The organism is Streptomyces vinaceus (assembly GCF_008704935.1).
In the GTDB taxonomy this organism is placed as follows: Bacteria; Actinomycetota; Actinomycetes; order Streptomycetales; family Streptomycetaceae; genus Streptomyces; species Streptomyces vinaceus.
Genome location: NZ_CP023692.1, coordinates 2,170,344 through 2,284,488 on the forward strand (window position 1 = coordinate 2,170,344; position 114,145 = coordinate 2,284,488).

103 protein-coding genes and 5 tRNA genes (2 of these 108 only partly in view) are annotated in these 114,145 nt (G+C 71.6%); 28 read left to right on the plus strand and 80 right to left on the minus strand.

The window, feature by feature from the left end; translation table 11 throughout:
• From CP980_RS09365 to proS, 18 genes are all read right to left on the minus strand, one after another.
• A protein-coding gene (locus CP980_RS09365; RefSeq protein ID WP_150527968.1) for a hypothetical protein crosses the window boundary here: on the minus strand, positions 1–874 show its beginning. Its footprint begins 917 nt before the window's first position; the window shows 874 of its 1,791 coding nt (coding positions 1–874); its start codon is at positions 872–874; its stop codon lies off the left edge, out of view.
• Positions 871–2,166 carry a site-specific integrase gene (locus tag CP980_RS09370; protein ID WP_150527969.1) on the minus strand — a complete coding sequence of 432 codons (1,296 nt, stop codon included), beginning with the start codon at positions 2,164–2,166 and terminating at the stop codon, positions 871–873. The genes CP980_RS09365 and CP980_RS09370 overlap by 4 nt, the downstream gene beginning before the upstream one ends.
• Positions 2,167–2,323: 157 nt before the next feature.
• Positions 2,324–2,722 carry a hypothetical protein gene (locus CP980_RS35535; RefSeq protein ID WP_189999149.1) on the minus strand — a complete coding sequence of 133 codons (399 nt, stop codon included), beginning with the start codon at positions 2,720–2,722 and terminating at the stop codon, positions 2,324–2,326.
• Complete coding sequence (locus tag CP980_RS09380) at positions 2,719–4,359, minus strand: YifB family Mg chelatase-like AAA ATPase (protein WP_150527970.1); 1,641 nt, start codon at positions 4,357–4,359, stop codon at positions 2,719–2,721. Before CP980_RS09380 ends, CP980_RS35535 begins: the two co-directional genes overlap by 4 nt.
• Positions 4,359–4,730: a YraN family protein gene (locus CP980_RS09385; protein ID WP_123512336.1), complete on the minus strand. Its 372-nt coding sequence runs from the start codon at positions 4,728–4,730 to the stop codon at positions 4,359–4,361. Before CP980_RS09385 ends, CP980_RS09380 begins: the two co-directional genes overlap by 1 nt.
• Before the next feature lie 163 nt (positions 4,731–4,893).
• A complete protein-coding gene (locus CP980_RS09390) occupies positions 4,894–5,202 on the minus strand; it encodes a DUF2469 domain-containing protein (RefSeq protein WP_006139554.1) in 309 nt (102 codons plus the stop codon).
• Positions 5,203–5,257: 55 nt separating this feature from the next.
• Positions 5,258–5,764, minus strand: a complete 507-nt coding sequence (locus tag CP980_RS09395; RefSeq protein WP_099889260.1) for an NUDIX hydrolase — start codon at positions 5,762–5,764, stop codon at positions 5,258–5,260.
• On the minus strand, positions 5,754–6,575 hold the full coding sequence (gene lepB / locus CP980_RS09400) for a signal peptidase I (protein ID WP_150527971.1): 822 nt from the start codon (positions 6,573–6,575) through the stop codon (positions 5,754–5,756). The genes CP980_RS09395 and lepB (CP980_RS09400) overlap by 11 nt, the downstream gene beginning before the upstream one ends.
• A 43-nt stretch (positions 6,576–6,618) precedes the next feature.
• On the minus strand, positions 6,619–7,512 hold the full coding sequence (gene lepB, locus CP980_RS09405; protein WP_165937292.1) for a signal peptidase I: 894 nt from the start codon (positions 7,510–7,512) through the stop codon (positions 6,619–6,621).
• 115 nt (positions 7,513–7,627) lie between these two features.
• Complete coding sequence (lepB, locus tag CP980_RS09410; RefSeq protein ID WP_373313007.1) at positions 7,628–8,425, minus strand: signal peptidase I; 798 nt, start codon at positions 8,423–8,425, stop codon at positions 7,628–7,630.
• Positions 8,426–8,657: 232 nt separating this feature from the next.
• Positions 8,658–9,428 carry a signal peptidase I gene (gene lepB / locus CP980_RS09415; protein WP_132757066.1) on the minus strand — a complete coding sequence of 257 codons (771 nt, stop codon included), beginning with the start codon at positions 9,426–9,428 and terminating at the stop codon, positions 8,658–8,660.
• A gap of 44 nt (positions 9,429–9,472) precedes the next feature.
• On the minus strand, positions 9,473–9,823 hold the full coding sequence (rplS, locus tag CP980_RS09420; RefSeq protein WP_008737520.1) for a 50S ribosomal protein L19: 351 nt from the start codon (positions 9,821–9,823) through the stop codon (positions 9,473–9,475).
• Positions 9,824–9,956: 133 nt separating this feature from the next.
• Positions 9,957–10,778 carry a tRNA (guanosine(37)-N1)-methyltransferase TrmD gene (trmD, locus tag CP980_RS09425; RefSeq protein ID WP_150527973.1) on the minus strand — a complete coding sequence of 274 codons (822 nt, stop codon included), beginning with the start codon at positions 10,776–10,778 and terminating at the stop codon, positions 9,957–9,959.
• A complete protein-coding gene (gene rimM / locus CP980_RS09430; protein WP_099889266.1) occupies positions 10,778–11,335 on the minus strand; it encodes a ribosome maturation factor RimM in 558 nt (185 codons plus the stop codon). The genes trmD and rimM overlap by 1 nt, the downstream gene beginning before the upstream one ends.
• A 93-nt stretch (positions 11,336–11,428) precedes the next feature.
• The gene (locus CP980_RS09435) at positions 11,429–11,668 is read right to left on the minus strand and encodes an RNA-binding protein (protein ID WP_030011889.1); all 240 of its coding nucleotides are present in this window, start codon (positions 11,666–11,668) and stop codon (positions 11,429–11,431) included.
• A gap of 2 nt (positions 11,669–11,670) precedes the next feature.
• Positions 11,671–12,111 carry a 30S ribosomal protein S16 gene (gene rpsP, locus CP980_RS09440; protein ID WP_030162461.1) on the minus strand — a complete coding sequence of 147 codons (441 nt, stop codon included), beginning with the start codon at positions 12,109–12,111 and terminating at the stop codon, positions 11,671–11,673.
• Positions 12,112–12,290: 179 nt separating this feature from the next.
• Complete coding sequence (locus CP980_RS09445; RefSeq protein ID WP_099889267.1) at positions 12,291–12,890, minus strand: hypothetical protein; 600 nt, start codon at positions 12,888–12,890, stop codon at positions 12,291–12,293.
• Positions 12,891–13,101: 211 nt separating this feature from the next.
• Positions 13,102–14,514: a proline--tRNA ligase gene (proS, locus tag CP980_RS09450; RefSeq protein ID WP_132757060.1), complete on the minus strand. Its 1,413-nt coding sequence runs from the start codon at positions 14,512–14,514 to the stop codon at positions 13,102–13,104.
• A 132-nt stretch (positions 14,515–14,646) separates the two neighbouring features.
• Here proS and CP980_RS09455 point away from each other — a divergent pair, with 132 nt between their 5' ends.
• Positions 14,647–15,324 carry a methyltransferase type 11 gene (locus CP980_RS09455; RefSeq protein ID WP_150527974.1) on the plus strand — a complete coding sequence of 226 codons (678 nt, stop codon included), beginning with the start codon at positions 14,647–14,649 and terminating at the stop codon, positions 15,322–15,324.
• Between the two features lie 55 nt (positions 15,325–15,379).
• On the opposite strand, the gene ftsH is transcribed toward CP980_RS09455, so the two are convergent.
• The 6 genes from ftsH to nsdA all read right to left on the minus strand — a co-directional run bounded on the left by ftsH (position 15,380) and on the right by nsdA (position 25,069).
• Complete coding sequence (gene ftsH, locus CP980_RS09460) at positions 15,380–17,305, minus strand: ATP-dependent zinc metalloprotease FtsH (protein WP_132757058.1); 1,926 nt, start codon at positions 17,303–17,305, stop codon at positions 15,380–15,382.
• Between the two features lie 127 nt (positions 17,306–17,432).
• Positions 17,433–19,004, minus strand: a complete 1,572-nt coding sequence (ffh, locus tag CP980_RS09465) for a signal recognition particle protein (protein WP_132757056.1) — start codon at positions 19,002–19,004, stop codon at positions 17,433–17,435.
• 107 nt (positions 19,005–19,111) lie between these two features.
• Positions 19,112–21,529 carry a [protein-PII] uridylyltransferase gene (locus CP980_RS09470; RefSeq protein ID WP_150530184.1) on the minus strand — a complete coding sequence of 806 codons (2,418 nt, stop codon included), beginning with the start codon at positions 21,527–21,529 and terminating at the stop codon, positions 19,112–19,114.
• Between the two features lie 38 nt (positions 21,530–21,567).
• Entirely contained in the window at positions 21,568–21,906 is a 339-nt protein-coding gene (locus CP980_RS09475) for a P-II family nitrogen regulator (protein ID WP_099889273.1), read from the minus strand.
• On the minus strand, positions 21,903–23,249 hold the full coding sequence (locus CP980_RS09480; RefSeq protein WP_030859871.1) for an ammonium transporter: 1,347 nt from the start codon (positions 23,247–23,249) through the stop codon (positions 21,903–21,905). Before CP980_RS09480 ends, CP980_RS09475 begins: the two co-directional genes overlap by 4 nt.
• Before the next feature lie 314 nt (positions 23,250–23,563).
• Positions 23,564–25,069: a transcriptional repressor NsdA gene (nsdA, locus tag CP980_RS09485; RefSeq protein WP_373312823.1), complete on the minus strand. Its 1,506-nt coding sequence runs from the start codon at positions 25,067–25,069 to the stop codon at positions 23,564–23,566.
• A 408-nt stretch (positions 25,070–25,477) separates the two neighbouring features.
• Here nsdA and CP980_RS09490 point away from each other — a divergent pair, with 408 nt between their 5' ends.
• Positions 25,478–26,146: a bifunctional DNA primase/polymerase gene (locus CP980_RS09490; RefSeq protein ID WP_150527975.1), complete on the plus strand. Its 669-nt coding sequence runs from the start codon at positions 25,478–25,480 to the stop codon at positions 26,144–26,146.
• Positions 26,147–26,235: 89 nt separating this feature from the next.
• On the opposite strand, the gene ftsY is transcribed toward CP980_RS09490, so the two are convergent.
• Entirely contained in the window at positions 26,236–27,456 is a 1,221-nt protein-coding gene (gene ftsY / locus CP980_RS09495; protein ID WP_150527976.1) for a signal recognition particle-docking protein FtsY, read from the minus strand.
• Positions 27,457–27,599: 143 nt separating this feature from the next.
• On the opposite strand from ftsY, the gene CP980_RS09500 reads away from it, so the two are divergent.
• A complete protein-coding gene (locus tag CP980_RS09500) occupies positions 27,600–29,114 on the plus strand; it encodes a cytosine permease (RefSeq protein WP_150527977.1) in 1,515 nt (504 codons plus the stop codon).
• 63 nt (positions 29,115–29,177) lie between these two features.
• Entirely contained in the window at positions 29,178–30,164 is a 987-nt protein-coding gene (locus CP980_RS09505) for an LLM class flavin-dependent oxidoreductase (RefSeq protein WP_123512352.1), read from the plus strand.
• A 49-nt stretch (positions 30,165–30,213) separates the two neighbouring features.
• Here the strand turns inward: CP980_RS09505 and CP980_RS09510 are convergent, their stop codons facing one another.
• The 4 genes from CP980_RS09510 to CP980_RS09525 all read right to left on the minus strand — a co-directional run bounded on the left by CP980_RS09510 (position 30,214) and on the right by CP980_RS09525 (position 36,934).
• Positions 30,214–31,644: a sugar porter family MFS transporter gene (locus CP980_RS09510; RefSeq protein WP_132757048.1), complete on the minus strand. Its 1,431-nt coding sequence runs from the start codon at positions 31,642–31,644 to the stop codon at positions 30,214–30,216.
• A 231-nt stretch (positions 31,645–31,875) separates the two neighbouring features.
• Positions 31,876–35,922 (minus strand): AAA family ATPase, encoded by a 4,047-nt coding sequence (locus CP980_RS09515; protein ID WP_150527978.1) that lies wholly within the window; start codon positions 35,920–35,922, stop codon positions 31,876–31,878.
• A gap of 164 nt (positions 35,923–36,086) precedes the next feature.
• Positions 36,087–36,302: a hypothetical protein gene (locus tag CP980_RS09520; RefSeq protein WP_030162422.1), complete on the minus strand. Its 216-nt coding sequence runs from the start codon at positions 36,300–36,302 to the stop codon at positions 36,087–36,089.
• Between the two features lie 350 nt (positions 36,303–36,652).
• Positions 36,653–36,934 carry an acylphosphatase gene (locus CP980_RS09525; protein WP_053691075.1) on the minus strand — a complete coding sequence of 94 codons (282 nt, stop codon included), beginning with the start codon at positions 36,932–36,934 and terminating at the stop codon, positions 36,653–36,655.
• Positions 36,935–37,069: 135 nt separating this feature from the next.
• Here CP980_RS09525 and CP980_RS09530 point away from each other — a divergent pair, with 135 nt between their 5' ends.
• Positions 37,070–37,987, plus strand: a complete 918-nt coding sequence (locus tag CP980_RS09530) for a CAP domain-containing protein (protein WP_189998452.1) — start codon at positions 37,070–37,072, stop codon at positions 37,985–37,987.
• A gap of 93 nt (positions 37,988–38,080) precedes the next feature.
• Positions 38,081–38,458, plus strand: coding sequence for a winged helix-turn-helix transcriptional regulator (locus CP980_RS09535; protein WP_132757044.1), 378 nt, complete (start codon positions 38,081–38,083; stop codon positions 38,456–38,458).
• On the opposite strand, the gene mutM is transcribed toward CP980_RS09535, so the two are convergent.
• From mutM to CP980_RS09580, 9 genes are all read right to left on the minus strand, one after another.
• On the minus strand, positions 38,431–39,291 hold the full coding sequence (gene mutM, locus CP980_RS09540; protein WP_150527979.1) for a bifunctional DNA-formamidopyrimidine glycosylase/DNA-(apurinic or apyrimidinic site) lyase: 861 nt from the start codon (positions 39,289–39,291) through the stop codon (positions 38,431–38,433). The two genes, CP980_RS09535 and mutM, sit on opposite strands and share 28 nt — an antisense overlap.
• A gap of 143 nt (positions 39,292–39,434) precedes the next feature.
• The gene (rnc, locus tag CP980_RS09545; RefSeq protein WP_132757040.1) at positions 39,435–40,313 is read right to left on the minus strand and encodes a ribonuclease III; all 879 of its coding nucleotides are present in this window, start codon (positions 40,311–40,313) and stop codon (positions 39,435–39,437) included.
• A 19-nt stretch (positions 40,314–40,332) separates the two neighbouring features.
• A complete protein-coding gene (rpmF, locus tag CP980_RS09550) occupies positions 40,333–40,506 on the minus strand; it encodes a 50S ribosomal protein L32 (RefSeq protein WP_003965982.1) in 174 nt (57 codons plus the stop codon).
• A gap of 2 nt (positions 40,507–40,508) precedes the next feature.
• Positions 40,509–41,219 (minus strand): YceD family protein, encoded by a 711-nt coding sequence (locus CP980_RS09555; RefSeq protein WP_099889285.1) that lies wholly within the window; start codon positions 41,217–41,219, stop codon positions 40,509–40,511.
• An 80-nt stretch (positions 41,220–41,299) separates the two neighbouring features.
• Positions 41,300–42,355: a DivIVA domain-containing protein gene (locus tag CP980_RS09560; protein WP_132757039.1), complete on the minus strand. Its 1,056-nt coding sequence runs from the start codon at positions 42,353–42,355 to the stop codon at positions 41,300–41,302.
• A 104-nt stretch (positions 42,356–42,459) separates the two neighbouring features.
• Positions 42,460–42,939, minus strand: a complete 480-nt coding sequence (coaD, locus tag CP980_RS09565) for a pantetheine-phosphate adenylyltransferase (RefSeq protein WP_189998454.1) — start codon at positions 42,937–42,939, stop codon at positions 42,460–42,462.
• 29 nt (positions 42,940–42,968) lie between these two features.
• The gene (rsmD, locus tag CP980_RS09570; RefSeq protein WP_132757036.1) at positions 42,969–43,547 is read right to left on the minus strand and encodes a 16S rRNA (guanine(966)-N(2))-methyltransferase RsmD; all 579 of its coding nucleotides are present in this window, start codon (positions 43,545–43,547) and stop codon (positions 42,969–42,971) included.
• Between the two features lie 97 nt (positions 43,548–43,644).
• Positions 43,645–45,849: an ATP-dependent DNA helicase RecG gene (gene recG / locus CP980_RS09575; protein WP_189998456.1), complete on the minus strand. Its 2,205-nt coding sequence runs from the start codon at positions 45,847–45,849 to the stop codon at positions 43,645–43,647.
• 16 nt (positions 45,850–45,865) lie between these two features.
• A complete protein-coding gene (locus CP980_RS09580) occupies positions 45,866–47,533 on the minus strand; it encodes a DAK2 domain-containing protein (protein ID WP_150527980.1) in 1,668 nt (555 codons plus the stop codon).
• Between the two features lie 250 nt (positions 47,534–47,783).
• Here CP980_RS09580 and rpmB point away from each other — a divergent pair, with 250 nt between their 5' ends.
• Positions 47,784–47,969 (plus strand): 50S ribosomal protein L28, encoded by a 186-nt coding sequence (gene rpmB / locus CP980_RS09585; protein ID WP_030298506.1) that lies wholly within the window; start codon positions 47,784–47,786, stop codon positions 47,967–47,969.
• Between the two features lie 149 nt (positions 47,970–48,118).
• Here rpmB and thiD read toward each other — a convergent pair whose 3' ends face one another.
• Together thiD and CP980_RS09595 are read right to left on the minus strand one after the other, a co-directional pair.
• Complete coding sequence (gene thiD, locus CP980_RS09590) at positions 48,119–48,922, minus strand: bifunctional hydroxymethylpyrimidine kinase/phosphomethylpyrimidine kinase (protein WP_132757032.1); 804 nt, start codon at positions 48,920–48,922, stop codon at positions 48,119–48,121.
• Complete coding sequence (locus CP980_RS09595) at positions 48,919–49,902, minus strand: thiamine-phosphate kinase (protein WP_099889292.1); 984 nt, start codon at positions 49,900–49,902, stop codon at positions 48,919–48,921. The genes thiD and CP980_RS09595 overlap by 4 nt, the downstream gene beginning before the upstream one ends.
• Positions 49,903–50,146: 244 nt before the next feature.
• Between CP980_RS09595 and CP980_RS09600 the strand changes: the two genes are divergently transcribed.
• Together CP980_RS09600 and CP980_RS09605 are read left to right on the plus strand one after the other, a co-directional pair.
• Positions 50,147–50,380 carry an Lrp/AsnC family transcriptional regulator gene (locus CP980_RS09600; protein ID WP_030162831.1) on the plus strand — a complete coding sequence of 78 codons (234 nt, stop codon included), beginning with the start codon at positions 50,147–50,149 and terminating at the stop codon, positions 50,378–50,380.
• A gap of 23 nt (positions 50,381–50,403) precedes the next feature.
• Positions 50,404–50,895, plus strand: a complete 492-nt coding sequence (locus tag CP980_RS09605; RefSeq protein WP_132757030.1) for a DUF3515 domain-containing protein — start codon at positions 50,404–50,406, stop codon at positions 50,893–50,895.
• 92 nt (positions 50,896–50,987) lie between these two features.
• Here CP980_RS09605 and CP980_RS09610 read toward each other — a convergent pair whose 3' ends face one another.
• The 3 genes from CP980_RS09610 to CP980_RS09620 are packed head-to-tail and all read right to left on the minus strand — an operon-like array spanning position 50,988 to position 53,944.
• Positions 50,988–52,145, minus strand: coding sequence for a D-alanine--D-alanine ligase family protein (locus tag CP980_RS09610; RefSeq protein ID WP_132757029.1), 1,158 nt, complete (start codon positions 52,143–52,145; stop codon positions 50,988–50,990).
• Between the two features lie 39 nt (positions 52,146–52,184).
• Positions 52,185–53,195 (minus strand): NAD(P)H-dependent glycerol-3-phosphate dehydrogenase, encoded by a 1,011-nt coding sequence (locus tag CP980_RS09615; protein WP_132757028.1) that lies wholly within the window; start codon positions 53,193–53,195, stop codon positions 52,185–52,187.
• Positions 53,192–53,944, minus strand: coding sequence for a lysophospholipid acyltransferase family protein (locus CP980_RS09620; RefSeq protein ID WP_132757026.1), 753 nt, complete (start codon positions 53,942–53,944; stop codon positions 53,192–53,194). Before CP980_RS09620 ends, CP980_RS09615 begins: the two co-directional genes overlap by 4 nt.
• A 270-nt stretch (positions 53,945–54,214) precedes the next feature.
• On the opposite strand from CP980_RS09620, the gene cofC reads away from it, so the two are divergent.
• The gene (cofC, locus tag CP980_RS09625; protein WP_425281768.1) at positions 54,215–54,994 is read left to right on the plus strand and encodes a 2-phospho-L-lactate guanylyltransferase; all 780 of its coding nucleotides are present in this window, start codon (positions 54,215–54,217) and stop codon (positions 54,992–54,994) included.
• 104 nt (positions 54,995–55,098) lie between these two features.
• On the opposite strand, the gene CP980_RS09630 is transcribed toward cofC, so the two are convergent.
• The 4 genes from CP980_RS09630 to leuC form a co-directional block, all read right to left on the minus strand.
• Complete coding sequence (locus tag CP980_RS09630; protein WP_132757023.1) at positions 55,099–55,767, minus strand: HU family DNA-binding protein; 669 nt, start codon at positions 55,765–55,767, stop codon at positions 55,099–55,101.
• Between the two features lie 144 nt (positions 55,768–55,911).
• Positions 55,912–56,139 carry an SCO5555 family protein gene (locus CP980_RS09635; RefSeq protein ID WP_045945905.1) on the minus strand — a complete coding sequence of 76 codons (228 nt, stop codon included), beginning with the start codon at positions 56,137–56,139 and terminating at the stop codon, positions 55,912–55,914.
• Between the two features lie 137 nt (positions 56,140–56,276).
• Entirely contained in the window at positions 56,277–56,870 is a 594-nt protein-coding gene (gene leuD, locus CP980_RS09640) for a 3-isopropylmalate dehydratase small subunit (protein WP_099889298.1), read from the minus strand.
• Between the two features lie 3 nt (positions 56,871–56,873).
• On the minus strand, positions 56,874–58,298 hold the full coding sequence (gene leuC, locus CP980_RS09645; RefSeq protein WP_099889299.1) for a 3-isopropylmalate dehydratase large subunit: 1,425 nt from the start codon (positions 58,296–58,298) through the stop codon (positions 56,874–56,876).
• Positions 58,299–58,417: 119 nt separating this feature from the next.
• Between leuC and ndgR the strand changes: the two genes are divergently transcribed.
• Complete coding sequence (gene ndgR, locus CP980_RS09650; RefSeq protein WP_037837458.1) at positions 58,418–59,134, plus strand: IclR family transcriptional regulator NdgR; 717 nt, start codon at positions 58,418–58,420, stop codon at positions 59,132–59,134.
• Between the two features lie 177 nt (positions 59,135–59,311).
• On the opposite strand, the gene CP980_RS09655 is transcribed toward ndgR, so the two are convergent.
• From CP980_RS09655 to CP980_RS09695, 9 genes are all read right to left on the minus strand, one after another.
• A tRNA-Glu gene (locus tag CP980_RS09655) sits at positions 59,312–59,384 on the minus strand.
• A 15-nt stretch (positions 59,385–59,399) separates the two neighbouring features.
• Positions 59,400–59,471: transfer RNA gene (locus CP980_RS09660), tRNA-Gln, on the minus strand.
• A gap of 21 nt (positions 59,472–59,492) precedes the next feature.
• Positions 59,493–59,565: transfer RNA gene (locus tag CP980_RS09665), tRNA-Glu, on the minus strand.
• A 63-nt stretch (positions 59,566–59,628) separates the two neighbouring features.
• Positions 59,629–59,701 (minus strand) — tRNA-Glu (locus CP980_RS09670).
• 27 nt (positions 59,702–59,728) lie between these two features.
• Positions 59,729–59,800: transfer RNA gene (locus tag CP980_RS09675), tRNA-Gln, on the minus strand.
• Between the two features lie 86 nt (positions 59,801–59,886).
• Positions 59,887–60,615: an HAD family hydrolase gene (locus CP980_RS09680; protein WP_150527981.1), complete on the minus strand. Its 729-nt coding sequence runs from the start codon at positions 60,613–60,615 to the stop codon at positions 59,887–59,889.
• Positions 60,616–60,780: 165 nt separating this feature from the next.
• Positions 60,781–62,256, minus strand: a complete 1,476-nt coding sequence (gene gltX, locus CP980_RS09685) for a glutamate--tRNA ligase (protein ID WP_150527982.1) — start codon at positions 62,254–62,256, stop codon at positions 60,781–60,783.
• Positions 62,249–63,037, minus strand: a complete 789-nt coding sequence (locus CP980_RS09690; RefSeq protein WP_099889302.1) for a fumarylacetoacetate hydrolase family protein — start codon at positions 63,035–63,037, stop codon at positions 62,249–62,251. Before CP980_RS09690 ends, gltX begins: the two co-directional genes overlap by 8 nt.
• A gap of 98 nt (positions 63,038–63,135) precedes the next feature.
• Positions 63,136–63,318, minus strand: coding sequence for a hypothetical protein (locus CP980_RS09695; RefSeq protein WP_150527983.1), 183 nt, complete (start codon positions 63,316–63,318; stop codon positions 63,136–63,138).
• A 566-nt stretch (positions 63,319–63,884) separates the two neighbouring features.
• On the opposite strand from CP980_RS09695, the gene CP980_RS09700 reads away from it, so the two are divergent.
• The 8 genes from CP980_RS09700 (at position 63,885) to CP980_RS09735 (ending at position 74,345) form a co-directional block, all read left to right on the plus strand.
• On the plus strand, positions 63,885–67,637 hold the full coding sequence (locus tag CP980_RS09700; protein ID WP_150527984.1) for a sensor histidine kinase: 3,753 nt from the start codon (positions 63,885–63,887) through the stop codon (positions 67,635–67,637).
• 9 nt (positions 67,638–67,646) lie between these two features.
• A complete protein-coding gene (locus CP980_RS09705) occupies positions 67,647–68,060 on the plus strand; it encodes a roadblock/LC7 domain-containing protein (protein ID WP_008739864.1) in 414 nt (137 codons plus the stop codon).
• Between the two features lie 150 nt (positions 68,061–68,210).
• On the plus strand, positions 68,211–68,606 hold the full coding sequence (locus tag CP980_RS09710) for a DUF742 domain-containing protein (protein WP_030162861.1): 396 nt from the start codon (positions 68,211–68,213) through the stop codon (positions 68,604–68,606).
• Positions 68,587–69,168, plus strand: coding sequence for a GTP-binding protein (locus CP980_RS09715; protein WP_048475966.1), 582 nt, complete (start codon positions 68,587–68,589; stop codon positions 69,166–69,168). The genes CP980_RS09710 and CP980_RS09715 overlap by 20 nt, the downstream gene beginning before the upstream one ends.
• Before the next feature lie 333 nt (positions 69,169–69,501).
• The gene (locus CP980_RS09720; protein WP_150527985.1) at positions 69,502–72,705 is read left to right on the plus strand and encodes a sensor histidine kinase; all 3,204 of its coding nucleotides are present in this window, start codon (positions 69,502–69,504) and stop codon (positions 72,703–72,705) included.
• Positions 72,706–72,715: 10 nt separating this feature from the next.
• Positions 72,716–73,129: a roadblock/LC7 domain-containing protein gene (locus CP980_RS09725; protein ID WP_008739857.1), complete on the plus strand. Its 414-nt coding sequence runs from the start codon at positions 72,716–72,718 to the stop codon at positions 73,127–73,129.
• Between the two features lie 93 nt (positions 73,130–73,222).
• Positions 73,223–73,783, plus strand: coding sequence for a DUF742 domain-containing protein (locus tag CP980_RS09730; protein ID WP_132757014.1), 561 nt, complete (start codon positions 73,223–73,225; stop codon positions 73,781–73,783).
• Positions 73,764–74,345, plus strand: coding sequence for a GTP-binding protein (locus CP980_RS09735; protein WP_037792108.1), 582 nt, complete (start codon positions 73,764–73,766; stop codon positions 74,343–74,345). Before CP980_RS09730 ends, CP980_RS09735 begins: the two co-directional genes overlap by 20 nt.
• 93 nt (positions 74,346–74,438) lie before the next feature.
• On the opposite strand, the gene CP980_RS09740 is transcribed toward CP980_RS09735, so the two are convergent.
• Together CP980_RS09740 and CP980_RS09745 are read right to left on the minus strand one after the other, a co-directional pair.
• Positions 74,439–74,642 (minus strand): acyl-CoA carboxylase subunit epsilon, encoded by a 204-nt coding sequence (locus CP980_RS09740; RefSeq protein ID WP_132757013.1) that lies wholly within the window; start codon positions 74,640–74,642, stop codon positions 74,439–74,441.
• Between the two features lie 24 nt (positions 74,643–74,666).
• Entirely contained in the window at positions 74,667–76,250 is a 1,584-nt protein-coding gene (locus tag CP980_RS09745; protein ID WP_132757012.1) for an acyl-CoA carboxylase subunit beta, read from the minus strand.
• Between the two features lie 274 nt (positions 76,251–76,524).
• Here CP980_RS09745 and CP980_RS09750 point away from each other — a divergent pair, with 274 nt between their 5' ends.
• Positions 76,525–77,133, plus strand: a complete 609-nt coding sequence (locus tag CP980_RS09750; RefSeq protein ID WP_132757010.1) for a YceI family protein — start codon at positions 76,525–76,527, stop codon at positions 77,131–77,133.
• 52 nt (positions 77,134–77,185) lie between these two features.
• Here CP980_RS09750 and CP980_RS09755 read toward each other — a convergent pair whose 3' ends face one another.
• The 6 genes from CP980_RS09755 to ureA form a co-directional block, all read right to left on the minus strand.
• Positions 77,186–78,535: a hypothetical protein gene (locus tag CP980_RS09755; protein WP_150527986.1), complete on the minus strand. Its 1,350-nt coding sequence runs from the start codon at positions 78,533–78,535 to the stop codon at positions 77,186–77,188.
• 98 nt (positions 78,536–78,633) lie between these two features.
• On the minus strand, positions 78,634–80,256 hold the full coding sequence (cimA, locus tag CP980_RS09760) for a citramalate synthase (RefSeq protein ID WP_099889310.1): 1,623 nt from the start codon (positions 80,254–80,256) through the stop codon (positions 78,634–78,636).
• Positions 80,257–80,552: 296 nt separating this feature from the next.
• Entirely contained in the window at positions 80,553–81,161 is a 609-nt protein-coding gene (locus tag CP980_RS09770) for a TetR/AcrR family transcriptional regulator (protein WP_099889312.1), read from the minus strand.
• A gap of 29 nt (positions 81,162–81,190) precedes the next feature.
• A complete protein-coding gene (locus CP980_RS09775; RefSeq protein WP_132757006.1) occupies positions 81,191–82,228 on the minus strand; it encodes an agmatine deiminase family protein in 1,038 nt (345 codons plus the stop codon).
• Between the two features lie 20 nt (positions 82,229–82,248).
• Positions 82,249–83,982, minus strand: a complete 1,734-nt coding sequence (locus tag CP980_RS09780) for an urease subunit alpha (protein WP_373312827.1) — start codon at positions 83,980–83,982, stop codon at positions 82,249–82,251.
• Positions 83,979–84,704 (minus strand): urease subunit gamma, encoded by a 726-nt coding sequence (gene ureA, locus CP980_RS09785; RefSeq protein WP_150527987.1) that lies wholly within the window; start codon positions 84,702–84,704, stop codon positions 83,979–83,981. The genes CP980_RS09780 and ureA overlap by 4 nt, the downstream gene beginning before the upstream one ends.
• A 156-nt stretch (positions 84,705–84,860) precedes the next feature.
• Here ureA and CP980_RS09790 point away from each other — a divergent pair, with 156 nt between their 5' ends.
• Entirely contained in the window at positions 84,861–86,309 is a 1,449-nt protein-coding gene (locus tag CP980_RS09790; RefSeq protein WP_229906908.1) for a cytosine permease, read from the plus strand.
• Between the two features lie 81 nt (positions 86,310–86,390).
• On the opposite strand, the gene CP980_RS09795 is transcribed toward CP980_RS09790, so the two are convergent.
• The 5 genes from CP980_RS09795 to CP980_RS09815 all read right to left on the minus strand — a co-directional run bounded on the left by CP980_RS09795 (position 86,391) and on the right by CP980_RS09815 (position 90,963).
• Positions 86,391–86,825, minus strand: a complete 435-nt coding sequence (locus CP980_RS09795) for a hypothetical protein (protein ID WP_132757005.1) — start codon at positions 86,823–86,825, stop codon at positions 86,391–86,393.
• Between the two features lie 369 nt (positions 86,826–87,194).
• Entirely contained in the window at positions 87,195–88,280 is a 1,086-nt protein-coding gene (locus CP980_RS09800; protein ID WP_048475979.1) for a branched-chain amino acid aminotransferase, read from the minus strand.
• A 243-nt stretch (positions 88,281–88,523) separates the two neighbouring features.
• The gene (locus tag CP980_RS09805; protein WP_150527988.1) at positions 88,524–89,564 is read right to left on the minus strand and encodes a 3-isopropylmalate dehydrogenase; all 1,041 of its coding nucleotides are present in this window, start codon (positions 89,562–89,564) and stop codon (positions 88,524–88,526) included.
• A 115-nt stretch (positions 89,565–89,679) separates the two neighbouring features.
• Positions 89,680–89,808 carry a hypothetical protein gene (locus CP980_RS36350; protein ID WP_099895351.1) on the minus strand — a complete coding sequence of 43 codons (129 nt, stop codon included), beginning with the start codon at positions 89,806–89,808 and terminating at the stop codon, positions 89,680–89,682.
• 261 nt (positions 89,809–90,069) lie between these two features.
• Positions 90,070–90,963: a LysR family transcriptional regulator gene (locus tag CP980_RS09815; RefSeq protein ID WP_132757002.1), complete on the minus strand. Its 894-nt coding sequence runs from the start codon at positions 90,961–90,963 to the stop codon at positions 90,070–90,072.
• A 101-nt stretch (positions 90,964–91,064) separates the two neighbouring features.
• On the opposite strand from CP980_RS09815, the gene CP980_RS09820 reads away from it, so the two are divergent.
• Entirely contained in the window at positions 91,065–92,081 is a 1,017-nt protein-coding gene (locus CP980_RS09820) for an NADP-dependent oxidoreductase (RefSeq protein WP_150527989.1), read from the plus strand.
• A 119-nt stretch (positions 92,082–92,200) separates the two neighbouring features.
• Positions 92,201–94,228 (plus strand): phosphocholine-specific phospholipase C, encoded by a 2,028-nt coding sequence (locus CP980_RS09825; RefSeq protein WP_150527990.1) that lies wholly within the window; start codon positions 92,201–92,203, stop codon positions 94,226–94,228.
• Between the two features lie 4 nt (positions 94,229–94,232).
• On the opposite strand, the gene CP980_RS09830 is transcribed toward CP980_RS09825, so the two are convergent.
• On the minus strand, positions 94,233–94,769 hold the full coding sequence (locus CP980_RS09830) for a GNAT family N-acetyltransferase (protein WP_150527991.1): 537 nt from the start codon (positions 94,767–94,769) through the stop codon (positions 94,233–94,235).
• 99 nt (positions 94,770–94,868) lie between these two features.
• Between CP980_RS09830 and CP980_RS09835 the strand changes: the two genes are divergently transcribed.
• Positions 94,869–95,570, plus strand: coding sequence for a nitroreductase family protein (locus CP980_RS09835; RefSeq protein WP_150527992.1), 702 nt, complete (start codon positions 94,869–94,871; stop codon positions 95,568–95,570).
• Here the strand turns inward: CP980_RS09835 and CP980_RS09840 are convergent.
• Positions 95,567–96,028 (minus strand): MarR family winged helix-turn-helix transcriptional regulator, encoded by a 462-nt coding sequence (locus CP980_RS09840; RefSeq protein WP_150527993.1) that lies wholly within the window; start codon positions 96,026–96,028, stop codon positions 95,567–95,569. The two genes, CP980_RS09835 and CP980_RS09840, sit on opposite strands and share 4 nt — an antisense overlap.
• Before the next feature lie 88 nt (positions 96,029–96,116).
• Between CP980_RS09840 and CP980_RS09845 the strand changes: the two genes are divergently transcribed.
• Complete coding sequence (locus CP980_RS09845; RefSeq protein ID WP_150527994.1) at positions 96,117–97,043, plus strand: quinone oxidoreductase family protein; 927 nt, start codon at positions 96,117–96,119, stop codon at positions 97,041–97,043.
• Between the two features lie 96 nt (positions 97,044–97,139).
• On the opposite strand, the gene pruA is transcribed toward CP980_RS09845, so the two are convergent.
• Both pruA and CP980_RS09855 read right to left on the minus strand, forming a co-directional pair.
• On the minus strand, positions 97,140–98,771 hold the full coding sequence (pruA, locus tag CP980_RS09850) for an L-glutamate gamma-semialdehyde dehydrogenase (RefSeq protein ID WP_099889324.1): 1,632 nt from the start codon (positions 98,769–98,771) through the stop codon (positions 97,140–97,142).
• Between the two features lie 30 nt (positions 98,772–98,801).
• Entirely contained in the window at positions 98,802–99,728 is a 927-nt protein-coding gene (locus CP980_RS09855) for a proline dehydrogenase family protein (protein WP_099889325.1), read from the minus strand.
• 198 nt (positions 99,729–99,926) lie between these two features.
• Between CP980_RS09855 and CP980_RS09860 the strand changes: the two genes are divergently transcribed.
• Entirely contained in the window at positions 99,927–101,168 is a 1,242-nt protein-coding gene (locus CP980_RS09860) for a helix-turn-helix domain-containing protein (RefSeq protein ID WP_132756988.1), read from the plus strand.
• A 29-nt stretch (positions 101,169–101,197) separates the two neighbouring features.
• Here CP980_RS09860 and CP980_RS09865 read toward each other — a convergent pair whose 3' ends face one another.
• The 7 genes from CP980_RS09865 to CP980_RS09895 form a co-directional block, all read right to left on the minus strand.
• Entirely contained in the window at positions 101,198–101,815 is a 618-nt protein-coding gene (locus tag CP980_RS09865; protein WP_150527995.1) for a TetR/AcrR family transcriptional regulator, read from the minus strand.
• A 215-nt stretch (positions 101,816–102,030) separates the two neighbouring features.
• Positions 102,031–103,620, minus strand: a complete 1,590-nt coding sequence (gene serA / locus CP980_RS09870; protein ID WP_132756984.1) for a phosphoglycerate dehydrogenase — start codon at positions 103,618–103,620, stop codon at positions 102,031–102,033.
• A gap of 272 nt (positions 103,621–103,892) precedes the next feature.
• The gene (ilvC, locus tag CP980_RS09875) at positions 103,893–104,894 is read right to left on the minus strand and encodes a ketol-acid reductoisomerase (protein ID WP_030708395.1); all 1,002 of its coding nucleotides are present in this window, start codon (positions 104,892–104,894) and stop codon (positions 103,893–103,895) included.
• Positions 104,895–105,002: 108 nt separating this feature from the next.
• Positions 105,003–105,527 (minus strand): acetolactate synthase small subunit, encoded by a 525-nt coding sequence (gene ilvN, locus CP980_RS09880; protein WP_030857425.1) that lies wholly within the window; start codon positions 105,525–105,527, stop codon positions 105,003–105,005.
• A gap of 32 nt (positions 105,528–105,559) precedes the next feature.
• A complete protein-coding gene (locus tag CP980_RS09885; protein WP_132756982.1) occupies positions 105,560–107,446 on the minus strand; it encodes an acetolactate synthase large subunit in 1,887 nt (628 codons plus the stop codon).
• A gap of 204 nt (positions 107,447–107,650) precedes the next feature.
• Positions 107,651–110,581, minus strand: a complete 2,931-nt coding sequence (locus tag CP980_RS09890) for a putative bifunctional diguanylate cyclase/phosphodiesterase (RefSeq protein ID WP_150527996.1) — start codon at positions 110,579–110,581, stop codon at positions 107,651–107,653.
• Between the two features lie 282 nt (positions 110,582–110,863).
• Positions 110,864–111,811, minus strand: coding sequence for a 2-hydroxyacid dehydrogenase (locus tag CP980_RS09895; RefSeq protein WP_150527997.1), 948 nt, complete (start codon positions 111,809–111,811; stop codon positions 110,864–110,866).
• Between the two features lie 79 nt (positions 111,812–111,890).
• On the opposite strand from CP980_RS09895, the gene CP980_RS09900 reads away from it, so the two are divergent.
• Together CP980_RS09900 and CP980_RS09905 are read left to right on the plus strand one after the other, a co-directional pair.
• Entirely contained in the window at positions 111,891–112,898 is a 1,008-nt protein-coding gene (locus CP980_RS09900) for an aldo/keto reductase (RefSeq protein ID WP_132756976.1), read from the plus strand.
• 130 nt (positions 112,899–113,028) lie between these two features.
• On the plus strand, positions 113,029–114,145 hold the 5' portion of the coding sequence (locus CP980_RS09905; RefSeq protein ID WP_150527998.1) for a PQQ-dependent sugar dehydrogenase. The gene runs 113 nt beyond the window's last position; the window shows 1,117 of its 1,230 coding nt (coding positions 1–1,117); its start codon is at positions 113,029–113,031; its stop codon lies off the right edge, out of view.

A 114,145-nucleotide genomic window follows, 5' to 3' on the forward strand; every position in this document is an offset into this window, starting at 1 on the left:
TGGCAACGTGGTGGACTGCAGGCTCATCGGCGTTTTGGTCCGCGTTCGGCCAGTACGTGGGGATCTCCATCTTCTCCAGCACCGACATGTTCCACGCTTCGTGGCAGGCCAGCAGGATCGCGGCAGCCCCCATTTCCGTGGGCGTTGGGAACAGCCGGGATATCGCCCGGCCGAAGCCCTCCTTCACGATCACCTTCTTGACGCGGTCCGGCATCTGCCCGCAGGGCAGGCGCGGGGCGTCGGCCGTGCGGGCCATGTGGTCCAGCAGCTCGCCCCACCGAGCGTCCTCGTCCTCCAAGTCCGCGGCACCGGCCCGCCACCGTTCCAGCAGGGTGACGTTGTCCGCGATCCGCAAACGGGCCGTTCTGACGGTCTTGGCCGCCGCGGACCGGATCACCTTCAGTTCCGCGCGGGAGTACCCGGTCTTGATCGCTGGCTTCTTGCGCCGGATGCGGGCGGTGACGGCGTTCTTCGTCGCCTCCGGCAGCGACTCGATCTCTGCGAGCAGGACGCCGACGGCGGCCCGGTCGACGCTGCCCGTCAGCCGCCACTGCTTCCAGTGGGAAACGGTGAACTGGGCCATCGAGGCGATCGGGGGGGCGAGTTCCGCCGCCCAGGCTATGAACGTCTTCAGCCCTTTGGCCCGGGTGCGGTAGGTGTCCTCACTGCCCCAGTGCCGCAGGCCTCGGGCGGCGAAGGCGGCCACGAGCTCACGCTTCATCTGCTCGGGCCCGGGGCTGTCGGTGAAGTCGTAGACGCCCAGCGACAGCCCGCCCTGGTTGACGGGCCGGACGATCAGCCCGGAGGCGTCGAGGGCCTGAGGCCGCCGGTAATCCGCTGGGGGCAGGACCGCCCCGCGCTTGCGGGCCGTCACGCCGCATCCACGATCAGGCCGGTGCGGGCAGCAAGGTCAGCCAGCAGTTCCTCGTTGCTCGGGTTGTCCTCATCGTTCAGAAGCGACTCAAGTTGCAGTCCACGCAGCGGCTCAAGGTAGACCTCCCGCGTTGTCTCCTCCGAGGCATGTCCCAGCAGGTCCTTCACCATCACCCATACATTTCCGTAGATGTCTTCGTAGTTCCGACGCTGAGCCGGGTCCAGGCCCAGACGGCGATCCAATGCGCGGTTGAGTGCGAGCAGAACGCGAAGAGCCATCGAGTGCCGCAGCATGTGCGGTGTGGCCCATACGCCCAGGTCATGGGCCTGGCAGCGATCGCTGGCACGCTCGAAGACCTTGCTCCAGCCGCGGTAGCGCATCGGCAGACCGGACTCCGCCAGCCACACCATCGCCGGTTCCAGCCCGTCTTCTCCCCGGACGAACAGCAGCAGCCGCTGCCGGTCGGTCAGCGTGTCCAGATGGGCCCGCCCGCCCTGGCCGCTCGTCTCCGTCCAGCGAACCAGCCCCCGCCTGGAGACTTCCTCGACGATCCGCCGGCCCTCGACCTGCTCGTAGAGCCCACGGTGCTGAGCCCGGCGGACTGCTTGGGCCCGCGTGGTGATCCGGTAGGTCTCCACGCCCTGCAAGGCCCCATGGCTGGCGTAGAAGAAGCGACCGGCCCGCTTGGCGACCGCCTTCGCCACGTTCCCGGCGTAGTAGCGCCGGTCCCCGAGTGGGGGCAGTTCGGCCGTGAGCAACGTGCCCGACTCCCGGCGCCGAAGCCCGGTGGAATAGACAAGATCCGCGAAGGCGGTGTCCCGGCCATCGTTGCGACCCCGCCAGCTCTCGTCCTCAAGCCCGCTTGGCAGCAGGCCCCCGAGCCCCACATCACGCCACAGCCGGTAGGCGCGGGGCGTCAGCCACTTCACGTTGGAAGCGCGTACGTCCTTCGGCGCCAGCTCGGCGACCTCGGCTATCGCGCCGTCGCGGGTCACGACCGAGCGGGTCCGGACGGGGCTGACCTGCATGTACTGACGTTCGACAGCCAGGTCATAGAACAACCGCATTGCGGCCAGCTCACGACCCCATTTCGAACCACCGATCAGGCTCGGGTTACCGGCTCCACGCAGCCGCCAGTCCTCCCAGTCCTCAAGATCTTCGGCTGTTGCCTGGTCCCAGTTCAGACCTCGTTGCCACAGGAACGTGAAGAACAGCCGGAGATCCGTCACGTACGACTCCTGCGTGCCCAAAGCCTTCACCGCGAAGCGCCCGCGCCGGAAGATCTCGGTCATTCGCGCGTCGACCCGGCCCAGAGGCGAAAGCAAGATCGGCTGCCGGTCCCGGAACCCCAGCGCCCGCTCACGCTCACTGAGGTCCTCCCACGCGGCGAGAGCATCCGCTCCCGAACCGCTGGGTGTACCGCCGTCGCCCACCCAATACAGACGCCACTCATCCACAACACAGACCCCCACACGCGCAACACGACCTTGGGCAACACGCGAACTGTAAACAGAACTCGGCGGAGCCGGGGCAGACGAACCGGCCGCCGCTGCGGGCGGCGGTCGCCAGGTCCCGTCGGGGGTCGGCGAGCGCGGCCCGTCTGCGATAGCCGGCGAGCCGCTGCTCGCTCACCCCGGTCAGGGCCGCCGTCTCGCTGTCCTGGCCGGTCAGCAGCCGTATCAGCCGGACGGGGCCGTGCTCGCGCAGCCATCGCCCGCCGGTTTCGTCGCCGGGCTCCAGTACCCGTGTCAGCGCGGCCCGGGCCAGCACCTGGGGATCGGGCTCGGCGCCGGTCCCGGGCCCGCTCTCCGGTCCGGTCGCGGCGTCGGCCGGTCCGGCGGGGGTCATGTCCCTGCTCCCATGGCCAGGGCCGCGCCGCGGGCGATGCCGGTGCGCAGTTCCAGGGCGACGGCCACGTCCAGGGCGTCGGGGCGGTCGCGGCCGCGCAGGTCGGCCACGGTCCAGGCGACCCGGAGCACCCGGTCCAGTCCGCGGGCGGTGAGCAGTCCGCGCTCCAGGTCCCGTTCGGCCTGGGCGAGTGCCCCGGGGGCGGCTTGCCAGCGGGTGCGCAGCTCGTGCCCGGGCACTTCGGCGTTGAGCCGCCACGGGGTGTCGGCGAGCCGGGCCGCGGCGCGGTCCCGGGCTTCGCGCACCCGGTCGGCGACGGCGGCGGTGCTCTCCCCGCGGCCGCCGCGCCCCAGCAGGTCGGAGCGGGTGACGGGCTCGGCCTCGACCCGCAGGTCGACCCGGTCCAGGAGGGGTCCGGACAGCCGGGCCTGGTAGCGCCGGATCACCGAGGCCGGGCATTCGCATCCGGCCCCGAGGAGGGTGTGGCGCCCGCACGGGCAGGGGTTGGCCGCGAGGACCATGAGGAATCTGGCCGGCAGTCGTACCACCCCGGCGGCCCGGGCGATGACCACGTGCCCCGATTCGAGGGGCTGGCGCAGCGCGTCGAGCGCCTTGGTGCTGAATTCGGCGGCTTCGTCGAGGAAGAGCACGCCTCGGTGGGCCAGGGAGACGGCGCCCGGCCGCGGTACGCCCGCTCCGCCGCCGACCAGGGACTGCATGGTCGCCGAGTGGTGGGGTGCGCAGTACGGGGGCCGGGCGACGAGCGGTTCGCCGGGCGGCAGGACCCCGGCGACGGAGTGGACGGCCGTGACCTCCAGGGAGTCCTGCCGGCACAGCGGCGGGAGGATCCAGGGGATCCGCTCGGCCAGCATGGTCTTGCCGGCTCCCGGGGGTCCGCTGAGGAAGAGGTGGTGTCCGCCGGCGGCGGCCACTTCCAGGGCGCGGCGGGCGCCGTGCTGACCGGCGACGTCGGAGAGGTCGGGGAAGTCCGGGGTGTCGCCCTCTTCTGCCCGGTTCCGGTCGCGGGAGATTCCGGTGCCGATGCCCGCGCCGGGGACCACCAGTCCGGCCAGCATCGGGTCGGGGCGGCCCGGGGGATCCGGTGGTTCTTCCGCGGGGACCTCCCCGCCGGTGAGGACCGCGATCAGCTGGCGCAGGCTGCGGACGCCGAGGACGCTGACGTCGGGTACGAGCATGGCTTCGGTGGCGCACTGCTGGGGCACCACCACGTTCCGGTATCCGGCGTCGGCAGCGGCGAGGACCGCCGGCAGGATGCCCCGTACCGGCCGCACCCGGCCGTCCAGCCCCAGTTCCCCGATGAGCACGAGGTCGGCGATGGCGGCCGGGTCGACCACTTCGGCCGCGCCCAGCACGGCCGCCGCGACGGCCAAGTCGAATCCGGCGCCCGATTTCGGTACGGAGGCCGGGCTGAGCCCGACGGTGAGTTTCTTCTGCGGCCAGGTGGCGCCGGAGTTCACGACGGCGGCCCGTACCCGGTCGCGGCTCTCGGTCAGGGTCTTGTCGGGCAGTCCGACCAGGGTGAAGGCGGCGAGTCCGGGCTCCAGGTCGGCCTGGACCTCCACCACCACCCCGTCGACGCCGACCAGGGCCACCGAGCAGGCTCGTGCGAAGCCCATCACGCCACCCCCCGGACGTGCTCGACCACGGGCGCGCCGCGCCGGGGCAGCAGGACTCCGACGAGGTCGATCCGTACTCCGCCGGGGGGTGGTCCGCCGTGGTCGGCGAGCCATCGCCCGGCGAGTCGGCGCAGCCGTTCGGCCTTGCCGGGCCGGACGGCGGCCATGGGGTGTTCGAAATCGCCCGCGCGGCGTGTCTTGACCTCGCACACGACGAGGGCGTCCCCGTCGCGCGCGACGATGTCGATCTCCCCGCTGCGGCACCGCCAGTTCCTGGCGATCACCGTCATCCCGGATTCGGCGAGCCGTCGCGCCGCGAGCTCCTCGCCGTACCGCCCCAATGCCTGCTGTGCCACGCCCTTCGCGTTCATCGGGCACCACCTCCGCCCCGACGATCCCGCGGCCCCGCCCACCTTGTGGATCTTGGTGGACAGTCGGGGCGTTGTGGACAACCCGCTCACCCGTGCGGGTGAATCCGGGGAGGCCGGGGGCGGTGGGCGCGCGGGCGGCGCGCAGGCGGCGAAGGGCCGGGCGTCAGCTGCCCGGCAGTTCGAGGTCGCTCTTGTTGAGCTCCTCGATGTTCACGTCCTTGAAGGTCAGCACCCGTACCTGCTTCACGAAGCGGGCCGGCCGGTACATGTCCCACACCCAGGCGTCGGCCATGGTGACCTCGAAGAACACCTCCCCCTGGACCGAGTGCACCTGCATTTCGTAGTCGTTCGTGAGGTAGAAACGACGTTCGGTCTCGATCACGTACTTGAACAGCCCGACGACGTCGCGGTACTCGCGATAGAGCTTCAGCTCCATCTCGGTCTCGTACTTCTCGAGGTCCTCGGCGCTCATGGCATGTTCCCCTTCAGCCGTGCGTCCCCCTATTGTGCGCCAGGCCCCTGCGCCCCTAAACGATTTCCGGGGCCAGGACCACCGGCGTACCCGGGGGACCGTCGTCGAGCAGCGTACGGAGCAGCTCGGCGAGTCTGGTCGGATACACCGTCTCATGGGCCGAGAGAAGTTCCTCGGAGGTCCACCACCTGGCACCGCTGACGCTGCGCCGCTCCAGCTCGGTGAGGCCGCCCATGTCGGTCCGTGTCCGCGTGGTGCGGGCCAGGTAGTACCACTCGTCCTGCTCCCAGCGCCGCCCGTCGAACGGGAAGGAGCAGTACCGGTGCCACAGCACGGGCCCCAGCTCCACCTCGGTGATCCCCGTTTCCTCGGCGAGCTCCCGCAGAGCCGCCTGTTCCCGGGTCTCGTCGCCTTCGAGTCCGCCGCCCGGGGTGAACCACCAGTGGTCCGCGGGATTGTCCGGTTCGAAACCGTGGAGCAGCAGGATCCGGTCCGCGGGGTCCAGCAGGATCACCCGGGACACCTGGCGGGGGCCGCCGGCGGCGGCCGCTTCAGCGGGCACCCGCCGGCTCCCGTCGCCGCCGGCGCCCGAGGATCCGCACGAGGGGCCCGTACGCGGCCCCCAGCAGCACCAGGGCGGCTCCGGCCGCCACCGCGGCCAGCTGGAGGCGCAGGGGCCCCGGCTTCGAGGTCCCGCCGGGCAGGGAGGCGTACGTGGCGGGCCGCTCCAGCATCTTCACCGTGGGCCAGGCGAGGGCGTCGACCCGGGCCTGGACCGCGGACCGGGGCACGGTGCCCTGGCCGGCCTCCTGGAGGTGGGAGCGGGAGTCGAGGGAGGCGGCGCGCTGGTCGCCCAGCAGGAAGAGGTTGCCCTCGGGCACCTTGACCTCGAAGGGCGTGTCGGAGGCCGGGACGGGCCCGGCGGCCGCGGCCTCCGGGGCGAGCTCGGTGTGTGCGAGGTACGTCTCGTCGAGCTCCTGGCCGTTCACGGTGAGGCGGCCGCCCGCCCCGCAGCACTTCACGGTGTCGCCGCCGACGGCGACGACGCGCTTGACCATGGGCGAGTCGCTCCACAGGTGGTCGGTGAACACGACCACGTCGCCGCGCCGCACCTGACCGCCGTCGATGCGCTGGGCGATCACGCGGTCCCCGGGGTTCACCGTGGGCATCATCGAGTCGGTCGGCACCGTGTACGGCCGGTAGGTGAAGGCCCCCCAGGCGAAGGCGCCCAGGAAGAGGACGAAGCCGACGGCCACGGCGACTCCCGACAGCACGTTGCCGAGACCGCCGCGGCCGTCCTTGCCGCCGCGTGTTGCTCCGGTACCGCGTATGCCCCCGGTACCGCTTGTCCGCGTATTCAGCGTTTCGCCCATTGCAGCGCCCCACACTTCCGGGATCGACGACCTGGGCGGCACCCTACCTGCCGGTAGTCCCGCCGGTCAGCCTCCGCCGGCGCCACATGACGACCGGAACCGCTCCGGCGAGACCCAGCGCGGCCGGACCGAGCCCGACGGGCGCCAGCCCGGCGGCCCCGAGACCCATGGCGGTCGCCTTGGTCTGGTTCCCGATGCCCGGCTGGTCGAAGGTGTCCGGGATGGGCAGGGTCGCCCAGCGGGTGATCGGCCAGGCCACGACCACGGCCCGCCCGACGACCTTGTCGACCGGCACGAAGCCCTGGGTGGAGTCCTGCATGTGGTAGCGGGAGTCCTGCGAGTTCTGCCGGTGGTCGCCCATCACCCAGATCTTGCCCTTGGGGACCGTGATCGGACCGAACGGGGCGTCGTCGCACGGGGTGTTGCCCGGGTAGATGTACGGCTCGTCGAGCTCCTTGCCGTTGACGACGACCGGTCCGCCCTTCTTGCACTCGACCGTGTCACCGCCGATGGCGATGGTCCGCTTGATCAGGTCCTTCTCGTCCGCGGACGGCATCAGGCCGATCTTGCTGAGGACCTGCTGCGCGAAGTTGGGCTCCGGGGTGGGCTCCCCCGCCAGCCAGCTCGCGGGGTCGTGGAAGACGACGACCTCGCCGCGCTCGGGCTCCGAGCCGAACCACGGGGTCAGCTTGTCCACGAGCACCCGGTCGCCGCGCTGCAGGGTGTTCTGCATCGAGTCGGAGGGGATCGAGAACGCCTGCACCAGGAAGGTCTTGATCAGCAGGGCGAGCAGCAGGGCGATGCCGATGAGGAGCGGGAGCTCCTTCCAGAACGAGCGGTGCGGCTTCGCCTCGGCACCACTGTCCTCGGCTTCGCGCTCGGCATCGTCCGGCCGCTCCTCGCCTTCGTCGCGTCCGGATCGCGCGCCTACCGCCACATCCCCCACATCCACTCCTCAACCTCGCAGATCGCCGCCCGCGCCGAATCGGGCACGGGCCCTCCCCTCCCTTAACGAGCGGGAGTTCCCTAAGGCGCGGGAGACCGAGGACACACTATGCGAACGGCGGGCCCCGGCGGCGCCCCCGGCGGCCGCGTCGCCCGCTCGGGGCCGGATCGGGGACCGAACGGAAGGTCGCCGGCTGTTCGAGCTTGCGCCAGTGGTCGAACGGCCATGCGATGACGACGGCCTGTCCGACGACGCCGTTCTCGTCGATGGTGCCGTCGAAGGCCTCGTCGAGGTGGTAGCGGGAATCGGCCGAATTGGCGCGGTGGTCGCCCATCACGAAGAGCCGGCCCTCGGGGACCTTCACCTCGAACCGGATTTCGGAGGGTGCGTTGCCGGGGCTCACGTACGGCTCGTCGAGCGCCGTCCCGTTGACGGTGACGCGGCCCTTGGCGTCGCAGCACACGACGGTGTCCCCGCCGACGCCGATGACCCGTTTGATCAGGTCCTGTTCGTCGGCGGAGGGCAGCAGGCCGATGAAGGTCAGCGTTTCCTTGATCTGCTTGACGCCGACCGGGTCCTCGGGCGGGCGCGCGGCCTCGCCCTTGAGCCAGCCGCCGGGGTCCTTGAACACCACGACGTCGCCGCGCTCGATCTCGGAGCCGAACCACGGGGTCAGCTTGTCGACGAGCACGCGGTCGCCGATCCGGATCGTCTGCTCCATGGATCCGGACGGGATGAAGAAGGCCTGGACGAGGAAGGTCTTGAGGACGAGCGCTATGCACAGCGCCACGATGATCAGCAGCGGTACCTCGCCCACCCGGCGGGTACGCCGGCGCCGCTTGACCCGGCGCGCCAGCCGGCGCCGCTCGGCCCGGCCGCCGGTCTCGGCCGCGACGGCTCGCACCTTGGCCCCCCGCTGCGGCCCGGGCTCCCGTACCGGCGGTTCGGGGACCGCGGCGGGCTCTGGCTCTGGCTCGCGCAGGGGCCGGGGCTCGCGCCGGGGCTCGGGGCCGCCGCCCGGAGTCTCGGGTGCGCGCCAGAACGGGGGGGCGGGCGGGGGCTGGGGCGCCCGCCGCGGCTCGGACTCCGGCTCCGGCTCCGGCTCGGGGACCCGGCCGCCTCTCGGCCGCCCCCGGCTACCCATGACCGCCGCCGGAAGGCGCCGCGGAGGCGGGAGCCCCGGAAATGGACCCCCAGCGCGAAACCGGCCAGCCGATCCGGTCGGCCCGCCCGATCACCTTCTCCACCGGCACCATCCCCCCGCCCGGTTCCCCCAGGTGGTCCCGGGAATCCCGGGACTGGGAACGATGATCACCCATGACCCACAGGGTCCCAAGGGGCACGACGATCCGGAAGGGCACCTTCGAGGGCGCGTCTCCGGGATACAGGTACGGCTCCTCCACGGCGACCCCGTTCACCTTGATGCGCCCGCCGGCGTCGCAGCACACCACGTCGTCCCCGCCGACACCCACGACCCGCTTCACGAAGTCGGTCTCGGAGGGCTCGCCGATCCCGAGCGCGGCGGCCGCACCGTGCAGGGCCTCGCCGACCGGGTTTCCCTCGGCGCTCTCCCGTACGAAGGACCCCGCGCCGTCGAAGACCACCACGTCCCCGCGCCGGGGCTGTTCACCGAAACGGTACGCCAGCTTGTTCACCAGCACCCGGTCCCCGACCCGCAGCGTCGGTTCCATCGACCGGCTCGGGATCAGGAAGGGCTGTACGACGAAATTGCTGAGCAGCAGCAGGAAGCACGTGCAGAGCACGCCGAGCACGGCGGCGCCCCGCAAGGTCAGGAAGGCCCGCCACCCGGGCAGGGCCCCGCGCCCCCACAACGCAGAACGCGGCCGCCCCTCCCCCGTTTCGGGGGAGGAGTGGCCGCGCTGTGTGAGCTCTGCTTCGGTGTCCATCGAGAGGGAGCCTATCCGGCCGCCTCCGGGACCCGGAGAGGAGATCAGCGGTCGCGCTTCTCCTTGATCTTCGCGGCCTTGCCGCGGAGCTCACGGAGGAAGTACAGCTTGGCGCGACGCACGTCACCGCGGGTGACGAGCTCGATCTTCTCGAAGATCGGGGAGTTCACCGGGAAGGTGCGCTCGACGCCGACGCTGAAGGAGACCTTGCGAACGGTGAAGGTCTCGGAGACGCCAGAGCCCTGGCGACGGATGACAACACCCTTGAACTGCTGGATACGGGAGCGGTTGCCCTCGATGACGCGGACGTGCACGTTGATCGTGTCACCCGGGCGGAAGGCCGGGACGTCGGAGCGGATCGAGGCGGCGTTGACGCCATCGAGCAGGTGAGACATGTTCTTCGTCTGCTTTCTTCGCACGACGCCACAGGCCGCCGGTGCGGGTTTCCGGAGAGAATTCGGGAGCCGCGTCACGCGTCGGACGACTGTCCCCCTGTGGCAGGGGCGTCCGCGAGCACACAGCAGGCGCCTATTCTTCCACGGCCTCCGGCCTACGCCAAAATCGGCCGTCGGGGGCGGGCCGCCAGCCCAGGATGCTCAGGATCTCGCGGTCCTTCTTGTCGAAGGCGGAGGCCTCGCAGCGCTCGATCAGGTCGGGGCGGTTGCGGGCGGTACGGCGGAAGGCCTCGTCCCGGCGCCAGCGGGCGATCTTGCCGTGGTGGCCGCTGAGCAGGACGTCCGGGATGTCCCGGCCGCGCCACTGCGGGGGCTTCGTGTAGACCGGCCCCTCCAGCAGGTTCGCCATCTCGCCGGGCGCGAAGGAGTCGTCCCGGTGCGATTCGGCGTTGCCGAGCACGCCGGGCAGCAGCCGGGCCACCGCCTCCGTGACCACCAGGACGGCGGCCTCGCCGCCCGCCAGCACGTAGTCGCCGATGGAGACCTCGTAGACCGGCATGCGCGTGGCGTACTCGTCCATGACGCGGCGGTCGATGCCCTCGTACCGGGCGGGCGTGAAGATCAGCCAGGGCCGCTCGGAGAGCTCGACGGCCAGTTCCTGGGTGAAGGGGCGGCCGCTGGGCGTGGGGACGACCATGACCGGCCCGCGCGCGCCGGACTCGTACCCGTCGGCCAGGGCGGAGTCGAGGGCCTCGCCCCACGGCTCGGTCTTCATGACCATGCCGGGACCGCCGCCGTACGGGGTGTCGTCGACCGTGTTGTGCCGGTCGTAGGTCCAGTCCCGCAGGTCGTGGACGTGTACGTCGAGCTGCCCGCGGGTCCGCGCCTTGCCGACGAGGGAGACGTTCAGCGGCTCCAGGTACTCGGGGAAGATCGTGACGACGTCGAGACGCATCAGGCGTCGCCCTCGGGCTCGGCGTCGCGCGTGGAGACGATCTCGGCGCGGTCGTCGATCAGCCCGGGCGGCGGCGTGATGACGCAGCGCTGCTCCTCCAGGTCGATCTCGGCGACGATCTCCTCGACGAAGGGGATCATCACCTCGGTGCCGTCGGGGCGCTCCACGATGAACAGGTCCTGCGAGGGCAGGTGGGAGATCTCGGTGATCCGGCCGATCTCGGTGCCGTCTTCGAGTACGACGTCCAGGTCCATCAGCTGGTGGTCGTAGTACTCGTCCTCCTCCTCGGGGAGTTCGGTCGGGTCGACGTCGGCGATCAGCAGGATGTTGCGCAGCGCCTCGGCGGCGGTGCGGTCCTTGACGCCGGCGAAGCGGAGCATCAGCCTGCCGCTGTGCACGCGGCCCGTCTCGATGGTCAGCGGACCCGCCGACGCCGGTTCGGTCCGCAGTACGGCGCCGGGCGACAGCCGCAGCTCCGGCTCGTCGGTCCGCACCTCGACGGTGACCTCACCCTTGATCCCGTGGGCGCGGCCGATCCGCGCGACTACCAGCTCCACCAGTTTCTCCTGTTCAGACGACGACGGGCCGGGGCGGGCACGAATGCCCTCCCCGGCCCGTGCCGGTGATTCACGTTCTCGATGAACCAAGTCTCAGCGGACCTGGTCCACGTCGACGAGGTCGACGCGGATCCCCCGGCCGCCGATGGCGCCCACGACGGTACGCAGGGCACGTGCGGTGCGGCCGTTGCGGCCGATCACCTTCCCGAGGTCGTCCGGGTGGACCCGGACCTCAAGCACCTGCCCACGACGCAGGTTGCGCGAGGCGACCTGCACTTCGTCGGGGTTGTCCACAATGCCCTTTACGAGGTGCTCAAGAGCCTCCTCGAGCATGATCAGGCCTCGGTCGACTCGGCGGCGGCCTCAGCCTCGTCCGCCTTCTTGTCGGCCTTCTTCGCCTTCTGCGTGATGGCCTCGCCCTTGGTCTCGCCGATGCCCTCAAGGGCCTTGGCGAACTCGTCGAAGGAGCGGCGCTTGCTCTCCTTCGTCTCCGGCTGCAGCAGCGGCGCGGGGGCCGGGAGGCCCTTGTGCGCCTGCCAGTCACCGGTCAGCTTCAGGATGGCGAGCACAGCCTCGGTGGGCTGGGCGCCGACCGACAGCCAGTACTGCGCACGCTCGGCGTTGACCTCGATGCGCGACGGGTTGTACGTCGGGTGGTAGATACCGATCTCTTCGATCGCGCGACCGTCCCGACGGGTACGGGCGTCGGCGACGACGATGCGGTAGTGCGGCTGGCGAATCTTGCCGAGGCGCTTGAGCTTGATCTTGACTGCCACTGGAGTGGTGTCTCCTGAACTTGACGTGGTTGGGCACATGAGATGCCACGTGGGGTTGCGGTACTCGGGTGCCCGATGGACGCGTCAGCCGGAGGAGAGAGGGGTCCTATGCGACTGTCGAGTACAGCTAGCCATTGTGCCACATGCCTGCGGCGCTTCTCGCGGGGAGTCCGCCGGGCTCAGGAAGCGGCGGCGGAGAGGGCCACCTCGGGGATGCGGAACGGCTTCATGCAGCCGCCGCACACGATCGGCGCCTGGGCCAGCACGGAGGGGACCACCCGCACGTTGCGCCCGCAGTCGCAGACCGCCTTGACGCGGACACCGCCACCCGAGGAGCCGTGCCGGGCGGCCGGCCCGCGGAAGCTGCGCTTGGTGTCGGCGGCCGTCGCGGCCGTATGCGCCTTCAGTGCGCGCTGCAGCCGCTCCATGGTGGGACGGTAGCGCTTCTTCGCCTCGGGATTGAGCGAGACCAGCGAGAAGCCGCTGCTGGCATGCGGCTCGTCGGAGTGGTCCAGCCCCATCTCCTCGGCGATCGCGAGGAATCTGCGGTTGTGGTAGCGGCCTGCCCGCGAGGTGTCGCGTACTCCGCGGGCGGCGGCGATGCCGTGGACTGCCTCGTGCAGCAGTCGCTCGAAGGAGAGCTCGGCGCCGCAGGCGGACGAGGACTCTCCGATCAGGGACTCGGGCGCGGCAAGGTCAGGCAGCTCGGGGTGGTACCGCTGAATGTCGGCCCACGCCTGCGCCAGCTCTGCGGCGAGAACAGGTGGTGTCGTGCTCACGTCGTGACAACGAGCCGGGGTGCCCCGGTGTTCCGATTCCGGGCCATTCCAAATTTTTTGCACGTACCAGTCAGTTCAGTCTCATGCGTCCTGACGAGGACGGGTGGGCCGATCCCAGGAGGACTCGGTACGTAACGTCGACCAAAAGGCCCGGCCCCGGCGCACGGCTCGTGCCGTGCGCCGGGGCCGGGCCCTGGTCGGCCGGTGGCGATCAGTACGAGCGCGCCACGACGGCGAGGGTACCGGGGGCGTCGTCCGCTTCCGGAACCGACCCGTCCTCGGCGATCAGGCAGCGTACGGAGACGGCCTGCTCGGCCAGCTTGGCCTCGCCCTCGGGGCCGAGGTCCGCCCACGGGATCCGCGCCCAGCCGCCCGCGACGGCGGCCTCGGCGGCCTCCTCGATGGTGGAGACGTCGGAGGTGCGGGCGATGCGGCGCTCGCGGGACTCGCGCAGCAGCTGCGCCTGGTCCTCCTCCAGCACCTTGGGCAGCAGGGCGGCGAGGTCGGAGATCTGCACGGCCTCCTTGCCGCCCGGGATCCGGCGGGCCAGCATCGCGGTGCCGGCCTCCAGGTCGCGGGGGCCGATCTCGACGCGCACCGGTACGCCCTTGAGCTCCCAGTCCACGGCGCGACGGCCGAAGGGGGTGTCGACGCGGTCGTCCACGTGCACGCGCAGGCCGGCGGCCTTGAGCTGCGCGCCGAGCTCGCGGACCTTGGTGACGGCCTCGTCGCCCTTGATCGCCATGACGACGACCTGGACGTGCGCCAGGCGCGGCGGGACGCGCAGGCCGTTGTCGTCACCGTGGGACATGATCAGACCGCCGACCATGCGGGTCGAGACGCCCCACGAGGTCTGCCAGACGAGCTCCTGCTTGCCTTCCTTCGACAGGTACTGCGTGTTGAAGGCCTTGGCGAAGTTGGTGCCGAGCTCGTGGCTCGTGCCCAGCTGCAGGGCCTTGCCGTCGCCCATCATGCCCTCGAGGGTGAGGGTGTTGATGGCGCCGGCGAAACGCTCCTTGGCGGTCTTGCGGCCGAGCACGACGTCGATGCCGAGCACGTTCGTCATGAAGTCGCCGTAGACGTCCGTGTGGATGCGGGCGGCGTAGTCGCGGGCGTCCTCGTACGTGGCGTGGGCGGTGTGGCCCTCCTGCCAGAGGAACTCACTCGTACGGAGGAACACGCGCGGGCGCATCTCCCAGCGGACCACGTTGGCCCACTGGTTGATGAGAAGGGGCAGGTCGCGGTAGCTCTGGACCCACTTGGAGAAGTAGTCGTTGATGATCGTCTCGGAGGTGGGCCGGACGACGACCGGCTCTTCCAGCTCCTTGCCGCCGCCGTGCGTGACGACCGCGAGCTCGGGGGCGAAGCCCTCGACGTGCTCGGCCTCGCGGGTCAGGTACGACTGGGGGATGAACAGCGGGAAGTACGCGTTCTGGGCGCCCGCGTCCTTGATGCGCGCGTCCATCTCCTGCTGCATCCGCTCCCACAGCCCGTAGCCGTACGGTCGGATGACCATGGTGCCGCGTACCGGACCGTTGTCGGCCAGCTCGGCCTTGTTGATCAGATCCTGGTACCAGCGGGGGAAATCCTCCGCCTGGGGGGTGAGAACGGGTGCCTTTGCCATGGCGCGAATGGTACGGCGCCGGGCACTCGATGCGTGAATCGGGTGGCGCACTCCTCTGGACGCGGGGGCGAATGGGGAGTTCTCTGAACAACGGGGGCCAGGGGGCGACAAGGAATCAGGAGCGCTCTTTCGATGACACCGACGCCGACGGCGACGCTCGTCGCCCGTGACTGGGCGGAGATCCAGGAACGGATGCTGGTACCGCTGTACGAAGCGGTCTACGACCGGCTGGAGGTCGGGCCGGGCGACCGGCTGCTCGGCCTGGACTGCGGGTCCGGGCTGGCCCTGCTGCTGGCCGCGGGCCGGGGAGCCGCCGCCACGGGGGTGGAGGCGGATCCGGCGCGGCGGGCGCTGGCGCGCGAGCGGCTGCTGGAGGTGGTCCCGGCCGCTCCGGACGGCCCGCGCCCCTACGACGTGCTGCTGGCCTTCTCGCCGTCCGCGGCGGCCCTGGACGCGGCGCTGCCCGCGGTACGGCGGGGCGGGGCGGTGGTGCTGGCCGACTGGGGGCCGACGGAGCGGTGCACGGTGCCGGCGGTGCTGGGCGGGGGTCCCGCGCCGCGGGACCTGGACGCGGCGGTGGCGCGGGCGGGGCTCGCGCCCGACGGTTCGGGGCGGGTGTTCTGCCCCTTCGGGTACGCGGACGTGGACAGCGCGGTACGGGGGCTGCTGTCGACGGGGCTGTACGAGTCCTCGTCCGATCCTGCGCAGGTCGAGAAGGAGCTGGCCGAGGCGCTTCACCCGTACGAGCGCCCGGACGGCACCGTGTGGCTGCCGAACATCTTCCGGTACGTGATCGCCCGCGTGCCGTAGGGGGCGGCGGGCGCGGGCGGCGGCTCCGCCCGCCGCCCGGTCTCCTCGGAGCCCGCTACTTCGCCTCCTTCGAGAGGCGGGGGATGCCCGCGGCCTCGTAGGCGGCCGGCTCGTCCAGGGTCTCGTTCGCCAGCAGGGCCTCGGTCAGCGCGTCGAGTTTCGGCCGGTGTTCGCGCAGCAGCCGGCAGGCCTCCGCGTAGCACTCGTCGACGATGCGGCGCATCTCGTGGTCCACCGTGTCGAGGGTGGCGGGGGCCGCGAGCAGCCCGTACGGGCTCTGCGCGTCGGCCGGGATCGCGGTGAGGCGGCCGACGCGCTCGCTCATGCCCCAGCGGCCGACCATGCCGCGGGCGAGGTTGGTGACCTGTTCCAGGTCGTTCTCGGCGCCCGTGGTGATGACGTCGAAGACGACGTGTTCGGCTGCCATGCCGCCGAGGGCTCCGATGATGCGGCCGCGGAGGTAGTCCTGCGTGTAGGAGTAGCGGTCGGCGTCGGGGGTGGAGAGGGTGACGCCGAGCGCCCGGCCGCGCGGCACGATCGTGATCTTGCGGACGGGGTCGGCGCCGGGCTGGAGCATGCCGAGCAGGGCGTGGCCGCTCTCGTGGTAGGCCGTGCGGCGGCGTTCCTCCTCCGGCATGACCAGCGACCGGGCCGCGCCGAGCTGGACCTTCTCCAGGGCGTCCATGAAGTCGGCCTGGGTGACCTGGGTCTGCTTGCGCCTGACGGCGAGGAGGGCGGCTTCGTTGGCCAGGTTGGCGAGGTCGGCGCCCGTCATGCCGGGGGTGGTGCGGGCCACCTGGTCGAGGTCGGCGTCGGCGGCGAGGGGGATGTCCCGGGTGTGGATGCGCAGGATGGCCTCGCGGCCGGCCCGGTCGGGGGGTGAGACGGAGACGGTGCGGTCGAAGCGGCCGGGGCGGGTGAGTGCGGGGTCGAGGACGTCGGGGCGGTTGGTGGCGGCGAGGACGACGACGCCCTCGGAGCCGGAGAACCCGTCCATCTCGGTCAGGATCTGGTTCAGGGTCTGTTCGCGCTCGTCGTGGCCGCCCATGGCGGCGCCGCCCCCGCGGGCCCGGCCGATGGTGTCGATCTCGTCGATGAAGACGATGGAGGGGGCCACCTTGCGCGCCTCGGAGAAGAGTTCGCGGACCCGGGAGGCGCCGACGCCGACGATCATCTCGATGAACTCGGAGGCGGAGGCGGAGAAGAAGGGCACCCCGGCCTCTCCCGCGACCGCCCGCGCCAGCAGGGTCTTGCCCGTGCCGGGCGGTCCGGCGAGCAGGACCCCGCCGGGCATCCGGGCTCCGAGGGCCCGGTACTGCCCGGGGTTCTTGAGGAAGTCGACGACGTCGTTGAGTTCGCCCTTGACCTCGTCGATGCCGGCCACGTCGGCGAAGGTGGTGCGCTTGCCGCCTTCCAGTTCCACGGGTTTGGGCGGCTGTTTGCGGCCGAGGCCGCCGACGCCGCCCATGGCCGAGCCCATCCGGCGGGCGATGAACACCCACAGGAGGACCAGCAGCAGCATGGGGGCGAGCGAGATCAGCAGATTGGCCAGGAAGCTGCGCTGGACGACGACCGGGGAGGCCGTGACGACGACGTTGTGCTTGCTGAGGTTGGCCCACAGGTCGTCGTCGGCGAAGGCCGGCCGCTGGGTGACGAACTTGGTGTAGTCGCCCTTGTCGCCGTCGGGGAGCGGCTGTTTGTTCTTCAGCTCGCCCTGGATGGCGTCGCCCTTGGAGTAGATCTTCGAGACGTTGCCGTCGGCGACCTGTTTGCTGAACTCGGTGTACGAGACGGTCGGCTCGTCGCCCTGGTTGAAGTAGGACAGGGCCACGTTGGCGAGCAGGAAGACGATCAGTGCGGCGAGGACGAGTCCGCGCCAGCCCCCGGGCATCTTCCTCTTGGGCGGCGGCGTCGGCGCGCCCTCGGAGCGCCAGGGCGTGTCGGCGCGGTCGCGAGGCGGTACGGGGGTGGGGCTGGGCACGTGGCCTCCTTACTGCCGTCCTCGTGGCCGACCATAAGGGACAAATCGCACCTCGGCGCCTCCAGGAGGTACGCGAAGGGGCCCTGACCGCATGATCCGGTCAGGGCCCCTCGCGGACGGACCGCGCTTACTTCATGAACTTCTTGAACTCGTCCGGAAGGTCGAAGTCCTGGCCGCCCTGGCCACCGCCGGCGGGAAGGCCGAAGGGGCTGCCGGTCGCGGGCGGGGCGCTCTGCGGGCCCTGCTCGCGGCGGGCGGCGGCCGCCGCCTCCTCTTCCTTGCGCTTCATCGGGTTGCCGCTCTTGCGCTTGCCCTTGGCCTGCTTGATCTGCTTCTTCTGCCGGCCGGGGCCGCCGCCCATCCCGGGGATGCCCGGCATGCCGGGCATGCCGCCGCCCTGGGCCATGCGGGACATCATCTTGCGGGCCTCGAAGAAGCGCTCGACGAGGTTCTTGACGGCGCTGACCTCGACGCCGGAGCCCTTGGCGATACGGGCGCGGCGCGAGCCGTTGATGATGTGCGGGTCCTGGCGCTCGGCCGGGGTCATCGACTTGATGATCGCGGCGGTGCGGTCGACGTCGCGCTCGTCGATGTTGTTGATCTGGTCCTTGATCTGCCCCATGCCGGGGAGCATGCCGAGCAGCTTGGAGATGGAGCCCATCTTGCGGACCTGCTCCATCTGGGCCAGGAAGTCGTCGAGCGTGAACTCCTTCGGGCCCTTCTGGAGCTTGGCCGCCATCTTCTCGGCCTCGGCCTGGCTGAAGGTCTTCTCGGCCTGCTCGATGAGGGTGAGCATGTCACCCATGTCGAGGATCCGGCCCGCCATGCGGTCGGGGTGGAAGGCGTCGAACTCGTCCAGCTTCTCGCCGTTCGAGGCGAACATGATCTGCTTGCCGGTGACGTGCGCGATGGAGAGCGCGGCACCGCCCCGCGCGTCGCCGTCGAGCTTGGAGAGCACGACGCCGTCGAAGCCGACGCCGTCGCGGAAGGCCTCGGCGGTGTTGACCGCGTCCTGGCCGATCATGGCGTCGACGACGAAGAGGATCTCGTCGGGGCTGACGGCGTCGCGGATGTCGGCGGCCTGCTGCATCAGCTCGGCGTCGATGCCGAGGCGGCCGGCGGTGTCGACGATGACGATGTCGTACTGCTTGGTGCGGGCGTACTCGATGGAGTCCTTGGCCACCTGCACCGGGTCGCCGACGCCGTTGCCGGGGGCGGGCGCGTAGACCGCGACGCCGGCGCGCTCGGCGACGACGCTGAGCTGGTTGACGGCGTTGGGGCGCTGGAGGTCGCAGGCGACGAGCAGCGGGGAGTGGCCCTGGCCCTTGAGCCAGAGGCCGAGCTTTCCGGCGAGGGTGGTCTTACCGGCACCCTGGAGGCCGGCGAGCATGATCACGGTGGGCGCGGTCTTGGCGAAGCGCAGCCGCCGGGTCTCGCCGCCGAGGATCGAGACGAGCTCGTCGTTGACGATCTTGAGGACCTGCTGGCCCGGGTTCAGGGCCTTGGAGACCTCTTCGCCGCGGGCGCGCTCCTTGACGTTGGCGATGAAGGAGCGGACGACGGGGAGGGCGACGTCGGCCTCAAGGAGGGCGATACGGATTTCCCGCGCCGCAGCGTCGATGTCCTGCTCGGAGAGGCGGCCCTTGCCCCGGAGGGACTTGAAGGTCGCGCTGAGGCGGTCGGAAAGCGTATCGAACACGGTGGTCGCGATTCCTCGGGTCGGGGGCGTGTGGTCGCCCCCCAGGGTATCGGGCCCTCCCCCTGTCCGGGGACCCGCCCGTTCCCGGACAGGGCGGGGCCTTCGGGTCAGCGCAGGGCGGCCTCCAGCGCGGCGGCCAGGGCCGTGGCCGCGGCGGGCGGCAGCGGTTTGCCGTCGGGGTCGACCACGTACAGGGAGTCGACCGCGTTGGCGCCCAGCGTCGAGACGTGCGCGCTGCGCACCCGTACTCCGCGGGCCTCCAGCGCGCGCCCGATCCGGTGCAGGAGGCCCACCGCGTCCGGGGCCCGCACCTCCAGGACCGTCGCCAGCGAGGAGACCTCCGGGACCACGGTGATCCGGGGCGGCGGCGGGACCACCCCGCGCCGCCGCGGGTACGCCGCCTCGCGGTCGGCCAGCTTCGCCGGGACGTCCAGCGAGCCGTCCAGCGCCCGGATCAGGTCCGTGCGCAGCCGCGCCGCCTCCGGCAGTGACCCGTACTCCGCGGCCACCCTCCACCGCAGGACCAGTACCTCGCCGGCCAGGTCCGCCAGCTCCAGCGAGCGCAGGTCCGCGGCCCGGACCGTCAGCCGGTGCAGGGCCAGTACGCCGGCCACCGCCGGGAGGACCCCCGGCTGGTCCGGGACCGCCACGACCAGCTCGACGCCGACGGCGTCGTCCTCCTCCGGGCGCGCGTGCAGCGCCAGGACCGGCTCCCCGGTGCGCAGCGCCTCCACGGCGAGGCGCTCCTGTTCGGTCGTGGGGATGGCCTGCTCCGCCGGGACCGGCGGCGCCCCCCGCAGCACGGAGGCGACCCGGGCCACCAGGTCCGCCACCAGCGAGCCCCGCCAGGTGCTCCACGCGGCCGGACCGGTGGCCAGCGCGTCCGCCTCGGTCAGCGCGTGCAGGATCTCCAGGGTGCCGGTCGATCCCACGGCCTCGGCGACGGCGCGGACCGTCGCCGGGTCGTCGAGGTCGCGCCGCGTCGCGGTCTCGATCAGCAGCAGGTGGTGCCGTACGAGCACGCCGAGCACGGCGGCGTCCCGCTCGTCGAAGCCCACGCGTACGGCCACGTCGTGGGCGATGGTCTCCCCCGCCACCGAGTGGTCCCCCGGCCAGCCCTTGCCGATGTCGTGAAGCAGCGCGGCCATCAGCAGCAGGTCGGGCCGGCCGACCCGGCGGGTCAGGGCGGAGGCCCGTACCGCCGTCTCCACCAGGTGCCGGTCCACGGTCCAGGTGTGCACGGGATTGCGCTGCGGCCGGCACCGGACGCGCTCCCAGTCGGGCAGCAGCCGCGTGATCAGCCCCTCGGCCTCCAGGGCCTCCCAGACCGCGACCGTCGGCTCCCCCGCCCCCAGCAGGGTCAGCAGCTGCTCCCGGGCCTCGGCCGGCCACGGCACGGGCAGCGGCTTCGCCTGCGCCGCGATCCGTCGTACGGCGTGCAGCGAGACGGGCAGACCGGCCTGCGCGGCCGCCGCCCCGAAGCGCAGCGCGAGCACCGGATCCCGGTCGGGCCGGGCGGCCAGCGCCAGGACGGCCTCGCCGTCGGACTCCACGACCCCCTCGGCGAGCGGAGCCCGCTCGGCCGTGGCCCCGCGCGTGCCCAGCAGCCCGCGCAGCCTGGGCCGGGCCGCCCGGGCCCGCAGGACCCGTCCGACCTCGCGCCAGGTCACGTCGCCGGCGTAGGCGATGACCCGGGCGGCCTCGTAGACCTCGCGCAGCAGGGCGTCCGCGTCGAGCAGGCCCAGCCGGGCGGCGACCTGGTCCTGTTCCTGGAGCGCGAGCCGGTCGGTGGCCCGGCCGGTGACCAGGTGCAGGGCGTCCCGCGCGTCCAGCAGCCGCCGCCGGGCCTCGGCCAGCCCCTCGCGCGGGGCGTCGGCCAGCCAGGACGCGGCGACCGCCCGCAGCGCGGTGGCGTCGCGGAGCCCGCCGCGGGCCTCCTTGAGGTCGGGTTCCAGCAGGAAGCGCAGCTCCCCGGCCCGCTCGGCGCGCTCCCGGCACAGCTCGTGCAGCTGCGGGAGCCGCTTGGCGGCCTGGTTGCGCCAGTCGGCCAGCACCGAGGTGCGCAGGCCCGCGAGCAGGCCCGCGTCTCCGGCGACGGGCCGCGCGTCCAGCAGCCCCAGGTGCACCTTGAGGTCCTCGGCGGCGGTCTTGCGGGCCTCGGCCGGGGTGCGCACCGAGTGGTCGAGGGCCACGCCCAGGTCCCACACGGGGTACCAGACGCGGTCGGCCAGCGCGCTCAGTGCCCGCGGCTCGGCCTTGCCGTCGTGGAGCAGCAGCAGGTCGAGGTCGCTGCGGGGGGAGAGTTCGGCGCGCCCGTAGCCGCCGACGGCGACGAGGGCGGCCCCCCGTACGCCGCTCTCCCGCAGGGCCGTGGTGAACAGGGCGTTCAGCCAGCCGTCGGTCAGCCCCGCCAGCGCGGAACGCCGCGAAGGCCCGGACCGCGACTCCTCCTGGAGGAGTCGCAGCCGGGCCGCGGCGTACCCGCCGGGTACCGGGGCGGACGGTTCGTCGGAATCACCCGTCATGGTCTCTTCGACGCTCGTCACCCAGGAGCTCCCGTCGCCTACAGCGCTTCCGCGCCGCGCTCGCCGGTGCGGACGCGGATGATCGCGTCCACGGGGACGCTCCAGACCTTGCCGTCGCCGATCTTTCCGGTACGGGCGCCCTGGACCAGGACGTCCATGACCGATTCGGCGTCGTCGTCCTCGACGACCACCTCGATGCGGATCTTCGGTACGAGGTCCACGGTGTACTCGGCGCCGCGGTAGACCTCGGTGTGGCCGCGCTGGCGGCCGTACCCGCTGGCCTCGGAGACGGTCAGCCCCTGGACCCCGAACCGCTGGAGGGCGTCCTTGATCTCGTCGAGCCGGTGCGGCTTGACGATCGCGGTGATCAGCTTCATGCGTCAACCTTCTTGCTCGCGGCGGCAGCGGGGGCGTGGGCGGCGGTGCTCCGGGAGGAGGCTCCGCCGCCGGCTCCGCTGAAGTCGTATGCGGTCTCGGCGTGCTCGACCTGGTCGATGCCGGAGACCTCGTCGTCCTCGGTGACCCGCATCCCGATCGTCTTGTCCAGGAGGAAGGCGAGGACCGCGGACACGACGAGAGAGTAGGCGAGGACGGAGAAGACCCCGATGGCCTGCTTGCCGAGCTGTTCCAGGCCGCCGCCGTAGAAGAGGCCGGCCGCGTCGGACTGGACCCCGCCGGTGGCGAAGAAGCCCACGAGGAGCGAGCCGATGACCCCGCCGACGAGGTGGACGCCGACGACGTCGAGGGAGTCGTCGTAGCCGAACTTGTACTTGAGGCCGACGGCCATGGCGCAGACGAGACCGGCGATGGCGCCGATGGCGATCGCGCCGAGCGGGGAGCAGGAGCCGCCGGAGGGGGTGATGGCGACGAGGCCCGCGACCGCGCCGGAGGCGGCGCCGAGGGTGGTGAAGGAGCCGTGGCGCAGCTTCTCGTACGCGAGCCAGGCGAGCATGGCGGCGGCGGTGGCGACCTGGGTGTTGACGAACATGACCGCGCCCACGCCGTCGTCGTTGCCGAGCCAGGAGCCGGCGTTGAAGCCGAACCAGCCGAACCAGAGCAGACCGGCGCCGAGCATCACGAGCGGGAGGCTGTGCGGGCGCATGGGGTCGCGCTTGAAGCCGACGCGCTTGCCGATGACCAGGATGACGCCGAGGGCCGCGGCGCCGGCGTTGATGTGGACGGCGGTGCCGCCGGCGAAGTCGATGACGCCGAGCTCGAAGAGCCAGCCGCCGGCGCCCCAGACCCAGTGGGCGACGGGGAAGTAGACGACGGTGACCCACAGGGCGCTGAACAGGGCCCAGGCGCTGAACTTCACGCGGTCGGCCAGGGCGCCGCTGATCAGGGCGGGGGTGATGACGGCGAACATCAGCTGGAAGACGGCGAAGACGTAGACCGGGATCGTGTACCCGTCCCACAGCTCGGTGATGCCGATGCCGCTGAGGCCGACGTAGTCGGAGGACCAGCCGATGAGGCTGCCGGAGTCGGTGCCGAAGGCGAGGCTGAAGCCGTAGAGGACCCACAGGATCGTGACGATCCCGAGGCTGATGAAGCTCATCATGAGCATGTTGAGGCTGCTCTTGACGCGGACCATGCCTCCGTAGAAGAAGGCCAGTCCCGGGGTCATCAGCATGACCAGGGCGGAGCAGATGAGCATGAACCCGGTGTTCGCGGCAGAGAGCGTCGGGGCGTCTGCCGCGAGGGTCGTGATGGCTGATGCCATCGGCGTCTCCTCGTCGTCGGTACGTTCGCGTGCGGGCGATCGTGAAAACCTGAGCGGCGCAAGGCGTAAGGCCGGGGGGTGGGGGCCTGGGGGCTGGCCGGTTATTGGCCCTGAGATTCGCGCAGGCCGGTTTCCGGCGGCGCCGCTGGGTGTTTCGCAGCCGTGACGAAGAGGTCGGCTGTGTTACGCGTCCATGAACGGGACCGGGACGCGAGCCGGCCGCGGCAGTACCCGGGAGACCTGGCTGGGGGAGCCTGATCGGGCTTCACGGGGTGACTGCCGCGGCCGGGGCCTTCGGGGCGGCCGCGGGGCCGTCAGACGGCCTCCGCGGCCTCGGGGAGCCGGGAGGCGAGCTCGTCGGTCAGCCGGACCACGTCGGCGACGTCGCCGTACTCACGGGCGGCAGTGTCGACGGTCTTGCGGATCCGCGTGTTGACCCGTTCCGAGCGCACCTTTTGCGCCACCTTCAGCGCGCGGTCGACGAGGACGACGGCCTGCTCGGGCTCGCGCCGGAGCAGGTGCACGGTGGCCATGCCGATCAGGTTGAGGCCGTAGGAGCGCTGGTGCTCCTCGTCCTTCTCGAAGAGGTCCACGGCCCGCTGCATCACGGGTTCGGCGAGCGAGGCGTACATGGGGCTGCGCCCCGCCACGTACGCCAGGTCGCGGTACGAGTGGGAGTTCTCGCCGTTGAGCTCGGCCTCGGAGAAGAACCGGATCCAGTCGGGCTCGGGCTCGCCGCCGAAGTCGACGTCGGAGAAGGTGTCCTCGGCCATCCGGACGGCGCGCTTGCAGCGGCTGGGCTGGCCCATGTTGGCGTAGGCGCGGGCCTCCATCGCATACAGCATGGCCTGGGTGCGCGGGCCGGCGCAGTCGCGGCTGCCGTACTGCGCGAGGTGGATGAGTTCCAGGGCGTCCTCGGGGCGGCCGAGGTGGATCATCTGGCGGCTCATGCTGGAGAGGATGTACGAGCCGAGCGGCTTGTCCCCGCCCTCCTTGGCGGCGTGCAGCGCGAGGACGAAGTACTTCTGCGCGGTGGGGTGCAGGCCGATGTCGTAGCTCATCCAGCCGGCCAGTTCGGCGAGCTCCGCCGCGACCTTGAACAGGCGGCGCATGACGGGGGCCGGATGGTTCTCCTGGAGCAGGTCGGTGACCTCGTGCAGCTGGCCCACGACGGCCTTGCGGCGCAGTCCGCCGCCGCACTGGGCGTCCCACTGGCGGAACATGACGGTGGTGGCTTCGAGGAGGCCGAGTTCCGGTTCGGAGAGCCGGGGCGGGCGGTGGCCGCTGAGGGCGCCGGGCGCGCCCGCCTCGCGGGGGCCCGGGTCGGCGGCGGTGACCGGGACGAGCCAGCGCTGCATGGGCTCGATGAGGGCGGGGCCGGCGGAGAGGGCGAGGGAGGTCCCCAGGAAGCCCCGGCGGGCCAGCATCAGGTCACTGCGGGAGAACTCACCGAGCAGTTCGACGGTCTGCGGCCCGGCCCAGGGCAGGTCGACGCCGGAGACGGAGGGCGTCTGGTGGGCGGTGCGCAGCCCGAGCTGCTCGATGGCGACGACGGAGCCGAAGCGCTCGGAGAACAGCTCGGACAGGATCCGCGGGACGGGCTCGCGGGGCTGCTCGCCGTCGAGCCAGCGGCGCACCCGGGAGGTGTCGGTGCTGATGTGGTGGGCGCCCATCTGCCGGGCGCGCCGGTTCACCTGGCGGGCGAGCTCGCCCTTCGACCAGCCGCTGCGGACGAACCAGGAGGTCAGTTGCTCGTTGCGGGCCGCGGAGCCCTGGACCTCCGGCTCCGCGCTCGTTCCGCTTGCGCCGTTGCCGCTCACTGGAACGCCCCCATCCACTCAGCCTCTTCACACGAAACCCTGGCTGGAACGGCGAGCGCCGCCACGGACCTTCACAGGTCCTCCACACGTTGCCTCCGGCATAACCACGGACGGCCCGCCTTCGGGGTTTGGTGCACTGAAAGTAATCCTACGATCACCCCCTCGGCGAGGTTGATTCCAGAATCGCCACCATTCGCCACCCCTTTGAATGAACTAGCCACCCGCCAGGCGCGATTCACTTGACACCGAGGCGAAAACGATCGGATGGACGGGAGTGCGGCGGGGGCGCGCGCGGCGAGGAGTGCGCCGGGCAGCCACTCCGGGCACCGGGTTCGCCCCGGGCCCCGCATCCCGTCCCGCCGTCGTCGTAACCACCTGCGCGTCCGACCCGTTGGAGGGAGCATGGGCATGGGCTTCACGATCGGCGGCAGCCGCAGCACCAAGGAGTTCCGTTCCGGCACGCGTCGCCGCGGCCGGACGTCGGAGTGCACGGCCGTCGCGGAGTACACCGGACTATGGGGCTGGGACGTGGTCCCCGGCGCCCGCGCCGCGGCCCCCGCCCGCGGCTGCTCCTGCGGTCATACGAATTGCACCGCACCGGGGGCGCATCCGCTGCCCCTCGCTCCGACCGTCCCGGCCGGCGCCACCCTCGACGAGGTCACCGAAGCCTGGAGCGGGTACCCCGGCGCGGCGGTCCTGCTCCCCGTCGGCCGCACCTTCGACGTCATCGAGGTCTCGCAGGAGGCCGGGCGCCGGGCGCTGGTCCGGCTGGAGCGGATGGGCCTGCCGCTCGGGCCGGTCACCGCGACCCCGGACGGCCGGGCCCAGTTCTTCGTCGCCCCGGGCGCGGCCGCCGAGCTGCCGCAGCTGCTGTACCGGATGGGCTGGGACGACGCCGACCTCGACCTGCGCGCCCTGGGATCCGGGGCCTTCCTGACGGCCCCGCCCTCCGACCACGCGGGGCTGGGCCCGGTCGGCTGGCTGCGCCCGCCCGCCCTGGACTCCGCGGGCGGCCCGCCGCAGGCCCGGCTGCTGCTCGGCACCCTCGCGTACATCTGCCACCGGCTGCGGCGCTAGTACGCGCCCTTACGACGGCGCCCGTGCGTACGACGGCGCCCCCGGGTTCCGGCCGGAACGCGGGGGCGCCGTCGTGCGTACGGACTCGCTCAGTCGCCGATCAGGGCGTCCACGAACGCCTCCGGCTCGAACGGGGCCAGGTCGTCGGCGCCCTCGCCGAGGCCGATGAGCTTGACCGGGACGCCGAGCTCGCGCTGGACGGCGACGACGATGCCGCCCTTGGCGGTGCCGTCGAGCTTGGTGAGCACGATGCCGGTGATGTCCACGACCTCGGCGAAGACGCGGGCCTGGGTCAGGCCGTTCTGACCGGTGGTGGCGTCGAGGACGAGCAGGACCTCGTCCAGCGGGCCGTGCTTCTCCACGACGCGCTTGACCTTGCCGAGCTCGTCCATGAGGCCGGTCTTGGTGTGGAGGCGGCCGGCAGTGTCGATGAGCACCACGTCGGCACCCTCGGCGATGCCCTCCTTGACCGCGTCGTAGGCGATCGAGGCCGGGTCCCCGCCCTCGGGGCCGCGGACCGTACGGGCGCCCACGCGGTCGCCCCAGGTCTGGAGCTGGTCGGCGGCGGCGGCGCGGAAGGTGTCGGCCGCGCCGAGCACCACGGAGCGGCCGTCGGCGACGAGCACGCGGGCCAGCTTGCCGGTGGTGGTGGTCTTGCCAGTGCCGTTGACGCCGACGACCATCACGACGCCCGGGGTGTCGGTGCCGCTCTCCGTCTTCACGGCGCGGTCGAAGTCGGTGCCGACCAGGGTCAGCAGCTCCTCCTTGAGCAGGGTGCGCAGGTCCGCGGGGGTGCGGGTGCCGAGCACCTTGACCCGCTCGCGGAGCCGGTCCACGAGTTCCTGCGTCGGTACGACACCGACGTCGGCGATCAGGAGGGTCTCCTCGATCTCCTCCCAGGTGTCCTCGTCGAGGTGCTCCCGCGAGAGCAGCGTGAGCAGCCCCTTGCCGAGCGAGTTCTGCGACCGGGCGAGGCGGGCGCGCAGTCGGACGAGGCGGCCGGCGGTGGGCTCGGGCACCTCGATCTCGGGGGCGGCCGGTGCCTCGGGCTCGGCGACGACGGCGGGTGCCTCGGGAGCCGCAGCCTCCGCTTCGGGGAGGACGACCTCCTCGATCGTGCGGCGGGGCTCTTCCGCCGTCTCTACGGCGTCCTCCCCCACCTGCGGTTCGGCGGGCGGGGCAGTGATGGTCGGCGTGCTCGGCGGTGCCGGGGGCGGCAGCTGCTTCTTCTTGCGGCTGCTGACCACGAGCCCGCTGATCGCGCCGACCGCGACCAGGGCGATGACTACAGCAAGGATGAGGATGTCCATAACCCGTCCAGTATCGGCCACGGCGGCCCCGGACCCCGGACTCCTGCGGTTCCGGCCGGGCCGTAAGGCTCCATTTGTGGACTTCGCAGCACATCTACGATGATGGGCGACTTACCCGTACACCCTGCCCACCGGAGTACCGCATGCCTGCCGAGCCCGCCGACGGCGCGATACGGACGCCGAACGCGACGTCCGCCCCGACGCCCGCCGAGCCGTCCGCCGAGACGTCCGTCGAGACCCGCGGCCTGGAGCCCGTCCCCGAGGGCGAGCGCACCGGGCGGGTCCGCGAGCTCGTACCCACCTGGGTCGCCGCCAACATCAGCGTGCTGCTGCTGACCATGGGCGCCGGTCTGGTGATCTTCAACAAGCTCAACATCTGGCAGGTGCTCGTCGTCGCGATCGCCGCGCCCGTCGTCTCGTACGGGCTCGTCGGGCTGATCTCGATCGCCGGGAAGCGCGGCGGCGCCCCGGGCATGGCGCTCTCCCGCGCCGTGTTCGGCCAGCGCGGCAACCTCTTCCCGGGCGCGCTGATCTGGGTCGCCCGCTGGGGCTGGGAGACCATCAACGCGGTCAGCGGCGCCTTCGCCATGCTCACCGTGCTGGACCTGCTGTTCGGGGTGCGCAAGAACACCGCCCTGATCGTGGTGACGCTGGTGCTCTTCGTCGGCTGCACCTTCCTGGTGTCCGGCCTCGGCATCAGCGCGCTGCGCGTGTGCTCGACCTGGTCGACGTACCTCTTCGGCGCCTTCAGCGTGCTCGTGCTCGGCTATCTGGTCGTGGAGAGCGACTGGTCCGCCGTCTTCGACAAGCCCGCCGGCTCGACGGCGATGATGATCGCGGGCATCGGCACCATCGCCGCGGGCGGCATCAGCTGGGTCCCGTCGGGCCCCGACTTCACCCGCTACCTGCCGCGCACGGCCTCCGCCAAGGGCATGGTCGGCGCGACGATCGGCGGCGCGGCCGTCGTGGTGATCCCGATGGTGCTGATGGGCGCCGTCATGGCGGTGGGCACCCCGGACCTGGCCACGGCCCAGGACCCGGTCTCCTTCATCGGCAACCTGCTGCCCGCCTGGATCGCGGTGCCGTACCTGCTGATCGCGCTCGTCGGCATGCTGCTGATCAACTCGATGTCCATGTACTCGGCCGGATTCACGGCGCAGACCCTCGGCATCAAGGTCCCGCGCGCGGCGGCGGTCAGCGTCAACGCCGTCATCAGCCTCGTCTTCGGCTTCCTGCTGATGGTGGTCGCGACCAGCTTCTTCGGCTCCTTCATCTCCTTCCTGACGCTGCTGGCCGTGGCCTTCTCCGCGTGGATCGGCGTCTTCGGCGTCGACATGCTGCGCCGGACCTCGTACGACGGCGCGGCGCTGCTGGACACCACCCGCACCAGCGCCTACTGGTACCGGGGCGGGTACGCCTGGCAGGCCATGACCGCCTGGGGCCTCGCCCTGGTCGTGGGGCTGCTCTTCACGAAGGTCGACTGGTTCGGCGGGCCGCTCGCCGGCACCTGGATCGGGCGCAACGGCCTGGGCTGGGCCGCCGGCATCGTCACCTCGGGCCTGCTCTACGCCGTACTGCCGCGCACCGCGGCTCCCGCGGCCCCCGCCGCCGGGGCCGAGGAGCCCGGGCTCGTCGCCGCCGGATCCCTGTCCAACTGACGCCACGTCAGCTAACGTCCCCCTTCGCCCGCGCACCCACATCCGGCGAAGGGGGACTCCTCCATGCCCATCACCGTGGCCCGGTTCAATCTCGTCGATCCGAACGGCACCCCCGAGAGCCTCTCCGCCCGCTACAAGGCCGCGCTGGAGATGGCGAAGTACGCGGACGACCGCGGCATCGACACCGTCCAGACCGAGGAGCACCACGGCACCGCCAACAACTGGCTGCCCTCGCCGTTCGCCTTCGCGGGCGCGGTCTTCGGCGCCACCCGCCGGATCGCGGTCACCGTCTCGGCGATCATCGGCCCGCTGTACGACCCGCTGAAGGTGGCGGAGGACATCGCCGTCCTCGACCTGCTGAGCGGTGGCCGCCTCGTCACGGTCGCGGGCATCGGCTACCGGCCCGAGGAGTACGAGCAGCACGGCGTCGAGTGGGGCCGGCGCGGCCGGCTCCAGGACGAGCTGCTGGAGACCCTGCTGCGGGCGTGGACCGGTGAGCCGTTCGAGTACCGCGGCCGGACGGTACGGGTCACCCCGCGGCCGTTCACGCAGCCGCACCCGCTGCTCCTGGTCGGCGGCAGCTCCAAGGCGGCGGCCCGGCGCGCGGCCCGGCTGGGCCTGCCGTTCTTCCCCAGTGCCCACCTGCCGGAGCTGGAGGCCTACTACCAGGCGCAGCTCGCGGAGCACGGGACGGAGGGCTTCTGCATGATGCCCGCGGCCGAGACCCCGCTGCTGCACATCGCGGAGGATCCGGACCGGGTGTGGGCCGAGTACGGCGACCGCTTCCTGCACGAGGCGGGCATGTACGCCTCCTGGCAGTCGAAGGACATCCTCAGCGCCGTACGGTCGGGGGCGCGCTCGGTGGCGGAGCTGCGCGCGGAGGGCGTGTACCGGGTGCTGACCCCGGACGAGGCGGTCGCGTACGCCCGGGGCGCGGGCGAGGCGGGGAACCTGGTGCTGCACCCGCTGTGCGGGGGGATGCCGCTGGACGAGGGCTGGCGCAGCCTGCACCTGCTGTGCGAACAGGTGCTGCCCCGGCTCAAGGACTGAGCGGGGGCAGCACCTGTCGTGAGAGGAGAGGGGGTGTTGGCGGGGGTGGTTACCCCATCTCCTCCAACGCCTTGCCCTTGGTCTCCGGCACCCATTTGAGGATGAACGGGATCGAGAGCACGGCGAAGAACGTGTAGATCATGTAGGCGCCCGAGAGGTTCCAGTCGGACAGCGACGGGAACGTGACGGTGATGACCCAGTTGGCGATCCACTGGGCCGCGGCAGCCACACCGAGGGCGGCGGCGCGGATGCGGCCCGGGAACATCTCACCCAGCAGCACCCAGACCACCACGCCCCAGGAGAGGGCGAAGAAGAGGACGAAGAAGTTGGCCGCGACGAGGGCGGTGATGCCCTGCGCGTGCGGCAGGGAGATGTTGTCGCCGGTTCCGGTCTTGAACGAGAACGCCCAGGCCGCCGTGCCCAGCGACAGCGCCATGCCCACGGAGCCGATGAGGGCGAGCGGCTTGCGGCCGAGCCGGTCCACGAAGATCATCGCGATCACCGTGCCGACGATGTTCACGACCGAGGTCTCGAAGGAGTACAGGAACGAGGAGCTCGCGTCGATGCCGACCGACTGCCACAGCGAGGAGCTGTAGTAGAAGATCACGTTGATGCCGACGAGCTGCTGGAAGACCGAGAGGCCGATGCCGATCCAGACGATCGGCAGGAAGCCGAAGCGGCCGCCGAGCAGGTCCTTGAAGGTGGACTTCACCTCGGAACGCATCGAGTGGTCGATCTCGCGGATGCGGGCGTCGGCGTCGATGCCGGAGCCCTCGACCTCCCGCAGGACCTCCTTGGCCTTGTCCGTGCGGCCGACCGAGACGAGGAAGCGCGGGGACTCCGGGATGGCGAAGGACAGCAGGCCGTAGAGCACGGCCGGGACGACCATCACGCCGAGCATCCACTGCCAGGCTTCCAGGCCGCCGATCTCGCCGCGCTGCTCGCCGTCGGCGAGGTTGAGGATGCCCCAGTTGACCAGCTGCGAGACGGCGATGCCGATGACGATGGCCGCCTGCTGGAAGGAGGCGAGGCGGCCGCGGTAGGCGGGCGGGGAGACCTCGGCGATGTAGGCGGGGCCGATGACCGAGGCCATGCCGATGCCGAAGCCGCCGATGACGCGCCAGGTGGCGAGGTCCCAGAGGGCGAACGGGAGGGCCGAGCCGATGGCGCTCGCGGTGAACAGGAGGGAGGCGATCTGCATGCAGCGGATACGGCCGATCCGGTCGGCGATGCGGCCGGCGGTGGCGGCGCCGAGGGCGCAGCCGATCAGGGCGGCGGCGATCACCTGGGCGAGTGCGGCCGATCCGACGTCGAAGCGGTCGCGGATGGCCTCCACGGCGCCGTTGATGACGGAGCTGTCGTAGCCGAAGAGGAAGCCGCCCATGGCAGCGGCCGCGGTGATGAAGATGACGTGGCCGAGGTGGTCGGGGTGGGACGCGCTTCCACCGCCTGACGCGGGTGCGTTCGCTGTGCTGGTCAAGGTGCGCTCCTGGGCCCGGCGGCGACGGCGGGCTGTGTGGGGTCTCGTTGTTGCTTGCTCGTGTTCCTCTAGTGGCGCACAGCAAACTGCTTGCCACCACCTGAACGTCAACACGGCACAGCAGAGCCTATGGCTTCACTTTCTGAAGTCAATAGGCGAGATGAACCCGATTCTTCACAGAGCTGACCCCGAAGCGATCGACAGTTGTGTTCATTAAGTGAAGTGAAGGGCTCAGCGAAGCCGTTGGCTGATGACCTTGGAGACGCCGTCGCCCTGCATGGAGACGCCGTAGAGCGCGTCGGCGACCTCCATCGTCCGCTTCTGATGTGTGATCACGATCAGCTGCGAGCTCTCCTGGAGCTCCTCCATGATCCGGATCAGCCGCTGCAGGTTGGTGTCGTCGAGCGCCGCCTCGACCTCGTCCATCACGTAGAAGGGGCTGGGACGGGCCTTGAAGATGGAGACCAGCAGGGCGACGGCCGTCAGCGAGCGCTCCCCTCCGGAGAGGAGGGAGAGCCGCTTGACCTTCTTGCCGGGCGGCCGGGCCTCCACGTCCACCCCGGTCGTCAGCATGTTGTCGGGGTCGGTGAGGATCAGCCGGCCCTCGCCACCGGGGAACAGCCGCGAGAAGACCCCCTCGAACTCCCGGGCCGTGTCCCGGTACGCCTCGGTGAACACCTGCTCGACGCGCTCGTCGACCTCCTTCACGACCTGAAGGAGATCGGCCCGGGTCTTGCGCAGGTCCTCCAACTGCTCGCTCAGGAAGCGGTGGCGCTCCTCCAGCGCCGCGAACTCCTCCAGGGCGAGCGGGTTGACCTTGCCGAGCTGCTGGTACGCCCGCTCGGCCGACTTGAGCCGCTTCTCCTGCTGCGCGCGTACGAAGGGACCCGGCTCGGCGGCCTCGTCCGGAGCCTCCCCCTCGGCGGGCGGGCTCGGGGGCACCGGCTGGTCCGGCCCGTACTCGGCGACGAGGGCGGTCGCCTCCATCCCGAACTCCTCCAGGGCGCGCGACTCCACCTGCTCGATGCGCAGCCGCTTCTCGGCGCCGAGCACCTCGCCGCGGTGGACGGAGTCGGTCAGCTTGTCGAGCTCGCCCTTGAGGTCGCGGCCGCGGGTCCGGGCCTCGCCGAGTTCCCGTTCGCGCAGGCCCTTGGCGTACTCGGCGGCGGCGCGCTCCTGCTCGGCCCGGCCGAGCGAGACCTCCAGGTGCGCGAGGAGCTGGCGGGCCCCGTCGGCGACGGCGCGGGCGACCTCGGCCTCGTGGCGCAGCCGGGCGCGGCGGCGCTCGGCGCGGGCCCGGGCCTCGCGCTCGGCGCGGGCGCCGCGGTCGAGGGAGTCGGCCCGGCCGGCCAGTCCCTTGACCCGCTCCTCGTGGGTCCTGAGCTGCAGCCGGGCCTCCATCTCGGTCTGGCGGGCGTTGGCCCCGTCGGCGGCGAGCCGGTCCCGTACGGCGGTGTCGGGCTCCTCCTCCACCGGCATCTCCTCGGCGATGGCCAGCCGTTCGGCGCACTCCTCGACCTCGGCCAGCGCCTGCTCCAGCGCCTCCTGGGACTTGGCCGCGGCGGCGGCGCTGCGCTCGGCCTCGCCCGCCGCGCCCTTCGCCTGCCCGGCGAGGCGCCCGAGCTGCTGCGCGACCCCGGCCCGGGCCTGCTCCCCGGCCCGTCGCCGCTCGCCGATCTCCTCGACCCGTGCGACGAGCTCGCCCCGCAACGCCTGGGCGCGATCCCGCGCCGCGGCGCCGTCCGCGCACTCGCCGTCGAGGCGCACCAGTTCGGCGTCGGCCTCGTCGACGGCGGCCTGCACCTCGATCAGACTGGGCGCCCCGGCGGACCCCCCGTGCGCGAGGTGCGCGCCGAGCACGTCCCCGTCCCGGGTCACGGCGACGAGCTCGGGCCGCGCCGTGACGATCCGTTCGGCCTCGTCGAGGCTGCCGACGACGACGTACTCCCGCAGCACCCACTCCGCCGCCCGTACGACCCCGGCGTCCCCCTGCACGAGCCGGCCGGCGGGCACGGCGCCCGGGGCGGAGTCACACGAGGCGGTGGAGGGGGAAGGCGAAGGCGCGGGGTGGGCGAGGACGCCCCGTGGCGCGGCACCCTCGGCCGCACGCTCCCCCGCGGCGGAGGCCGCGGCCGCGGGGCTCGCCGGCGTCGCGGCCTCGACTGTGCGGCCCGCCGGTGTCGCGGCCTCGGCCGAGCGCCCCGCCGGGGACAGGGCGTCCGCGCCGGTGGCGGCCTGCCCGGGGAAGGGCGTCCCGGGCGCCGAACCCGCCGGGGGCCCGGCATCCGTGGCGCCCGCGGCCGCGTCCCGTCCCGGGAGGGGGGCCGTGGCCGTACCGTGCGCCGGATCGGCGGCGTCATCCGCGCCGCCGCCCGCGGCGACGGCCTGCCCGGGGAGGGCGAGGGCGGACGGCGGGCCCGCCGGGGGCCGGGCCTCGCCCCGGTCCGGGTCCGGGATCCCGCCCCGCTCCGCCGCGGTCACGGCATCCGGAGCGGCGGCCGCCTGCCCCGGGAGCGGCAGGCCGGCGGCCGGCTCCGCGGCGGCGGGCCGGGGCCGGAGGGCGGCCGGGGGTGCGATCAGGAAGGCGGCCCGGCCGGCGTCCGTCTCCCTCAGGTGCCGGATCGCGCCGGCCGCGGCCCCCGGCGAGGACACCGCCAGCGCATCCGCGGCCGCGCCCAGCGCCGCCGCGACGGCGACCTCGTACCCCGGGGTCACCGTCAGCCGCTCCGCCGCCGGCCCCAGCAGCCCCGCCAGCCGCTCCCGCGCGGCGAGCAGCGCCCCCGTGCCGTCCTTCCTGCGCAGCCCGAGCGCCAGTGCGTCGCGCCGCGCCGACACCGCGGCCCGGTTCTTCTCCGCGGCCGCCACCGCGTCCCGCGCCTGCGCCAGCGCGGCCTCCGCCTCCGCGAGCTGCGCCCGCGCCGTCGCGTACTCCTCGTCCACCGCGGGGTCTTCGAGCCCGCCGACCTCCTCGGCCAGCGCCTCGTACTCCGCCTGCGCAGCGACGGCCCGGGACTCGGCCGCGTCCCGCGCCGCCACCAGCCGGTCGATCTCCGCCTGCGCCGCCCCGGCCCGGGACCGGGCCGCGCCGAGGCGCCCCGTCAGCCGCGCCAGCCCCTCCCGCCGGTCGGCGATGGCCCGCGCCGCGTCCCGCAGCCGGCGCTCCTCCGCCGCCAGCGAGCGCTCCAGCTCCGCCCGGTGCTCGACGGTGTCCTCCAGCGCCCGCGAAGCCGCCTCCAGCGCGGCCGTCAGCTCCGCCTCCTGCTCGCGGATCCGCGCCGCCTCCCGCTCCATGTCCTCCGGATCGCGGCCCCGCCGCTCCTCCTCCGGCGCCGCCGAGGCCGACTTGACCCGCGCTTCGGCCAGGGAGGCCGTTCCCCGTACCCGCTCGGCCAGCTGGGAGAGCTCGTACCAGGTCTGCTGCGCCCGCTGGAGCCGCGGCGTCAGCTGCCGCACCGTTTCCTCAAGCTCCGCCTCGCGCCGCAGGGCCTGGCCGAGCTGCGCCTCGGCGGCCTCCTTGCGCTCCTTCAGCGCCGCCTCGTCCGCGATCTCCGCGTCGAGCGCGCCCCGCAGCGTCACCAGGTCGTCGGCGAGCAGCCGCAGCCGCGCGTCGCGCAGGTCCGCCTGGATGACGGCGGCCCGCCGGGCCACCGCCGCCTGGCGCCCCAGCGGCTTCAGCTGGCGCCGCAGTTCCTCGTTGAGGTCCTGCACGCGCGCGAGATTGGCCTGCATCGCGTCCAGCTTCCGCAGCGCCTTCTCTTTGCGCTTGCGGTGCTTGAGTACACCGGCCGCCTCCTCGATGAAGGCGCGCCGGCCCATCGGATCGGCGTGCAGGACGGAGTCGAGCTGGCCCTGGCCGACGATGACGTGCATCTCGCGGCCGATGCCGGAGTCGGAGAGCAGCTCCTGGATGTCGAGCAGCCGGCAGGTGTCCCCGTTGATCTGGTACTCGCTGCTGCCGCCGCGGAACATGATCCGCGTGATGGTGACCTCGGCGTACTCGATCGGCAGGGCGCCGTCGGAGTTGTCGATGGTCAGTGACACCTCGGCCCGACCGAGCGGCGGCCGCCCGGTGGTGCCGGCGAAGATGACGTCCTCCATCTTGCCGCCGCGCAGGGACTTGGCCCCCTGCTCCCCCATGACCCAGGACAGCGCGTCCACCACGTTGGACTTGCCCGAGCCGTTGGGCCCCACGACGCACGTGATACCGGGCTCGAAGCGCAGGGTCGTTGCGGAGGCGAAGGACTTGAAGCCACGCAGGGTCAGGGACTTGAGGTGCACGCCGCCGGACTCTACCTTTCGCGTTCGGTTTCACCCATGAAGGTGCAGGGCACAACCGACGTTAAAGGAGGCGTCCCCCCACCTGGCCCAACAAGAAAGAAGGGACGCCGAAGCGTCCCTTGCAGATCATGCGGGGCTGGAGTCGAGCGACGAGTAGAGCGGGATCAGGTGAGCGCAGGCTCCGCCTGGGGTACGTCGATGTCGATGCGGTCCAGCAGCGAGTCTCCGTGCTGAGCGGCGGCCGCGTTCAGCGCGTCGTTTTCGGACTGAATCCGTACGAGCTCGGACTCAAGGTCCTGGACGCGCTGCTGAAGCCGTCGCATCTCGGCGAGGAGTCGCGGGTCGGAACCGCCGACGTAACCGAGAAGCGCCTTTGCCATGATGGATGGTCCTCCACACTGAGTGACCGACCGAAGCGGTGTGGGTCGTGAGGGAATCGCACCCGCGGATGTCCGGCAGCGACTGTCAGTCACTGCGCTTACTAGTACCAGCACTGCCAAACAGCTCAGGTGCGCGGGGCTTCCAGCGTCTCACCAAAAAGTTTGACGGTCAACACGATCACGCCCCGTATCGGCGGGCGGCCCGGTTCTCCCAAGGGACCTGGAGATCATCCGCTCTTTCGAGCCTTCCACGGAACGCCGCGTCCGGCAACGGGTCGACGGCGGAACGTGCAGATCCGGCCGGGTGCGGACCGTCCGGAGGTGTGATCAGTACATGATCATCCGATCGGTCAACGGATCGCGAACCCGTCGTAGCCACCGCGCGGTGTGCCCCAGATCTCTGTCACTCCGTCCACCCTCCCGGGCGTGTCGGCGGAGCGCAGCCAGTCGAGCAGCCGGTGGCAATTCTCACGTTGACCTTCGGCCACCACCTGCACTCGCCCGTCGTCGAGGTTGAGGGCGAACCCGACGACCCCGCCGATCTCCAGCGCATTGGCCCTGGTGAACCAGCGGAAGCCCACTCCCTGTACACGACCGCGCACCCACGCGGTCATGCGGACATCTTCGTTCATGCGTGAACGCTAACGGGGCGCGGAGTTCCGCCCCACATCGCCCCGGCGCCCCATCGCGTACAGTCGCGCACCAGTGAACTCACCCATTTGGGTGAGTAAGGGATGATCTTGAGCCGCAAGGAAGGCACGTCTCCGATGGGACGCCACCGACTTCACGCCGCGCCGGTCCGCGACGGCAACCGCCGCACCCTCGTGCGCACCGCCCTGCTCGGCGGCGCCGTGGCCGTGGTCCTCGGTACGGCCGCGGTGACCACCGGCATGGTGCCGGTCGGCACTTCCTTCCCCTATGTCGGTGTCAACGCCGCCGACACGGCAGAGAAGACGCGGGCCGGGGCCGCCGCCTCGCCGGGCCCGGCCCCGGCGACCGAGCAGCAGGGCGGCCTCGCCAACCTCTCCGGCCGCGCCTCCGCCGGCCCCGACGCGGGCACCCCGACGCCCTCGGCCTCCCCCTCCGCGTCGGCCTCCCCTTCCCCGTCGGCCCCGCCGAGCCCCTCCGCCCCGGCCGCGCCCCCCGCTTCCCCCACGCCCTCCGCCTCCGCGCCCGCCTCCCCCAAGGTGCAGGCCAAGCCCCAGGCGAAGCCGGAGAAGAGCCCGCTGCCGGCGCCGGTCCCGGTCCCGCCCAAGACGGCCGCCCCCAAGCCGCCCGCCCCGCCGGCCGCGACCCCCGGCGCCGGCCCGGCCGCCGACGAGGCCGCCGTCCTCACCCTGGTCAACCAGGAGCGCGCCCAGGCCGGCTGCGGTCCGGTCCGCGCGAACCCGCCGCTCGCGGCGCTGGCCGCCGCCTTCAGCAAGGACATGGCCACCCGCGGGTTCTTCGACCACACCGACCCCGACGGGAACTCCCCGTGGGACCGCGCCACCAAGGCGGGCCTGGCCGGTCTCGGCGGCGAGAACATCGCCCGCGGCCAGGGGGACGCCCAGGCGGTCATGAACGCCTGGATGAACAGCCCCGGCCACAAGGCGAACATCCTCAACTGCGAGTTCCGCACCCTCGGCGTCGGCGTGTACGTCGCCGACGGCGGCCCCTGGTGGACCCAGGACTTCGGCTTCTGACCGCAGCCCAGCCCGCACCCGCGGCCACGACCCCGCTTACCGACCGAAAGCGCCCTCTTATGGACAGCGCTGTACGGAGTTAAGCTGGTCGGCATGGAAACAGAGCTGCCCTTCGACGCCTTCGCGCGCGCCTGCCCCTCCCGGCAGACCCTGGAGCACGTCACGGGCCGCTGGGGCAGTCTCACCGTGGGCGCCCTGCGCGACGGCTCGTGCCGCTTCAACGAGCTGCGCCGCAAGGTCGACGGCGTGAGCGAGAAGATGCTCTCCCAGACCCTCCAGGCGCTGGAGCGCGACGGCATCGTCCACCGCGAGGCGCAGCCGACGAACCCCCCGCGCGTCGACTACGAGCTGACCCCGCTCGGCGTCGAGGTCGCCGACCGGCTGCTCGCGCTCATCCACTTCCTCGAAGGCAGCATGCCCGAGGTCATCGGCGCCCGGGAGTCCTACGACGCCACGCGCGGCGGCCGCTGACAGCGCGGGCAGAAGTAGCTGGACCGGTTCATCCACGGCCGCCGCCGCATGGGGGTGCCGCACCGCCGGCAGGGCTCGTCCTCGCGCCCGTAGGCGTCGAGCGAACGGTCGAAGTAACCGGACTCGCCGTTCACGTTGACGTACAGGCTGTCGAAACTGGTGCCGCCGACGTCGAGGGCCGCGTTCATCACGTCCCGCACGTGGCCGAGGAGCTCCGCGCTCCGGGGGCGCGTCAGCGTGCCGGTCGGGCGCTCGTAGTGCAGCCGCGCCCGCCACAGCGCCTCGTCGGCGTAGATGTTGCCGACCCCGCTGATCAGGGACTGGTCCAGCAGGGCCCGCTTGACGGTGGTCCGCTTGGCGCGCAGCGCCGCGTGGTAGGCGGCCTCGTCGAAGAGCGGGTCCAGCGGGTCCCGGGCGATGTGCGCGATGACGTCGGGCAGCCCGTCCGGCGTGTTCTCGTGGAGCGAGAGGCCGCCGAAGGTGCGCTGGTCGACGAAGCGGAGCTCGGTCCCGGCGGCGTCGTCGAAACGCATGCGGATGCGCAGGTGCTTCTCGTCGGCGGCGTCCTCGGGCTGGACGAGGAGCTGTCCGCTCATCCCGAGGTGCCCGAGCACCGAGAGGTCCCGCCCCTCCAGGGGCAGCCAGAGGTACTTGCCGCGCCGCTGCGGAACGCCGATCGTCCGGCCCGTCAGCCGGGCGGCGAAATCGGCCCCGCCGGCCGGGTGACGGCGTACCGCGCGCGGGTGGAGCACCTCCACGGCCTCGACGGTCCGTCCGGCCACCCAGCGCTCCAAGCCCCGCCGTACGACTTCGACTTCGGGCAGCTCGGGCACGGGGGTCCTCCGGGGGCGATGCGGTCGTGGTGCGCTGTTGTCGCTCCCGGCGAGCGTACCGGCCCCGCCCGCCGCCCCCGGAAACGGGTCCGCCCGCCCCTGCACGGCGGCAGGGGCGGGCGGGATGTCCCGAAGGAAGGGGCTCAGCCGTTCGGCGTCGGGCCGGCGGGCGTCGGCGACCCGCCGTCCTCGGCCGCTGCCGGCACCTCGGCATCGGCCTCGGCGGCGGCCGGAGCCGCCACCGTCACCTGGGCGGCGGCGGACGCCGCGGCTTCCGCCGCGATCCGCTCGTCCGCCTTGGCCCGGATCCCGCGCCATGCGGACTCCGCGGCCTGCTGTTCCGCTTCCTTCTTGCTGCGGCCGGTGCCGGTGCCGTACGAGACACCACCGACGCGGGCGGCAGCGGTGAAGGTCTTCTCGTGGTCCGGACCGGTCTCGGTGACCAGGTACTCGGGCACGCCGAGCCCTTCGGCCGCCGTGAGCTCCTGGAGACTGGTCTTCCAGTCCAGGCCGGCCCCGAGGTTCGAGGACTTCTCGATGAGCGGGTCGAAGAGCCGGTGGACCAGCTCCGAGGCCGCGTCGAGGCCCTGGTCGAGGTAGACCGCGCCGATCACCGCTTCAAGGGTGTCGGCGAGGATGGAGGCCTTGTCCCGGCCACCCGTGCCCTCTTCACCCCGGCCGAGCCGGATGAAGGAGCCGAGGTCGAGGCCGCGCCCGACCTCCGCCAGTGCGCGCGAGTTGACCACCGCGGCCCGCAGTTTGGCCAGCTGGCCTTCGGGGAGGTCGGGGTGGGTCGTGTACAGCGTGTCCGTGACCACCAGGCCGAGCACGGAGTCCCCGAGGAACTCCAGGCGCTCGTTGGTGGGCAGACCGCCGTTCTCGTACGCGTACGAGCGGTGGGTCAGCGCACGCACCAGAAGGGCGGACTCGAGTCGATACCCGAGCCGCCCTTCCAGAAGCGTGTGGGACGAGGCCGCGTTGTTACTGTCTGCCTGCTTCTCAGCGTTGGACAGCTCAGACATTGCGCCTCTCACCAGCCGCTCAGACCTCGAGGACCTGGCGCTTGTTGTAGGTGCCGCAGCTCGGGCACGCGATGTGCTGGAGCTTCGGCTCCTGGCAACGCTCACACGAAACCAGGGTGGGGACCGCAGCCTTCCACTGCGACCGGCGGTGGCGCGTGTTGCTGCGCGACATCTTCCGCTTCGGAACAGCCACGGCTACTTCTCCTGCTTCTCGGCGGCGCCCTGAACTCCGTCAGAGGCAGTGCCGCTCATGTTGTCCTTCTCGCCGTCCTGATCGGTCACGACGAGTCCTTGCAATGCCGCCCAACGGATGTCGACGGCGTCATGGTGGTGGTCCGGGTCGTCGTTCAGGCTGAGCCCGCAATCGGGGCACAGTCCGAGACAGTCCTCCCGGCACACCGGCTGCATGGGCAGTGCGAGCACCACCACATCACGCAGCACGGGTTCGAGGTCGAACAAGCCGTCCTCGAGGAAGAGCGTGTCCTCGTCGTCCTCGGCGTCGTCGGCCGGCTCCGCCTTTGCGCGGCTCCGGTCGTCGGCGTCAGGGTACGAGAACATCTCCTGGAAGTCCGCCTTGAGCTCGCGCTCGACGGACTCCAGACACCTTACGCACTCCCCCACGGCCGATGCACGGGCGGTGCCTGTGACAAGCACCCCTTCCATGACCGACTCCAGGCGGAGGCTGAGCTTCACCGGGGCGCCTTCCGGCACTCCGATGACCCCGGCGAGACCGAAGTCCGCCGGCGCCGCGATCTCACGGGACAGCCGCTGCATGGCACCAGGACGCCGACCCAGCTCGTGCGTGTCGAACACGAGGGGGTTGCGGTGGTCGAGGCGGGTATTCAGGGCCGTTCCTGCTTTCACAGATCGCTGAAGATCAAAAATTCCGCCACATGTGGGCAGCATGGATCGCGGTGCATACGCGCGACCGAAGAGCCAGGATACCCGGCGCTTCGCTCTGAGCCCAATCCTGGTGGACGGGCGCCTCAGCGACCCTGTTCGTACTGGCGCAGCTGGTCCAGATTGATCATGCTCGTGTCGAAGAAGCTGGTCTCGTCGAGCGCGGGCTGCTGCGGGTGCGCCTCGTGCTGGCCCGCCTGCGGCTGCTGCTGGTACGCCGCATAAGGGTCCGGCTGCTGCTCGTAGCCCAGCGCCGCGTACGGGTCCGGCTGCTGGAGCTGCTGCTGGTAGGCGTACGGGTCCTGGTAGCCGTACGTGTCCTGCTGCTGGGGCTGCTGGTAGCCGTACGCGTCGTACGCGGGCTCCTGGGCCTGCGCCGGGATCACGGGGGCCGCGGGGGTCATCGGCGCAGCCGGCTCCGCCAGGCCCGCCAGGAAGTCCGCGTCGCTCGCCGAGCGGGACTGCTGCGCCCCCGCCGCGTCCTGGGCGGCCATGTGCGCGCCGAGGTCGTCGGTGGGCACCCGGCCCAGCAGCTTCTGCCGGCCCCGGCCGACCGCCTCCAGGGTCTTGGAGAGCACCGCCTCGAAGGTCGCCAGCTTGGTGTCCACGTACGCGTCCGCCTGCTCGCGCTGCGTCTGCGGATCGTGGCTGCGCTCGGGCGCCTCGGCATCCGGGTAGCCCTGCTCGTCGAGGCCGGGACCGCGCCCCAGGAGCTTCTCGCGGCCGCGGTCGACGGAGCCGATGGTCTTGGTGAGGACGACCTCGAAGTTCGCGAGCTTGCTGTCGACGTAGTCGTCGGCCTCGGCCCGGATCTCCTCGGCCTCCCTGCGGGCGTCCGCCAGGATCCGGTCCGCCTCGGCCTGCGAACGGCGCGCGACCTCGGTGTCGGAGATCAGCGAACCGCGCTGGGCGTGCGCCGACTCGATGATCCGCTCCGCCTCGCGGCGGGCGTCCTCGACCATCTGCTCGCGGCCCCCGATGAGCTCCTGCGCCTGCGCGAGCGAGCCGGGCAGCGCCTGGCGCACCTCTTCGAGCTGCGCCAGCAGCTCGGCGCGGTTGATCACGCAGGAGGCCGACATGGGCATGGACCGGGCGCCGCCGACGGCCGCGACGATCTCGTCGAGCTTCTTCTGCACGTCCATGGGGGCTCGCACTCTCTCGGCCTCGGGCGGTTCCTGAGACGGACGGGACGACTGTAAGGCCACCGGGCGGGCACCCGACAGCGGACTGAAGGCCCGTCAGCCCGTCAGCGGTCGGCGAGCCGCGCGGTCAGTGCCGCGTGCACGTGCGGCGGCAGCAGGTGGGCGACGTCGCCGCCCCAGGTCGCGACTTCCTTGACCAGGGAGGACGACAGGAAGCTGTAGGTGGGGTTGGTCGGCACGAACAGCGTCTCGACGCCCGAGAGCCCCATGTTCATCTGGGCCATCTGGAGCTCGTAGTCGAAGTCGCTGACGGCGCGCAGGCCCTTGACGATGGCCGGGATGTCGCGCTGCTTGCAGAAGTCGACGAGCAGTCCGTGGAAGGACTCGACCTCGACGTTGCCGTAGTCGGCGGTCGCCTCGCGGATCAGCTCGATCCGCTCCTCGACGGTGAACAGTCCCTGCTTGGACTGGTTGATCATCACGGCGACGTGTACGACGTCGTAGAGCCGGGAGGCCCGGCCGATGATGTCGAGGTGTCCGTTGGTGATGGGGTCGAACGACCCGGGACAGACGGCTCGGCGCAACTTGGGTCCCTCGCTCTCCGATGCGGGCATCATGAGTCTTCGCAGGTGTCGGCGGCGCGACCGTACCAAAGGGTGCCTTCGCCGTACTTGCGGGAGCGCAGCGGCTCGAAGCCCTCGGGCCAGGGGAAGGCCCCGCTCCTCGTACTGCGCTCCACGGTGACGAGCGCGTCGCCGGTGAGCCAGCCATTGGCGCGGAGTGTGAGGAGGATCTCGCCAAGATCGTCGTGGCCGACGGCGTACGGCGGGTCCAGGAAGACGACGTCGTACGGCTCCGTACCGGCCGGGACCGCCACGATCTGCTCCGCCTTGCCCGCCCGGAACTCGGCGCCCGGCAGGCCCAGCGCCTTGATGTTGTCCCGGATCGCCTTGGCGGCCTTGGCCTCGGGCTCGACCAGCAGCGCGTGGGCCGCCCCGCGGGAGAGGGCTTCCAGGCCGACGGCGCCCGAGCCGGCGTACAGGTCGAGCACCCGGGCGCCCTCGACGCCGTGCAGCGACTCCCAGGTCGAGAACAGGCCTTCGCGCATCCGGTCCGAGGTCGGCCGGGTGCCGGTGCCCGGGGGCACGGTCAGCCGTCGCCCGCCGGCGCTGCCGGCGATCACGCGGGTCATCTGGGGTCCTTCGGTACGACGGTGATGGCTACTGCGGAGTTCAACGATAGGTCGTACCGCTCGGGGCGGCCCCGGGCGGTACCGGGCGGCGGCCTCCTCAGCCCTTCTCCAGGTACTGCTCCCGCTCGGTGTCCAGCAGGGCCTCCAGGGCGCTGCGCAGCCCCGGCAGCCCCTCCAGCTCGGGGTCCTCGGCGACCACGCGGGTGGCCTCCTCCCGGGCCTGGGCGATGACCTCCTCGTCCTCGATGACCGCGAGCATGCGCAGCGAGGAGCGCACGCCCGACTGGGCCTGGCCCAGCACGTCGCCCTCCCTGCGCTGCTCCAGGTCGATGCGGGAGAGCTCGAAACCGTCCAGGGTGGCGGCGACGGCGGCGAGCCGGGCCCGGGCGGGGCTCGCCTCGTGCATCTCGCTGACCAGCAGGCACAGGCCGGGTGCGGAGCCCCGGCCGACGCGGCCGCGCAGCTGGTGGAGCTGGGAGACGCCGAACCGGTCCGCGTCCATGATGACCATGACGGTGGAGTTCGGGACGTTCACCCCGACCTCGATGACGGTGGTGGCGACCAGCACCTTGACCTCGCCGGCGGCGAAGCGGCGCATGACGTCGTCCTTGTCGGCCGGGTCCATCCGGCCGTGCAGCACCTCGACCGGGAGCCCGGCGAGCGGCCCGCGCCGCAGCTGCTCGGCGATCTCCAGTACGGCCAGCGGCGGCCGCTTCTCGGCGTCGTCCTCGGCGGAGGCCTTCTTCTTGGGGTCGTCCTCCCCGTCGCCGATGCGCGGGCACACCACGTACGCCTGGTGCCCGTTCTCCACCTCCTCGCGCACCCGCTCCCAGGCCCGGGTCAGGAAGTGCGGCTTGTCCTTGGCCGGTACGACGTGGGTGGCGATCGGGGAGCGGCCGGCGGGGAGCTGGTCGAGGACGGAGGTCTCCAGGTCACCGAAGACGGTCATCGCGACGGTACGCGGGATCGGGGTCGCGGTCATCACCAGCAGGTGCGGGGGCTGCTTGCCCTTGGAGCGCAGCGCGTCGCGCTGCTCGACGCCGAAGCGGTGCTGCTCGTCGACGACGACCAGGCCGAGGTCGTGGAACTGCACCTTGTCCTCGATGAGGGCGTGCGTGCCGATGACGATGCCGGCTTCGCCGGTGACCAGGTCGAGCAGGGCCTGGCGGCGCGCGGGCATCCCCATGGAGCCGGTGAGCAGCACGACCTTGGTGCCCCGGTCGGAGCCGCCGAGCATCCCGCCTTCGGCGAGCTCGCCCATCATCTCGGTGACGGACCGGTGGTGCTGCTGGGCGAGCACCTCGGTGGGCGCGAGCATGGCGGCCTGCCCCCCGCAGTCCACGACGCCGAGCATGGCCCGCAGGGCCACCATCGTCTTCCCGCTGCCGACCTCGCCCTGGAGGAGCCGGTGCATGGGGTGGTTCGTGGCGAGGTCTTCGAAGATCTCGCGGGAGACGGTCTGCTGGCCGTCGGTGAGGGTGAAGGGGAGTTTGGCGTCGAAGGCGTCGAGCAGGCCGTCCGGCGCGGGGCGGCGGGGGACGGCGGGGAGCTGGGAGTCGGCGTGCCGGCGGCGGGCCAGGGCGACCTGGAGGACGAACGCCTCGTCCCACTTCAGACGTTGGCGGGCGTCCTCGATGTCGGCCTTGGTGCCCGGCCGGTGGATCTTCAGCAGGGCCTCGGTGAGCGGGACCAGTCCGCGGCCCTCGCGCAGGGCCTCCGGCAGCGGGTCCACGGCCTCGTGGGCGCTGGGCAGTACGGCGTCCACGCACTTGGCGATCTTCCAGGACTCCAGCTTGGCGCAGGCCGGGTAGATCGGGATCAGCTGGTTCGCGAAGGCGGTCGCGGCGTCGCGGTCGGAGGCGTCCGCGCCGAGCGGCTCGTACGCGGGGTGGGAGAGCTGGAGCTTGCGGTTGAACATGCCGACCTTGCCCGCGAACATGGCGCGGGTGCCCGGCAGCAGGTCCTTGTGCGGCTTGTGGACGCCCGCCCCGAAGAACACCAGCTGGAGGCGGCCGCTGCCGTCGGTGATGGTCACTTCCAGCCGTTTGCCGCGGCCCCCGTTGAAGGTCAGGATCCGGGCGTCGGCGACCTGGGCGACGACCGTCACGTGCTCGTCGATCTGGTCGGCGAGCTCGGCCAGCGAGGTCAGCTCGCCGCGCTCGGCGTAGCGCCGCGGGTAGTGGTGCAGCAGGTCCAGGGCCGTGTGCAGGCCGAGCTGCTCGGCCAGCACCTTGGCGGTGGCGGGGCCGAGCGTCTTCTTGAGGTCTTCGTCGAGCGCGGGCACGCCTTCATTGCACACCATGGCGCCGACAACCCGGCTATTCGACCCCGATGAGGAGCGGCGCCGAGTACCGCCCGCCGCGGTAGGTGACCGTGTCCACCGCCAGGTGCCCGTGCTGTACGTACGCCTCCAGGCGTTCGGCGAGGGCGTCGGGCACCTCGGGCCCCAGGACCAGGGTGACGAGTTCGCCGCCGGAGCCCAGCATCCGCTCCAGGACCGCCCGGGCGGTCTCGTCGAGGGCCGAGCCGATGACGGCGACGTCCCCGTCGATGAGCCCGAGCACGTCCCCGGCCTGGCAGATGCCGGCGGAGGTGAAGGACTGCCGTTCGGCGACGGCGAGTTCCCCGTAGCGGGTGGCGCCTGCGGCCGCGGTCATGGCGACCACGTCCTCGTCGAAGCTGCCCTCCGGGTCGTGCACGGCGAGGGCGGCCAGGCCTTGGACCGCGGACCGGGTCGGGATCACCGCCACCCGTACGCCGTCGGCGCGGGCCTGTTCGGCGGCGGCGGCCGCGACCGCGCGCTGGTCGGCCCCGCCGGGCAGCAGCACGACCTCGCGGGCGTGCGCGCGCCGGATCGCGTCGACGAGCGCGGCGGTGTCCGGGGCCTCGCCGGGGCGGGCGAGCACGGTGGTCGCGCCCGCCTCCCCGCACAGTCCGGCCAGCCCCTCGCCCGGGACCACGGCGACGACGGCCCGCTGGACGCGCTCCCCGCGCGCCCGGCGCCGCTCGTCGCCGAAGTGGGTGATGCGGATCCGGTACGGCCGGCCGGCGACCACGCCGGCCTCCACGGCGGCGCCGGGGTCGTCGACGTGGACGTGGACGTTCCACAGTCCGTCCCCGCCGACCACCACCAGCGAGTCCCCGAGCCCGTCGAGGCGCTCGCGCAGCCCGGCCACGTCCGGCTCGGCGGCCTCCAGCAGGTAGATGACCTCGTACGCGGGCCCGCCCCGCTCCTCGGCCTCGCAGGGCCGCGGCGGGTGCGGTACGGGCACGGCCCGGCCCCGTACGGCCTCGGCGGCGGGCTCCCGGCCGGACAGCGCCTGCCACAGGGCCCCGAGTACGGCGACGAGCCCGCAGCCCCCGGCGTCGACCACGCCCGCCCGGCCCAGCTCGGCCAGCTGCCCGGGGGTGTCGGCGAGGGCCGCCCGGGCCCCGTCGTAGGCGGCCAGGGCCACGTCGGCGGCGCTCCCGGCGGCCGCCCCGGCCGCTTCGCCGGCCCGGGCCGCGGCCGCGGCGACGGTGAGCATCGTGCCCTCGACCGGGTGCGCGACGGCCCGGTAGGCCTCCTGGGCGGCCCGGGTCAGCGCCTCGGCCAGGAGCCGGCCGGGCCCGCGCCCGCCGGGCTCGTCGCCGAGCACCTCGGCCACGCCGCGCAGCAGCTGCGCCAGGATCGTCCCGGAGTTCCCGCGGGCGCCTATGAGGGCGCCGTGCGCGTAGGCCCGTACGGCGTGCGACAACGAGGCGTCCCGTGTGGTCTCGCTCACGCCCGCGGGTGGTGCCGCGAGCGCCTCGGCCAGGGCGCGGTCCGCCGACTCCGCGGTCAGGTAGAGGTTGGTTCCGGTGTCCGCGTCCGCGACCGGGTAGACGTTGATGGCGTCGATGTCCTCGCGGGCCCGGCCCAGCGCGGCCACGGCCAGCGAGCTCCAGGTGCGCACCGCTTCGGCGTCGAGCTCGTCGGGGCGCTGCGGCTGCGGCTCGTGCTGCACCGGGCGTTCCTCCTTGTGCGGGCCAGGGTTCACCGCAGGGTAACCAAGGACTGCCGGGTGTCAGGGGCCCCGGGCGGGATCGGTGGCGGCCATGGTAGTTTTCTTGGACGGACGCAGTCGTTGTATGCTGCTCCGGTTGCCCGATGAGAGTCGGGCCAATTCCCCCGGCAAACCACTCAGACTTCCTCAGACTTCTGATCCGGTGCGCCGGATTTCACTGTAAGTGCATCTGAAGTCTTTGGAGTGACCTGTGGCTGCCAACTGCGACGTTTGCGCCAAGGGGCCGAGCTTCGGCAACAACATCTCCCACTCGCACCGCCGCACCTCGCGTCGCTGGAACCCGAACATCCAGCGCGTTCGTGCCATGGTCAGTGGGACGCCGAAGCGCCTCAACGTCTGCACCTCGTGCATCAAGGCCGGCAAGGTCTCGCGCTGACGCCAACCGTCGTAGCGCAGCCCTTTCCGGTTGCCAAGAAGGCCGGTCCACCTAGTGGACCGGCCTTTTGCCTTGCCTGGACCGACCGGGCGTGAGGAGGACCACCGCATCACGTGATGCGGTGGTCCTCTGCCGTTGCGCCGTCCCCGTCAGCGGTTCCACTGCCAGGCGTGGTCCACGGGGCCGATGCCCGCGCCGAGCGCGAAGCCGGCCGCGAGGGCGCCGCTCACGTACTCCTTGGCCTCCATGGCGGCCTGCGGCACGTCCTGCCCCTTGGCGAGCCCCGCGGCCAGGGCACTGGCGAGCGTGCAGCCGGTGCCGTGGGTGTGCCGGTTGCCGTGGCGCGGGGCCCGCAGCCACAGCAGCGTGTCCCCGTCGGTGAGCAGGTCGGCGGCCTGGTTCCCGTGGGCGGCCAGGTGCCCGCCCTTGATGAGCGCCCACTGGGGCCCGTACGCGAGGACGGCGTCGGCGGCCCGCCGCATGTCGTCCTCGCTCTCCACCACCACACCCGTGAGCTGGGCCACCTCGTCCAGGTTCGGGGTGGCCACGGTGGCCCGCGGCAGCAGTTCCTTGCGTACGGCGTCCAGGGCCGAGGCGGCGAGCAGCGCGTCCCCGTGCTTGGAGACCCCGACCGGGTCCACGACGGCGGGGGCGGAGGTGGCGGCGAGCAGTTCGGCGACCGTTTCCACCAGTGCGGTGGAGGCCAGCATCCCGGTCTTGACGGCGTGGACGCCGATGTCGTCCACGACGGCCCGGTACTGGGCCTTCACGGCCTCGGCGGGCAGTTCCCAGACGCCCTGCACCCCGAGGGAGTTCTGCGCGGTCACGGCCGTCACCACGCTCATCCCGTGCACGCCGAGTGCCAGCATCGTCTTGAGGTCGGCCTGGATCCCGGCGCCACCGCCGGAGTCGGATCCGGCGACGGTCAGGCACAGCGGTGGCGCGTCGGTCATCTGGGGGTCTCCTCGATGGACGGGTCGGAGCCGAAGTGGTCCCAGCCGCCGGTGCTGGTCCAGGGAGCGCCGTCCACGGTCACCTGGGGCAGCGCGGACCGGTTCAGCACCTCCCCGATGACCTTCCACCGGGCGGGCAGTTTCACGTCGGGCGGGAAGGTCGCCACGATGGCGTGATCTTCCCCTCCGGTGAGCACCCACTGCAAGGGGTCGACCCCGACGGCCTGCCCGATGTCGTGCATCTGCGTCGGGATGTCGACGGCCGCCGAGCGCAGGTCGATCCGTACCTTGCTGGCCTCCGCGATGTGCCCGAGGTCGGCGATCAGGCCGTCGCTGACGTCGGTCATCGCGGTGGCGCCGAGCCCGGCCGCCGCGGGGCCCGCGTGGTACGGGGGCTCGGGGCGCCGGTGCGCCTCGACGAAGGCCCGCGGGGAGCGGAACCCGCGCGAGAGCACGGCGAATCCGGCCGCGGACCAGCCCAGCCAGCCCGTGACGGCCACGACGTCGCCGGGCTGGGCGCCGGAGCGCAGCACGGGCTCGTGGTTGCGCAGGTCGCCGAGGGCGGTGATGGCCACGGTGATGGTGTCCCCGCGCACGACGTCGCCGCCGACCACGGCCGCGCCGGCGACCTGGCACTCGTCGCGGATGCCGTCCATCAGCTCGGTGGGCCAGGTGACCGGCAGCTCGGCCGGGACGACGAGGCCGAGCAGCAGCGCCGTCGGCACGGCGCCCATGGCCGCGATGTCGGCGAGGTTCTGCGCGGCGGCCTTGCGGCCGACGTCGTACGCGGTGGACCAGTCGCGCCGGAAGTGCCTGCCCTCCAGCAGGATGTCGGTGCTCGCCACGACCCGCCGGTCGGGGGCCGACACGACCGCGGCGTCGTCGCCCGGTCCGAGCCGGACCGCCGGGGTGGTGGTGAGCCGTGAGGTGAGCTCTCGAATGAGCCCGAACTCCCCCAGCTCGCCCACAGTGCCCTTCATCGCTGTGCCCCTTCTTGCCCAGTCCGCTTGCGGTCGCGAGCCGTCACAGCTCTGGGTACCGTCAACAGATACGTCAACTTCTGCTCTCCGTACGCCCCGCCGTGCGTGGCGCCGTGCCCCCGGGTCTCCCCGTGGTGCTCGGCGACGCGGTACCGTGGCGTCCCTTCTTCCCCGGGCCCACCCGAATCCCTGGGCCCACCCGAAGGTTAGGGGAATCGATCCTCGTGGCCGCCCTGGAGGTTCCGTGGTACAGGCGTACATCCTTATCCAGACCGAGGTGGGCAAGGCGTCGTTCGTCGCCGAGTCCATCAGCCAGATCCCGGGGGTGATCCAGGCGGAGGACGTGACGGGCCCGTACGACGTGATCGTGCGCGCCCAGGCCGACACCGTCGACGAGCTCGGCCGCATGGTCGTCGCCAAGGTGCAGCAGGTGGAGGGCATCACCCGCACCCTGACCTGCCCGGTGGTCCATCTGTAGCCCCCGTCTACTCTTGGCCGGTGATGACCCTCCACCGCCGGCCCCTGCGTCTGCCCGTCCTGGTCGCCGTACTGGCCCTCGCGGGCTGTGCCCCGGGTGGTTCCGGAACCCGGGTGGACCCGCCGCCCACGCCGCCCGCCGACGTCGCGGGGTTCTGTGCAGCGCTGCACGAGGAACTCCCCGAGACGGTGGCCGGCCTGGCGCGGGTCGAGGCGGTGCCGGAGTCGGATCTGACCGCCGCGTGGGGCGGCTCGGCGATCGTACTGCGGTGCGGTCTCCCCAAGCCCCCCGAGATGGCTGATCCCCGGCAGGAGGGCGTCGAGGTCAACGGCGTCCGATGGCTGCTGGAGAAGGTCCCCGACAGCGCCGGCGGGGGGTTCCGTTTCATCACCGGCCTGCGGCTCGCGTACACCGAGGTCCGGGTCGACAAGGAGCATGCCACGGACGCGGGGATGCTCGTCGGGCTGTCCACGGCCGTGGCCAGGACGGTCCCGGAGGGCATCTCCTCGTACTGACGGGAGCCCTCCCGCCCCTTCGCACACCGACCGCCCGCCGGGAATCCCGGCGGGCGGTCGGCATGTACGGCGTTCGGGGCCGCGCGCTGCGGCTAGCGCAGGCCCGTGGAGCGGTTCAGGGCCGCCTGGATCAGGCGGTCCACCAGCTCCGGGTACTCGATGCCCGACTCCTGCCACATCCGCGGGTACATGGAGATCGGGGTGAAGCCCGGCATCGTGTTGATCTCGTTGATGACGAACGTGCCGTCCTCGGTGAGGAAGAAGTCGGCGCGCACCAGGCCCTCGCAGGACGCGGCGTCGAAGGCCTCGACCGCGAGCCGCTGCACCTCGGCGGTCTGCTCCGGGGTGAGCGGGGCGGGCACGATCCCGGAGGCGGAGTCGATGTACTTCGCCTCGAAGTCGTAGAAGTCGTGGCTGGAGACCGGGGGGATCTCGGCGGGCACGCTCGCGCGCGGACCGTCCTCGAACTCCAGCACCCCGCACTCGATCTCGCGGCCGCGCAGCAGCGCCTCGACGATGATCTTCGGGTCGTGGCGCTGGGCCTCGCGGATCGCCGCGTCCAGGCCGGAGACGTCGTCGACCTTGGTGATGCCGATGGAGGAGCCGGCCCGGGCGGGCTTGATGAAGAGCGGCCAGCCGTGCTCGCCGGCGAAGTCCAGGATCCGCGCCTTGGCGGCGTCCCGGTCGGCTTCCCACTCGCGGGGCCGGACGGTCACGTACGGGCCGACGGGGAGGCCGAAGGAGGTGAAGACCCGCTTCATGTACTCCTTGTCCTGGCCGACGGCCGAGGCGAGGACGCCCGAGCCGACGTACGGGATGCCGGAGAGCTCCAGCAGGCCCTGCAGGGTGCCGTCCTCGCCGTACGGGCCGTGCAGCATCGGGAAGACGACGTCGACCTCGCCCAGGGCCTTGGGAACGGCTCCCGGCTCGGTGTAGACGACCTCGCGGTTGGCCGGGTCGACGGAGAGCACGACGGCGCCCTCCTCGGAGTCCGCCAGCTCCTCGACGCTCGGGAGCTTGCGGTCGGCGATGGCCATCCGCGCGGGCTCGTCGGCGGTCAGCGCCCACCGGCCGTCCGTGGTGATGCCGATGGGCAGCACCTCGTACTTGGACCGGTCGATGGAGCGCAGCACGGCGCCCGCGGTGACGACCGAGATGGCGTGTTCCGAGCTGCGGCCGCCGAACACGACGGCCACGCGGGGCTTGCGGCCCTGCTGCTCAGGGGTCTGGGGGAGGTTCTCGCTGCTCATATCGCCACGACGATACCCGGTCGGGCGTCCGGAAAGGAGTCAGCGGCGTTCCGGTTTGGCGCTGCGTCCCATCAGTTCCTTCAGTGCGACCAGCGGCGGCTTGCCGTGGTGGACGATGTCGACGACGGTGTCGGTGATCGGCATGTCCACCCCGTGGCGGCGGGCCAGATCGGCCACCGACTGGCAGGACTTGACGCCCTCGGCGGTCTGCTTGGTGACCGCGATGGTCTCCTCCAGCGTCATGCCGCGGCCGAGGTTGGTGCCGAAGGTGTGGTTGCGGGAGAGCGGCGAGGAGCAGGTGGCGACGAGGTCGCCGAGGCCCGCGAGACCGGAGAAGGTCAGCGGGTCGGCGCCCATGGCCAGGCCCAGCCGGGTGGCCTCGGCGAGGCCGCGGGTGATGAGGGAGCCCTTGGTGTTGTCGCCCAGGCCCATGCCGTCCGCGATGCCGACGGCGAGGCCGATGACGTTCTTGACCGCGCCGCCGAGCTCGCAGCCGATGACGTCGGTGCTCGTGTACGGGCGGAAGTACGGGGTGTGGCAGGCGGCCTGGAGGCGCTGCGCGACGGCCTCGTCGGAGCAGGCGACGACGGCGGCGGCGGGCTGGCGGGCCGCGATCTCACGGGCCAGGTTGGGGCCGGTGACGACGGCGACGCGCTCGGCGGGGACCTTGGCCACCTCCTCGATGACCTCGCTCATGCGCTTGGCGCTGCCGAGTTCGATGCCCTTCATCAGGGAGACGAGGACGGCGTCGGCGGGCAGCAGGGGGGCCCATTCGGCGAGGTTGCCGCGCAGGGTCTGCGAGGGGATGGCGAGGACCGCGAAGTCGGCGCCGGCCGCGGCCTCGGCCGGGTCGGTGGTGGCGCGCATGTTCGCGGGGAGCTCGACGTCCGGGAAGTAGTCCGGGTTGGTCCGGCCGGTGTTGATGGCGTCGACGACCTCGCTGCGGCGGCCCCACAGGGTCACCTCGCAGCCCGCGTCGGCGAGCACCATGCCGAAGGCCGTGCCCCAGGAGCCGGTTCCGAAGACGGCCGCCTTCACGGGACGTGTCACTTGTGGTCCTCCCCCGCGGCCTTGCGCCGCTGTTCCAGCCTGGCCTTGCGATGGTCGTACGGCTGCTCCGGCGCCTTCTCGCCGCGCAGCTCCTCCAGCAGCTCCGTGATGGCCGCCATGATGGTCTCGGTGACCTCCTTGAGCACGTCCGGGGTGGGTTCCCGGTCGTAGAACCCGGAGAGGTCCACGGGGGGTCCGGCCAGCACCTGGAGGGTCTTGCGCGGGAACAGGCGGACCTTGTTCTCCTTGGCGTACGGAGGCATGGCGAGGTTCGCGCCCCACTGGGCCACGGGAATGACGGGCGCCTTCGTCATCAGCGCCACGCGCGCTGCGCCGGTCTTGCCGGCCATCGGCCACATGTCCGGATCGCGGGTGAGAGTGCCTTCGGGATAAAAGGCCACGCATTCGCCGCGCTCGATGGCGTCCACGGCGGCCCGGAATGCGTCCAGGGCGTTGGTGGTCTCGCGGTAGACGGGGATCTGGCCGGAGCCGCGCAGGATCGATCCGACGACGGGGACCTTGAAGAGGGCCGCCTTCGCGAGCAATCGGGGCACCCGGCCGGTGTTGTACTGGAAGTGCGCGTAGGAGAGCGGGTCCAGATACGAGTTGTGATTGACGGCCGTGATAAACCCGCCGTCGGCCGGAATGTGGTCCATTCCCCGCCAGTCCCGCTTGAAGAGCACCACCAGCGGCGGTTTTGCGATGACCGCCGCCAGGCGGTACCAGAAGCCGATTCTGCGGCGGGACACTCGGACACCTTCCTCTAGGACCGGTGCGCGGCTGGGGCACCTCGTCGGCCGGACAAGTGTGGCCTCGGGTCCGGTCTCTGTCGAGAACACCGTACGCCCCGCCCGGAGCACCGGAGCTCCGGGTCGACCGGGCAGAGGCGACAATGGGCCGATGCATGACCAGGCCGTGACCCGGCCATGGTCCACCCATGGACGGGCGCGCGCCGCAGGGAAGGGGGGTCCGCCACGAACGCGGTCTGGAGTCTGGTGGTCCCGCTGAAGCCCTTGGCGGTGGCCAAGAGCCGTCTCGCTGCGGCCGTGGGGGCCTCCCGCCCGGGGCTCGCCCTGGCGTTCGCGCAGGACACGGTGGCGGGTGCGCTGGCCTGCGCGGCGGTCGCGGATGTGGTGGTCGTCACGGACGACGCGGAGGCCGGAAAGGAACTGGCGCGGCTGGGGGCGCGGATCGTCGCGGACGCTCCGGCCACCGGGCTCAACGCGGCGCTCGTCCACGGGGCGCGGGAGATTCGCAGGATCCGGCCGGGGGCGGCGGTGGCCGCGATGAACGCGGATCTGCCGGCGCTGCGGCCGCCGGAATTGCTACGCGTGCTCGAAGCCGCGTCCGTATTTCCGCGGGCATTTCTCGCGGACGCCGCGGGAATCGGAACGACCTTGCTTTCCGCTGCTCCGGACGTGGAATTGGCACCCTCGTTCGGGGGCCCGTCACGGGCTCGGCATTCGGCCTCGGGAGCTGCGGAAATAGGGATCGCGAACGTCGAGAGCGTACGGCGGGACGTGGACACGGGAGCCGATCTGCGGGCCGCCCTCGCCCTCGGTGTGGGCCGTCACACGGCCCGATACAGTGCCCGTATGCAGGCGACCGCGTACACGTACGACTCCCAGACCCGCAGCGGCAGTGTGCTGCTGGACGACGGCACACCGGTGCCCTTCGGGGCCCCGGCCTTCGACGCGGGCGGCCTGCGGCTGCTGCGGCCCGGGCAGCGGGTCCGGATCGAGACGGACGGCGAGGGGCCGGCGCTGCGGATCACGCTGGTCACCCTGCAGACCTTCTGACCCTCCCCACCGCACCCTTGTGACCTGCGACAACAGGGCGCACAGCACCGCGGGCCGGCTTCCCCGGAAGGGGGAAGCCGGCCCGGCGTGTGTGACTCGTGGCCTTACTTCTTGCGGGCCGTGGTCTTCTTCGCGGTGGTCTTGCGCGCCGTCGTCTTCTTGGCGGGCGCCGTGGTCTTCGCGGTGGCCTTCTTGGCCGCCGGAGCCGTCTTCTTGGCGGTGGGGGTGGTCTTCTTCGCCGTCGTCGCGGCCTTCTTGGCCGTGGCGGTGGTCTTCTTGGCCCCCGGGGTGGTCTTCTTCGCCGCGGTCTTGGCGACCACCTTCTTGGCGACGACCTTCTTCGCGGTGGTCTTCTTGGCGACCGCGGTCTTGGCCGCCGCCTTCTTGGCGGTGGTGGCCTTCTTGGCAGCGGCCTTCTTGACCGTCGCGGAAGCTCCGCCGGAGAGGCTGCCCTTGGGCGCCTTCTTCACCGACACCTCGCCGCCCTTGGGGAGCTTCTTGGTGCCCGCGACCAGGTCCTTGAAGCCCTGGCCCGCGCGGAAGCGGGGAACAGAGGTCTTCTTGACCCGGACGCGCTCACCCGTCTGCGGGTTGCGGGCGTAGCGGGCCGGGCGGTCGACCTTCTCGAACGAGCCGAAGCCCGTGACCGAGACCCGGTCGCCCGCGACCACAGCGCGGACCATCGCGTCCAGTACCGCGTCGACAGCGTCCGCGGCCTGCTGGCGGCCGCCCAGCTTGTCGGCAATCGCTTCTACGAGCTGCGCCTTGTTCACGTCTTCCCCTTCGGAGACTTCGCCAGAACGAATGTGTTCAAGCTTATTTCGCACGTTAGGCGGATATATACCGCAAATCAAACACGAAACGGGCTAATCACCCTAGTGCCGCAACGGTGTAGGTCGTTACGGAGTTCCTTCGCATCAGTCGCCTTCAGGGAATCGACCCTCGTCGAGGTCCTTCATCAACCTGTCCAGGCGCCTTGCCGCATCGGCGAGATCATGCTTCGCCGCGGCCGTGACGACCAACAGCTTCCGGGACAGCGCCATCCTTACGCCCTCCGGGACTTGCAGCGTGCGCACCCTTGCGTGTGCTTCTTTCAGCCGGTCCGCGACGAGTTCGTAGAGCTCAAGTTGACTGTCGCGTTCCATGCACAGATTGTGCCATCTGGGGCGAGTTGTCGCCTCACGGGGCCTCAACACACGGCTGTGCCCCCCGCCGGAGGGCGGGGGGCACAGTGTTGTCGATGTGATCACCCGGAGGTGAATAAGCGCTGATCAGGCTGGAATCAGACCCTGGTCGTGCGCGGCTTGAAGCTCGGCCGGGCGCTTTCGTAGGTGGCGATGTCCGCTTCGTTCTGAAGGGTGAGGGAGATGTCGTCCAGCCCCTCCAGCAGACGCCAGCGGGCGTTGTCGTCGAGTTCGAACTCCGCCTCGATTCCCGCCGCGCGGACCTGGCGGGCGACCAGGTCGACGGTCACCTCGGCGGTCGGGTCGGCCTCGGTCAGCTCCCACAGCCGGTCGACGGTCTCCTGCGGCAGGACCACCGTCAGCAGACCGTTCTTCAGCGAGTTGCCGCGGAAGATGTCGGCGAAGCGGGAGGAGATGACCGCCTTGAAGCCGAAGTTCTGCAGGGCCCAGACGGCGTGCTCGCGGGAGGATCCGGTGCCGAAGTCGGGGCCGGCGACCAGCACGGTCGCACCCTGGCGCTCGGGGCGGTTCGTGACGAACTCGGGGTCCTTGCGCCAGGCCTCGAAGAGCCCGTCCTCGAACCCGTCGCGGGTGATCTTCTTCAGCCAGTGGGCCGGGATGATCTGGTCGGTGTCGACGTTGGAGCGGCGCAGCGGCACGGCCCGGCCGGTGTGGGTGGTGAAGGCTTCCATGGTTCAGACTCCGGCGGTCGCGTCGGCGGCGGACAGGTCGGCGGGCGAGGCCAGATGGCCCAGCACCGCGGTGGCGGCGGCCACCTGCGGGGAGACCAGGTGGGTGCGCCCGCCCTTGCCCTGCCGGCCCTCGAAGTTGCGGTTGGAGGTGGACGCGGAGCGCTCACCGGGGGCCAGTTGGTCGGGGTTCATGCCCAGGCACATCGAGCAGCCCGCGTGCCGCCATTCGGCGCCGGCCTCCTTGAAGACCTTGTCCAGGCCCTCCTCCACGGCCTGCAGGGCGACCCGGACGGAGCCCGGGACGACCAGCATCCGTACGCCGTCGGCGACTTTGCGGCCCTCGATGATGCCGGCGACGGCGCGCAGGTCCTCGATGCGGCCGTTGGTGCACGAACCTACGAAGACGGTGTCGACCTTGATGTCGCGCAGCGGCTGCCCGGCCGTCAACCCCATGTACTCCAGGGCCTTTTCGGCGGCGTTGCGCTCCGAAGCGTCCTCGTACGAAGCAGGGTCGGGGACGTGGGACGACAGCGGCGCGCCCTGGCCCGGGTTGGTGCCCCAGGTGACGAACGGGGACAGCGCGGCGCCGTCGATGACGACCTCGGCGTCGAAGACCGCGTCCTCGTCGGTGCGCAGGGTCTTCCAGTACGCGACCGCCGCGTCCCAGTCCTCGCCCTCGGGGGCGTGGTCGCGGCCCTTCAGGTACGCGAAGGTGGTCGCGTCGGGGGCGATCATGCCCGCGCGGGCGCCGGCCTCGATCGACATGTTGCAGATGGTCATGCGCGCTTCCATCGAGAGCTTCTCGACGGCCTCGCCGCGGTATTCCAGGATGTAGCCCTGGCCGCCGCCGGTGCCGATCTTCGCGATGATCGCCAGGATCAGGTCCTTGGCCGTGACGCCCTCGGCCAGCTCGCCGGTGACGGTGATGGCCATCGTCTTGGGGCGGGCCAGCGGCAGCGTCTGGGTGGCCAGCACGTGCTCGACCTGGCTGGTGCCGATGCCGAAGGCCAGCGCGCCGAAGGCGCCGTGCGTGGAGGTGTGCGAGTCGCCGCAGACCACGGTGGTGCCCGGCTGGGTCAGGCCCAGCTGCGGTCCCACCACGTGGACGACGCCCTGCTCGACGTCGCCCAGGGAGTGCAGGCGGACGCCGAACTCGGCGCAGTTCGCCCGCAGCGTCTCCAGCTGGGCCCGGGAGACCGGGTCGGCGATCGGCTTGTCGATGTCCAGGGTGGGGGTGTTGTGGTCCTCGGTGGCGATGGTGAGGTCCAGCCGCCGGACCTTGCGGCCGGCCTGGCGCAGGCCCTCGAAGGCCTGGGGGCTGGTCACCTCGTGCAGCAGGTGCAGATCAATGAAGAGGAGGTCGGGCTCGCCCTCGGCGCGCCGGACGACATGGTCGTCCCAGACCTTCTCCGCGAGTGTCCTACCCATCGCTTTCCCTCCGGCTCACCGTCCCGGACCCAGTGGTTCGTGGACCCGTACATACAGACTCGCTGGTTCTTGGAAAAATTGAACTTGCGTTTCACAGTGTGAGACGCGAATATCGTTTCATGGACAACTCTAGCGGCGTCGGCGTTCTCGACAAGGCAGCTCTGGTATTGAGCGCACTGGAGTCCGGTCCGGCCACCCTCGCCGGGCTGGTCGCGGCGACAGGGCTCGCACGACCCACGGCACATCGCCTGGCCGTGGCACTGGAACACCACCGGATGGTGGCGAGGGACATGCAGGGCCGGTTCATCCTCGGACCGCGGCTGGCGGAGCTCGCCGCCGCGGCCGGCGAGGACCGCCTGCTGGCCACGGCGGGACCGGTACTCACCCACCTCCGTGACGTGACGGGCGAGAGCGCGCAGCTCTACCGCCGTCAGGGAGACATGCGCATCTGCGTGGCGGCCGCCGAGCGGCTGTCGGGCCTGCGGGACACCGTCCCGGTGGGCTCGACGCTCCCGATGAAGGCGGGCTCGGCCGCGCAGATCCTGATGGCCTGGGAGGAGCCCGAGCGGCTCCACCGCGGGCTCCAGGGCGCGCGCTTCACGGCGACGGCCCTGTCGGGCGTACGGCGCCGCGGCTGGGCGCAGTCGATCGGCGAGCGGGAGCCCGGCGTGGCCTCCGTCTCCGCGCCCGTGCGCGGGCCGTCGAACCGCGTCGTGGCCGCCGTATCGGTCTCCGGGCCGATCGAGCGCCTGACCCGCCACCCGGGCCGGATGCACGCCCAGGCCGTCATCGACGCGGCCGCCCGCCTGTCGGAGGCCCTGCGCCGCTCCGGCTGACCCCTCCCGGCCGCAGGCCTTCCCCACTCCCCCGGGCCCGGGGGCGCGTACGACGCCGCACACGTCCGAACACGCGCCTCCGGGCCCGCACTTGTACGGGGGCGCAGCGCGGGGCGGATGCGTACGGGAACAGCGAAGAGGCCCTCCGCGATGAACGCGGAGGGCCTCTCCTGTGCGTACCCCCGACCGGATTCGAACCGGCGCTACCGCCTTGAGAGGGCGGCGTGCTAGGCCGCTACACAACGGGGGCTTGCTCTGTACTGCGCTGGGCTACCAGGACTCGAACCTAGAACAAAGGAACCAGAAACCTTCGTGTTGCCAATTACACCATAGCCCAAAGTGGTCTATACCAGACCAGTACCCCCGACCGGATTCGAACCGGCGCTACCGCCTTGAGAGGGCGGCGTGCTAGGCCGCTACACAACGGGGGCCCTAGCGATCCTGCATCAAGACGTCCGGGAGCTACCCAATGGAGACCTTGCGGGAAGGATCTGTACCCCCGACCGGATTCGAACCGGCGCTACCGCCTTGAGAGGGCGGCGTGCTAGGCCGCTACACAACGGGGGCAAAGCACTGCGTTACTACTGCACTGCGCTGGGGTACCAGGACTCGAACCTAGAATAAGGGAACCAGAAACCCTCGTGTTGCCAATTACACTATACCCCACCGAAAGTCAACCCCCTGGGGGGCTTTTCTTTCGAGTGGCGCCTCCGTCCGGCCTTTCGGCCCGCTCCGGCGGCGCAGAAAGAACATTACCGGATGCCTGACCGTGCTCCAAAACGGGTATCGGAGGCCAGCAGCTCAGGGAGCAGGGCGAGACCGGCGATCCGGTGCACTCCTTCGGGGCCCGGACCGCGCTCGCCGTCCCGGTCGAGCCAGACCGCGGTGAGCCCGGCGTCGCGCGCCCCGCGCGCGTCGATCTCCGGCTGGTCGCCCACGTACGCGACCTCGCCGGGCGGCAGTCCGAGGGCCTCGCAGGCAGCGAGGAAGGCCTCGGCCTCCGGCTTGCTGACACCCAGTTCCGCCGCGCAGAGCAGCACCTCGAAGCGCTCGCGCAGCCCGAGGTGGCGCAGTTTGGGGTCCTGGTTGACCGTGGAGGAGTTGGAGAGCACCCCGTGCCGGTAGCCGGCCGCGAGGGCGTCCAGTACGGGCACGACGTCGGGGAACAGCGTCCAGGCGGCCTTGTAGTGCACGACGTACCGGTCGAACCAGCCGTCGGCCTCGGCGGCGCTCATCGCGGGCTCCCCGAGGAAGTCCCGCACGCGGTCGCGGCGCTGCTCCTGGAAGTCCACCTCGCCCGCGGCGAAGCGGTCCCAGTGGCGGGTGGTGATCTCCCGCCACAGCGCGAGCGCCTGCGCGGGCGACCCGTACCGCTGCGCGATCCCCTCCTCGGCGAGCCGGCGCGCGAGGCCTGCGGTGTCCGCCCCCGTGTAGTCGAACAGGGTGTCGTCGATGTCCCACAGCACGGCGCGGATCGGCATACCTCCGACGCTACGACATCGCGGGGCGCCGGCGAGGGGGTTCGCGGATGTCCACGGCCCGAACAGGGGACGGCGCGCGGATGTCCGCACGCGCCGGGAGAACGCGTCAGGGGGCGGCGGCCGGGGGTTTCCCGGCCGCCGCCCCCTGAGGGACGTGGGCGATGCCTACGCGGCGAGCTTCGCCAGCGCCGCGTCGATGCGGGCGAGCGAGCGCTCCTTGCCCAGGATCTGGAGGGACTCGAAGAGCGGCAGGCCGACCGTGCGGCCCGTGACGGCCACGCGGACCGGGGCCTGGGCCTTGCCCAGCTTGAGGCCGTGGGCCTCGCCGGCGGTCAGGACGGCCTGCTTGAGGGACTCGGGGTCGCTCCAGTCGGCCGTGTCCAGGTGCGCGCGGGCGGAGGTCAGAAGGGCCGCGGGCTCGCCCTTCATCGCCTTGTCCCACGAGGCCTGCTCCCAGACCGGCTCCTTCAGGAACAGGAAGTCGACGTTGGCGGTGATGTCCGAGAGGACGGTCACGCGGGTCTGGGCGTACGGCGCGATGGCCGCCCAGGCCTCGGCGTCGAAGTCCTCCGGCGCCCAGTTGGCGTGCGGGACCCGCAGCCACGGGGTGCAGGCGTCAGCGAAGGCCTTGGGGTCCAGCAGGCGGATGTGGTCGGCGTTGATCGCCTCGGCCTTCTTGAGGTCGAAGCGCGCCGGGTTCGCGTTCACGCCGTCGATGTCGAACTTCGCCACCATCTCCTCGATCGAGAAGACGTCCTGGTCCTTGGAGAAGGACCAGCCGAGGAGCGAGAGGTAGTTCAGCAGGCCCTCGGGGAGGAAGCCGCGCTCGCGGTACAGGTTGAGCGAGCTCTCCGGGTCGCGCTTGGAGAGCTTCTTGTTGCCCTCGCCCATCACGTACGGCAGGTGGCCGAACTGCGGGATCCCGGTGGCGACGCCGATCTCCATCAGCGCCTTGTACAGCGCGATCTGGCGCGGGGTGGAGGAGAGCAGGTCCTCGCCGCGGAGCACGTGCGTGATCTGCATCAGCGCGTCGTCGACCGGGTTGACGAGGGTGTAGAGCGGCGCGCCGTTGGCCCGCAGGATGCCGAAGTCCGGCACGTTCTCCGGGGTGAAGGTCAGCTCGCCGCGGACCAGGTCGGTGAAGGTGATCGGCTCGTCGGGCATCCGGAAGCGCACGATCGAGGGACGGTGCTCGCCCTGGTACGCCTCCAGCTGCACCTGGGTGAGCTCGCGGCAGTGGCCGTCGTAGCCGGAGGGCTTGCCGGCCGCGCGGGCGGCGGCGCGGCGCGCGTCCAGCTCCTCGGTGGTGCAGTAGCAGTCGTACGCGTACCCGCCCTCACGCAGGCGCTGGGCCACGTCCGCGTAGATGTCCATGCGCTCGGACTGGCGGTACGGGGCGTGCGGGCCGCCGACCTCGGGGCCCTCGTCCCAGGTGAAGCCGAGCCAGCGCAGCGAGTCGAGCAGCTGCTCGTAGGACTCCTCGGAGTCGCGCGCCGCGTCGGTGTCCTCGATGCGGAAGACGAACGTACCGCCGTGGTGCCGGGCGAACGCCCAGTTGAAGAGGGCGGTCCGGACCAGGCCCACGTGGGGGTTGCCGGTCGGGGAGGGACAGAAACGGACGCGGTAGTTCGCGTTAGCCACGCTTGATCACCTTGTTGGTGAGAGTGCCGATGCCTTCGATGGTGACGGCGACCTCGTCGCCGACGTTGAGGGGGCCGACTCCGGCCGGGGTCCCCGTGAGGATGACGTCGCCGGGGAGCAGCGTCATGGCCTCGGTGATGTGGACGATCAGGTCCTCGATGGAGCGGACCATGTCGCTGGTGCGGCCGAGCTGGCGCTGTTCGCCGTTGACGGTGCACTGGATGGTCAGGTCGGCCGGGTCGAGGTCGGTCTCGATCCAGGGGCCGAGGGGGCAGGAGCTGTCGAAGCCCTTGGCCCGGGCCCACTGCTTCTCGCGCTGCTGGACGTCGCGCGCGGTGACGTCGTTGGCGCAGGTGTAGCCGAGGATCACGTCCTTGACGCGCTCCTTCGGGACCTCTCGGCACATGCGGCCGATGACCACGGCGAGCTCCGCCTCGTGGTGGAGGTCCTGGGAGAAGGAGGGGTACGTGATGGGGTCGCCCGGGCCGACCACCGAGGTGGAGGGCTTGAAGAAGGTGATCGGCGTCTCGGGGACCTCGTGGCCGAGCTCCGCCGCGTGCTCCGCGTAGTTGCGGCCGATGGCCACGACCTTGTTCGGGAGCACGGGCGGCAGCAGCCGGACCTTGCTCAGCGGCACCTTCGTACCCGAGAGCTCGAAGTCCGCGAACGGGATGCCCTTGATGATGTCGAGGACGAGCTCACCCTCGGCGCCGGGGGCAGTGCTGCCCTCGACCGCGCCGAACGCGACATTGCCGTCGATGGAGAACCTGGCGATGCGCACGTGTTGCGTCTGCCCCTCTGTATTTCCGCTGGCTGGAGTCTGCGTGTCCAGGCTAACGCGGCGGGCAGCGGCGCTTCGCGCTCCTTTTGCCGAGCGGGTTACTGCGCCGCGGCGACCGGCGCGTCCATCAGGATCGTGCGGCGCGGGTTCGCGGTCTGGGCGGGCAGCTCGACGGAGTGCTCCGGAGCCTCGACCGCCTGCAGCTCTTCGGCGTCCTTGAGGTGCGCGAGGGTGGTGCGGCGGGGGTTGGCTATGTTGCGGAACATCATCGTCGTCTTCACGGTGTTTCGGGCCCTCGGCTCGGTCGTCGGGTGGGGGGTTGTCGGATCCTTCAACCCTGTAAAGGGCAAGGCTAAACATCCGATTCCCCGGCCCAACCGGGAAGTAATGGCCACAGCTATGTGAGTTTGCTCACCCGTGACCCGACAATACGGGCATAACGGGCAGTCAATTCCGGGTGGCGAAACGGACATTGTGCCACTGAATCAGCCATTCCGCTCCTGATCATCTCGACTGGGACACCTTGCCAGCCACCGCGTTTGGTCGACGTAAGTCCGATTCGCCCCGAAAGGCGCCGCACATCGCGTAACGCTCCCATCGCATTCCGTCACCGCCACCCCAGGCCGACACGCGCACCTTGTTGGAGATCCGCCACTGTGCTGGAATTCGCGGGACCGCCGCGGGAAACAGCCGGCGCGCAGGTGGCGCGACACAGCGCCGCGCGCGGCGGCAAGGAGAGGGAGACGCGCCGGTCACCGACGACCACCATGGGGCGGGAACGCCCCACGACTCGACACCGTCCCACCGGTCGCCCGGCGGGACGCCTGGTCCAGAGGTTGCGACGCTAGTGCAGGGACGATTCAAGAGGGATGGCAGCGCTGCGGCGGAGCAGGAGCCGCGCGGCGGGACCGACCGTGGCTCCTCGCCCCAGCACGCCCAGAACCGCGGGCCGGCTGTCGAAGGCGCAGGCCCCGACTCCTCCACCACGGTGAACGCGGTGAAGGGGAAGGCGCGCCTCAAGCCCCGGGGCAAGGCCAAGGGCGAAGAGCCGGCCGACAAGGACGTGGCGATACCGAAGGCCCCCAGCGGGCCCGGTTCGCGACTGGCCATGCAGAACTGGCGCATCAGCACGCGACTCGTGTCGCTGCTGACGCTGCCGGTCGTCGCCGCCACCACGCTCGGTGGCTTCCGCATCAACGACTCGCTCAACGACATCAACCAGCTGGAGCACATGCAGCTGCTGACGACGATGACCCGGCAGGCCACCAACCTGGCCGCCATGCTCCAGGAGGAGCGGGACAAGTCGGCGGGTCCGCTGTCGGTCGACAAGTCGGGCAAGCCCAACAGCCTCGTCGTGGGTGTACGCGACCAGACCGACGCCGCAGCCAAGGCCTTCCAGGCCGCGACGGACAAGGTCGACAGCGCACAGGACAAGGACGACACCCTCAAGTCGATCCGCAACAACATCCTGCAGATCGGCCGCCAGCTCACCGGCATCGAGGAAATCCGCAAGAAGGCGTACCAGAACGGCGCCCAGCAGACCGTCACCGAGTACAACGCGCTGATCGTCTCGCTGCTCTCGCTCTCCCAGGACATGGCGCAGGCCACCTCCAGCCCGGAGATGATCAAGCGCACGCGCGCCCTGGCGGCCTTCTCCTCCGCCAAGGAGTACGCCTCGATCCAGCGCGCCGTCATCGCCGCCTCGCTCCCCGAGAGCAGCGATCACCCGGGCTCGCTCACCGAGAACGACCGCCTCTACGCCCTCTCCGCGCTCCGCGGCGAGAGCCAGGCGAAGAAGACCTTCGAACTCGTCTACCAGGGCAAGCCCGAGGAACTCCTCGCGGCGCTCGGCGACGGCAACACGGAGATCGGCACCGCCGACCACTACGCACGCCGCGTCCTGAGCACCCAGGGGCAGTTCGGCAAGGAGAAGAACCGGTCCTGGATGGACTGGTACGACGCCGACGACACCAAGCTCCAGGCGATGAAGGTCATCGAGCTGACCCTGCTCGAAGACATGGAGCAGAAGGCCCGCGAGCTCAAGAACAGCTCGCAGCAGGACGCCATCATCAACGGTGCCCTGATCCTCCTCGTCCTCGGCGTCTCGCTCGTCGGCGCCTTCGTCATGGCCCGGTCCATGATCCGCTCGCTGCGCCGCCTGCAGGACACGGCCACGCGCGTCGCCCAGGACCGTCTGCCCGAGCTCGTCAAGCAGCTCTCCGAGTCGGACCCGCAGGACGTGGACACCTCCGTGGAGTCCGTCGGCCTGCACACCCGCGACGAGATCGGCCAGGTGGCCGCGGCCTTCGACGACGTGCACCGCGAGGCCGTCCGCCTCGCCGCCGAGCAGGCCCTCCTGCGGGGCAACGTCAACGCGATGTTCACCAACCTCTCGCGCCGTTCGCAGGGCCTCATCCAGCGCCAGCTCTCGCTCATCTCCGAGCTGGAGTCGCGCGAGGCCGACCCGGACCAGCTGTCCTCGCTCTTCAAGCTCGACCACCTCGCGACCCGTATGCGCCGTAACGGCGAAAACCTCCTCGTCCTCGCGGGCGAGGAGCCGGGCCGCCGGTGGACCCGCCCCGTCCCGCTCGTCGACGTGCTCCGCGCCGCGGCGTCCGAGGTGGAGCAGTACGAGCGCATCGAACTCGCGTCGGTGCCCGGCACCGACGTCGCCGGCCGCGTCGTCAACGACCTCGTGCACCTCCTCGCCGAGCTGCTGGAGAACGCCACCTCGTTCTCCTCCCCGCAGACCAAGGTCAAGGTCACCGGTCACGCGCTGCCCGACGGGCGCGTGCTCGTCGAGATCCACGACACCGGCATCGGCCTCTCCCCCGAAGACCTCGCCGCGATCAACGAGCGGCTCGCTTCGCCGCCGACCGTGGACGTCTCCGTCTCCCGCCGCATGGGTCTGTTCGTGGTCGGCCGCCTGTCCCTGCGACACGGCATCCGCATCCAGCTGCGCCCCTCCGACTCGGGTGGTACGACGGCCCTCGTCATGCTGCCGGTGGACGTCGCCCAGGGCGGCAAGAAGCCGGGTCCGATGCCGGGCCAGGGCGGCTCCGGCGCCTCGGGCTCCGGTGCGCCGCAGGGCATGCCGGGCGGTTCCGCGCAGGGTTCGGTCCCGGGCGGCGGCGCACGCCAGCCCGTCGGCGCCGGCCAGCAGCGCGGCCAGGTCTCCGGCGGCGGCCAGCGCGCCGCGCTGCCGGGCCGCGACGGCTCCGCCGGCCCGCAGGGCGGCCCCGGTGCGCGTCCGCAGCAGGGCGGCCCGAACGCCCGTCCGCAGGGCGGTCCGGGTATGACCGGCATGCCGGGCGCCCCGGCCTCCCAGGGCCAGGGCGGCTTCGCCGACGGTGCCTTCGGCGGCGGCGCGCCGCTGCCGGGCCGCGGTCCGGCCGGCGGTCCCGGCTCCCGTCCGATGCCCGCGCCCACCGCCTCCGGCCAGGGCGGATTCCCGCAGGGCAACGGCTTCGAGCGTCCTCAGAACCTCCAGGGCCCGCAGAACCCCCAGAGCCCCCAGAGCCCCCAGCAGCAGCCCGCTCCGACGGGCCCGGTCCCCTCGGTGCAGGCACCCGCCGCCCCGGCTCCGCGCGGCTCCCGGCCGCAGCTGCCGCCGCGCGGTGGCGCCGCGCGGCCGGAGCTTGCGGGCGCGGGCGGCGGTCCGGCCGGGATCCCGCAGACCACCAGCTGGGGCGCCGACCAGGCGCGCCACGGCGGCCACGAGGTCCCGCGCGGCCACGACGAGCTCTCGGGCCCCGGTTCGACGGCCGAGTTCGCCCGTCCGGACTTCAACGCCCCGCGCCCGCCGGCCGGCAACAGCACCACCGGCCAGTTCGAGCGCCCCGACGTACGGGCCCCGCTGCCCCCGGCCGGCCAGAACATGTCCGCCACCGGGCAGTTCGAGCGCCCGGAGCCGCGCGGCGGCGTGGACCCGTCCACCACGGGCCAGTTCGCCCGTCCGGACTTCCAGGCCCCGCGGCCCGGCGGCCCCGGTGTGGGCGGATTCGCCGCCCCCCAGCAGCCGCAGGCTCCGCAGTTGCCGCAGGCCCACCAGCCGGAGGCGCTGCCGCCGGCCCAGAGCTCCGGCAACGAGCGCAGCCCGATCTTCGACACGCTGGAGTCGAACTGGTTCCACCAGGAGGGCCCGCAGGCCCCCGGTCAGGCACCGGTTCCCCAGCAGCCGCAGCAGTCCGCCCCGGCTCCGGCTTCCCAGCAGCGCCCGCAGCAGCCGCTGCCGCAGCGCGGCCAGGAGCCCGCGGCCGAGCCCGCCCCCGCGACGACCGGCAGCTCGCCGACCGTCAGCTGGCGGTCCTCGCCGAACGACGAGCTGATGCGGCAGGCCGAGCGCGTGCGCCAGCCCGCCGCCGGCGGCATCACCACCTCGGGGCTGCCCCGTCGAGTGCCGCGGGCGAACCTCGTGGCCGGCACGGCGCAGCAGCAGTCCGACGCACAGTCGGGCCCGCAGGTCTCGCGAGCGCCGGACGACGTCCGTGGCCGTCTGACCAACCTCCGACGGGGTATCCAGCAGGGCCGTCAGGCCGGCAACAACGGCCCGGCGACCGGCAGTTACCACATCGACCCCACTTACCAGCAGGAGCGTTAGTTGAGTTCGATGAGCCAGGCGGCACAGAACCTGAACTGGTTGATCACCAACTTCGTGGACAACACCCCCGGGGTGTCCCACACGGTGGTGGTCTCCGCCGACGGCCTCCTTCTGGCGATGTCCGAGGGCTTCCCCCGGGACCGCGCCGATCAGCTGGCGGCCGTGGCCTCCGGTCTGACGTCGCTGACCGCAGGAGCCTCCCGCATCTTCGAGGGCGGCGCCGTCAACCAGACCGTCGTCGAGATGGACCGGGGATTCCTCTTCCTCATGTCCGTCTCGGACGGCTCCTCCCTGGCCGTGCTCGCGCACCCCGAGTGCGACATCGGCCTCGTCGGCTACGAGATGGCCCTCCTCGTGGACCGCGCCGGCAGCGTCCTCACTCCGGACCTGCGCGCGGAACTCCAGGGAAGCCTGCTCATCTGACGCCACATCTCCCGGCCGGACGGTACTTCCGGCCGGGGGACCGGGGGCCCGCCCCGGAACCCAGTACCCCCGACAGGCCGTCATACCGTCCCCCCACCGGCCGCCCCGTCAGACGGCACGCTGACCACTGCTGTCCAGCCCGGAGGATCAATGACCCCGCCCCCCGCCTACTCCGATGCGTACGGCGATTCGTCGTACTCGGAAGGCGATCAGCCGCTCGTTCGCCCGTACGCGATGACCGGCGGACGGACCCGGCCCCGCTACCAGCTCGCCATAGAGGCGCTGGTCAGCACCACGGCCGATCCGATGCACCTGTCCGGCCTGCTTCCCGAGCACCAGCGCATCTGCACGCTGTGCCGCGAGGTCAAGTCGGTCGCGGAGGTCTCCGCACTGCTGTCGATGCCGCTCGGTGTCGCCCGGATCCTCGTCGCCGACCTGGCCGAGGCCGGAATGGTGGCCATCCACCAGCCGGGCAATGGAGAGGCCGGCGGCACGCCGGATGTAACGCTGCTCGAAAGGGTGCTCAGTGGACTTCGCAAGCTCTAATGGCGGAACCGCCCGCTCCACCACCTCCGCGAAGATCGTGGTGGCGGGCGGGTTCGGCGTGGGCAAGACCACGTTCGTCGGAGCCGTCTCGGAGATCAACCCGCTGCGCACCGAGGCCGTGATGACGTCCGCGTCGGCCGGTATCGACGACTTGACCCACACCGGGGACAAGACGACCACCACGGTCGCCATGGACTTCGGCCGCATCACCTTGGACCAGGACCTCATCCTGTACCTGTTCGGCACCCCCGGACAGGACCGCTTCTGGTTCATGTGGGACGACCTCGTCCGCGGCGCCATCGGTGCGATCGTGCTCGTCGACACCCGCCGTCTCGCCGACTGCTTCCCCGCGGTCGACTACTTCGAGAACAGCGGGCTGCCGTTCGTCGTGGCCCTCAACGGCTTCGAGGGACACCAGCCCTACACCCCCGAAGAAGTGCGCGAGGCCCTGCAGATCGGACCGGACGCCCCGATCATCACCACCGACGCCCGCCACCGGGCGGACGCCAAGAGCGCGCTCATCACGCTCGTCGAGCACGCCCTCATGGCCCGACTCAAGTAACACGACCCGGGCGACGGCCCTCAAGGGGCACCACTCAAGTACCACGGGTTCTTCACAACGTGAGAGGGCGGGCTGTGTCATAGGACACGGCCCGCCCTCTCGGTTCATAACGTTTCGACAGTGAATTAGCGCCAGTTGGATACAGGGCGCGGTCGAACGGTGCCGCTGCGCTCACAACTGGCTCCATTTTTGCCGCAGCTCGCTCTTTATGTCCGTTTTATGCGTGACATAAGGCTCTGTGAATGGCCGATTTCAACTGTTTGGAACACGGCCGTTAAGCGTGCTGGAATTCAACTAACTAGCTAGTAGCACCGCCGGAAGGTTGTTGGTCGAGTGAGGCGAAGCAACTCAAGCCCCGCGGATGAACCCGCGCGCGGCAACTTCACCCCGCCGCAGCGTGCGGGTACGTCGCCCGTCGACGTACCCGTCGACCCGCCGGCGAAGAGCGGCAGCACCAGCAGGTTCTCCCCCCGCAACTGGCGTGTGCCCACCAAGCTGAACGCGATCCTGCTCGTCCCCGTCCTCGTCGGACTGGTGATGGGCGGCTTCCAGGTCAAGGGATCCGTCGACCGCTGGAACGAGGCCAAGGACGCCGAGAAGACGGCCCGCATCGTCCAGGCGGCGGCCGAATACGGCCAGGCCCTCCTCAACGAGCGCGACCTCACCGCCGAGCCGCTCCTCAAGGGCGACCGGAACAACGAGGCCGTCGCAAAGGCATACGCGGCCACCGACGCCGCCAAGGAGAAGTTCGCCCAGGCCTCGAAGGACCTCCCCTCGAACTCGGGGCTGGAGCGCCGCCTGGAACTCTTCCACCAGGAGGAGCCCAAGCTGGCCGCCGTCCGCCAGTCGGCGTACGCCGCGCAGGAGACGGCGAAGAAGAACCCGCCCAGCGCCAACGGTCCCATCCCGACCGAAGAGGGGTACGTGCTGGTCCAGCACTACCTCATGACGTTCTCCAACGAACTCGGTCTGGGCACCGGCAACGTCACCAGCTACGGCCGCATGGTCTACGCCGTCGAGCTGGCCAAGGCCGCGAACTCGCTCCAGCGCTCGGTCGGTACCCACCTCCTGGTGCGCCCCAACGAGAACGAGGAGATCCGCAAGGCCCAGCTCGTCGCCTTCTCCTCGTACGCCTACCTCGAAGACATCGCGATCGGCGAATACGTCGCGGCCGGTACCGAGGACGACGTCAAGCGCCTCCAGGACGTCATGGGCAAGAAGTCCCAGGAGGGCGCCGAGAAGCTCGCGCTGGCCAAGCGCGCGGCCGAGCAGGCCGGCACCCCCTTCAAGGCGCCGCCGATCGTCAACAACTCCGCCCTCACCGGCATGACCGAGGCGATAGCCAGCGGCGAGAGCAAGAACAAGGTCATCGCGGGCGGCACCACGCCCCAGGCCTGGCAGGCCGGAGCCACCGCCAAGTTCGAGGGCTACGCCGAGATCGAGAAGGAGCTCCTCGGCAAGGCCGTGACCGACTCGGTCGCCGTCTCCGACGAGGCCCGCAACGACGCCATCTGGACCGGCGCCATCGTGGTCGTCGCCCTGCTCGCCGCGTTCATCCTGGCCGCGATGATGGCCCGTCAGATGAGCAACTCGATGCGCCGTCTGCGCACCGCCGCCTTCGACGTCGCCGAGCAGCGCCTGCCGATGCTCGTCGACCAGCTCTCGCGCACCGACCCGGGCAAGGTCGACACCCGTGTCGCGCCGATCCCGATCAACTCCCAGGACGAGATCGGCGAGGTCGCCCGCGCCTTCGACCAGGTCCACCGGGAAGCGGTCCGGCTCGCCGCCGAGCAGGCGCTCCTGCGAGGGAACGTCAACGCGATCTTCACGAACCTCTCCATACGCAACCAGTCGCTGATCGAGGGCCAGCTGACCCTCATCACCGACCTGGAGAACAACGAGGCCGACCCGGACCAGCTGGAGAACCTCTTCCGCCTGGACCACCTCGCCACCCGTATGCGTCGCAACGGCGAGAACCTCCTCATCCTCGCGGGTGAGGAACCGGGCCGCCGCTGGGACCAGCCGGTCCCCCTCGTCGACGTCCTGCGCGCCGCCTCCTCCGAGGTGGAGCAGTACGAGCGCATCGAGCTCTCGGGCGTCTCGGAGGCCGAGATCCACGGCCAGGCCGTGACCGACCTCGTGCACCTGCTCGCGGAGCTGCTGGAGAACGCCACGACGTTCTCCTCCCCCCAGACCAAGGTCCGCGTCAACGCCACGCGCCTGCCCGACGGCCGCGTCATGGTGGAGATCCACGACAAGGGCATCGGCCTCACCGCCGAGGACTTCGCGGACATCAACCACAAGCTGGCCAACCCGCCGACCGTGGACGCCGCGATCTCCCAGCGCATGGGTCTGTTCGTGGTCGGCCGCTTGGCGGACCGGCACAACATCCGGGTCCAGCTGCGCCCCTCGGGCGAGGCCGCGGGCACCACGTCGCTGGTCATGCTCCCCGACGCGATCACCCACGGTGGTGGTGGCGAGGGCATCCCGGACGACGACTTCACGGTCTCCTCGATGATCCCGCAGCAGCAGACGCAGCACGCCGTCCCGATGCGCACGGCCGCCGAGCTGGGCTTCGACGACTCCCGCTACGAGGCGGGCGGCGCCGGCCAGCAGGGCGAGGACGCCGGGCTGAACCCGGTCGGCCGCTCCCTGGCCCAGCAGGAGCGCCGGGCCGCGCTCGAAGCCCAGGTGGGCTACGGGCAGGAGCAGCAGGGCGATTTCGCCGAGCAGGAGTATGCGGAACCCCAGCCCGAGCACGGCTACCAGCCGTACCAGGAGTACGAGCAGCAGCCCGAGCAGGGTTACGACGGCTCGTACGACTCCCGGCAGCCCCACGGGGCCCAGCAGGGCTACGAGGCGTACCCGCAGCAGGACTACGGTTATCCGGAAGCCGGATACCAGGATGGCCGGCAGGACGCCCCGGCGTACGACGGCGGTTACGCATCCCAGTCCCCGCAGGCGGAGTGGCCCGAACAGAACAGCTATTCCGGCGGCTACCAGCAGGGCTACGGGACCGAATCGGAACCACAGTCCGCTCCCGAACCCGCCGCGGACCGCGTAGGCTTCGACCGTCCGGGCGCCGCTGCCGACACCGGCCACGAAGTGACCGGAGCGGGCCTGCCGCGCCGCGGCAGCCAGCAGCAGTGGCAGCCGGCGCAGAAGGAAGCGGAGTCCACCGGATCCCTCTTCGAGCAGCGGCCGCAGCGACAGCAGCAGCCCGCGGCGGCGGAGCAGGCCCCGGAGGGTGGCGGCGCAGGCGACGACTGGCGCTCGAACAACGACGAGCGCTGGCAGCAGGCCGCCAAACTCCGTGAGCCGAAGGCGGGCGGGATCACCCCGTCCGGTCTCCCTCGGCGTGTGCCCAAGGCCAACCTGGTCGAGGGCGCGGCGGAGACGACCCCGCAGGGCGGCCCCCAGGTCTCCCGCGCACCGGAGGACGTCCGCGGCAGGTTGAGCAACCTGCGGCGCGGTGTCCAGCAGGGACGCAACGCGGGTTCTGAGCAGTCAAGTAACAGCTATGACCAGGAGCGTTAGTGTGAGCCCGATGAGCCAGGCGGCACAGAACCTGAACTGGTTGATCACCAACTTCGTGGACAACACCCCCGGGGTGTCCCACACGGTGGTGGTCTCCGCCGACGGCCTTCTTCTGGCGATGTCCGACGGTTTCCCGCGCGACCGCGCCGATCAGCTGGCGGCCGTGGCCTCCGGCCTGACGTCGCTGACCGCCGGAGCCTCCCGCATCTTCGAGGGTGGCGCCGTCAACCAGACCGTTGTGGAGATGGACCGCGGGTTCCTTTTCCTCATGTCCGTGTCCGATGGTTCGTCCCTCGCGGTGCTCGCGCACCCCGAGTGCGACATCGGTCTCGTGGGCTACGAGATGGCCCTCCTCGTGGACCGAGCAGGCAGTGTCCTCACCCCGGAACTGCGTTCGGAGCTGCAGGGAAGTCTTCTCAACTAGCAAACAGGCAGTGCGTTTCGCGTCATCGCACCATAGGGTGCGGTGGCGCGGTTCCACAGGGAGTACTGCGTTCTTGGAGTCGGAGGAGGAGACGTGACAACACCCGGAGGACATCCTTATGGCGGCGCGCAGCAGCCGCAGGGTGGGCAGCACGACCAGAACCGCTTCAACTTCCCCTCCGCTCCCAGCCGGCAGGTTCCGGAGCACAATCCCTACCAGCAGCAGCCGTACGGCCAGCCCCAGCAGGCACAGCCGCCCCACCGGCCCTCGCAGCAGCCCCTCCGGGGCCCGCAGCAGCAGGCCCCCAAGGCGCACAACCCGCTGGTGCGTCCGTACGCGATGACCGGCGGCCGTACCCGGCCGCGCTACCAGCTCGCCATCGAGGCGCTGGTCAGTACCACGGCGGATCCCGCGCGTCTGCAAGGGCAGTTGCCCGAGCACCAGCGCATCTGCCGCCTGTGCCAGGAGATCAAATCCGTCGCGGAGATCTCGGCACTTCTCTCCATTCCTCTTGGTGTCGCCCGCATCCTCGTCGCCGACCTGGCGGAGGCGGGCCTTGTCGCCATTCACCAGCCCGGCGGCGACGAGTCTGCCGGCGGCCAGCCAGATGTGACACTGCTCGAAAGGGTGCTCAGTGGACTTCGCAAGCTCTAACGGCGGAGCGGCTCGCTCCACCACCTCCGCGAAGATCGTGGTGGCGGGCGGCTTCGGCGTGGGCAAGACCACGTTCGTCGGCGCGGTCTCCGAGATCAACCCGCTGCGCACCGAAGCCGTGATGACGTCCGCGTCGGCCGGTATCGACGATCTGACCCACACCGGGGACAAGACGACCACCACGGTCGCCATGGACTTCGGCCGCATCACCTTGGACCAGGACCTCATCCTGTACCTGTTCGGCACCCCCGGACAGGACCGCTTCTGGTTCATGTGGGACGACCTCGTCCGCGGCGCCATCGGTGCCGTCGTGCTCGTCGACACGCGGCGCCTGGCGGACTGCTTCCCGGCCGTGGACTACTTCGAGAACAGCGGCCTGCCGTTCGTGATCGCCCTCAACGGCTTCGACGGCCACCAGCCGTACACGCCGGAGGAGGTCCGCGAGGCCCTGCAGATCGGCCCGGACGCCCCGATCATCACCACCGACGCACGCCACCGCGCGGACGCCAAGAGCGCGCTCATCACCCTGGTCGAGCACGCCCTCATGGCCCGCCTGCGGTAGGCACCGCGGCAGCACGCATGCGAGAGGCCCCCGCACTCCGAGGAGTGCGGGGGCCTTTCGGTCTGTTCCGGGAAGGTCCTGTGGGGATCCCCCCTAGCCCTGCCAGCTGTGCGGGGCGCGGAAGCCGGGGGTGCGCTCCAGGCGGCGCCAGCGGGCCTGGGAGCCGATGCGGTGCACGGGACGTCCCTCGGGGGCGGACGCGGCGCGGGCCAGCAGGATCGCGGTGATCGCGGCCAGCTCCTCGGGGGCTGCGTTGCCCTTTTCGACGCGCAGCAGGGTGTCGGCGGTCTTGGACATGGGTGGCAGGTCTCCTTCGCTCTACTACTGCGGCGGGTTGCCGTGCTTGCGGGACGGCAGGTCGGCGTGCTTGCTGCGGAGCATCGCCAGTGCGCTGATCAGGGTTTCGCGGGTCTCGGCCGGGTCGATGACGTCGTCGACGAGGCCGCGCTCGGCCGCGTAGTACGGGTGCATCAGCTCGGCCTTGTACTCCTTGACCATGCGCGCGCGCATCGCCTCGGGGTCCTCGGCCTCCGCGATCTGCTTGCGGAAGATGACGTTGGCGGCGCCTTCGGCGCCCATGACCGCGATCTCGTTCGTCGGCCAGGCGTACGTGATGTCCGCGCCGATGGACTGCGAGTCCATGACGATGTACGCGCCGCCGTAGGCCTTGCGCAGGATCAGCGAGATCCGCGGGACGGTGGCGTTGCAGTACGCGTACAGCAGCTTGGCGCCGTGGCGGATGATGCCGCCGTGCTCCTGGTCGACGCCCGGCAGGAAGCCGGGGACGTCCAGGAGCGTGATGATCGGGATGTTGAAGGCGTCGCACATCTGGACGAAGCGCGCGGCCTTCTCGGAGGCCTCGATGTCGAGGACGCCGGCGAGGTGGGCGGGCTGGTTGGCGACGATGCCGACGACCTGGCCGTCGAGCCGGGCCAGGGCGCAGACGATGTTGCGGGCCCAGCGCTCGTGGATCTCCAGGAAGTCGCCCTCGTCGACGAGCTCCTCGATCACCTTGTGCATGTCGTACGGGCGGTTGCCGTCCGCGGGGACCAGGTCGAGCAGGACGTCCGAGCGCCGGTCGGCGGCGTCGGAGGTCTCGTGGACCGGCGGGTTCTCGCGGTTGTTGGAGGGCAGCATCGAGATGAGGTAGCGCACCTCGGAGATGCAGGTCTCCTCGTCGTCGTACGCGAAGTGCGCGACGCCGGAGGTCTCGGCGTGCACGTCGGCGCCGCCCAGGCCGTTCTGGGTGATCTCCTCACCGGTGACGGCGCGCACGACGTCGGGGCCGGTGATGAACATCTGCGAGGTCTCGCGGACCATGAAGACGAAGTCCGTCAGGGCCGGGGAGTACGCGGCGCCGCCGGCGCACGGGCCCAGCATCACCGAGATCTGCGGGATGACGCCCGAGGCCCTGGTGTTGCGCTGGAAGATGCCGCCGTAGCCGGCGAGCGCGGAGACGCCCTCCTGGATACGGGCACCGGCGCCGTCGTTGAGGGAGACCAGCGGGGCACCGGCCGCGATGGCCATGTCCATGATCTTGTGGATCTTCGTGGCGTGGGCCTCGCCCAGGGCGCCGCCGAAGATGCGGAAGTCGTGCGCGTAGACGAAGACCGTGCGGCCCTCGACCGTGCCCCAGCCGGTGATGACACCGTCGGTGTACGGCTTCTTGCTTTCGAGGCCGAAGCCGCTCGCACGGTGGCGGCGCAGCTGTTCGACCTCCTTGAAGGAACCCTCGTCGAGCAGCAGCGCGATGCGCTCGCGCGCGGTCAGCTTGCCCTTGGCGTGCTGCGCCTCGGTCGCCCGGTCACTGGGTCCACGCCGCGCCTGCTCGCGCAGGGAGTGCAGCTCGGCCACGCGCCCGCGGGCGTCCGTCGGCTCGCTCGGAGTCTGGTCCACAACGGTCATGTATCGACCTTACGAAGCGGTCGAAGAAAAACCTCCGTTGATTTCACACAGTCTCGGAAGTGTTCCGCTGTCCGGCCCGGACAGAACCGCCAGGCGATGCACGGACACCACCAGGCAGGACCCCTCTCCTTTGTGGAGGTTCCACAAAACGGGGACACGCCCCGCTGGGATGTTGAAATTTGAACGGAATAGGTCTAGCGTCGTTCTCGTTGAAAGTTCAACCAACACGGGGCTCAGCAGTCGCAACAGCCCCTCCAGCACCAGGGAGCACATCATGGGTCTCTTCAACCGCCGCAGCCAGGAGTCCGCGACCACCGTCGCCACCCTCGACGTGGACCCGGCCCTCGCGGCCCTCACCGGTGAGTACGTCATCGACGCCGCCCACAGCAGCATCGGCTTCACCGTCCGCCACGCGATGGTGACCAACGTCCGCGGCAGCTTCACCGACTACTCCGGCGCCCTCCAGCTCGACGGCAGCGACCCGGCCCGCTCCGCCGCCACCATCGAGGTGAAGATCGCCTCCGTGGACACCGGCATCGCCGACCGCGACGGCCACCTGCGCAGCGGTGACTTCTTCGACGCCGAGGCCTTCCCGCTGATGACCTTCCGCTCCACCGAGGCGGCCCGGCTCGGCGGCGACGCCTACCGCATCACGGGCGAGCTGACCATCAAGGACGTCACCCGCCCGCTCTCCATCGACCTGGAGTTCAACGGATCGGCCACCGACGTCTACGGCAACGAGCGCGTCGGCTTCGAGGGCTCCGCCGAGATCCTGCGCTCCGACTGGGGCCTGACCTGGAACGCCGCGCTGGAGGCCGGCGGCGTCATGGTCAGCGACAAGGTCAAGCTGACCTTCGACATCTCGGCCATCAAGCAGGCCTGAACCGCCTGACGCCGCCGGGTCCCGGGGGCGGTACCGGTGGGGACCACTCCCCCTAGAAGCCGCCCCCACCGTCGAACCCGCCGCCGCCGTCGAATCCGCCACCGCCGCCGAAGTCCCCTCCCCCGAAGTCGGAGGGGTTGAAGTCGGCGCCGGAGAAGTCCCCGCCGTCGTAGCCGCCGCCCATGTCGGAGGCGTAGGCGGGACTCGACATCATCGAACCGAGCATCGTGCCCACGAGCAGACCGGGCAGGATGCCCCCGCCGAAGTACCCGCCCGCCCAGGGGCCGTACGCCGGGCCCGCGTCGTAGTACGGACGCGGGCCGTACTCCGTGTCGACCGTACGGACCATCGGGTCCTTGCCGTCACGCAGCCGGACGGCGTCCGCCGCGCACACCGGGACGGTACGCGCCGCCCCGCCGGCCGGCGACCACTCGGCGTCCTGCGTGCTCGGCCCGTGCCGCGGGTCGAAGAAGCAGGGCGACCGGCGCTCGGGCAGCGGCCTGCCCTGACGGCGGGCATCGAGGCAGGCCAGCGCGAACCGGCCGTCCTCCAGGGCCTGGGTGACCCCCTTGACCTCTTCGGGGTGCTGGACCGAGGCCATGATGTCCTTGGCCTTCTCGTACGAGTCGAGGCCCTTTTCGTAGTCCCCGCGCATGGCGTCGTCCGCGCCGGGCTCGCCGGGGTGGAAGTCCAGCCGGTCGAGCTCCTCGCCGAAGGCCGTGATGTCCTCGTCCACGACCACGCGCAGCTTCTCGACCGCCTCGCGCTGCGCCTCCTCCTTCTTCCTGCGGTTGCGGCGCACCAGTGCGTACGCACCGCCGCCGCCGATCACGGCCACCGCGCCGAGCGCGACCAGCCCACCCACCGGTGCCCCGCCGTCGGCGCCCGTGTCACCCCAGGAGGCCGGGGCCCTGCCCTTGGCCTGGGCCAGGGCCTGGTCCACGAAGTTGTTGAGTTCGGTGCCCGCGTCCACGGGCCCGCCGGCCTTCACCGCGTCCGTCAGGTTGCGGACGGCGCCCGGGGACATCACCGCCCGGTCGGCGCCCGCGTTGAAGCCGTCGCCGAGCCGGATCGCGTAGAGCCCGGTGATGCCGGTCTCGGTCCGGACCGTGCGCAGTACGCTGTCGGCGGGGAACTCCGAGCCGGCCGGCAGCACGGCGACGAACACCGGCTTCCCGGCGTCCTTGATCTTCTTCGCGAGCGCGTCCGCCTGGTCCTTCGGCAGCTGCGCCGCGGCGCGCGGGTCCACGTAGACCGGGCCCTGCTTGAGGGCCTCCGCCACTGCGGCGGGTCCGGTGGCCGCCGCAGCCTGCGGGGCGGCCACGAGGGCGGTCGCGGACAGGGCCAGCAGCAGAGCGGCCAGCAGCCGACCGGGATACGCGGATATCAGCCTGGTCCTCATACCCCAGACGCTACCGGAACCCCCACTTTCCTGTGTGAGCTGGACATAAACCCCACCGCCCCGGCCGCGACGGCCGGGGCGGTGGGGACTTCCGCGCGCTACTCGGCGGGTTCGACGCCCGCGTGCAGGAGGCCGTACGTGATGGCGTCCTCCAGGGCCTGCCAGGACGCGGCGATCACGTTCGGGGCCACGCCCACCGTGGACCACTCACGGGTGCCGTCCGTCGTGGCGATCAGGACGCGCGTCGTGGACTCCGTGCCGTGCTTGCCCTCCAGGATGCGGACCTTGTAGTCCACCAGCTCGAACTTGGCCAGCTGGGGGTAGAAGCGCTCCAGGGCCACCCGCAGCGCCCGGTCCAGGGCGTTGACCGGGCCGTTTCCCTCCGCCGTGGCGACGATCCGCTCGCCCTTGGCCCACAGCTTGACCGTGGCCTCGTTGGCGTGGGTTCCGTCGGGGCGGTCCTCGACGATGGCCCGCCAGGACTCCGTACGGAAGTACTTGCGGGCGCGGCCCTCGACCTCGGCGCGCAGCAGCAGCTCGAAGGAGGCGTCGGCGGCCTCGTACGTGTACCCCGAGAGCTCCCGCTCCTTGACCCGCTCGACGACCCGCGAGACCAGCGCCCGGTCCCCGCCGAGGTCGACACCGAGCTCCTTGCCCTTGAGCTCGATGGAGGCGCGGCCTGCCATGTCGGAGACCAGCATCCGCATGGTGTTGCCGACCCGCTCGGGGTCGATGTGCTGGTAGAGGTCCGGATCGACCTTGATGGCCGAGGCGTGCAGCCCCGCCTTGTGCGCGAAGGCCGAGACGCCGACGTACGGCTGGTGCGTGGACGGGGTCAGGTTGACGACCTCGGCGATGGCGTGCGAGATGCGGGTCATCTCGGCGAGCGCGCCCTCGGGCAGCACCCGTCGGCCGTACTTGATCTCCAGCGCGGCGACGACCGGGAAGAGGTTCGCGTTGCCGACGCGCTCGCCGTAGCCGTTCGCGGTGCACTGGACGTGCGTGGCGCCCGCGTCGACGGCGGCCAGGGTGTTGGCGACGGCGCAGCCCGTGTCGTCCTGGGCGTGGATGCCGAGGCGGGCGCCCGTGTCGGCGAGCACGGTCGTGACGACCGCGCTCACCTGGGCGGGCAGCATGCCGCCGTTGGTGTCGCAGAGGATGACGACGTCGGCGCCGGCCTCGTGGGCCGTGCGCACGACCGACTTCGCGTACTCGGCGTTGGCCCGGTACCCGTCGAAGAAGTGCTCGCAGTCGACGAAGACGCGGCGGCCCTGGGCGACGAGGTGGGAGACGGTGTCGCGGACCATCTCCAGGTTCTCTTCGAGCGTGGTGCGCAGGGCGAGCTCGACGTGCCGGTCGTGGGACTTGGCGACCAGGGTGATCACCGGGGCGCCCGATTCCAGCAGGGCCCGGACCTGCGGGTCCGCGGCGGCCGAGCCGCCGGCCCGCCGGGTGGCCCCGAAGGCGACCAGCTGGGCGTGCTTGAAGTCGATCTCGGCGCGGGCGCGGGCGAAGAACTCGGTGTCGCGGGGGTTGGCGCCGGGCCAGCCGCCCTCGATGAAGCCCACTCCGAAGTCGTCCAGGTGCCGGGCGATCGCCAGCTTGTCGGCGACGGTGAGGTTGATGCCCTCACGCTGGGCGCCGTCGCGCAGGGTGGTGTCGAAGACGTGGAAGCTGTCGTCGGGGCCCTGAGCGGCCGCCGTCGCCTCTGTCGTCGTCATGCTGATCTGACTCCTGTCGGATGAGTGGTTCCGGATTCCCGCCCCGAGGGGAGGGCGCCGCCACTGCCCCCATCATCGCGCGCGGCCCGCTCCCGGCAGGAGTGGAGCCGGGAAACGAAAAGACCCCTCGCGGGTGCGAGAGGTCTGCGCGCGGGTCTGGGGCACGATGGCCGCCTGCCCGTAGGTTTTCCACGGTTCAGCGGCCACTGCGGACCGGCGCGCTGCTGTCCATAATCATGAGCTGAGCAGGCACGTCCGCAGTGTGTCACACCGTCTCAGCGCAAGAGCAGCTCGTCTCACGATACGAGAGCCTCGTCGAGGAATTCCGAGACGTGGGCCAGGATGTCCGCCCGCCCTATCCCGGGCAGGCCCACGGCGACCTGGATGCTGAACCCGTCGAGCAGGGCCCGCAGCCGGGCGCCGAAGCGGTCGGGGTCCACGGGCCGGAACTCCCCGCGCGAGATGCCCTCGGCGAGCAGGGCCACCAGGTCGCGGTGCCAGGCGCCCTCGATGGAGGCCTGGCGCTCGCGTTCCTGCGGACCGGCGTTCTGCGAGCGGTTCCAGACCTCCAGCCACAGGGTCCAGTGCGGATCCCGGGCCTCCTCGGGGACGTAGAGGTCCACGTACGCCTGGAGCCGCTCGCGCGCCGAGCCGCTGCGGGCCAGCAGCGCCCGGCGCCGGGCGCCCAGGGCCGCCTCGCTCCACTCCAGCGTCTGCAGCAGGAGCTCGTCCTTGCTGCCGAAGTAGTAGAGGAGGTGGCCGCTGCTCATGCCGACCTGGCGGCCCAGCCCGGCCATGGTCAGGCCCTCCAGGCCGCGCTCGGCGATCGTGGCCATGGCGGCGACGAGTACGTCCTCGCGCGGCGGCGCGTTCTTCCGCACCGCACGTACTCCACCCGCCGCCATGGGCCACTCCTTCGTCGATCCGCCGCAGGTCAGACCTTCGGCTGCTGCTGGGTGATGCAGTGGATACCGCCACCCCCGGCGAAAATCGTACGTGCGTCAACCAGGGTCACGGTCCGCTCGGGGAACAGCCCGCGGAAGATCTCGGCGGCCTCCTCGTCGCGCGGGTCGTCGAAGGAGCACAGCACCACGCCACCGTTGCACAGGTAGTGGTTGATGTAGGAGTAGTCCACCCACTCCCCGTCCTCCTCCAGCACCGTCGGCGCCGGGATCTCCACGACCTCCAGCTGCCGGCCCCGCGCGTCGGTGGAGGCGCGCAGGATGGCGGCGATGGTCTTGCAGCGCTCGTGGTCGGGGTGGGCCGGGTCGGGCTGGGTGTGGACCATGACCACGCCGGGGCGGGCGAAGGCGGCCACGATGTCCACGTGGCCCTGGGTGCCGTAGGTGCCGTAGTCGCCGGCGAGGCCGTACGGCAGCCAGATCGCCTTGGTGGTGCCGAGGTGGGCGTGGATCTCCTCCTCCACCTGCTGGCGGGTCCACCCGGGGTTGCGCCCGGCGCCCAGCTGCACGGTGTCGGTCAGCAGCACGGTGCCTTCGCCGTCGACGTGGATCGCGCCGCCCTCGTTGACCAGCGGGGTGCTGTACGTACGGGTGCCGGCGAGGTCCGAGACGTGCCGGGCGATCTTGGAGTCGTGCTCCCAGCGGGCCCACTCCTGGGCGCCCCAGCCGTTGAAGGTCCAGTCCACCGCGGCCAGCTCACCGGCCTCGTTGGTGACGAAGGTCGGGCCGATGTCGCGCATCCAGGCGTCGTCGAGCTCGCGCTCGACCAGCTGCACGTCCTCGCCGACGACCGCGCGGGCGCTCTCGGCGTCGCCGGGCGAGACGACGAGGGTCACCGGCTCGTACGAGCGCACGGCGCGGGCGACGGCGCCCCAGGCCTGGCGGGCCTCGGCGAGCTCCTGCTCGGTGGTGAAGGTCGGGTTGGGGCTGGGCCAGGCCATCCAGGTGCGCTCGTGGGGCGTCCACTCGGCGGGCATCCGGAAGCCGTGGTCCGTGGGCTTTGCAGTCATGGCAGGGGGTCCTTACGGGCTTACAGGAAGTACAGGCGGTTGAGGGAGACCGAGTCGGCCGCTTCGGAGCGCAGCGGGTCCCCGTCGAGGGTGACGAGACCGCTGCGCGCGTCCACATCGACCGCGCCCACCCGGGAGTTGAGCAGGAGGTCGCCGGGGCCGATGCCGCGGGTGCCGCGGACGGCGACGCGGCGGCGGCGGGTGGGCATCTCGTCGCCGCCCAGCGCCGCCGCGGCGGCCGAGACGAAGGCGACGGAGATGTCGGCGGCGGTGGCCCCGTACGAGCCGAACTGCGGTCCGAGGACCAGTGGTTCGCAGGTGTCGGTGGCCGCGTTGGGGTCGCCGGTGACCCCGTACGCGGGGAACCCGGACTTGAGGACCAGCTGTGGTTTGGCGCCGAAGAACTGGGGGCGCCACAGGACGATGTCGGCCAGCTTGCCGACCTCGATGGAGCCGATCTCGTGGGCCAGGCCGTGGGCGATGGCCGGGTTGATGGTCAGCTTGGCCATGTAGCGCAGGACGCGGGCGTTGTCGTCGCCCTCGCCGTCGCCTTCGAGGGGGCCGAGCTCGCCCTTCATCTTGGCGGCCATGGCGAAGGTGCGGCGGATGGTCTCGCCGGCGCGGCCCATGCCCTGGGCGTCGGAGGAGGTGATGCCGATCGCGCCCAGGTCGTGCAGGACGTCCTCGGCGCCCATGGTGCCCGCGCGGATCCGGTCGCGGGCCATCGCGGCATCGCCGGGGAGGTCCGGCTTGAGGTCGTGGACGGAGACGATCATGCCGTAGTGCTCGGCGACCGCGTCCCGTCCGAAGGGGAGGGTGGGGTTGGTGGAGGAGCCGATGACGTTCGGCACGCCCGCCATCTTGAGCACGTTCGGGACGTGTCCGCCGCCGCAGCCCTCGATGTGGAAGGCGTGGATGGTGCGGCCGTCCAGGACGCGCAGGGTGTCCTCGACGGAGAGGCACTCGTTGAGGCCGTCGCTGTGCAGGGCGACCTGCACGTCGTGCTCCTCGGCCACGCGCAGCGCGGTGTCCAGGGCGCGGGTATGGGCGCCCATGTCCTCGTGGACCTTGAAGCCGGAGGCGCCGCCCTCGGCCAGGGCCTCGACCAGGGGTGCGGCGTCCGAGGAGGAGCCGCGGGCGAGGAAGCCGATGTTGACGGGCCAGGCGTCGAAGGCGTTGAAGGCGTGCTTCAGCGCCCACGGGGAGTTGACCCCGACGCCCCAGACCGGGCCGAACTCCTGGCCGATGATCGTGGTGACGCCGGCGGCGAGCGAGGCCTCCATGACGCGCGGGGACAGCAGGTGCACGTGGGTGTCGACGGCGCCGGCGGTGGCGATCAGGCCCTCGCCGGACACGATGCTCGTGCCGGTGCCGACCACGACGTCCACCCCGTCGAGGGTGTCCGGGTTGCCGGCCCGGCCGATGGCGTGGATGCGGCCCTCGCGGATGCCGATGGAGACCTTGCGGATACCGAGGACCGCGTCGATGACCAGCACGTTGCTGATGACCACGTCGCAGGTCTCGCGGACGGCGGCGGCCTTCAGGTGCAGTCCGTCGCGGGCGGTCTTCCCGAAGCCCGCCAGGAACTCGTCGCCGGGCTTCTGGGCGTCGTACTCGACCCGGACGGTGAGCCCGGAGTCGCCGAGCCGGACCCGGTCGCCGGCGCGCGGGCCGAAGACGGAGGCGTACTCGTGGGGGTCGATGTGCCGGCTGCCCGGCGCACAGTGGTCGCTGTGCCTGGTCTGCTTGCTCACGCCTGCTCTCCGTCTGCCGAGTCGCTCGCCGAGTCGCTGGTTGCCGTGCCCAGGTAGCCGCAGGCCGCGGCGCGGCGCAGGGCCTCGTCCTTGGCCCCGGGGGCGTCCAGGGGGCCGTCGACCAGCCCGGCGAAGCCGATCGCGATGCGGTCGCCGCCGATGGGGACGAGCCCGACCTCGCCCTCGCCGTGCGGGTCGAACCGTACGGACGAGCCCGCGGGCACGCACAGCCGCATGCCGTAGGCCGCGGCGCGGTCGAAGTCGAGGCGGGGGTTCGCCTCGAAGAAGTGGAAGTGGGAGGTGACGCTCACCGGCACGGACGCCGTGTTGCGCACCCGCAGGTGCAGTGCCGGTTCGGGCTGGGGGGCGCCGGGGCCCGGTACGACGGCGCCCGGGGCGTGCTCGCCGAGCGGCACCGCGCCGCGGATCGGGGCCGAGACCACCGCGAGGCGGGAGCCGTCGTCGAAGACGGCCTCCACGTGCACCTCGGTGACCACGTCGGCCACGCCGGGCAGCACGTCGGCCGGCCCGAGCACGCCGCGGGCCTCCTCGATGGCCTCCGCGAGCCGCTTGCCGTCGCGCGCGGCCTCGCAGACCGTGTCCGCGATGAGCGCGGTGGCCTCCGGGACGTTGAGCTTGAGGCCGCGGGCCCGCCGGGCCCTGGCCAGTTCCGCCGCGCTGCGCAGCAGCAGCCGGTCGCGCTCCGTAGGGGTCAGCCGCACGCCGATCCACCACCTTTTGAGTCGATGGGTTAGAGCATCACTCTAACTCTTCATTTCTCTGCAATGAAGCATTGACCTGGGACCAGCGCCTAGGTCACATTGAGTGTCGTTCAAACACATGCGAACCACCCCCCGCCCTGCCAAGGGAGTCCCCCCATGCCCATCGAACAGCGCGGAGTCGACACCATCCCCGAGGAGGAGCGGACGAGCGGTCCCCGTGACCTGATCTCGATCCTGCTCGGCTCCAACCTCTGCCTCGGCGTGATCGTGTTCGGCTGGCTGCCCCCGTCCTTCGGACTGGGTCTGTGGCCCTCGGTCACCGCCATCGTGACCGGCACGCTCGTCGGCATCGCCTTCACCGCGCCGCTGGCGCTGGTGTCCCTGCGCACGGCGACCAACCTCTCCACCTCCAGCGGCGCCCAGTTCGGCGTCCGCGGCCGGCTCGTCGGCTCGGTGGTCGGCCTGCTCCTCTCGCTCGGCTACACCGCCCTCACCCTGTGGATCGGCGGCGACGTCATGGTCGGCGTCCTGTCCCGGCTGACCGGACTGCCGGACACCGGCGTGTCGCGGGCCGTGATGTACGGGGTACTGGCCGCCTGTACCGTCGTCGGGGCCGTCTTCGGCTACCGGCTGCTGCTGCGCATGAGCAAGGTCCTCTCCATCGGCATGGTGGTCCTGCTCGCCGTCGGCGTCCTCGCCTACGCCCCCGACTTCACCACCGCCGCCCCGCCGCAGACCTCGTACCTGCTCGGCTCCTTCTGGCCGACCTGGCTGCTCGCCGCCGTCGCCGCCGGGCTCAGCGGCCCCGTCGCCTTCATCACCCTGCTCGGCGACTACACCCGCTACATCTCCCCCCGCAAGCACGGCTCCCGCAAGGTCTTCTGGTCCACGGCCCTCGGCCTGCTGATCGGCCTGCTCATCCCCCAGCTGTTCGGCACCTACACCGCGCTCGCCGCCAAGGCCGGCGCCGACTACGCCGGACCGCTCGTCGAAGCCGCGCCGTTCTGGTACCTGCTCCCGCTGCTCGCCGCCGCCGCGGCCGGCTCGGTGGGCAACGCCGGGCTGATGCTCTACTCCATGGGCCTCGACCTCGACGCCATCGTCCCCAAGGCCACCCGGGCCAAGGCCACGCTGGTCGCGGCCGCCGTGGCCACCGCGTTCGTCTTCATCGGCTCCTTCGAGTGGGACGTGCAGTCCGCGATGACCTCGTTCGTCCTGCTGCTGACCGCGATCGGCACCCCGTGGGCCGTGATCACCCTGATCGGTCACGTCCGCTGCCGGGGCCGGTACGACGCCGACGCGCTCCAGGTCTTCAACCGCCGTTCGGTGGGCGGGATCTACTGGTACCGCGCCGGCTGGAACGTGGCGGCCACCGTCTCCTGGGCCGTGGGCGCCGGGGTCGGCCTGCTCGCCGTGACCACCCCCTTCTACGAGGGCCCGCTGCTCGCCCTGACCGGCGGCGTGGACTGCTCCTTCGTCCTGTCCGGCCTGGCCGGCGGCCTCGTCTACACGGCCCTGACGTTCCGGACCGCCGGCCGGGCCGCGGCCGCCTCACCCGCCGGCGCCGTCGACCCCGCGGGCAAGGTGGCGGTGGCCGCCGACTGACGGCGACCACCGGGACCGGGACACGGCGCGGGCCCCGGGGGGACGTCCCCCCGGGGCCCGCGCGGCCGTTGCCGGCGCCCGCTAACGGCAGTTGTTCGCGGTCGTCGCCTGGGTGGCCGCGGTGTCCAGCGCCTGGATCTGCGGCTGGAGCTGGGTGATCGCGTCCTTGCCGGTGGTGTCGCCCGGCAGGTCCTCGTAGGCCTTCTTCAGGTTCTCCGCGGCCGACGTCACGGCGTCCTTCTCGGCGGACTTCAGGGCCGAGGTGTTCTCCTTGACGTTCTTCCAGTCGTTCTGGACCGCGTCGTACGCCGACTTCAGCTGGTCCTTGGTGGCCGTGGCCGGGTTCAGCGCCTTGAGCGCGGCGTTGTCCGACTTCAGCTGGACCAGGTTGGTGCACAGCGCCGCGCTGGCCGAAGAGGCCGCCTCCTCCGGCGTCGCGTTGTCATCGCTGGAGCAGGCCGAGGCGCCGAGTACCACGGCCGCGCACAGCAGGCTGGAGGCAACGAACCGCTTCATGGGAATCCGCCTTCCCGCCGGCCGTGGCGGCCGGCGTACGAGAAATTCACGCCGCTGGGGGGCGCAACGTGCCGCCCGGAGCCGGTGTCCGGCGCCGCATGGGCGGACGCGATCAACGTCGCACGCCCCTCCGTCCGCCGCATCTCCGGACGGAGGGGACGAGCCCGCCCCGGCGGAGCGCCGGGCGGGGCCGCAGGGCCTGCGGGCACTGGCGCGGGCGGCGGTGCGCAGCGGCGCCCGCGTCCCCGGGTACGGGTGGTACGGACGGGTGAGGCGGCCTGCGGGCACCGTCCGGCGGACCGCGCGCCCGGGAGACGCGAAGAGGCCCCGGCCTCCCGGCCGGGACCTCTCCAACGCGGCGCGAGCCCCCTAGCCGAGCGGGTGCATCCAGCCGTGGGTGTCGGCGGTGCGGCCGGTCTGGAGCTCCAGCAGCGCCTTGCGGAGCTTCATGGTGACCTCGCCGGGCTCGCCCGTGCCCTGGGTCCAGTTGGCGCGCTCGGACTTGACCGAGCCGACCGGGGTGATGACGGCGGCGGTGCCGCAGGCGAACACCTCGGTCAGGGTGCCGTTCTCGTTGTCCCGCTTCCAGTCCTCGGTGGAGATACGTCCCTCCTCGGCGGTGTAGCCGAGGTCGCGCGCGATGGTCAGGAGCGAGTCACGGGTGATGCCCGGCAGGAGCGAGCCGGTCAGCTCCGGGGTCACGATGCGGTCGCCGTACACGAAGTACAGGTTCATGCCCCCCATCTCCTCGATCCAGCGGTGCTCGACGGCGTCGAGCCAGACCACCTGGTCGCAGCCGTGCTCGGCGGCCTGGGCCTGGGCCACGAGGGAGGCCGCGTAGTTGCCGCCGGTCTTGGCCGCGCCCGTACCGCCCTTGACGGCGCGGACGTACTCCTCGGAGAGCCAGACGGAGACCGGCTTGACGCCGCCGGGGAAGTACGCGCCGGCGGGCGAGGCGATGACCATGAAGAGGAACTCGTTGGCCGGGCGGACGCCGAGGCCGACCTCGGAGGCGAACATGAACGGCCGCAGGTAGAGGGAGGCCTCACCGGACTCCGGCACCCAGGCCCGGTCCTGCTTGATGAGCGCGTCGCAGGCCTCGATGAAGAGGTCGGCGGGCAGCTCGGGCATCGCCATGCGGCGCGCCGAGGCCTGGAAGCGCTCGGCGTTGGCGCGCGGGCGGAAGGTGGCGACGGTGCCGTCGGGCTGCTTGTAGGCCTTGAGGCCCTCGAAGATCGTCTGCGCGTAGTGCAGGGTCATGTTCGCCGGGTCGATCGACAGCGGCGCGTACGGGACCAGCTCTGCGTCGTGCCAGCCGCGGCCCTCGGTCCACTTGATCGTCACCATGTGGTCGGTGAAGTGGCGGCCGAAGCCGGGGCTGGCCAAGATCGCCTCGCGCTCCGCATCGGACAGCGGGTTCGAGGAGGGCTTGAGCTCGATCGTGGGCGTCGTCATGAGTGCTTGTCCTTCACCGGTTTTGTAGGGCGGACCGCGCTCACGGCGTACCAGGACGTCCGAGCTTCCCCGCATTCCGCGGTCTCGCGTTCGATTATCGCTCGCGAGGTGCCTGCGGAGAAGCGGGGTGAAGCGGAGTGAATGCGGCCCAGGGGAGATGGTGGCACCCGGGGCCGCACAGGAAAAGCCGCCGGGTGCGTCGTACGCGCGACCCGGCGGCTTCCTGAGGGTGGAGCTGCCGGGTCAGCCGGCTACTCGGGCGGCGAGCGCGTCGCCGATCTGCTCGGTGGAGCGGAAGGTGCCGTCGCGCTCCGCGAGGTCGGCGGAGACCGCGTCCTCGATGCGGACCGCCTGGGCCTCGTAGCCGAGGTGGCGCAGCAGGAGGGCGACCGAGAGGATCGTCGCGGTCGGGTCGGCCTTGCCGGTGCCGGCGATGTCCGGGGCCGAGCCGTGGACCGGCTCGAACATGGACGGGAAGGCGCCGGTCGGGTTGATGTTCCCGGAGGCGGCGAGGCCGATTCCGCCGGTCACGGCTGCGGCCAGGTCGGTGAGGATGTCACCGAAGAGGTTGTCCGTGACGATGACGTCGAAGCGCTCGGGCTGCGTGACGAAGAAGATCGTCGCGGCGTCGACGTGCAGGTAGTCGGTGGTGACCTCGGGGTACTCCTGGCCGACCTTGTCGAAGATGTTCTTCCACATGTGGCCCGCGTACACGAGGACGTTGTTCTTGTGGACCAGCGTCAGCTTCTTGCGGGGGCGGGAGTTGGCCCGCTCGTACGCGTCGCGGACGACGCGCTCCACGCCGTACGCGGTGTTGAGGCTGACCTCGGTGGCGACCTCGGCGGGCGTACCGGTGCGCAGGCTGCCGCCGTTGCCGGTGTACGGGCCCTCGGTGCCCTCGCGGACCACGACGAAGTCGATCTCCGGACGGCCGGCGAGCGGGGTGGCCGTGTTCGGGAAGAGCTTCGAGGGGCGCAGGTTGATGAAGTGGTCGAAGGCGAAGCGGAGCTTCAGCAGCAGGCCGCGCTCCAGCACGCCGGACGGCACCGACGGGTCTCCGATGGCGCCCAGCAGGATCGCGTCGTGGTGCTTCAGCGCCTCCAGCTCCGCGTCCGGGAGGGTCTCACCGGTGCGGTGCCAGCGCTGGGCGCCGAGGTCGTACTGCTTGGTCTCCAGCTTCACGTCCTGGGGCAGGACCGCGGTAAGGACCTTGAGGCCCTGAGCCACGACTTCCTGGCCGATGCCATCACCGGGGATCACTGCGAGATTGATGCTGGTCGACATGGAGGAACCGTACTCCCGGTCCCAACCCTCGGTCATGTTGCGTCCACCATGTGGACCAATCCGACCGAGGGCCGGGGGTGCTCAGGGGGTGCTCAGGGGGTGCTCAGGGGGGTGCTCAGTGGCCGGTCGAGCCGCCGTTGTCCCGGCGGTCGAGGGCGCGCTGGAGGGCGGCCGCGGCGTTCTTGCGGTCGGCGTCGGCGGTGGAGGAGTGGCGGACGCGGCGGGCTGCGGTGGTTGCGGTCATGGTGATCGACTCCTTGAGATCACGGCGTGGCGGGGCCACGGATGAGGGGTTCCTTCAAGGCGCCGGAAGAGGCGGGGAGCGGTGCGCGGCAGGGGTTGCCTGCCCAGGGGCGCGCGCTCTCGACCGCCATTCGCCGGATCGGCGAGACGTTCGGCTCCTACAAAGCTAGGGCAGCTCCCGTTGTATGTCTCCGCAATTAGTCGGGCTTCCTACTATCTGAGACGGACGCCCCCTCGGAAGGCCCCTCCACAGAGCTCCGATTCAGGCCTTCTCGGAGCGAAGTTCCCTGATCAGAGCCCGTACGGCGAGAGTCGAGGCGGATTCCGGCGTGGTGACGTATCCCACGCGCCTCACGGGCCCCGAAGGGCCCAGTCCGGCGATGTCCACGGCGTCCGTGGCCTCGCGCAGCGACAGCTCGGGCAGGATCGCCATGCCGAGCCCGCGCCCGACCATGGTGAGCACCATCGCGTCGTCCTCCGCCTTGAGCGTGGCGCGCGGGATCCAGTCCTGGGCGCGCCACCAGTCGCGGGTGTACGAACCGCAGTTCTCGTCCCAGTCCAGCAGGGGCAGCGCCTTCGGGTCCGGGTGTCCGGCCGGGTGGACCAGGGCGTACGCCTCCTCGCGGAGCACCCCGGTCAGCAGCCCGGCCGCGCCGCCCTCCTGCGCTGCGGGCCCGGCGCCGTTCAGGGTGGCGATGCCGAGGTCGGCCCGGCCCGCGGCCACCTCCCCCGCCGTGCCGGCGCCGAGCTCGCGCACCACCCGGACCTCGGGGCGGATGCCGGGGTGGCGGGCGGTGAGGCGCTCCAGCGCCGGGGGCAGCAGGTGCAGGGCCGCGCTGCGGAACGCCGCGATGCGCAGGACGCCCCCGGTGGCGTCCGCGGGCTCCCGGCCGGCGCCGCGCGCCTCCGCGCCGAGGACCTCGTACAGGCGCAGGATCCGGCGGGCGAGGCCGACGGCCCGCTCCCCCGCCGGGGTGGGCGAGGCCCCGCCGCGCCCGCGTTCGAAGAGGACCGCTCCGACCTTGGCCTCGCTGCCGCGCACCGAGTGGGAGACGGCCGACTGGGTGAGGCCGAGCCGTGCGGCGGCGGCGGAGAAGCCACCGGTCTCGGCGACGGCGACCAGGACCCGGAGTTCGTGCGGAGCGAGCTCGGCCACGGCGGCTCTCACCTCGTTCTATGAGCGGTGTTCATGGATGTGCGGCTTCCATGAACGCAACCCCCTGCCCGGACCGGTGATTCCTTCCTAGCGTCCTCGCCATGACCACGAACCACACCGCCCACGCCGTCCACCTGGTCTCCCGGCCCGCCGGCTTCCCCGTCGCCACCGACTTCGCCTACGTCGGGACCCCCGTCCCCTCCCCCGCTCCCGGCACCGCCCTGGTGCAGAACCTGCTGCTCTCGGTGGACCCGTACCACCGCGGGATGATGGACGGCGGCGAGGGCGGCTTCGAGCTGAACTCCCCGCTGGAGGGCCGCTCGGTGGGCCGGGTGCTCGCCTCCCGCGACCCGGGGCTGCGCGAGGGCGACCTCGTCTTCCACCGCCAGGGCTGGCGCACCCACGCCCTCGTCACGCTCGGGGCGGACGGCACCCGCAGGCTGCGCGGCCACGAGGGCGTCCCGCTGGAGGCGTACCTGAGCATCCTCGGCGGCACCGGTCTGACCGCGTACGCCGCCCTCACCCGGACCGCGCTGCTGCGCGAGGGCGAGGACCTGTTCGTCTCGGCCGCCGCGGGCGGCGTGGGCACCGCCACGGGGCACATCGCGCGCCTGCTGGGCGCCCGCCGGATCATCGGCAGCGCGGGCTCCGCGGCGAAGGTCCGCCACCTCACCGGCACGCTCGGCTTCGACGCGGCCTTCGACTACCACGACGGTCCGGTCGGCGAGCAGCTCGCGCAGGCCGCGCCCGACGGCATCGACGTCTACGTGGACAACGTGGGCGGGGACCATCTGGCGGGCGCGATCGACGTGCTGCGCGAGTACGGGCGGATCGCCTGGGTCGGCGGGATCTCGATGTACAACGGGGACCGCTCGCCGGCGGCTCCGCGCAACCTCTTCGAGATCGTCCACAAGTCGTTGCGCCTGGAAGGGGTATTGGTTCGCAATCACACCAATTTGCAGGACGAGATGGAGGATCTCCTCGTACCTCATCTGCAAAGTGGCCGGATCGGCACGGACACCACCGTTGTCCAGGGTTTTGATCACACGGTGGATGCCTTCCTGGGCATGCTGCGAGGGGACAATCTGGGCAAGATGCTGGTCCGTCTCGAAGGCTGAATCCAGCCAACCGGATGTTCACCGACTTCTTACCGCACGGATGTAGACCTTTGGCCCGGCGCCCGCCACTCTTTCCGTCAATGTGCCAGCGGGGCACTTGAGTTGGAGGCGAGTAGCCAGTGACACCGATCAGCCGCAGAGGTTTCGTGGGAATCGGCGCCGGGCTGATGGCCGGGGCGGCCCTGCCGGCGATCGCGCCGACGTCGGCGGCCGCGGCCGCCGCGACCGGCACGATCACCGACGTGAAGCACGTGGTGATCCTCATGCAGGAGAACCGCAGCTTCGACCACTACTTCGGCAAGCTGAAGGGTGTCCGCGGCTTCGGCGACCGCGCCGCCGGCAACATCCCGGGCGGCTGGGGCACGTTCAACCAGCCCAACTGGGGCGGCCGCCAGTACCCGTGGAAGCTCAGCTCCACCCCCGCGGCCGGAGGTGTCGACGGCGAGACCCTCGCCCAGTGCAACGGCGACCTCCCGCACAGCTGGACCTCGCAGCACGCGGCCTGGAACAAGGGCCGCATGGACAACTGGGTCACCGGCGTCGGCAACACCCGCACCCTCGGCTACCTCGACCGCGGGGACATACCGTTCCACTACGGGCTCGCCGACAACTACACGATCTGCGACGCCTACTTCTGCTCCACGCTGAGCGCGACCGGCCCGAACCGCACCTTCCTGTGGAGCGGCAAGGTCGACGCGGGCAGCAAGGACGGCGGCGACGAGTCCGGGCTGACCTGGGAGACGTACGCGGAGGCCCTCCAGCGGGCCGGCATGACCTGGAAGGTCTACCAGAACGCCCAGGACAACTACGGGGACAACGGTCTGGCCTACTTCAAGAAGTTCACGGACGCGGCCCCCGGCAACCCGCTGTGGGACCGCGGCATGGGCTCCGTTCCGAAGGTCACCGGCTCCACCCCCGACGACATCGCGGCCGCCATCCGCGCGGACGTCGTCGCCGGCACCCTGCCGCAGGTCTCCTGGGTCGTCGCGAACGAGGCCTTCTCGGAGCACCCCTACGCCCCGCCCGGCGACGGCGCGCACTTCGTGGACCTCGTCTACCGCGCCCTGTCGGCGAACCCGGAGGTCTTCGACTCCACCGTCCTCTTCCTCAACTACGACGAGAACGACGGCTTCTTCGACCACGTCCCGCCACCGGTCGCCCCGCCCGGCACCCCGGGCGAGTACATCGACGGCACCCCGATCGGCCTCGGGTTCCGCGTCCCGATGATCGTCATGTCCCCGTGGACGCGCGGCGGCTGGGTCAGCTCCGAGGTCTTCGACCACACCTCGGTGCTGCGGTTCATGGAGACCTGGACGGCGGCCCTCGGCACCCCGGCGGCCTGCCCGAACATCAGCGCCTGGCGCCGCAAGGTGACCGGCGACCTGACCGGTGTCTTCGACTTCGCGCGTCCGGTGTACGGGGTGCCGGCCGGACTGCCCTCGACCGCGAAGGTCATCGGCCAGGCGACCTGCGGCCCGCTGCCCAACCCGGCGCCGCAGGACAACGCCCTCCCGGCGCAGGAGGCCGGTACCCGCCCGGCGCGGGCCCTTCCGTACCAGGTGAACGGCAACCTGGACCGCTTCGAGTTCGGCGCGGCCGGCAAGATCCTGGCCTGGTTCTCGATGACCAACCAGGGCCCGCAGGCGAAGCAGGCGGCGCACTTCTCGATCCACCCGCACCAGTACCGGGACACGGCCGCCTGGCAGTACACGGTGGACCCGGCCGGCACGGCGACGGACTACTTCAACATCGGCCTCGGCAGCGGCTCCGGCAAGTACGACATCTCGATGTACGGGCCCAACCGCTTCCTGCGCCGCTTCATCGGCGACGCCTCGAAGGCGGGCAAGGCGATCGAGGTGGCGGCCCGCTTCGCGGTGGAGCCGGGCACGGGCAAGACGGCGATCTACTTCACGATGACGAACAGCTCGGCCTCGCCGGTCACCTTCACGATCCGCTCGAACGCCTACCGCTCGGACGGCCCGTGGACGTACACCGTTGCGGCGAACTCCTCGCGCGAGGACTACTTCAACGCGGTGGCGTACAACAACGGCTGGTACGACTTCACGATCCTCGCGGACAACGACGGCACCTGGTCGCGCCGCTACACGGGCCACATCGAGACGGGCACGCCCAGCATCTCGGGCTGACGGGCTACAGCACGTCCCCGTCTCGCCAGTCGAAGTCGAGCCGCCCGGCGGGGTCCTCCAGCGCCCCGCCGGGCGGGAACCACACGTACGTCGACCCCTCCTCGTCGGCGAGCCGGACCGGCCCCTCGGGGGACAGCGCCCCGATCCGGCCGCCCCACACGGCCCATCCGCGTCCCTCGTACAGCCGGGCCCCGTCGGCGGAGGCCGACAGGGCGCCGAGTACGTACGCCCGCCCGATGACCTCCTCCAGCGCGGCCATGACCTGCCCGCCGAGGCCGCGGCGGCGCCGGTCGGGCCGTACGGCCACGGCCTCGACGTACCCGGTGCGCAGGGCCCGGCCACGGTGGAGGACCCGGCGCTGCACCACGCTCCCGTGCGCGATCAGCTCCCCGTCCTCGCGCACGAGGGCGTGCACGCCGCCGAGCGCGTGCTCGAAGTCCTCGTCGGCGAAGTTGCCGCCGAAGGCCCCGTCGAGCAGCTCCCGCAGCTCACGGAGGTCACCGTCGGCGAGCTGTGAGGTGTGCTTCAGCGTTACGTCCATACGGCGACGCTATCAACGGCCACCGGAAAGGCCGGAAATCCGGGAGGGCGGCCGGATCGGGCCGTGCCCCGGCGCGGCTGCCCGCGTGAGGATCGGCCCATGTCATCCGAGACCCGGCAGTGGACCCCCGCCCACGGCGCACCGTACCGGCCCGTCGCCTACCGGCCGGCGCGGATGCCGTCCGCGCAATCGCTGGCACGCGCCGCCGAGTTGCGGACCCGCATGGACGAACGCCGCACCGTGCGCCACTTCTCCCCCGACCCCGTCCCCGAGCAGGTGATCCGCGACGCGATCGCGTGCGCGGCGACCGCCCCCTCCGGCGCCCACCAGCAGCCGTGGACGTTCGTCCGGGTCAAGGACCCCGCGGTGCGGGAGCAGATCCGCGCGGCCGCCGAGCAGGAGGAGCAGCTGTCCTACGACGGCCGGCTGGGCGACGAATGGCTGGCCGCCCTGCGCCCGCTGGGCACGGACGCGGTCAAGATCCACCTGACGGACGCCCCCGCACTGCTCGTCGTCTTCCAGCAGCGCTACTGGCTCGGCCCGGACGGCACGAAGCGCAAGCACTACTACGTGGACGAGTCGGTCGGCATCGCGGTCGGCATGCTCCTGACCGCCCTCCACCTCAGCGGCCTCGCGGCCCTGATCCACACCCCGAGCCCGATGCGCTTCCTCTCCCACGTCCTGCGCCGTCCGGAGAACGAGAAGGCCTTCGCGGTCGTCCCCATCGGCTACCCCGCGGAAGACTGCGAGGTCCCGGACCTGCTCCGCAAATCCCTGGACCAGGTCATGACGGAGGTCTAGGAAGCGTCCGGGTCCGGTCCGCCGTTCCAGGGGTCTTCGTGGAGGCGGGTCAGGAGGGTGGTCAGCTGCTCGCGTTCCTCGGGGGTCAGGGGGGAGAGGAACGCGGCGTTCGCCGTCTCGGCCAGGGCGGCGCACCGGCTGAGGGCGGCCTCGCCCGCCGGGGTGAGGGTGACGGCGTTCTTGCGGCGGTCCGCCGGATCCGGGGCCCGCCGCAGGAGGCCGGCGCCTTCGAGGTGGTTGAGCAGCCCGACCAGGTCCTTGGGGTCGATCCCGAGCAGGCGGCCGAGGCCGGCCTGGGCGACCGGGCCGTACTCGGCGGTCGCCGCCAGCACCGCATGGTGCGCGAGCTTCAGCCCCTCCGCGGCGAGCGCCTGCGCGACCAGGCCGCGGCCCCGTGCCGCGACCCGCCCGACGAGCCAGCTCGGGAGTGCCTGGATGTGTGCGAGGGCCGAGGTCATGGGCCCAGCCTAGCAATTCGTTGGGATTCCCCACGATCTCCTATATCGTTGGGATTCCCAACGAATCCGCGTCCTTCCGGGAGGTCCAGTGCTGCGCATCCGCCACGAGGTCAACGGCGGCCCCGAGGTCTTGTTCTGCGAGGACGTGGCCGTGCCCGTCCCCGGCCCCGGCGAGCTGCTCGTCGCGGTGGAGGCCGTCGGGGTCACGCTGCCCGTCGTGCGCAAGGTGCGCGAGGGCTCCGGGCCGGTACCGCTGGGCGGCGAGGTCGCGGGGACCGTGGCCGCGCTCGGCGAGGGGGTGCGGGGGTTCGCCCTCGGCGACCGGGTCACCGGGCTCTGCTTCGGCCACGGCTACGCCGAGTACGCCCTCCTCGCGGCCCCCTTCGCCTCCGCCGTGCCCGAAGGGGCGGGCTCCGTCGACGCCGTCGCGCTCGTGCGCAGCGGACTCGTTGCCCGGGGCGCCTGGGAGGCCGGGCGGGTCCGGCCCGGGGAGTCCGTGCTGGTCACGGCCGCCGCGAGCGGGGTCGGCAGCCTCGCGCTCCGGCTGGCCCGGGCCGGCGGGGCGGGCCGGCTGGTCGCCGCCGTCTCCAGCGCGGACAAAGCCGGGTTCGTACGCGGCCTCGGCGCCGACGAGGTCGTGCTGTACGAGGAACCGGCCGCCTGGGGCGAGCCGTACGACGTGGTGCTCGACGGGGTCGGCGGCGAACTGCTCGGCCCCGCCGTGCGGGCCCTGGCCACGGGCGGCCGCCTGGTGGCGTACGGCTCGGGCGGCGGCTCGGTGGAGGCGTACGAACTGCTGGTGCGCGGGGCCTCGGTGACCGGCTTCCAGATCCGGGCCGTCGCCCAGGGCCGGCCCGAGGTGTACGAGGGCTGGCGGCGCGAGCTGTGGAAGGCGTACGGGGACGGCTCGCTGCGCCCCGCCGTGCACGGGGAGATCCCGCTGGCCGAGGCGGCCCGCGCGCACGCGCTGATCGAGGAGCGGCGCAACCTCGGCAAGGTCGTGCTGGTCCCCTGACGGCCCGGTTCTCACCGGCGGAGGGGCGGAACTGGGACCGCCCCCGATCCGGGCTTGGGGGTACCGGAACGGGGGCGGGGTTCAGCGGGGGCCGGATCAGCCCATGTGCGGGTAGCCGTACTCGGTCGGCGCGACCAGCGTCTCCTTGATGGAGCGGGTCGACACCCAGCGGTGCAGGTTGCTCGCGGCGCCCGCCTTGTCGTTGGTGCCGGAGGCGCGGCCGCCGCCGAAGGGCTGCTGGCCGACCACGGCGCCGGTCGACTTGTCGTTGATGTAGAAGTTGCCCGCCGCGAAGCGGAGCTTCTCCATCGCGTCGGCCGCCGCGTAGCGGTCACCGGCGATGATCGAGCCGGTCAGCGCGTACGCCGACACCGACTCCATCTGGGCCAGCATCGCGTCGAACTCGGCGTCCTCGTACACGTGGATCGCCAGGATCGGGCCGAAGTACTCGGTCGTGAAGACCTCGTTCTCCGGGTCGGTGCACACGATGACGGTCGGGCGGACGAAGTAGCCCTCCGAGTCGTCGTACGTGCCACCGGCGACGATCTCGCAGGTCGGGTCGGCCTTCGCGCGGTCGATCGCGGCCTTGTTCTTGGCGAACGAGCGCTCGTCGATCACGGCACCGATGAAGTTGGTCAGGTCGCGGACGTCACCCATGGTGATGCCGTCGACCTCGGCCGCGAAGGCCTCCTTGAAGCCGTCGTTCCAGATCGAGGCCGGGACGTAGGCGCGCGAGGACGCCGAGCACTTCTGGCCCTGGAACTCGAAGGAGCCGCGGGTCAGGGCGGTCTTCAGGACGGCGCGGTCCGCGGACGGGTGCGCCACGACGAAGTCCTTGCCGCCGGTCTCGCCGACCAGGCGCGGGTAGGACTTGTACTTCTCGATGTTGTTGCCGACCGTCTTCCACAGGTACTGGAAGGTCTTGGTCGAACCGGTGAAGTGGATGCCGGCCAGCTCGGGGTGGTTCAGGGCCACCTCGGAGACGGCGATGCCGTCGCCCGTCACCAGGTTGATGACGCCCTTGGGCAGACCGGCCTCCTCCAGGAGCTCCATCAGGAGGACCGCGGAGTGCGTCTGCGTCGGGGACGGCTTCCACACGACCACGTTGCCCATCAGGGCCGGGGCGGTCGGCAGGTTGCCGGCGATGGCCGTGAAGTTGAACGGCGTGATCGCGTAGACGAAGCCTTCGAGCGGGCGGTGGTCGCTGCGGTTCCACACGCCGGCGGAGTTCGCGACCGGCTGCTCGGCCAGGATCTGGCGGGCGAAGTGGACGTTGAAGCGCCAGAAGTCGACGAGCTCGCACGGGGTGTCGATCTCGGCCTGCTGCGCGGTCTTCGACTGGCCCAGCATGGTGGAGGCGGCCAGCTTCTCGCGCCACGGGCCGGACAGCAGCTCGGCGGCGCGCAGGATGATCGCGGCGCGGTCGTCGAAGGACATCGAGCGCCAGGCCGGGGCGGCGGCCAGGGCGGCGTCGACGGCCTCCTGCGCGTCGGCCTCCGTGGCGTTCGCGTACGTGCCGATGACCGACTTGTGGTCGTGCGGCTGCACGACGTCGAAGCGCTCGCCGCCGCCCATCCGCTTGACGCCGTTGATCGTCATCGGCAGGTCGATCGGGTTCTCGGACAGCTGCTTGAGCTGCGTTTCGAGGCGCGCGCGCTCCGGGGTGCCGGGGGCGTACGAGTGGACCGGCTCGTTGACCGGCGCGGGGACCTGGGTCACAGCATCCATGGGGCTGGTAACTCCTTGACCTGGTTCTGGCTAGTTCTTGGTGATCATCGAGCGGAGGAAGAACAGGAGGTTGGCCGGCTTCTCGGCGAGGCGCCGCATGAAGTAGCCGTACCAGTCCGTCCCGTACGCGGTGTAGACGCGCATGCGGTGGCCCTCGGCGGCGAGCCGCAGGTGCTCCTCGCTGCGGATGCCGTACAGCATCTGGAACTCGTACTCGTCCAGCTTGCGCCCGGCCTTGCGGGCGAGCTCCTGCGCGATGGCGATCAGGCGCGGGTCGTGCGACCCGATCATCGGGTAGCCCTCGCCCTCCATCAGCGTCTTGAGGATGCGGACGTACGCCTTGTCGATCTCGGCCTTGTCCTGGTACGCGACCTCGGCCGGCTCCTTGTACGCGCCCTTCACGATCCGGACGCGGCTGCCGGCCGCGGCCAGCCGCCGGGCGTCGCCCTCGGTGCGGAAGAGGTACGCCTGGATCACGCAGCCGGTCTGCGGGAAGTCCCGGCGCAGCTCCTCGTGGATGGCGAACATCGAGTCGAGGGTGGTGTGGTCCTCGGCGTCCAGCGTGACGGTGGTGCCGATGGCCGCGGCGGCCTCGACGACCGGGCGGACGTTGGCGAGCGCGAGCTCGTGGCCGCCCTCCAGCGCCTGGCCGAACATCGACAGCTTGACCGACATCTCGGCCTTCTCGCCGAGGCCGAGGTCCGCCAGGTGCGCGATGAGGTCGAGGTAGGCGTCACGCGCGGCGTAGGACTGCTCCACGGTGGTGATGTCCTCGCCCACCACGTCGAGCGTGAGCTCCAGGCCCTTCTCCGTGAGGTCCACGACGATCGGGATGACCTGGTCGACCGTCTCACCGGGGATGAACCGGTTCACCACGGGCTTGGTCACCGGGGCGGCAGAGACGATTCGGCGCATCTTGTCGCTGCGCGAAGCGGCGAGGATCGCGGGACCCAGCACGGGGCACCTCCAACAGGTGGCAGAAGCAGTCGTACGGTCCGCGAGGGGGTGGGCGGGGCCGTAAAGAAAACGCAAGTAAAACCACCGTGAAACCTAAGGATCGCTTTGATCCTCTGCCATCGACAGCTGTCACGCATCCGTGTCCCCGATCTCATACATCTGTCTGAAGACCCTGGTCCCGGGTGGGAGAATGTTCGGGTGAAGGGCGATTACCAGGACCTGGTGGATGAGATCTCGGCGCTCCTCGGCGCCCCGGCGACGCTGGAGAACCGGGATTTCCGCCTCATCGCCTTCGGCGCGCACGACAGCGACGACGACCTCGCGATGGACCCCGTGCGCACCCGCTCGATCCTGACCCGGCAGTCGACGGCGGCCGTGCGGGCCTGGTTCGAGGGGTTCGGCATCGCGCGGGCGACCGGCCCGGTACGGATCCCGGCGGCGCCCGACGCGGGGGTCTTCCGCGGGCGGATCTGCCTGCCGGTGCGCTACCGCGGGATCGTCCAGGGGTACGTGTGGCTCCTCGACCAGGAGCCCGGCCCCGGGCCGGACGCCCTGGCGGCGGCCATGGAGGTGGCCGAGCGGATCGGGATCCTGCTCGCCGAGGAGGCGAAGGCGGGGGCCGACCTGTCCCGGGAGTTCCGGGCGGTGCTCACGGCCGGGCGGGGCTGGCAGCAGGACATGGCGGTGGCCGCGCTGCGGCTGGCGCTGGGCCCGGGCGCCGACGGGCTGCACGCGGTGGTGTGCGTGACGCCGTGGGCCGGCGAGGCCCCCGCCTCGGTACCGGGCACGGCGGCGGTGTGCACGGTCCCCTGGCCGGGGGCCGGTGAGGACGACGGCCGGGCTGCGGAGGCCGGGGGGCGCTCCGGATCCGGTCCGGGCTCGGGCTCGGGGGCCGGCGCCGGTTCCGCGGGCCGGCCGGGGCGGCGGGGCGGGCAGGCGCTCGCCGCGCTGGTCAGACTCCGCTCGGCCGAAGTGCTCGTACCCGCCGAGGGGGTCGCGACCCGGCTGCTGGCGGGCGGCGGCGCGACCGCCGGGATCGGGGAGCCCCGACGGGGGCTGGGGACGCTGGCCGACGCCTGGTCGCAGGCCTCGGCGGCGGCCCAGGCGGCCGCGGCGCAGCCCCGCTTCGGCCCGGTGGCCCGGTGGGCGGCGATCGGCCCGTACCGGATGCTGGCCGCCCTGGCGGCCGCGGGTCCGGCGGGCGACCCGGCGACGCGGGTCCTGCTGGAGCCCGCGCACCGGGAACTCGCCCGTACCGCCGAACTGTTCCTGGACTGCGCTGGCCAGGCCGGCCGCGCGGCCGCGGCCCTGGGCATCCACCGCCAGACCCTCTACTACCGGCTCGCCCGGGTGGAGCAGCTGACCGGCCTGGACCTGGACGAGGGCGAGGACCGGCTGTTGCTCCACATGGCCCTCAAGGCAGCCCGCCTGTACGGCTGAACTGCCTCACCGCTGAACGGCGCAGCGGCTCAGGCGGAGGCGTCGGCCTCGGCCTCGGCCTCGGCGCCTGCGTCCTTCCCGTTGACCATCATCTGCGCGGCGCGGCGCATGCCCTCGGTCAACTCCTCGGCGGTGACGGCGTTCTCGGAGTCGTACAGCCACTGCACCATCATCCCGGCGACCAGCACCTGGTACAGCCCGCCCAGGGTCCGGACGTCCCGCTCGTCGAGCTGCTCCTCCGGGATGCCCGTGAACATCTCGGTCAGCCCCTTGCGCCGCTCGCCCTCCGAGGACACGACCATCTCCCGCAGCTCCGGCAGCCGGTCGCGGTTCATCGCGATCTCCATGCCGGCCACCCACATCGGGGCCGCCTGGTCGCGCTGTCCGATCATGCCGTCCCAAACCGAGCGGAAGCGCTCCGGTGATCCTCCCTCACCCGTCACCTCCGGTGTGAAGGAGTCGCTCCACTCCTCGGCCATCGAGAGGAACGCCTGCGAGAGCAGGGCGTCCTTCGAGCCGTAGTGGTAGCCGATCGACGCCAGGTTCGCGCCGGAGGCGTGGACGATGTCGCGCGCGGTCGTCCGCGCGAAACCCTTCTCGGCCAGGCACTTCTTGGCGCCATCGAGCAGATCTTCACGGTGTCCCATGCCTCTCACCGTATCAATACAACCGTCCAAGACAGCTGTTCCATACAGCCGTATTACACAAGCGTTTATGGCGCTTGCACGACAGCTACGCCTTCGCCCCTCACCACCTCGTCTCCGACATGGCTCTGGGCGCGGCCCCGCGGCAACCGCGAGCGGCGGCGGAGCACGAAGAAGGGCCCGGGGAGCTCCCCGGGCCCTTCCCTGTGTCGTGCGGGTCAGCCGAGGCTGACCGTACGCGCCGAGACGGCGCCGATCTCGGCGGAGATCTCCGCGAGGACGTTCACCGGGACCTCCGCGTCAACGGTGAGGACGCCGAGCGCCTCGCCGCCCTCCTCCGCCCGGGCGACCTGCATGCCCGCGATGTTGAGGCCGGCTTCGCCGAGGATGCGGCCGACGGTGCCGACCACGCCCGGGCGGTCGGTGTAGCGCAGGACGAGCATCTGGTCGGCGAGCGCCAGGTCCACGTCGTACTCGCCGATGCCAACGATCTTCTGGAGGTGCTTGGGGCCGGCGAGGGTGCCGGAGACCGACACCTCCTGACCGTCCGACAGGGTGCCGCGCACGGTCACCACGTTGCGGTGGTCCGGGGACTCCGAGCTGGTGGTCAGACGGACCTCGACACCGCGCTCCTGCGCGAACAGCGGGGCGTTGACGTAGGAGACCGTCTCGTCGACGACGTCCTCGAAGACGCCCTTGAGGGCGGAGAGCTCCAGCACCTTGACGTCGTGCTGGGTGATCTCGCCGCAGACCTCGACGTCGAGGCGGACCGCCACCTCACCCGCGAGGGCGGTGAAGATGCGGCCGAGCTTCTCGGCGAGCGGCAGGCCGGGACGGACGTCCTCGGCGATGACCCCGCCCTGGACGTTGACGGCGTCCGGTACGAGCTCGCCCGCGAGCGCGAGGCGCACCGACTTGGCGACCGCGATGCCCGCCTTCTCCTGGGCCTCGTCGGTGGACGCGCCGAGGTGCGGGGTGCAGACGACCTGGTCGAGCTCGAAGAGCGGGGAGTCCGTGCAGGGCTCCTTCGCGTACACGTCGAGGCCGGCGCCGGCGACGCGGCCCTCCTTGATGGCCGAGTACAGCGCGGCCTCGTCCACGATCCCGCCGCGCGCGGCGTTGACGATGCGGACCGACGGCTTGACCTTGTGCAGGGCCTCGTCCCCGATGAGACCGAGGGTCTCGGGGGTCTTGGGCAGGTGCACGGTGATGAAGTCGGCGACTTCGAGGAGCTCGTCCAGCGTCAGCATCTTGACGCCCATCTGGGCGGCGCGCGCGGGCTGTACGTAGGGGTCGTACGCGACGATCTTCATACCGAAGGCCGACATGCGCTGGGCGACCAGGACGCCGATCCGGCCGAGGCCGACGACACCGAGGGTCTTCTCGCTGAGCTCGACGCCCGTGTACTTGTTCCGCTTCCACTCGCCGTTCTTCAGGGCGGTGTTGGCCTGCGGGATGTTGCGGGCCGAGGCGACGAGCAGGCCGCAGGCGAGCTCGGCGGCGGTGACGATGTTGGAGGTCGGGGCGTTCACGACCATCACGCCGGCCTTGGTGGCGGCGGACACGTCGACGTTGTCGAGGCCGACACCGGCGCGCGCGACGACCTTCAGCTTCTTGGCGGCGGCGATGGCCTCCGCGTCGACCTTGGTGGCGGAGCGCACCAGGATGGCGTCGACGTCCACGATCGCGGGGAGCAGCTCCGCGCGGTCGGCTCCGTTGACGTGCCGGATCTCGAAGTCCGGACCGAGCGCGTCCACGGTGGCGGGCGACAGCTCTTCGGCGATGAGTACGACAGGTTTCGAGCTCACGTGGGTCATCCTCACAAGTCCAGTGCGGACGGCCGTCCCGACGGCCGCAGGCGGTGGAGGGGGTAGCCGCGTGGAAGACGCACGACACTGTGGGCCTGACGCGTTGTGTTGAGCAGTGTAGTGGCGGAATCCCCAGGGAATTCCGCCTGTCCGGAAGGATCACCCGTCCGGGGTTGGCCAGGGTGGACAAGCACCGCGCGGGGAGCTGTCCGATCGGGCCCGCCATGCGCCGCGGGGCCGGGACTCCTCATCCCGGCCCCGCCGCGTACGGATCAGCTCTCGTCGCTGTCGACCCAGCTCATGAGCTTGCGCAGCTTCTTGCCGGTGGTCTCCAGCAGGTGCGCCTCGTCGGCCTTCTTGTACTCGTTGTACTTCGGCAGACCGGCCTTGTACTCGGCCATCCAGGTGTTGGCGAACTCGCCGCTCTGGATCTCCGCGAGGACCTGCTTCATCTCGGCCTTGGTGGCGTCGGTGATGATGCGGGGACCGGTGATGTAGTCGCCCCACTCGGCGGTCTCGGAGACCGACCAGCGCATCTTCTCCAGGCCGCCCTCATACATGAGGTCGACGATGAGCTTCAGCTCGTGCAGGCACTCGAAGTACGCGATCTCCGGCTGGTAGCCGGCCTCGGTCAGGGTCTCGAAACCGGCCTTGACCAGCGCGGAGGCGCCACCGCAGAGGACGGCCTGCTCACCGAACAGGTCGGTCTCGGTCTCCTCGGTGAAGGTGGTCTTGATGACGCCGGCGCGGGTGCCGCCGATGCCGGCCGCGTACGAGAGCGCCAGGTCGAAGGCCTTGCCGGTGGCGTCCTGCTCGACGGCGGCGATGCACGGAACGCCGCGGCCCTCCTCGTACTGACGGCGGACCAGGTGGCCGGGGCCCTTCGGGGCGACCAAGGCGACGTCGACGTTGGTGGGGGGCTTGATGAAGCCGTACCGGACGTTGAAGCCGTGGCCGAAGAAGAGCGCGTCGCCCTCCTTGAGGTGGTCCTTGATGGACTCCTCGTAGATCTCGGCCTGGAGCGGGTCCGGGGTCAGGATCATGATGACGTTCGCCCATTCGGCGGCCTCGGCCACGGGGACGACCTTCAGGCCCTGCTCCTCGGCCTTGGCCTTGGACTTCGAGCCCTCCTTGAGGCCGACGACGACGTCGACGCCGGAGTCACGCAGCGACAGCGCGTGGGCGTGGCCCTGGCTGCCGTAGCCGATGACCGCGACCTTGCGGCCCTGGATGATGGACAGGTCGGCGTCGTTCTCGTAGAACAGCTCGGCCACTGGGATATCTCCTTGGTGCGCTGGTGTTGCTCCCACCGTACGGCGGGGAACGATAGGGAAGTTTCCTGGTCTCGCGATGCGAGAGGCAACGCGACGTCAGGGGGTGGTTCAGGCGCTGCGGTCGAGCGCGCGCAGGCTGCGGTCCGTGATGGACCGGCCACCGCGCCCTATGGCGATCGTGCCGGACTGCACGAGCTCCTTGATGCCGAACGGCTCCAGCATCTTGAGCATCGCGCCGAGCTTGTCGGCGCCGCCGGTGGCCTCGATGGTGACGGCCTCCGGGGAGACGTCGACCGTCTTGGCGCGGAACAGCTGGACGATCTCGACGATCTGCGAGCGGGTCTCGTTGTCGGCGCGGACCTTCACCAGGACGAGTTCGCGCTCGATGGCGTTGTGCGGCTCCAGCTCGACGATCTTGAGCACGTTGACCAGCTTGTTCAGCTGCTTGGTCACCTGCTCCAGCGGGAGGTCCTCGACGTTCACGACGATCGTGATGCGCGAGATGTCGGGGTGCTCGGTGACGCCGACCGCGAGGGAGTCGATGTTGAACCCGCGGCGGGAGAACAGCGCGGCGATCCGGGCGAGGATGCCGGGCGTGTTCTCGACCAGGACGGAGAGCGTGTGCTTGGACATGTGAGGCGTTCTCTCTCTCAGGCTCTCTCGGCTCAGTCGTCTTCGTTGTCGCCGAAGTCGGGGCGGACGCCCCGGGCTGCCATGACCTCGTCGTTGGAGGTGCCGGCGGCGACCATCGGCCACACCATGGCGTCCTCGTGGACGATGAAGTCGATCACGACGGTGCGGTCGTTGATCGCGTTGGCCTCGGCGATGACCTTGTCCAGGTCGGCCGGGTCCTCGCAGCGCAGCGCCACGCAGCCCATGGCCTCGGACAGCTTGACGAAGTCCGGGACGCGGGTGCCCTTGCGGGGGGCGGTGGACTCGCCGAGCTGGGAGCCGACGGTGTCGTGGCCCGTCTCGTCCGCGTGCAGGACGGTGTTGGAGTACCGCTGGTTGTAGAACAGGGTCTGCCACTGGCGGACCATGCCCAGCGCGCCGTTGTTGATGATCGCGACCTTGATCGGGATGTTGTTCAGCGCGCAGGTGACCAGTTCCTGGTTGGTCATCTGGAAGCAGCCGTCGCCGTCGATCGCCCAGACCGTGCGGTCCGGCATGCCGACCTTGGCGCCCATCGCGGCGGGGACCGCGTAGCCCATGGTTCCGGCGCCGCCGGAGTTCAGCCAGGTGCGGGGCTCCTCGTAGTTGACGAAGTGCGAGGCCCACATCTGGTGCTGGCCGACACCGGCCGCGTAGATGGTGTGCTCGGGGGCGAGCTCGCCGATGCGCTGGATGACCTGCTGCGGGGAGAGCATCCCGTCGTCCGGCAGGTCGTAGCCCAGCGGGTACGTCTCGCGCCAGCGGCTGAGGTCCTTCCACCAGGCGGTGTAGTCCCCGGCGTTGCCCTCGGTGTGCTCGGCCTGGACCGCCTGGATCAGGTCGGCGATGACCTCGCGGGCGTCGCCGACGATCGGGACGTCGACCTCGCGGTTCTTGCCGATCTCCGCCGGGTCGATGTCGGCGTGGATGACCTTTGCGAACGGGGCGAAGCTGTCCAGCTTGCCGGTGACGCGGTCGTCGAAGCGGGTGCCGAGCGCGATCAGGAGGTCCGACTTCTGCAGGGCGGTGACGGCGGTGACCGCGCCGTGCATGCCCGGCATGCCGACGTGCAGCGGGTGGCTGTCGGGGAAGGAGCCCAGCGCCATCAGCGTGGTGGTGACGGGGACGCCGGTCAGCTCGGCCAGGACCTTCAGTTCGGCGGTCGCGCCGGACTTCATGACGCCGCCGCCGACGTACAGGACCGGCCGCTTGGCCTGGCAGATGAGCTTGGCGGCCTCGCGGATCTGCTTGGCGTGCGGCTTGGTGACCGGCCGGTAGCCCGGGAGGTCCTGCGAGGGCGGCCACGAGAAGGTGGTCTTCGACTGCAGGGCGTCCTTGGCGATGTCGACCAGGACCGGGCCGGGGCGGCCGGTGGAGGCGATGTGGAAGGCCTCGGCGATCGTCCTCGGGATGTCCTCGGCCTTGGTCACCAGGAAGTTGTGCTTGGTGATCGGCATCGTGATGCCGACGATGTCCGCCTCCTGGAAGGCGTCCGTGCCGATCGCCTTGGAGGAGACCTGGCCGGTGATCGCGACGAGCGGCACCGAGTCCATGTGCGCGTCGGCGATCGGGGTGACCAGGTTGGTGGCGCCCGGGCCGGAGGTCGCCATGCAGACGCCCACCTTGCCGGTGGCCTGCGCGTAGCCGGTCGCGGCGTGGCCGGCACCCTGCTCGTGGCGGACCAGGATGTGGCGGACCTTGGTGCTGTCCATCATCGGGTCGTACGCCGGGAGGATGGCTCCGCCCGGGATACCGAAGACGGTGTCGCACCCCACCTCTTCGAGAGAGCGGATGAGGGACTGCGCACCCGTGACGTGCTCAACTGCGGCGGGCTGGTGTCCGCCGGAACGGGGCCGCGGCTGCGGATGGTGGGCCCCGGTGGCCTGCTCGGTCATCGACATTCTCTTCTCGAAGCTGAGGGTTTTACGAGGATTCGAAGGTGTGCCAGTGCAACAAAAAACCCCTCGTGCCGGGAGGCAAGCGAGGGGAGCGCGTCGGGTGTGTCGAGCGGGGACGTGATGACCCCAGCTTCAGCCGACGCGCTTTCCAAGTACGAGAATTCGGGTGCGCATGGCACTGACCCTCCCTCCGGCGGGAGGGGGATGTCAAGCGGGTGGGACGGGCGTCTCATTATGTGAGCCTCTGCGGATGGCCATCGAGCCCCCGGACGAACCGCCGGCCAAGGCGGGCTGGGCCGTTCCGCCCGGTACTGGGAACGTACCGCGCACCAGCGCCCGGCGCAGCCTGTACTCGTCGAGTGGGCCGGAAAATGCCACTCCCTGGCCGTGCGTGCACCCCATCGCGCGCAGGGCCGTGACCTGCTCGGGGAGGTCCACCCCGTCCGCGACCGACTGCATGCCCAAATCATTTGCGATGCGCAACAAACCAGCGGTGATCTTGTGGAGGCGGGCGGATTCGACCACGCCCTCCACCAGGCCCCGGTCCACCTTGAGGATGTCCACGGGGAGCCTGCGCAGGGCGCTGATGGCCGCGTAGCCGCTGCCGAAGCCGTCCAGGGAGATCAGGACCCCCAGCCGGCGCAGGGCCGCCAGGCGCCGCTCCAGCTCGTCGAAGGGGACTCTGGGGTCCGAGACGGTCAGCTCGATCACCAGGGCCCCGGAGGGCAGCCCGTACCGGGTCAGCAGGGCCTCGACCGAGCCGAGCGGCGCGGCTCCCCCGGTGGCCGCCGGGGGGACGCCCCGGTCCAGCAGCCGCTGGGCGCCCATGCGCACCGCCACGGGTACGTCGTGCCCGATCCGGCGCCGCTCGGCGGCCTGCGCCACGGCCTCCTCCAGCAGCCAGTGCCCCAGCTCGGCGGCGCGGGTGGGCGGGCCCGCGGGGAGGCCGCCACGGCCGTCGGGCCTCGCCGCCGTGCCCTCGCTGTACTCGGCCACCCGGAGGAATTCCGCCGGGGTGAACAAGATCCCCTGGGCCGAGCGCCAGCGGGCCTGCGCCGCGACGGCCGTGACCTCGCCGGTCGCCAGGGAGACCACGGGCTGGTGCAGCAGCGCGAACTCCCCGTCGTGGAGCGCGGTGCGCAGCCGCCCGGCGAGCTCGGCCTTCCGTACGACCTCGGCCTGCATCTGGGGCGCGTAGAGCTCGACCCGGTCCTTGCCGGCCGCCTTGGCGCGGTACATCGCGAGGTCCGCGTTGCGCATGAGGTCCGAAGGGGTGATGCCGGGTTCGGCGAAGGCCACGCCGATGCTGGCGGCGACCCGTACGTCGCTGCCGGCGATCCGGTAGGGCTGGGAGAGGGTGGTGCGCAGCCGGTCCGCGATCTCGTGCACCTGGTACTCGCGGGCACTGCGGTCGCGGCTGCCGTCGCCCAGGATCAGCGCGGCGAACTCGTCGCCGCCGAGCCGGGCCGCGGTGTCCCCGGCGCGCACCGAGTCCTGCAGCCGGCGCGCGGCCTCGGTCAGCAGCTCGTCGCCTGCCTGGTGGCCGATGGTGTCGTTGACCGCCTTGAACCCGTCGAGGTCGATGAAGAGCACGGCGGTGCTGTGGTCCCCGGCGCGCCGCCCGGTCAGGGCCTGGCGGACCCGGCGGGTGAACAGCGCCCGGTTGGGCAGGTCGGTCAGCGGGTCGTGCTCGGCGCTGTGCTGGAGCTGCGCCTGGAGGCGGACCCGCTCGGTGACGTCGCGGCTGTTGAGGATGAGGCCGCCCTGGTGGCGGTTGACGGTGGATTCCACGTTGAGCCATTCGCCGCTGCCCGACTTGAAGCGGCACTCGATGCGGGTGGTCGGTTCCTCGGCGGGCGGCGCGGCCAGGAAGCGGCGCACCTCGTGGACCACGCGGCCCAGGTCGTGGGGGTGGATCAGGGTGGCCAGCTCCGTGCCGACGAGCTCCTCGGCCTCGCGCCCGTAGACCCCGGCGGCCGCGGGGCTGACGTAACGCAGGGTCCCGGTGGGGGCGGCGATCATGATGACGTCGCTGGAGCCCTGGACCAGGGAGCGGAAGTGGTTCTCCTTCTGGGCCAGTTCCTGCGTCAGCGCGATGTTGTCGATGAGCATGATGCCCTGCCGGATGACGAGGGCGAGGACCACGGTGCAGCCGGTGAAGACGACGACGCGGTCGACCTTCCGCCCGTCCACCACGTTGTACAGGATGCCCAGGGTGCAGACGGCGGCCGCCAGGTACGGCGTGAGGGCGGGCAGCGAGCCGGTGATGGGGCGGCTGACCGGCCGGTCTGCGCGGGCGAGCCCCGGCGTCCCCGGGTCCGGATGGGCCCGCCGGGCCCCCCACGGCGCGTACGCGAGGAGCAGCGAGCCGGCGAACCAGCCGGCGTCGAGCAGCTGGCCGGACTGGTATCCGGCGCTCAGCAGCGGCGAGGTGAACAGGGCGTCGCTGAGCACGGTCAGGGCCAGGGCCGCGATGGCGGTGTTGACGGCGGAGCGGTTGGCCTCGGAGCGCCGGAAGTGCAGGACGAGCACCATGGAGACGAGCGCGATGTCCAGCAGCGGGTAGGCGAGCGAGAGCGCGGCGCGCGGGACGCTGCCGGGGGCCCCGGACTGGGCGGTCCGCGCGGCGTGCGCGAGGGCCAGGCTCCAGGACAGGGTGAGCAGGGAGCCGCCGATGAGCCAGGAGTCGAGCCCGAGGCAGACCCAGCCGGCGCGGGTGACCGGGCGTTTGGCGAGGACGAGCAGGCCCACGATGGCGGGCGGCGCGAAGCAGAGGAAGGCGAAGTCGGCGAGCGAGGGCTTGGGCACGGCCTCGCCGAGGACCACCTCGTACCAGCCCCAGATGCCGTTGCCGCAGGCGCCCATGAGCGAGGAGAAGGCGAAGAGCAGCCAGGCCGGGCGCTCACGGCTGTCGATCGTGCGCGCGTACGCGTAGCAGGAGACGGCGGCGAGTAACGCGGCGGCGCTGAGTCCGAAGTCGCCCATGATCTCGGCGAGTTCCCCGGAGCCCCAGCCGAGGGCGGCGCCGACCGCGTATCCGCCGCTGACCACTGCGAGGAGCAGCTGCATCGCCAGGCTCCTGCCGCTGCCGCCCGGAACGGGCGGCCGGGTCAGCAGCGCCGCCCCCGGGGCACTCACCGGTCCCCCTCGCCGGCTGGTTCCGGCGCGGCCCAGTCCCGGTTGCGTCGCCTGCGGCGGCCGTGCCGCATCGGATCCTTCGTCCATTGGCCGTACATCGCCCGTCGCCCCCCAAAGTGTCCGATCACTCCCCAGCGCCAGACGAACGCGCTGCAGCCCCTTGGTCCGGACGATACACCACTTTCGTCACTCAGGGACATAGATGGTCTACGCTGCGTTACCACTCGGGGAGTTGTTGCCACTGTGCGCGTCCGGGCGGATGCGGAGCGTGCGCACCGCGCGTCAGTCGGTGATCAGGACCGTGTTGTCCACGGGCTCCCCGGCGGCGAACCGGTGGAGCTGGCGGGCGACCAGACGCCGGGCCCGCGGCGCGAACGCCGTGCTGCTGCCGCCCACGTGAGGGGTGATCAGGACATTCGGAGCATGCCAGAGCGGATGGCCGGCGGGCAGCGGTTCGGGGTCGGTGACGTCGAGTGCCGCGCGCAGCCGGCCCGACCCGAGCTCCGCCAGCAGGGCCGAGGTGTCGGCGACGGGGCCGCGGGCCACGTTCACCAGCAGGGCGCCGTCCTTCATCCGGGCCAGGAACGCGGCGTCGGCCAGGCTCCGCGTCGCGTCCGTCAGCGGGGTGCAGAGGATCACCACGTCGGCCCCGGGGAGCAGCCGGGGCAGTTCGGCGTGAGCGTGCACGGGCCCGCGCGTGGTGGTGCGCGCCGAGCGTGCGACCCGTACGACCCGCGCACACTCGAAGGGCGCGAGCCGGTCCTCGATGGCCGCTCCGATCGACCCGTACCCGACGATCAGCACGGACTTGTCGGCGAGGGCGTCGTAGAAGCCGGAACGCCACTCCTCGCGGTCCTGTCCGCGCACCATCCCCGGGATCCCGCGCAGCGAGGCGAGGGTGAGGGTGAGCGCCAGCTCCGCGGTGCTCGCCTCGTGGACCCCGCGCGCGTTGCACAGCCGTACGCCGGGACGCAGCAGGCCGAGGCCGTCCAGGACGTGGTCGATGCCCGCGGTCAGCGTCTGCACGACCTCCAGGTGCGGCATGCCGGGCAGCGGGCGCAGGGTCACTTCGGGGGACTTCATGTAGGGGGTGACGTAGAAGACGCAGGCGGCCGGGTCGGCCGGGAAGGCGTCCTCGCCGTCCCACTGCCGGTAGGTGAAGGCGTCGGGGAGGCCCTCGATCTCTTCCGCGGGGAACGGCAGCCAGACGTCGGCGGTCTTTGCATCCATGACCAGGAGGCTATGCCAAGGCCAAAGGATCCTGATCAAGCCGTTAGTTTGTTTGCCGGACCGGGAGGGGGACGCACGGGTGGAGCGCAGGTCGATCGGGGCGGGTGCGCTGGCGGTGGGCGCCGTCGGGCTCGGGTGCATGCCGATGAGCTGGGCGTACGCGCCCTCGCGGCGCCTGCGCGACGAGTCGCTGGCCACGGTGCACACGGCCCTGGACCTCGGGGCGAACCTGCTGGACACCGCCGACGTGTACGGGCCCTACACCAACGAGCTGCTGCTGGGGCGGGTGCTGCGCGAACGGCGGGCGGAGGCGTTCGTGTCCGCCAAGGTGGGGCTGCGGGCGGGCGAGCAGCACGTGGTGGCGGACGGGCGGCCCGGATACGTGCGCCGGGCCTGCGACGCCTCGCTGCGGCGGCTGCGTACGGACGTCATAGACGTCTACCAGCTGCACCGGGTGGATCCGGACGTCCCGGTGGAGGAGACCTGGGGGGCGATGGCGGAGCTGGTGGGTGCGGGGAAGGTGCGCGCCCTGGGGTTCTGCGCGCTGGGGGCGGGTGCCGGGCCGGGGGCGGGGCGGCGCGGGGACCGGGCGTACGCGGTGACCTTGGGGCACTTGGAGCGCGTCCAGCAGGTGTTCCCGGTGAGCGCGGTGCAGGCGGAGCTGTCGGTGTGGTCCCGGGAGGCCGTGCGGCGGCTGCTGCCCTGGTGCGCGGCGCGCGGGGTGGGGTTCCTGGCGGCGATGCCGCTCGGCAGCGGGTTCCTGACCGGGACGCTCAGGCCGGGCGAGGGTTTCGAGTGGGAGGACGTGCGGGCCCGGCACCCGAGGTTCACGGCGGAGTCCATGGCGGCGAACCAGGTGCTGGTGGCGGGGCTGCGGCGGGTGGCGCGGCGGCACGGGCCGCAGGTGACGGCGGCGCAGGTGGCGCTGGCGTGGGTGCTGGCGCAGGGACCGCAGGTGGTGCCGGTGCCGGGGGCCGACCGGGCGCACTGGGCGGCGGAGAACGCGGGGGCGGCGGGGCTGCGGCTGACGGCCGGGGACCTGGCCGAGATCGCGGCCCTGCCGGCGGCGGTGGGAGCCTGGGACTGAGCCCTGGCGCGAGCCGGTTCCGGGTCCGGGACAACCACTCGATCGGGTGTACGAGCGCCGGAACTTCGGGAAGTGCCGCAGCTGTTGAGACAGGTGAGGGGCACGATCGCCACCGGAGGGGAGCAGGACGATGCGATACGGACAGGCACAGGCGTCCGAGAGGTACGAGGGCCCGCGCGCCCGGAGCCGCGCGGTGCTGGCGGCGTTCGCCGTGGCGGGCTGCGGGGCGCTGCTCGCGGCGGGCTGCGCCCCGGCGGGCGCACCGTCCGCCAAGCCGGGCACGTCACCACCGGGCCCGGCACCCGCGTCGTCCGGGTCCGGCCCCGCGGGCTCTCCCTCCGGCGCCGCGGAGGCCGCTCCGCCCGCGCAGGGCTCCGTGACGGTGACCGGCGAGGTCGCGAAGGACCTGGAGTCCCCGTGGGGCGTGGCCCCGCTGCCGGGCGGGGACCTGCTGGTCGCCTCGCGGGACAAGGGGACGATCAGCAGGGTCGCGGCGGCCACCGGCGCGGTGACGCAGATCGGCAAGGTGCCCGGGGTGGCCCCGGGCGGCGAGGGAGGGCTGCTGGGGCTCGCGCTGTCGCCCTCGTACGCCTCGGACCGGATGGTGTACGCGTACTTCACGACGGAGTCCGACAACCGCATCGCCCGGATGCGCTACGACGAGCAGCGTGACCCGGGCCAGCAACTGGGCGCGCCGGACACGGTGTTGCGGGGGATCCCCAAGGGGATGATCCACAACGGGGGCCGGATCGCCTTCGGCCCCGACAAGATGCTCTACGCGGGGACGGGCGAGAGCGGCGACACCGGGCTCGCGCAGGACAAGAAGTCGCTGGGCGGCAAGATCCTGCGGATGACCCCGGACGGGCAGCCGGTCCACGGCAATCCCGAGGCCGACTCGGTCGTCTACTCCTACGGGCACCGCAATGTGCAGGGCCTGGCCTGGGACAAGGACAAACGGCTGTGGGCGGCCGAGTTCGGCCAGAACACCTGGGACGAGCTGAACCTGATCGAGCCCGGTGCGAACTACGGCTGGCCGGAGGCCGAGGGGAAGGCGGGCAAGCCGGGCCTGCGAGATCCGGTGGCCGTGTGGAAGACCGACGAGGCCTCGCCGAGCGGGATCGCCTGGGCGCAGGGCTCGGTGTGGATGGCCGGGCTGAAAGGCGAGCGGCTGTGGCGGATCCCGCTGGCCGGGGCGCATCCGGTGGCCGAGCCGGAGGCCTTCCTGACGGGGAAGTACGGCCGGCTGC

Bases quoted from the DNA above. Each gene is read 5' to 3' on its own strand.
- CP980_RS09505 (WP_123512352.1), top strand. From the start codon at position 29,178: ATGCCCATCACCGTGGCCCGGTTCAATCTCGTCGATCCGAACGGCACC.
- CP980_RS09605 (WP_132757030.1), top strand. From the start codon at position 50,404: ATGACCCTCCACCGCCGGCCCCTGCGTCTGCCCGTCCTGGTCGCCGTA.
- CP980_RS09610 (WP_132757029.1), bottom strand. From the start codon at position 52,145: ATGAGCAGCGAGAACCTCCCCCAGACCCCTGAGCAGCAGGGCCGCAAG.
- CP980_RS09725 (WP_008739857.1), top strand. From the start codon at position 72,716: ATGAGCCAGGCGGCACAGAACCTGAACTGGTTGATCACCAACTTCGTG.
- CP980_RS09795 (WP_132757005.1), bottom strand. From the start codon at position 86,825: ATGAAGCGGTTCGTTGCCTCCAGCCTGCTGTGCGCGGCCGTGGTACTC.
- CP980_RS09745 (WP_132757012.1), bottom strand. From the start codon at position 76,250: ATGACCGTTGTGGACCAGACTCCGAGCGAGCCGACGGACGCCCGCGGG.
- CP980_RS09790 (WP_229906908.1), top strand. From the start codon at position 84,861: ATGCCCATCGAACAGCGCGGAGTCGACACCATCCCCGAGGAGGAGCGG.
- cimA (WP_099889310.1), bottom strand. From the start codon at position 80,256: ATGACGACGACAGAGGCGACGGCGGCCGCTCAGGGCCCCGACGACAGC.
- leuD (WP_099889298.1), bottom strand. From the start codon at position 56,870: ATGGAAGCCTTCACCACCCACACCGGCCGGGCCGTGCCGCTGCGCCGC.
- CP980_RS09555 (WP_099889285.1), bottom strand. From the start codon at position 41,219: ATGCTGCCCACATGTGGCGGAATTTTTGATCTTCAGCGATCTGTGAAA.
- ilvN (WP_030857425.1), bottom strand. From the start codon at position 105,527: ATGTCCAAGCACACGCTCTCCGTCCTGGTCGAGAACACGCCCGGCATC.
- trmD (WP_150527973.1), bottom strand. From the start codon at position 10,778: ATGCGTCTCGACGTCGTCACGATCTTCCCCGAGTACCTGGAGCCGCTG.
- CP980_RS09490 (WP_150527975.1), top strand. From the start codon at position 25,478: ATGGGCTTCACGATCGGCGGCAGCCGCAGCACCAAGGAGTTCCGTTCC.
- CP980_RS36350 (WP_099895351.1), bottom strand. From the start codon at position 89,808: ATGACCGCAACCACCGCAGCCCGCCGCGTCCGCCACTCCTCCACCGCC.
- CP980_RS09385 (WP_123512336.1), bottom strand. From the start codon at position 4,730: ATGAACGCGAAGGGCGTGGCACAGCAGGCATTGGGGCGGTACGGCGAG.
- CP980_RS09390 (WP_006139554.1), bottom strand. From the start codon at position 5,202: ATGAGCGCCGAGGACCTCGAGAAGTACGAGACCGAGATGGAGCTGAAG.
- lepB (WP_132757066.1), bottom strand. From the start codon at position 9,428: ATGGACACCGAAGCAGAGCTCACACAGCGCGGCCACTCCTCCCCCGAA.
- rsmD (WP_132757036.1), bottom strand. From the start codon at position 43,547: ATGACCCGCGTGATCGCCGGCAGCGCCGGCGGGCGACGGCTGACCGTG.
- CP980_RS09865 (WP_150527995.1), bottom strand. From the start codon at position 101,815: ATGGGACACCGTGAAGATCTGCTCGATGGCGCCAAGAAGTGCCTGGCC.
- CP980_RS09500 (WP_150527977.1), top strand. From the start codon at position 27,600: ATGCCTGCCGAGCCCGCCGACGGCGCGATACGGACGCCGAACGCGACG.
- rnc (WP_132757040.1), bottom strand. From the start codon at position 40,313: ATGTCTGAGCTGTCCAACGCTGAGAAGCAGGCAGACAGTAACAACGCG.
- CP980_RS09740 (WP_132757013.1), bottom strand. From the start codon at position 74,642: ATGTCCAAGACCGCCGACACCCTGCTGCGCGTCGAAAAGGGCAACGCA.
- lepB (WP_150527971.1), bottom strand. From the start codon at position 6,575: ATGGGCGAAACGCTGAATACGCGGACAAGCGGTACCGGGGGCATACGC.
- CP980_RS09770 (WP_099889312.1), bottom strand. From the start codon at position 81,161: ATGGCGGCGGGTGGAGTACGTGCGGTGCGGAAGAACGCGCCGCCGCGC.
- CP980_RS09455 (WP_150527974.1), top strand. From the start codon at position 14,647: ATGACACCGACGCCGACGGCGACGCTCGTCGCCCGTGACTGGGCGGAG.
- rplS (WP_008737520.1), bottom strand. From the start codon at position 9,823: ATGTCTCACCTGCTCGATGGCGTCAACGCCGCCTCGATCCGCTCCGAC.
- CP980_RS09885 (WP_132756982.1), bottom strand. From the start codon at position 107,446: ATGTCGATGACCGAGCAGGCCACCGGGGCCCACCATCCGCAGCCGCGG.
- CP980_RS09470 (WP_150530184.1), bottom strand. From the start codon at position 21,529: ATGACGGGTGATTCCGACGAACCGTCCGCCCCGGTACCCGGCGGGTAC.
- CP980_RS35535 (WP_189999149.1), bottom strand. From the start codon at position 2,722: ATGACCCCCGCCGGACCGGCCGACGCCGCGACCGGACCGGAGAGCGGG.
- CP980_RS09435 (WP_030011889.1), bottom strand. From the start codon at position 11,668: ATGCTCGAGGAGGCTCTTGAGCACCTCGTAAAGGGCATTGTGGACAAC.
- CP980_RS09750 (WP_132757010.1), top strand. From the start codon at position 76,525: ATGGGTCTCTTCAACCGCCGCAGCCAGGAGTCCGCGACCACCGTCGCC.
- thiD (WP_132757032.1), bottom strand. From the start codon at position 48,922: ATGACCGACGCGCCACCGCTGTGCCTGACCGTCGCCGGATCCGACTCC.
- CP980_RS09805 (WP_150527988.1), bottom strand. From the start codon at position 89,564: ATGTCGACCAGCATCAATCTCGCAGTGATCCCCGGTGATGGCATCGGC.
- CP980_RS09525 (WP_053691075.1), bottom strand. From the start codon at position 36,934: ATGAACGAAGATGTCCGCATGACCGCGTGGGTGCGCGGTCGTGTACAG.
- CP980_RS09755 (WP_150527986.1), bottom strand. From the start codon at position 78,535: ATGAGGACCAGGCTGATATCCGCGTATCCCGGTCGGCTGCTGGCCGCT.
- CP980_RS09775 (WP_132757006.1), bottom strand. From the start codon at position 82,228: ATGACTGCAAAGCCCACGGACCACGGCTTCCGGATGCCCGCCGAGTGG.
- CP980_RS09835 (WP_150527992.1), top strand. From the start codon at position 94,869: ATGTCATCCGAGACCCGGCAGTGGACCCCCGCCCACGGCGCACCGTAC.
- CP980_RS09830 (WP_150527991.1), bottom strand. From the start codon at position 94,769: ATGGACGTAACGCTGAAGCACACCTCACAGCTCGCCGACGGTGACCTC.
- CP980_RS09820 (WP_150527989.1), top strand. From the start codon at position 91,065: ATGACCACGAACCACACCGCCCACGCCGTCCACCTGGTCTCCCGGCCC.
- CP980_RS09710 (WP_030162861.1), top strand. From the start codon at position 68,211: ATGACCCCGCCCCCCGCCTACTCCGATGCGTACGGCGATTCGTCGTAC.
- CP980_RS09480 (WP_030859871.1), bottom strand. From the start codon at position 23,249: ATGGCATCAGCCATCACGACCCTCGCGGCAGACGCCCCGACGCTCTCT.
- CP980_RS09595 (WP_099889292.1), bottom strand. From the start codon at position 49,902: ATGAAGGGCACTGTGGGCGAGCTGGGGGAGTTCGGGCTCATTCGAGAG.
- pruA (WP_099889324.1), bottom strand. From the start codon at position 98,771: ATGGATGCTGTGACCCAGGTCCCCGCGCCGGTCAACGAGCCGGTCCAC.
- CP980_RS09840 (WP_150527993.1), bottom strand. From the start codon at position 96,028: ATGACCTCGGCCCTCGCACACATCCAGGCACTCCCGAGCTGGCTCGTC.
- CP980_RS09535 (WP_132757044.1), top strand. From the start codon at position 38,081: ATGGAAACAGAGCTGCCCTTCGACGCCTTCGCGCGCGCCTGCCCCTCC.
- CP980_RS09680 (WP_150527981.1), bottom strand. From the start codon at position 60,615: ATGCCGATCCGCGCCGTGCTGTGGGACATCGACGACACCCTGTTCGAC.
- CP980_RS09705 (WP_008739864.1), top strand. From the start codon at position 67,647: ATGAGCCAGGCGGCACAGAACCTGAACTGGTTGATCACCAACTTCGTG.
- CP980_RS09635 (WP_045945905.1), bottom strand. From the start codon at position 56,139: ATGGAACGCGACAGTCAACTTGAGCTCTACGAACTCGTCGCGGACCGG.
- CP980_RS09530 (WP_189998452.1), top strand. From the start codon at position 37,070: ATGGGACGCCACCGACTTCACGCCGCGCCGGTCCGCGACGGCAACCGC.
- ftsY (WP_150527976.1), bottom strand. From the start codon at position 27,456: ATGGACATCCTCATCCTTGCTGTAGTCATCGCCCTGGTCGCGGTCGGC.
- CP980_RS09475 (WP_099889273.1), bottom strand. From the start codon at position 21,906: ATGAAGCTGATCACCGCGATCGTCAAGCCGCACCGGCTCGACGAGATC.
- CP980_RS09380 (WP_150527970.1), bottom strand. From the start codon at position 4,359: ATGGGCTTCGCACGAGCCTGCTCGGTGGCCCTGGTCGGCGTCGACGGG.
- leuC (WP_099889299.1), bottom strand. From the start codon at position 58,298: ATGGGTAGGACACTCGCGGAGAAGGTCTGGGACGACCATGTCGTCCGG.
- CP980_RS09560 (WP_132757039.1), bottom strand. From the start codon at position 42,355: ATGGACGTGCAGAAGAAGCTCGACGAGATCGTCGCGGCCGTCGGCGGC.
- CP980_RS09800 (WP_048475979.1), bottom strand. From the start codon at position 88,280: ATGACGACGCCCACGATCGAGCTCAAGCCCTCCTCGAACCCGCTGTCC.
- recG (WP_189998456.1), bottom strand. From the start codon at position 45,849: ATGGTGTGCAATGAAGGCGTGCCCGCGCTCGACGAAGACCTCAAGAAG.
- proS (WP_132757060.1), bottom strand. From the start codon at position 14,514: ATGGCAAAGGCACCCGTTCTCACCCCCCAGGCGGAGGATTTCCCCCGC.
- ndgR (WP_037837458.1), top strand. From the start codon at position 58,418: ATGGACAACTCTAGCGGCGTCGGCGTTCTCGACAAGGCAGCTCTGGTA.
- CP980_RS09895 (WP_150527997.1), bottom strand. From the start codon at position 111,811: ATGGATGCAAAGACCGCCGACGTCTGGCTGCCGTTCCCCGCGGAAGAG.
- CP980_RS09370 (WP_150527969.1), bottom strand. From the start codon at position 2,166: ATGACCGAGATCTTCCGGCGCGGGCGCTTCGCGGTGAAGGCTTTGGGC.
- CP980_RS09520 (WP_030162422.1), bottom strand. From the start codon at position 36,302: ATGGCAAAGGCGCTTCTCGGTTACGTCGGCGGTTCCGACCCGCGACTC.